Genomic DNA, 115,343 nt, shown 5'->3' with positions numbered 1-115,343 from the left:
TTCGAATCGCCCGCCGGCAAGAACTACCGCCACGCGAGCTATTACACGAAGAGCGAAGGGGTGAAGCACCTGTGAGCGACACCATCGAACAGGACGGCCACGGCCACGTCGACGTCGACACGGTCCAGCTCTCCGCGGAACTGGTCGAAGCGGCATCCGTCGCCTCGCACGACGTGGCGGAATACGCGCTTTGGCTCGGCGACGACTCGCTCGTGCTGGCCCAGAACCTGGGCTGGTGGATCTCCCGCGCCCCGGAGCTGGAAGAGGACATCGCCCTCGGAAACATCGCCCTCGACCTGATCGGGCACGCCCGTTCCCTGCTGCACTACGCCGGGGCCGAATCCGGCCGAACCGAGGACGACCTGGCGTACTGGCGTGACGAACCCCAGTGGCGCTCGGCGCACCTGTTCGAGCAGCCCAACGGCGACTTCGCGCACACGATCGCCCGGCAGTTCATCGCGGCACACTACCTGTTCGAGCTCTACAGTGCGCTGACGCGGTCGACGGATGCGACGCTCGCCGCGATCGCGGCTAAGGCCGTCAAGGAGGTCGACTACCACCGCGACCATTCCATCCAGTGGGTGCTGCGTCTCGCTCAGGGTACCGAGGAATCCCGCCGGCGCATGATCACCGGTCTCTCCGACCTATGGCCGTTCGTGGAGGAGCTCTTCGTCGACGAGCCGTCGATCGACCGGCTGGAGGGCGTCGCCGTGCGGCCGTCCTCCCTCCAGGCCTCAGTCCTGGGCGCCATGTTCCCCGTGCTCGCCGAAGCCGAGCTCGAGGTTCCCCGCGGCTTCATCTCCTCCGGGGGCGGGCGCCGCGGCGACCACTCCGAGAACCTCGGGCCGTTGCTCGCCGAGATGCAGGTGCTGGCGCGGGCGCACCCCGGCGCGAAATGGTGACCGCGGCCTCCCTCGCCCGTCCGCGTCCGGGCGACGCGGCGTCGCAGAAGGCCTGGGACATCGCCGCCGAGGTCTGCGATCCGGAGGTCCCCGTACTCACGATTGAAGACCTGGGAGTGCTCCGGTCGGTCGCCGTTTCGGCCGACGGAACCCACGTCATCCTTACGCCGACCTACAGCGGATGCCCCGCGATGGAGGCCATGCGCGACGACGTCCGGGCGGCCCTCACCGATGCCCACTACCAGAACGTCACCGTGGAACTCGTGCTCGCCCCGGCCTGGACCACCGACTGGATGAGCGAGGAGGGCAAGGCGAAGCTGGTCAGTTATGGCATCGCCGCCCCGACCGGCCACTCCGGCGTGCGCCCGACCGGCGCCGTCCGACTCCAACTCGCGGTCAAGTGCCCGCGCTGCTCCTCACTGAATACGCGGGAACTCGCCCGCTTCGGTTCGACGTCGTGCAAGGCGCTCTACGAGTGCCGGGACTGCCTCGAACCGTTCGACTACTTCAAGGTGTTGTAACCATGGCCGCACTCAATCTGGGCAGTACCGATTCAGCCGTTCTCGACCTTGCCGCCGAGCCTACGAAGCGCCGCGCCCGGTTCCACACCCTCGCCGTCGGCGAGGTGCGTCAGCTCACCCAGGACAGCGTCGAGGTGACCTTCCTGGTTCCCGAGGAATTGCAGGGGGAGTTCGACTACGACCCCGGGCAGCACCTGGCGTTGCGCGCCACGATCGGCGGCCGGGAGTTGCGCCGCAGCTACTCGATCTGTCGTCCGCACGCGCTCGGCTCGGTCAGCGTCGCGATCAAGCGCGACCTCGGCGGGGTCTTCTCCAGCTGGGCGAACACCGAACTCCGGGCCGGGGCCCGCCTTGACGTGATGAGCCCACAGGGTACGTTCACCACTGCGCTGGATACTCTGGACGACAAGCACATCGTCGGAATCGCCGCCGGCAGCGGGATCACGCCGCTGATGTCGCTCGCGCACACCGTGCTCGAACGCTCGGAGACCTCCCGCTTCACGCTCGTCTACACGAACCGCACCGCGCTCGACGTGATGTTTCTCGACGAACTCGCCGACCTGAAAGACCGGTACCCGGCCCGGCTGGCACTGCACCACGTTCTCTCGCGCCAGTCCCGCTCCTCCGCCCTGCTCTCCGGCCGGATCGACGAGGAGAAGCTGCGCCTGATGCTGGCCAGCATCATCCGTCCCGCCGCCGTCGACGAGTGGTTCCTCTGCGGGCCGTTCGAACTGGTGCAGTTGTGCCGCGACACGCTGGAGAGCGTGGACGTCGAGCCGGGCCACATCCGGTTCGAACTGTTCACGACGGGGGAGCCGACACACGCGGCCGGCGACACCGGGCGGCCGGTGGTCGTCGAAATCGGCGACAAGACCTTCGAGATCGAGTTCACGCTCGACGGCGAGAGCGCCACGGTGACCACGCCCGTCAACGCGAAGGAGAGCATCCTGAACGCAGCCCTGCGTGTGCGGCCGGACGTTCCGTTTGCCTGCGCCGGGGGAGTGTGCGGCACCTGCCGCGCCAAGCTCGTCAGCGGTGACGTCACGATGACCGAGAACTACGCCCTCGAACCGGACGAACTGGCCCGCGGCTACGTGCTCACCTGCCAGTCGCACCCAACGACCGACCGGGTCGTCGTCGACTACGACGTGTAGCGCCACTCGCCCATCAGGTATGGCGCGCAAGCGCAGAAAGCGGTTCCCGTGATCGAGCTGTCCATCCGGGACGACGTGGCCTACGTCGTCCTGAACGCCCCCGACAAGCTGAACGCGCTCGACGAGGCAGGCCTCGCCGAGCTCGCGGCCTCATACGAGACCGCGGAGGCGGCCGGCGTGCGCGCCCTCGTGCTGCGCGGCGAGGGCCGCGCATTCTGCGCGGGCCGTGACATCGCGGGCGTCGACCCGAGCGACGACGATGTGATGGGTTTCCTGGGGGGACTCGTCACGCCGTTGCTGCAGCGCATGAGCGCCTTCCCGGCGCCCACCTTCGCCGCCGCGACCGGGGCCTGCCTCGGGGTAGGCCTCGGCCTGCTGATCGCCACGGATGTCGTCTACGTGGCTGACACCGCGAAGATCGGGTCCCCGTTCGCGAACCTCGGTGCCACGCTGGATTCCGGCGGCCATGCCCTGTTCGTCGACCGGCTCGGCGCGCACCGCACTCTCGACCTGATCTACTCCGGCCGGCTCATGTCGGGCGCGGAGGCCGTGGCCTCCGGCCTGTTCAGCCAGGTCTTCCCGGCCGACGAGGTGACGGCTGCCACGTCGACGGCCGCCCAACGGGCCGCACAGGGGGCAACTCAGGCGTTCCTCGCCAGCAAGGAGCTCGTGCGCGCCCTCCGGGACGACCGGCTCGGCCTCTGGCAGAGCGTCGCCGCCGAGAACCGGGCGCAGGCGGCCCTCTGCGACACCGCTGATTACCGGGAGGGCTTCGCCGCCTTCCAGCAAAAGCGCAAGCCCGCGTTCACCGGCCGCGACTGACCGGCCGCGACTGACCGGCCGCGACTGACCGGTCCCGTCCCTGTCCGCCCGCAGCACCCGCGCGCCGCCCTTGGCGCGGGCGACGGATGCCGCTAGACGGCCGCGCCACCCAGGTAGGCGTTGTGCACCTCGGGGAGTTCCACGAGTTCGGCCGGGGTTCCCGTGAGGGCCACCCGTCCGCGGTGCATGACCACTGCCCGGTGCGCGATCTTGAACGAGGCGCGCACATTCTGTTCCACGAGGAGAACCGCGAGCTGCTTCTCGACGCAGAGCCGGGAGAGCACGTCCATGATCTCCGCGACCACCTTCGGCGCGAGGCCGATGGACGGCTCGTCCAACATGATCGCCGTCGGGTCCGCCATCAGGCCGCGCCCGATGGCCACCATCTGCTGCTCGCCACCCGAGAGGGTTCCGGCGGCCTGACCCATCCGGGTACGCAGCCGGGGGAAGAGCTCGAGGATCGAGTCGACGTCGCCGTGGCCCTTCTTCGTCCAGGCACCCAGCATGAGGTTGTCCCGCACCGAGAGGGTCGGGAAGCACAGCCGGTTCTCGGGCACATGGGTCAGGCCGAATCCGGCCATCTTCTCCGTGGGCTTCCCGGTGATCGTGCGACCCTCGAGGGTCACGCTGCCCCCGGTGGGCCGGATGAGACCACTGACGGCTCGCAGCAGGGTCGTCTTACCGGCACCGTTTGAGCCCACCACGGCCACGATCTCCCCGCGCGCCACCTCGAAGCTGACCTCGTGCAGCACCGCGAGCTTGCCATAGCCGGCGTCGAGTCCGGAAACGATCAGCGTCATGCGTGCTCCTCCAATTCGTTCAGTTCCGCTTCGGCCTCGTCGAGGTCCGTGCCCAGGTAGGCAACCACCACGGCGGGGTCGTTGCGCACCGACTCCGGGTCGCCGTGCGCGATGAGCACACCGTCGTCGAGCACCGCGACATGGTCGGCGAGGGACATCACCTGCGCCACATCGTGCTCGACGAGCACGATCGTGAGCCCGGCGGTCCGCAGCCGGCGCAGCAGCTCGGCCATCACCTCGCGCTCCGCGCCGGATAGGCCGGCCATCGGCTCGTCGAGGAGGATCAGGGCCGGCTCGGCGGCCAGAGCCCGGCAGACCTCCATGATTCGCTGCTTGCCGAACGACAGATCTGAGGCCGAGTCGTCCGCGGCATCCGAGAGTTTCATCGACTGCAGGATCTCGAAGGACGCGGCGCGGTGGGTGCTCTGCTCACCCGACTGCAGCCCTAGCATTCCGCGGAGGACGCCCGCGCTTCCCTTGCGGTACCTGCCCATGTACACGTTGCCGACGACATCCGTCGAGGTGAAAACCTGCAGGTTCTGGAACGTGCGGGTCAGCCCGTGCGCGGCGGCGACGTGCGGCTTGCGGCCGGAGATGACCTGGCCGAGGAACGTGACGGTGCCTTCGCTTGGGGTCAGTGCTCCGGAGATCATGTTGAAGCAGGTCGTCTTGCCGGCACCGTTGGGGCCGATCAGACCCAGGATGCTGCCGGCCGGCACGGTGAGGTTCACATCGTTGACGGCGACGACGCCGCCATATCGTTTGCTCAGTCCCTCGAGGACGAGGATCGGCTCACCGGCCGCGACAGGGGTGCTGACCGCCGGGAGCTGCGGGATCGTCGTGGCATCCTCCGGTACGTGCGCATGCGCGTCGCCGGGTGGGCGCTTTCCGCCGAACGGCAACTTCTGCCACAGCGTGGTCGCCGCCTGGTGGAGGCCGCCGGGCAGGAGCAGGATCACCAGGATCAGGACGATACCGTAACCGAGCAACTGCACCTCTCCGGTGGCGCCGGGGAAGATGGCCGGGATGACGTCGCGCATGCCCTCGCCGAGGAATTGCACGAGGAAGGCGCCCGCGACGGCGCCCCAGACCGATCCCAGGCCTCCGATGACGACCATCAGCAGGATCGAGACCGACAGGTGGAATTCGGCGGTGGCGGGGCTCACGATTGCGACCTGGTAGGCGTAGAACACGCCGCCGAGACCCGCGAATCCGGCGGAGAGCACGAAGACTTTCAGCCGCAGCGCATAGGTGTTGACGCCGAGGCTCTCGGCGGCGAGTTCGGAGTCGTTGACGGCCGAGAGGGCGCGACCGGCACGGCTGTGGGTGAGGTTGAGGGCCAGGATGAGCCCGATCACCACGAACGGCGTCACGAACCAGAGGAAGAAGCCGCTGTTGTCGATCGGGATCCCGAGCACCGTGGGTCGCGAGATGCCGTAGATGCCCGTGGTTCGTCCGGTGACATCCCATTCGCGCACGCCGATCATCACGATGAAGCCGAGCCCCAGCGTCGCTAGCGCGAGGTAGTGGCCGCGCAGGCGCATCAGCGGAAGGCCTACGAGCAGGGCGACCAGCATCGCGGCGAGAACACCGACGGTGGCCGCGACCGGGCCGGGCAGATCGAGCTTGGTCAGCAGGATCGCGTGGGTGTACGCACCGATCGCGAAGAACGCGGCCTGCCCGAGGCTGACCTGCCCGGCCAGACCCATCAGCAGGTTGAGCCCGATGGCCGGCAGGGCGAAGATCATGGCGAACACGACGATGTTCATGACCGAGGAACTGGCCGTGAAGGGGACCACGATCATCAGCGCGACGAGCACGCCGCAGCCGATCAGCGTGCTCTTGTTGTTCGCCCAGAAACGCGCGCGGAGGGGGCGCGTCCCGGCGAGGCTAGGTGTGGTTGCATGTGTCATTTCGCTACACCCTGACCGCTGTGGGCTTGAGAACGAGGCCCTGGGGACGGACGACGAGCACAAGGATGAGGATGAGGAAGGCGGCGCCGTCCCTCAGGCCGGACGAGACGTACCCGGCCACGTAGGCCTCGATCACGCCGAGCAGGAGAGCCCCGACGATCGCGGCACGAAAGGAGACGAAGCCGCCGAGGACGGCGGCGACGAAGCCCTTGAGGCCGAGCAGCACGCCGCCCGACCAGAGCGAGAGGTAGATCGGGGAAGCCACCACGCCGGCGACACCCCCGACGAAACCCGCAATCGCGAAGGCCAGGACTGACGCGGTGACCGGTGAGATCCCCACGATGCGCGCCGCAACGGGCTGCTCCGCACACGCCCGCAGGGCCTTGCCCCAGCGCGACTTCTCGTAGAAGAGTACGATTCCGCCGCCGACCACGACGAGGGCGCCGATCATCCAGAACTCCTGAGAACGGATGCTCACCCCGCCGATCAGGATGTTGGTCCCCGGGAACAGGGGCACCCCCTTGGCCTCGGGCCCCCAGGCCAGGAGCATGATCGCCTGCAGCAGAGTCGAGACGCCAAGGGTCAGGATGATGGATGTGAGTGGGGTCAGCTTCTTCACCCGCGCGATGATCAGCCGTTCCATCGCAATGGCCACCAGGGTCACCGAGAGGATGGCGACCAGGACCGCGAGAAGGAGCGGCATCCCGGCCGCGGCGAGCCAGGCACTCCCGAGTCCTGCCAGCATCGCGAACTCACCCTGGGCGATGTTGATGACGTGGCGGACCGTGTAGACGGCGATCAGGCCGACGGCGAGCAGGGCGTAAACAGAGCCCTGTGAAAGCCCTGCCACCGTCAACTGCAGGAAATCAGTAAGCACGATCAGTCCTTGACGAGGTTCCAACGACCATCCTCGGCCTCAGCCAGGATGAGGGCGGAGGCGTCGAGGCCGGAGTGGTTCTTAGCGGTCATCTGGAAGACTCCGGAGATCCCGGTCCACTGGGCGCTCTCGAGTTCGTCGCGCAGGGCATCCGCGTCGGTGCCGGCGGCCTCGATCGCGTTGACGGCGATGTGCCAGGCGTCAAACGCGTGGCCCGCGAAACCGGACGGCTGCTCGCCGTAGGCCGCGTTGTAGTCCGCCTGGAACTGCTCGATGACCTCGCGCTGGGTGTTGTCCGCCGCCAGCTGGTCGGCGACGAGCAGGCGGCCCATCGGGGCGATGACTCCGTTAGCGGCGTCACCGGCGGCGTCGAAGAACGCCTGGTTCGAGATGCCGTGCGAGTGGTAGACCGGCTTGTTCACGCTGAGTTGCACATAGGCCTTCTGGGCCAGGCCGGCCGAGGGGTTGATGCCCCAGATGATGACGGCGTCGGAGTCCGAGCCGCGCACGTTGGTCATCTGCGGGGTGAAGTCGGTCGCGCTCGGCTCGAAGGCCTCCGTCATGACCAGGGTGATGCCGCGCTCGGCGCCGAGGTCCGTGATGTACTCCGCGACCCCTTCGCCGAAACCGCTCGCGTCGCGCACGAGGGCCAGCTTGGTGTATCCCTTCGCCTCGGCGTCGTCGAGGATGCGCTCGAGCACGACCACGTCGTTCTGCGCGGTCTTGAAGACCCACTCCGAGCCCTCGACGATGGCCACGTTGGCCGCGACGGAGATCATCGGGATCTTCGCGGCTTCCGCGATGGGGCGCATGGCCAGGCTGGGCCCGGTGCGTGAGGCACCGATGATGATGTCGACCTTGTCGCTCTCGATCAGCTTGCTCGTGGCCTTGGCCGCGCCGTCCTCGGTCGACTGGTTGTCGATGATGGTGAGTTCGACGTCGCGGCCGTCGATGCCGCCGTCGTCGTTGAGCTGCTTGGCCAGCATTGTGAGCGTGTTCTGCTCCGGCACGCCGAGGCTGGCGCCGACGCCGGTGACGTCGAGAACCGCGCCGATCTTGATCGGGCCGGCCTCCGCTGCAGGGTCGTCCTTGGCCGTTCCCCCCAGGTTCGAGGTGCTGCATCCGGCCAGCGCAAGGGCTGTGATAACGGCAATCGGCGCGATGAAACGCAGACGAGACTTCTTCATTGGAATCTCCTTCAGAGGAACAGATAATTAGTGACCGACCAGTCGTTCACTAATTCAGGTGTGGGCCTGACAGTACCGTGGCATCGCTGCGCGCGGCAAGGGTCCCGAGGCAGTCGTTCGTAACGAGTGGGTGACGGTGTCGGCGGTGACAGGATGTCCGTCGCCGCCCGGTCCGTCAGGCCAGCGCGAGCATTCCGGCCGCGCCGAGGGCGAGCGCGAGGCCCAACCACTGCACCGGTGCGATCCGTTCCCGGAGCACCACGGCGGCGAGCAGGATCGTGCCGGCCGGGTACATTGCCGTGAGTACGCTCATCACGCTGAGGTCCCCGGCGCGCATGCCGAGCAGCAGCAACACATTGGCCACGACGTCGATCACGCCGCAGGCCACGGCCAGCCGCAGCCCGATGGTGAGCGTCGAGCGGGGCTGCGGCGCGGCATCCGTCACCGGTCTGAACGAACCCGTCATCGGCGCGGTCGTCACCAGTGAACGTCGCCGCCGCAACGCGACCAGGGCGAGCAGCCCGACCACCGAGAACATGATCGCCGCATTCACCGCGCGGTTCATCACCAGCGGCACGAGCCCGCTGTCCGCGGGGGTCAGGTCGATCATCACCATGAAGGCGCCGATCATCGTGCCGGAGCCGAGGGCCATCAGCACGCCGAGCAGGCTCGGCCGCACGGCGCCGCGCTCGGGAACGAAACCCACGAGCAGCACCGCCACGAGCGCCAGGCCGAGCGCCCAGTAGCCGATCGGGGCGAGGCGGTCGCCGCCGGCCAGCCCCACCGTCATCGGCACGACCGCCGACACCACGGCCGTGAGCGGCGAGAGGATGCTCATCGGCCCGATCGCGAGGCAGGCGTAGAGCAGCGAGATCGCGATTGCGCCGCTGACTCCGGACAATCCGCCCCACAGAACGGCCGACGGCGACCAGACCCCTACCACAAACGGTAGGGCGAGCAGCAGGGCCACGAGCCCGGATGCCGCGGCGACGGCCGTCACGAGCAGGGAACTCATGCGCTTGGCGGCGAGCCCACCAAGGAAGTCGGCACTCCCGAAGATGAGTGCGCCGGTGAGGCCGAGGACCGCGGTAAGCATAGAAAATGAGTTTAGCGAGTGGCCGGTATCCTGAAACCCACAACTGTGTGAGGCGGGGAGACAGGTCGCTGTGAAACGAGGAAACAGGGCACGGCAGTGGGCAGCGCTCGCGCTGGGCGCCGCGGTTCTGGGGTGGTCCGCCGCCCCGGCATCGGCCCACAACTCCGTGGGCGGGTCCTCCCCGGCCGCGGGCGCCGTCGTGACTGAACAGCCTTCGCTGTTCACAGTGACGACGAACGATGCCCTGCTTGACCTCGGAGGCGGGGGAGCGGGCAGCGGGATGCTCATCAGCGGGCCCTCCGGTGTGGCCACGCCTCTCTACTACGGTGACGGCTGTATCAGCCTGCTCGGTCCAACCGTCGAGACCGAGGCCCAGCTGGGCCAGCCGGGCAAGTACACGGTGACCTGGCAGGGGGTCTCGATCGACGGGCATCCGGTGTCCGGCGACTTCACCTTCACCTGGCAACCGGCCGCCGACCAGGCATTGGCTGAAGGGTCCCCGGCCAAGCCGGTCTGTGCCGAGACCGCGGACGCCGCGGCGGATGCTGCTCCCCCGGATTCCACGGACACACGCGCCATCGCCCCCGCCGAAGCCCCCCTCGTCGCCGTCTGGTTCGCCGCCGCCCTCGGTGCCGTCCTCGTCGCCGTGGCGGGAACCCTCCTCGCCATCCGCCGACGCGCGCCTCGCCCACCGAATCAGCCCGAGCGGCCCGACCAGCCCGCGTAGCAGACCCGCACCATCGGAAGGCGAAGGTAGAGTTGCCGGGTGAGTTGGAACGCCGAAATACCGTGGAATCCTGACGAGTTCGAACCACCCGACGAATTCGACGCCCCGCCACCGCCCGACGGCTATGCCGGCGGAGCCAGGGAGTGGGAACCTGCCCCGGACCGGCCGGGCCCGGCAGGCCGCGCCGGTGCCGGCGCATCCGCCCTTCGCGTACCCGCCACCCCGCCCCGCCGCGCCACCGCGAAGTTCGCGACGGCCGGCGAGGCCCTGCGCACGGTCTTCGGCTACGACTCCTTCCGCGGCGAGCAGGCCGCCATCATCGACCAGGTCATCAACGGCAACGACGCCGTCGTGCTGATGCCCACCGGGGGCGGTAAGAGCCTGTGCTATCAGATCCCCTCGCTCGTGCGGGAGGGCACCGGCATCGTCATCTCGCCGCTGATCGCCCTCATGCAAGACCAGGTCGACGCGCTCACCGCCGTGGGCGCGCGCGCCGCGTTCCTCAATTCCAGCCAGGACTCCGCTGCGCGGGGCACGGTCGAGCGCGACTATCTCGCCGGCAACCTCGACCTGCTTTACGTCGCCCCCGAGCGACTCTCCTCCGAGGCCACCAAGCGTTTCCTCGACCGCGGCACCATCGCCCTCTTCGCCATCGACGAGGCCCACTGCGTGTCGCAGTGGGGGCACGACTTCCGGCCCGACTACCTGGCCCTGTCCGACCTGGCCGACCGCTGGCCCGACGTTCCGCGCATCGCTCTCACCGCCACGGCCACCGACGCCACCCATAAAGAGATCACCACCCGGCTACAGATGGGCGCTGCCCGGCACTTCGTCGCCAGCTTCGACCGACCCAACATCCAATACCGCATCGTCGGCAAGGCCGAGCCGCGCAAGCAGCTTCTGGCCTTCATCAAGGCCGAGCACCCCACGGATGCCGGCATTGTCTATGCCCTCAGTCGCAAGACCGTCGAGGCGACCGCCGACTTCCTGCGCCAGAATGGGCTCAACGCGCTGCCCTACCACGCGGGCCTCGACCAGGGGGTGCGCGCCCGCACCCAGTCCCGGTTCCTCCGTGAGGAGGGCGTCATCATCGTCGCCACGATCGCGTTCGGCATGGGCATCGACAAACCGGACGTGCGTTTCGTCGCCCACATCGACCTGCCCAAGTCCGTCGAGGGCTACTACCAGGAGACCGGCCGCGCGGGCCGCGACGGCCTGCCCTCCACCGGCTGGCTCACCTATGGCCTGCAAGACGTCGTGCAGCAGCGCCGCATGATCGACGAGTCGCCTGGCGACCTCGGCCACCGGCGCAAGCTCTCCGCCCACCTCGACGCCATGCTCGCGCTCTGCGAGACCGTCAGCTGCCGCCGGGTCAACCTGCTGCGCTACTTCGGCCAGTCCAGCGAGCCGTGCGGCAACTGCGACACCTGCCTTGAACCCCCCGTCGGCTGGGACGGCACCGTCCCCGCACAGAAACTGCTCTCCACCGTGGTGCGCCTGCTGCGCGAGCGTAATCAGCGCTTCGGCGCCGGGCAGCTTATCGACATCCTGCGCGGCAAGGTGACCCCGCGCACCACTCAGCACGGCCACGACCGGCTGGCCACCTGGGGCATCGGCGCCGACCTCAGCGACCAGCAGTGGCGCGGCGTCGTGAGGCAGCTCCTCGCCCAGGGTTTCCTGGCCACCTCCGGCGAATACGGTACCCTGGTGCTGACGGATGCCGCCGCGGAGGTCCTCGCTGGTCGCCGCACAGTGGAGCTCCGCACCGAGCCCGAACGGGCCGCCCGCCCCGCGGCCGGGGCCCGCAAAAGTGCCGCGAAGGCGGCCGCGGCCGATCTCAGCCCCGAGCAGGAGACCCTGTTCGAGGCGCTGCGGGTCTGGCGCTCCGCCCAGTCCAAAGAGCAGGGCGTGCCGGCCTACATTATCTTCGGCGACGCAACCCTGCTGGCGATCGCCGCGACGAAGCCGGCCACCCTGGCCGACCTCGACGGCATCTCCGGCGTCGGTGCCAAGAAGCTCGACGCCTACGGTGCCGCCCTCCTCGAGGTCGTGTCCGCCGGAACCTGACGCCTCCCGTCCCTGCCCCAACCCGCAGCATCCCGCGAAACCGGGTAGAACTAGGTAATGGACTGGACCGAGTACTTCAACGCTCAGGCCGGTCGCCCTCCGCGTGCGGTGCTGCTCCGTGCCCTCGACCTCCGTGCCGACGCGTCACCCGCCCCACCCGGCACTGCGATCGACTTGGGCTGCGGTGCGGGCACCGAGACCCGGCACCTGCTCGCCGCCGGCTGGACCGTACACGCGTTCGACGCCGACCCGGGCTCCGAGGTCAGGGTCCGGACGGGCCTGCGCGCCGCAGAGCAGTCCCGCTTGGTCTTTCACCGGTCCCGCTTCGAGGACCTCCCCGAGCTGCCCGCCGCAGACCTCGTCTATGCGGGGTTTTCCCTGCCCTTCTGCGACCCCGCGGTGTTCCCCGACCTGTGGGCGGGCATCCGCGCGGCGCTGACGCCCGGCGCCTGGTTTGCCGGAGAATTCTTCGGCCCCCACGATGAATGGGCCGGCCGCGCAGACATGAACTTCCATGACCGCGGCCAGGTCGAGGCGCTCCTGGCCGGGCTGCACGTCGTCGGCCTCGTCGAAGACGACCGCCCCGGCCAGTCCGCATTCGGCCCTCGCCACTGGCACCTCTTCCACGTCACCGCCCGCACCCCGACGACCTGTGCCGTCAGGAGCGGCCGGGCCCTCGCTCCGGCAGAGGTGGTGCCCCGTTTGTGGGTAACCGTGCCGTCAGACCCTTTAGCGCTGAGGAAACCTACAAGACGAATGCCGGGCGGAGCATGCTTCGTTGTAGGCCCGTCACGCACTATTTCCCCGCTTCGTGAGAGCCGCCTAGCGTGTAAGAAAATTTCGAGTTCGCGCGAAGACGAAGGACCAATGATGGTTGACACTGCTCAGCGCTCCAACAGCACTACCCCCGCCAAGACGGACAAGAAGACGGACGCGACCCTGGCCACGACCGTCGCCGTCACGCCCCCCGTGGCGCCCGGCGTCGACACCGGCCCGGTCATGATCGCCGGCCAGGCCGGTGCACCCACGGTCAACATCGAGTCGCTGCACCGACAGCTGCTCGGCACCTGGGCCGACGTGCGCCTGCTGGCCCGCGAGCTCACGGCCAAGCCCGAACTGCAGCGCATCGAGGGCCAATCCATGGCCGAGCATCGCGAACGCGTGCTGGGCCAGCTCCTGATCCTGGCCGAGAACGGGCACGTGCACCGCGCGTTCCCGACGCACCTGGGCGGCGCCGACGACCACGGCGGAAACATCGCCGGGTTCGAGGAACTCGTCACCGCCGACCCCAGCCTGCAGATCAAGGCGGGCGTGCAGTGGGGTCTGTTCGGCGCGGCCGTGCTGCACCTCGGCACCAAGAAGCACCACGACGCCTACCTGCCGGGCATCATGACCATGCAGGTCCCGGGCGTCTTCGCGATGACCGAAACCGGCCACGGCTCGGATGTCGCGGCCATTGGCACGACTTCGACCTACGACCCTGCCACGCAGGAATTCGTTATCGACACCCCGTTCCGCGCGGCGTGGAAGGACTACCTCGGAAACGCCGCGAAGGACGGCATCGCCGCCGTTCTCTTCGCGCAGCTGATCACCGCGGGCGTCAACCATGGAGTGCACGCATTCTGGGTGCCGATCCGCGACGAGTCCGGGGATTTCCTCCCCGGCATCGGTGGCGAGGACGACGGACTCAAGGGCGGCCTCAACGGCATCGACAACGGGCGGCTCCACTTCGACGGGGTGCGCATCCCCCGCGAAAACCTGCTCAACCGCTATGGCGACGTCGCCCAGGACGGGACCTACACCAGCCCGATCTCCAGCCCCGGCCGCCGCTTTTTCACCATGCTCGGCACCCTCGTGCAGGGCCGCGTCTCGCTCGACGGCGCCGCCACCCAGGCTTCGGCGATGGCCCTCACGATCGCCATCACCTACGGCAGCCAGCGCCGCCAGTTCAACGCCGGTAGCGACACCGACGAGGAGGTCATCCTCGACTACCAGCGCCACCAGCGCCGTCTGCTGCCGCGCCTGGCCACGACCTACGCGCACACGTTCGCCCACGACGAGTTCCTGGTCAAGTTCGATCAGGTCTTCAGTGGCCAGGCCGACACGGATGCCGACCGGCAGGACCTCGAAACCCTTGCCGCCGCCCTCAAGCCGCTCTCGACCTGGCACGCTCTCGACACCCTGCAGGAGGCCCGCGAAGCCTGCGGCGGCGCCGGATTCCTGGCCGAGAACCGGCTGGTCGGCCTGCGCGCCGACCTGGACGTCTTCGCCACCTTCGAGGGCGACAACAACGTGCTCCTGCAACTCGTCGCGAAGCGTCTGCTCACCGACTACAGCCGCAAGTTCGCGTCCGCCGGCCCGGGCGTGCTCGCCCGCTACGTCGTGCAGCAAGCTGCCGGCCGCGCCTACCACGGTACCGGGCTCCGCACCCTGGGCCAGGCGGTCTCCGACTTCGGCTCCACCGCTCGCTCCGTGGGCCACCTCCGCGACACCGCGGTGCAGCGGGAGCTGCTCACCAACCGGGTCGAAACCATGATCGCCGAGATAGCGGGCAAGCTCCGCTCGGCCGGCAAGCTGGCACCGAAGGAAGCCGCGGCCCTCTTCAACGCCAACCAGGACCAGCTGATCGAGGCGGCCCGTTCGCACGGCGAGCTGCTGCAGTGGGAGGCGTTCACCCGGGCGGTCGAGACCGCCGAAGACGCCGGCACGAAGCAGGTCCTGACCTGGCTGCGCGACCTGTTCGGCCTCGGGCTGGTAGAGAAGCACCTGGCCTGGTACCTGATCCACGGGCGCCTGTCGGCCAAGCGGGCACAGTCGGTCACGGCCTACATCGACCGCATCATCGCCCGGCTCCGTCCCCACTCCGTCGACCTGGTCGACGCCTTCGGCTACAGCCAGGACCACCTCCGGTCGGCAATCGCCAGCGGTGCCGAGCAGGAGCGCCAGAACGAGGCCAGGGACTACTACCAAACCCAGCGTGCCAACGGCACCGCTCCCCGCGCCGAGAAGGCTCCCGCCAAGAGGTAGCCCCGATCCGGTGAAGAGTGCCCGTTCCGCCGGCCGCTCTCTACCGGAACGGGCACCGTCGTGTCGTACCCAGGTACGAGGCCGGCGGGCGCACAAGCGTCCGCCGGGCCGATGCGTGCAGCATCCGTCCCCCCGTAGCGTCGATGTCGTGCCGATCTCACACGGTGAGACCGGCCCCACCGATGTACAACGAGGAGACGGATGATTCAGGCACAGTCCCTGACCAAACGGCACGGCGGCAAGACCGCGGTCGACGCGATCGACTTCACCGTGCAGCCCGGCAAGGTGACCGGCCTGCTGGGTCCGAACGGCGCCGGCAAGAGCACCATCATGCGCATGATCGTCGGACTCGACCGGCCGACCGCCGGATCGGTCACGGTCAACGGCAAGCATTACAGCGAGCACCGAGCGCCGCTGTGCGAGGTGGGCGTGCTGCTCGACGCGAGGGCCGTGCACACCGGCCGCACGGCCCGCAACCACCTGCTGGCCCTGGCGGTCACCCACGGCATCCCGGCCGCCCGGGTCGACGAGGTGATCGAGCTCACCGGGATTGGAGCCGTCGCCCGCACGCGCGTCGGCCGCTTCTCCCTCGGCATGGGCCAGCGCCTCGGTATCGCAGCGGCGCTGCTCGGCGACCCTGCGGTGCTGATTCTCGACGAGCCCGTCAACGGGCTCGACCCCGAGGGCGTGCAGTGGGTGCGCCAGCTGATGCGGCACCTCGCCGTGGAGGGCCGCACCGTGCTGCTGTCCTCGCACATGATGAGCGAAATGGCTCTCACGGCCGACCACCTGATCATGCTGGGCCGGGGAAAGCTGATCGCGAATGCCCCGGTCTCCGAGATTATCGGCATGGCCGGCACGCACCGGGTGCGCGTGCGCACCCCTCAGTCCGCCCAGCTCGCGGCCCTGCTCGCCCAGCCCGACGTCACCGTCACTACCGGAGAGCAGGACCTGCTCGAGGTAGCCGGCATTTCGGCCGGTGACATCGGCGAACAGGCCGCCGCCGCGGGTATCGTGCTGCACGAGCTGACCGGCGTGAGCGCGTCACTCGAGGAGGCTTACCTGGCCCTGACCCAAGACGAGGTGGAGTACCGCGCCAGCGGCTCCGCGCAACTGCAGGAGGCCGGACGATGACCGAGACAACCGCGACCAAGACGCCCGCGCCCGCTGCTTCCTCCTCCCCGGCCGCGGACGGCACCGTGCCCGGCGCCGCATCCGCTGTGCACGGCCTGAGCGCGACGGGGTTGCTGCGGTCGGAGTGGATCAAGCTGCGCAGCGTGCGCTCGACGGCCTGGTCGTACGCCCTGCTCGTAGTGGTCTCGCTCGCCCTCGCGGCGGTCATGTCCTCCACTCTCGACCTGCAGGGTGCGGACGCCTCGATGATCCCCGCGGCGGACCAGGCGACTTTCATCGCCCAGACCGCGACATTCGGGGTGTTCTTCGGCCAACTCATCGTGGCCGTCCTCGGTGCGCTGACCATCAGCGGCGAATACTCCACCGGCATGATTCGGTCCACGTTGACCGCGGTGCCGCGCCGGCTGCCCGCCCTCGCGGCGAAGGCCGCCGTGCTGTTCGTCATGACCTTCGTGGTTGGGCTGGCCGCCAACCTCGGTTCCTATCTGGTGGCGTCGCTGGTGCTTTCCCGGCAGGGCTTGGGCGTCAGCATCGCGGATCCAGCCGTGTTCCTGCCGGTGCTCGGCGGGGCGCTCTACCTGGCCCTGATCGCGGTCTTCGCCCTCGGCATCGGCACCATCGTGCGCAGCGGGGCCGGCGGCATCGCGGTCGTGCTCGGCATCGTGCTGCTGCTGCCGATGGTGTTCCAGGTGATCGCTGCCCCGTGGGCCGCCACGGTGCTGCCGTATCTGGTGTCGAACGCGGGCATCAACATGTTCGGGTTGATGTCGTTCAGCCCGGTGCCGATCGAGTGGTGGGTCAACCTGCTGGTGGTCCTCGGCTGGCTCGCGGTCAGCCTGGTCGCTGCCGCTGCGGTGTTGAAGCGGAGGGACGCGTAGAGTCCTCTGAATGACCGAATCACATCTCACCCTCGGTCGGCAGCTTGTGCCGACCGAGGGTGAACTGCGTCTGCCGACACCGCCGGGGGTGGCCGGACGGTTCTGGGCGCGGCATCCGTGGCTCAGCGACGCGCTGGTCGCGGGCGCCTATTTCGTGCCGATGGCCGTCGGCTTCCTGATCGACCTGACACGGCAGGCCGGGCCCGGACTGCCGCCGCAGGCCCTCATCACCGCCGCCGTGGTGATGGTCATCACGGCCGCACTGCTGGTCCGACGGCACGCCCCGCTTCTCGTGCTCGGGGTGACCTGCACCGGACTGGTCGCCGCTTTCCCCGGCCAGGGCGACACCCTGCCCGTGCTGATCGCGCTTTACACCGCCGCGGTCTACCGTGGCGTGCGAAGCGCATGGTTCGGCCTCGCCGTGGCGATCGGCATCGGCGCCCTGGGTGCTTTTCTGGGCGCGAGCAGCTACGCATCCTGGCTCGCGGTCGCCTCCCAATCCGCGGTCCTCATGCTCGCGGCCACCCTGATCGGCGTCACGGTCGGCGATCGCAAGCGTTACGTGGCCGCGCTGGTCGAACTGGCCGCACAGCTGGCTCGGGAGCGCGACCAGCAGGCCCAGCTCGCCCGCATCACCGAACGCGGGCGCATCGCCCGGGAAATGCACGACATCATCGCGCACAGCCTCTCGGTCATGGTCGCGCTCGCCGACGGGGCCGACGCGCTGCTCGTCAAAGACCCGGAACGTTCGCGCGCTGCGCTGCGCGAGGTGGCCCGGACCGGCCGTGGCTCGATGTCCGAGATGCGCCGGCTGCTCGGCGTGCTGAGTGAGGGTCCTCAGGAGCAGGGCGACCCCGAGGGGACGGATGTCCCCCTCCGGCCCCAACCCGGCGCCGACCAGCTCGTCGACCTGGTCGAATCGTTCCGCGCCGCCGGGCTGCCCGCCCGGCTGGAACTCACCGGGCGCATTCCCGGGAGCCAGAGTCTGCAGTTGACGGTCTACCGGATCGTGCAGGAATCGCTGACCAACGCGCTGCGGTATTCGGCGCATCCGAGCGCGGTGACCGTGCGACTGACCCGGGTGCCGGGTCGGCTCGAGGTGGTCATCGCCGACGACGGCCGGAACGCGTCGGCCACAGTGCCGTCGTCGACTGCCGGGCGGGGAATCATAGGGCTGCGTGAGCGCGTTGCGCTCTACGATGGCACCCTCGTGGCCGGGAGCAGTCCCGGCGGCGGCTGGCAGGTGCGCGCGACGATGACGGTCGACGAGACGGGGGAACGGGCATGACGCCGATCCGGATCTTGCTCGTCGACGACCAGGCGCTGCTGCGCACGGGCTTCCGGATGGTGCTCGAGGCCGAGGACGATTTCACCGTGGTGGCCGAGGCCGGCGACGGCGCCGCGGCGATCGCACTCGCCGCCGGCCTGCATCCCGACGTCATTCTGATGGATGTGCGGATGCCCGGAATCGACGGTATCGAGGCCACACGGCGGATCACCGCCGCGTGCCCCGACAGCCGGATCATCATTCTCACCACTTTCGACCTCGACGAGTACGCCTTCGGTGGCCTCCGCGCGGGCGCGCGCGGGTTCCTGCTGAAAGACGCCCAGCCCGCTGAACTCACCGCGGCTATCCGGGCCGTGGCCTCGGGCGACGCCTCCGTTTCGGCGCGGGTGACCCGGCGCATGCTGGACCTGTTCGGAGCAAAGCTTCCGGGGGCAGAGCGGGAGACCGACGTCACCGGAGCGGATGCCGACGCCGGCCGACTCGGCCTGCTCACCGAGCGGGAGCACGAGGTCTTCCTCGCGGTCGCGGAGGGTCTGTCGAACCCGGAACTCGCCGAACGTTTCTTCCTATCCGAGTCCACCGTCAAGAGCCACGTCGGACGCATCCTTGCCAAGCTTGAGCTGCGTGACCGAGTGCAGGTCGTCATCCTCGCCCACAGGCTCGGCCTCGTCACTCCGTGACCGGCCCGATTCCGCGCCGGCGCACCCGGCGAATAGGCTCGGGGGTATGCGCACCTTCTACCCCGAGATCGAACCCTACGAAACCGGACTTCTCGAGGTCGGTGACGGGCAGACCATCTACTGGGAGACATCCGGCAACTCCGACGGCAAGCCGGCCGTCTACCTGCACGGCGGGCCGGGCGGCGGATCGAGCCCGAAGCAGCGCCGCGTGTTCGACCCGAAAAAGTACCGCATCATCCTTTTTGACCAGCGTGGCTGCGGTCAGAGCACGCCGCACGCGAGCGCGGCGGACGCCGACCTCACCACCAACACCACCTGGCACCTCGTGTCCGACCTCGAGAAACTGCGTGAGCACCTCGACATCGATCGCTGGCTGGTCTGCGGCGGGTCCTGGGGCAGCACCCTCAGCCTCGCGTACGCCGAGACACACCCGGACCGGGTCACCGAACTCGTGTTGCGGGGCATTTTCACGCTGCGCCCGATGGAACTCGACTGGTTCTACGAGGGCGGCGCCGCGGCGATCTACCCGGACCTCTGGGAGAGCTTCATCGCCCCGGTTCCGTTGGAGGAGCGCGGCCACCTGATCAAGGCCTACAAGCGCCTGCTGCACGACCCCGACCAGTACGTGCGCGAGCGGGCCGGCGTGGCCTGGTCCACCTGGGAATCCTCGACCATCACGCTGCTGCAGCAACCCGACACGATCGCGCGTTTCACCGAGCCGGCGTTCGCGGTGGCCTTCGCCCGGATCGAGAACCACTACTTCACCAACTCGGGCTGGTTCGAGCCGAATCAGCTGATCCGCGACGCGGACCGGCTGAAGGACATCCCCGGCGTCATCGTGCAGGGCCGCTATGACATGTGCACCCCCGCCTTCACAGCCTGGGAGCTGCACCAGAACTGGCCGGAGGCCGATTTCAGGCTGATCCCGGATGCCGGTCACTCCTTCGACGAGCCCGGCAACCTGGACGCGATCATCGAGGCCACGGACCGCTTCGCGGCCTGAGGCCGGCCGGGAGAATCCCGGCGACAGCAGGCCCAGACCGGTCGGACGGCGGTCCTGAATATGTGCTCGCTCCCGTCGAAATAATCCCTGCCGGTGGTCTGTCCAGGCCCTTGACACTCTCGTTTTATTTGGTAATCGCACTACCCTTCGATAGCATTCGAATATTGCTCAGGTGGCCCCTCTTCGGGGGTCACATCCCTCGCGCTCTCGATCGCGCACAATCTTGAGATGTTGTATGTCTGCTCTTTACGCTGCCCAAAAAACCCCGATCAAATTCCTGAACCGGCACCCCAATGGCAAGCCACGTCTCGCCAAGCTATGGCAACTCACGGCCGTCCTTGCGGCGACAGTGCTGGCCCTATCGGCTTTCGTTCCGTTGCCCGCGTCGGCGGTGACCTCTCCCCAGGCTGTCGCCGCTGCCCCGATCGCAGTGAAAGCGGGGGAGGCCACCTGGACCACTATCCGCGAACCCAGCACACCCCAGAACGCCACGCCGTACGTCAGCGCCACGTCGCTGGCTGACAAGACCTTCCTCAAATTCGACACGGCACAGTACACGGGCATGAGCGTCGTGTCGGCGACATTGGACTTGAAAGTCGCCAGCACCACCTCTACCGCACCTGGCGTGCAGGTCTATCCGGTCTCCTCGGACTGGAGCGCGTCGTCTCTGACTGAGTCGAACCGCCCGGCCCACATCGACACGGAACTGAGTGGGGCATCGGTTCGGGCTCTGACCGGACAGACAATTTCTGTGCCGCTCTCGGGTCTGAACGGTACAGCGTTGTCCGGGTCGACTGCGTTCGAGGTGCGCTTCGCCCAGAAGTTTGTCAGCACCTCGTTCGTAGGCAAAGGGGAGGCGCGCCCCACGCTGAAGCTCGTCCTCGCGGCAACCGGCTCGGCGACCGGCGCGGCGACCGGCTCGGCGACCGGCTCGGCCACCGGCTCGGCCACCGGATCCGACAACCTGTCATTCGCGGTTCCCGGGCCGAACACCACCGGCAAAAAGGTCTTTGCACACTACTTTCCGCCGTACCCCATCTCCATCGAGAACAAGGCACCCGCATCCGATTACTACGCGATCAACTACCTCACCTCGCAGGGCGAGGGAGGCATCCACGCCAACTACGGCGGATTGCTGCGCGACCGCCCTGAGGCTCGCGCTCCGCGCTCGGGGGATTGGAAACTCACTGATATGAAAGAGGAAGTCACCGACGCGGCAGATGCCGGTATCGATGGCTTCACCGTCGACATCATGAGTCTGTCCGGCCTCAACTGGGAGCGAACACTCGATTTGGTGCAGGGCGCGGAGCAGTCCGGCAGAAACTTCACCATTGTCCCGAACCTGGATATGACGGCCAGCGCCGGAAAGGCCAGCATCGCGACCATCGCGGCGAAACTTGCCGAATTATACAAGTCCCCGGCCACCTATCGTCTGAGTACAGGCGAATTCGTTCTCTCCTCCTTCGCCGCCGAGCGTCAGAACGCGGTCTGGTGGGGGCAGCTGAAGTCGACGTTGGCTTCGCAGTATGGAATCAAGACGGCGTTCATCGCCGTATTCCTTAATGCCAGTGACGAGAACCTGAAGAGTTTTGCACCGATCAGTTATTCGTTGAGCAACTGGGGAACCCGGACGCCGGTGACCATCGAGAACGGTCCCGACTACGCGGCGAAGGCACGAGCACTCGGCGTGAAGTGGATGTCTCCCGTTGCCGTCCAGGACGTCCGGCCCCGAAGCTACCTCTACGACGAAGCCGGCAATACGGAAACCCTGAAGGCGTCCTGGAAACGGGCGCTGTCGAACGGTTCTGAATTGGTGCAACTGGTCACGTGGAACGACTACTCCGAGGGCACGTCGTTTGCTCCTTCGGCAGCGCACGGCGAGGCCTTCCTTGATATCAACGCGTACTACCTGAGCCAGTTCAAGAAGGGCTCGGCGCCGGCTATCGTCAACGACTCGATCTACTTGACGCACCGGATTCAGCCCTATGCAGCGACGCCGACCACGCCGCAGCAGCTCATGTCGCCCACGTTGAGCGGAACAGCCATGAAGCCTCGGGATACCGTCGGAGTGCTCACATTCCTCACGGCACCGGCGACGGTCACGGTCTCAATCGGAGGAAAAAAGACATCGTTCGAGGCGCCGGCAGGAGAATCAAGCAGGACGTTCCCGCTGGCGCTGGGCACGGTCGGTGCGAGTGCAGACCGGAACGGGGCGCAGATCGCCGCGGTCACCTCTCCTCACACAGTCGTTGCGCGCCCTGTCGTGCAGGATCTGCAGTATTACGCCGCAAGCAGCAGGACCCAGTAACCAGGATCATCGGAACATAGCCGGGTGCTGCCGAACTGCCTGCGGGTCGGCAGCACCCTTTTGCGTCGAGTAGATCGTGTGACATCGCTACCGTTTGCGGAGTGCGACTTCTTCCTCGTGGCTGCGGACGGATTGTTCCTGACGTGACGGCTCCTGCTCCGCCGCCGTGTGCGGCATGTAATACCTGCCTCGATTTCGACCGAGAAGCCGAGCGGGTGCCAGGTTCAGGATCGCGCCGAGCACCGGAGTCCCTGCCGTTTTGAGGCTCTCGACGGCTTTCCGGAGTTCCCGCGTTTCGACCTTTCCCGACCCGACGACGAGAACTGCCCCGCCGAAATACCTTCCGAGGATAGCTGCGTCAGTCACAGGCAGGAGAGGCGGGCAGTCGATGACGACGACGTTGAACCGGTCGCGCAGCGAGGCGAAAACCTGTTGGGCGTGTGTGGAGGAAAGCAGTTCGCTCGGGTTCGGGGGAACCTGCCCTGACAACAGGATCTGGAGGCCGTCCGGCCCCCAGGATTGGAGGACATCATCCACGTCGGCGTCGTGGGCCAGAATAGTCGAAAGACCGACCGATCCCTCGAGGTCGAAATAGTCGGCCAGGGACGGTCTCCGCAGGTCCGCTTCGACCAGACACACCAGGCTGCCGGAGGCCGCGAGTGTGATGGCGAGGTTCGCCGCCGTGACGGATTTTCCTTCGCCGGGAATGGACGAGGTGACGACGAACACCTTGTGGCGCTCATTCGCCTGGAGGAAATGCAGGTTCGTTCTGACCTGCTTGAATTCCTCGGCCCGAATGGGGCTGAAGCCTCGTTGCGGGACCAGCGGGTTGTTGACACTCCCGCGGTCGTACACAATCGTCCCGAGAAGTGTCAGACCAAACTGCCTGAGCTGTTCCGCGGTTCTCACTTTTGCGCTCGTCAGCTCCCGCAGGAGAATGAAGCCGAGCCCGGCAACGAAGCCGCCCAGCAATCCGGATGCCAGTGCGATCGACGGGCTGGGGGCGGAAGGCGCGGTGGGTGTCGTCGCACTCTGCACGGACTCGAGGCGTAGTGGTGTAGTGCCGTCGCTCCTTTTCGGGACCAGACGGATCACCGTATTGACCAGACTCGTCGCCACCGCGTCGGCAGTGGCGGCGGCGCGGTCCGGCGAGGTATCCGTGACAGCGATCGAAATGAGAGACGTGTTCAGTGGCACCGAGGCAGATACCCGATCACCAAGTTCACCGACAGTGGTTTTCAATCCAAGCGCGGTTATCACAGGGTCCAAGACGATCTGGCGGGTCGCCATGATGCTGTAATTGCGGGCCTGCTGTTGTGCATAATTGCTGCCCTGCGCGAGGTCACTGGTGTTATCGCTACCGATTGCCGAAACGAATAACTCTGCTTCCGCGGAGTACTCAGGCTCGGTGGTCAGCACGTAGACCGAAGCGGCGATGACGCCAAGAATGGTGAATGTGACGAGCGCAACCCATCGAGATCGCAAGAGGTTCCAGAATCCACGTTGATCCACGCGTTCGCCCTTCACCGTGTCGAGCGGCACCGGATTGACCAGCCAATACTGAGACTCTATCAAGAACCTCGTTATCACAGCGACCCACGTAGGGGGGGCATATGCGTGCCACTATGAGCACATGATAGCCCGACGTCTCATGCGGCCTCGGTGGTGGAAATTTCTCGTCGTCGCCGTGCTTTTCGTGGGTGCCATCGGGCTTGCACTCCTCGCGCTGCAACCGGTCGGCACGGAAGACGCAGGAGCGCCGAAAGACCCATACCCCACCATCACCGCCGTTCCACGTGCTCCTACGGCCGTGTTCCTCGGTGGGGCATCGACCTCGGGTGCCGGAGTCAGCGGCCAGGCCACCCGTTGGTCGACTGGGCTCGCTGCAGACAAGGGCTGGCAAGAGGTCAATCTCGCGACAAAAGAAGGTGTCATCGCGTTTGGAGTCACACCCGGAACCTGTGGGCCCTCGCCGTGTCCGAGCTACCAGGACTTGGTGGCCAAGACCGTCGGCCTGAATCCCTCCGTCGTCGTGGTGGCGGCGGAGCGGGCCGGCACGAATGTGGATCTGCCTGAAGCAGTGGCAACCATCAATGCCGCACTTGCCGCCCTGCGCGTCGGAGTGCCCGATGCTACTCTGGTCGTAGTCGGCCCGGCGGCGCTCAACGGTATGGACGATAGTCGGGCGGCCGAATTGGACAGTGAGGTTCGCGCCGCCGCGGCGCGCGTCGGCGCCACGTACGTTAGTCTGCTCGAACCGAATGTTCTCGATCCATCGATGGTCGCAAGTGACGGTGTCAGTGTGAACGAAGCAGGTCATGCCGCAATTGCAGTCCGTGTGAAAACTGCGCTTTCGTGACGGAACCTGGACCCGGCGCAACCGTCGGGACGTCGGGGTCGGCAACGACTTTTCGCACCGTCCTCGGGGTCACCGTTCTCGGTGCAATCCTTGCCGCTGTCGTACCGCTGGCTCTCCTGGTACAGGTGCCAGACGTCGGCAGAGGACAGGCGTGGATTCTGACTCTGATCCTCGTCGTGTGGGCGGGTCTGCGACTCGCCCTCATCATCGTTGTCGGCCGTCCGATGCTGTTCGACTTCTTCTTCTGGATGTTCGTCTACGTCTTCATGGGGATTGCTCCAACCGTCCAGATCCGAAGTGGTCTCATCTCGCGGACGACGCAAGGTATCGACGAGTCGCTCGAGCTCCCTACGGCCGCCTTGGTCTGTCTCGGCGTCGCCTGCTATGAAATCGGGCGATTGGGTGCCTACGGGCATGAGCGCAGCAAGCTGACGACCGGGATTCGAGAACGGGGGAGTGCCCCCGTTCGGGTGGTGACCCAGGTGCGAACCTGGCCGACCCTGGTGCTCGTCGGCGCGGGCATCGTACTCAGCTTGTATTTCATCTCCAGGGTCGGTGCGGGATCGCTTTTCGGTAGCAGGGATCAAGCCTTTGCCGCGCGTTCAGCGGCGTGGACGGACCCCGCGGTGCGCTCGATCATGTACGCCGGTGCTATCTATCCGTTGTTGGTGGGCATCGGTGCGCTCGTGCAGCTGAGGCGGAGGACGACGGGGCCGCTGTCGATGGCCTATCGCGGCCTGATCGTTGTCGGGATTGCACTCCTTCTCACCGTCGTGAATCCGGTCAGCAGTGCACGCTACAGCCTGGGCACTGTCCTCTTCGCCCTCGCCGTTTTCGCGGGAGCCCTGCTCACCGTCGCGCGTGTTCGAGCGACCCTGACTGCAGCACTCGTCGGATTGATTTTTCTGTTCCCTCTGGCGGATGCCTTCCGGCGCCCGGAAGTCAACTTGGTGCGCAACGGTTTCTTCGGGGAGTACGAGGGGAACCCTGACTATGACGCATTCTGGCAAGTCGCCAATGCATTCTCGTACGGCCTTGACGGGCTGATTGAACCGGGGCGCCAGGCGCTCGGCAGTGTTCTCTTCTGGGTGCCCCGAGGCGTCTGGTCGGACAAGCCTGTGGACACGGGAATTCTGCTTGCCCAATATCGCGGCTACAGCTTTCAGAACCTCTCTGCCCCACTCTGGGCGGAATTACTGGTCAATGGAGGTATCAGCGTACTCATCGTGGGTTTTCTCCTGCTGGGCTACTCCCTGCGTGTCATGGACAGTCGACTTCTCCCCGCGTTCAATGCCGCGGGCTATTGGGCCATTGTCGGCGCGATCTTTCCGGTCTATATGACAATTCTCTTGCGCGGTTCGCTGCTGCAGGCGACGGGAGTGGTGGCGGTCGCGTTGGCGTGTCTGCTTTTCGTCCGACAGCCGGGCAGGCCCCCCGGAAGCGACTCGCTCAGCGGTACGAAGTGGCCAGAGCTTCAGCGATCGCCTGCATCCCGAACCGGTTCCGGCTAGCCAGCGCGCCGGCGCGGCCCATGCTGTGAGTCAGAACGTCGTCGCGTAGAACCGTTGCAACGGCGCCGACGAGAGCCTCGAGAGAGTCATCCACCACAATTCCGCATCCGATCTCAGTGACCGCCGGAGCGAGTCCGCAGCTATCCGTGATGACCACTGGCACGCCGAGTGACATGGCTTCGAGAACTGACATCGGATACGGTTCATCGATGGAAGGCAGAACGTATACGGCGGCCCGCGACAACCGTTCGTTGGTTGCACCCGGGGCCAGGGGTCCCTCCCAGGACAGTACGCCTTTACGACCGGCCGCGTCGATGAGGCGCTGTACCGCTGGCCCCTCTCCCTCATCGGGACCGACCAGGGTAAACGACACCGTCGGGAATTCATCAGCGAGTGCGAGCGCCATTTTCACGAAGAGCTGCGGGCGTTTCCGGCGGGCGAGTCGGGCTAGGTAGAGAACTTCCGTGCCCTCAGCGGGACCGTTCGCGCTCCCCGGCGCCGGTACGCCATTGGCGAGATGCTTCAGATTGAGCGCCGTGCCCGCAACGGCACTGAGATCATTCCGTTCCTGGTCGGTGAGGTAGAACACCACCTTCGCCCCCCTCAGAGCCGGTCGGGTGACGAACGCGTCCAGAGGAATCGCCAATGGACTGTCTGAAGGGTCGATCATTCCGTGAGTCTGCACCACGTACGGTATCCCGGCCTTGCGCAACCAGCGCGCCGCAGGGAGCGTGACGAGGTCACGGGCGGCATGAATGTGCACAACGTCGAACGAGCGCGCGGCCTGCTTGAGCCAGTGCTGCAGGGCGGGTGCGCACAGGCCGGCGAAACCGATACCTGGGATGATCGTTCGGGCGGGGAACAGACGGAGCGGCACCCCGTCGAATTCATGGGGGGCCGCTTCGCCGAATCCGCGGGCGCCGCCGGCTACCACTACGTCGTGGCCTGCTTCACGGAGGGCTTTGGCCTGGTTCAACGCGACGCGAACGGGACCTCCATACTCACCGTTGGGACTGACGAGCGTCACGATGGAGAGCACACGCATTCAGGTCTGGTCCCGGTCCTGTGAGAGTGCTGGTCGTTCCGCGCGCGGAGCTCGCAGAAGTGCCCGGGCGGGCACGGTCCCGGAGACGAGAGCCGTCGCGCCGATAACGCTGTCATGGCCGATCCGGCTTCCACGGAGAACTGTTGCCCTGGCCGCGATCCAGGCGCCGTCTTCCACGATAATCGGCGCATTGTCGAATTCGAATGTCTGCGAGGTGCGGTCATGGCTGCCCGTGCACAGCATGACACCCTGGGAAATGCACACGTCACTGCCAATGATCACCGGCTCGAGATTCAGAATCCAGACCTCTTCACCGATCCACGAGTTGTCACCGACGACCAGTTTCCATGGCCAGTGGATGCGCACGCGATGGCGGATCAAAACATTGTCACCGATCGTGGCGCCGAAAAGCCGAAGGAGCGCCACGCGGAGACGGGGCGGGCACCACCACCGGACAACAACGAGTCCGGAGAGGAGAAGCCAGGCGATCTGCCAGAGCGAATTCCGCCCCCGTTCGTAGCCTGCGCCGGAGAATCCGGCCAGGTTCCGGCGAGGGAGACCTGACGGTTGGGCCATCGGTGGTCTCGCGTCGCTGACTGACATGACGGTCAGTGTACGCAGACAACCGATCAGCGGCTAGATATCCCGTTGAACCATGTGCTGCTAGCTTGTTCGCATGCAACCCCGTCGAACTGAGCGTGGGCAGGCGAGATGAGGGTCCGATGAAGGCAGGTGCGCCGAGGGGTAGACGGCTGAGGCGCGTTCGCGCCAGCATGAACACCATCGTCGGATACTCGATTTCGATGGTGCTCCTGGCTGTCGTCTCGCTTGCGGTCATCCCCTCAATGGTCATGGCAAGCGGCGCGGCAGCGTGGGGAATGATTGCGGCAGGCCAGTCCATCGGCGGCGTGGGTGCGGTGATCGTGGCTTACGGCTGGGGTCTCTCCGGGCCGGCCTCCGTGGCGAGGGCAGACGCGAACATGCGACTCACCGCATATGCGGAGTCGGTTATCTGCAAGCTGCTGATCATTGTGCCCGTCGGCCTTCTTGTTTTTTTGGTGGCCTGGGGTGTCGGTCGCGACTACGCCATCTTCGCCGGAGTCGGTGCCCTGTCCACGGCGACCGTGGGACTGACCGCGAACTGGTGGTTCGTCGGTCTCATGCAACCGTACCGACTCTTGGTTTTCGAAACCGTCCCGCGGGTTCTCGGGACCGGCATCGGCATTTTCTACATGACTCACGGGTCGAGTGCTCTCGTGGGTGTGCTCTGGCAGCTGATCGGTATGGTGACGGCATTCGTGGCCTCCACCATATGGATCCTGCAACCGTGGAGACTCCGTCGACTCCGGTCGCTTCCGCGCAGGCGGATAGGGATGGTGCTTTCTTCGCAGCGGCTGGGTGTCACCTCGACCGTGCTTTCCTCGCTGTATACCTCGACCCCGATTGTCATTGTGTCGTTGATCGCCCCGGGCGCGCAGCCGGTTTACGCCGTTGTCGAGAAGGTGCAGCGCCAGGTGATCGTGGGACTCGGCCCATTCGTCACGATCCTCCAGGGCTGGGTGCCCAAAGCTCGAAGGCAGGACCTCGTCCGCCGAGTCAGGACGGGGCTGGTCGCCGCCGTGGTGTTCGCGGTTGCGCTCGCCGGTCTCATGCTGGCCGTAGCCCCGGAACTGGTGCGTTGGCTCGGCGGCGGCCAGATCAAACCGTCCTTTGTCACCTTGATACTGATGGCGCTGATCACCGGAGTGAGCCTGATCGAGGCGGTCGTCAGCAAGGCCTGCCTGGCGGCATTGCGCAGACTCGATGTGGTGACCAGGGCGACGGCCATCGGAACTCTGGTCGGTCTACCCTGCGTCGCGATCGGAGCCGTGTCCTGGGGGGCAGAGGGGGCGCTCTGTGGTATCTTCGCTGGGCTTTCGCTCAGGCTTCTGCTTGAACTCATGGGCATGCGCCGCGCAATCGCCCAGCGCAGCGAGGATGCGCTCGACGTGACAATGGTTCCGGAAATCGGGGTGAGCGGCTCTTGAGTCAGATCAAAGACGCGATGAGGGCGCTGGCTTGGGCGCTGCCGGCGAGCACGGCTAAGAACCGGCTCCTTCGCTCGATCGGCCACGACATTCATCCGACCGCAATGGCGCGATCCTGTCTCGTCCTTCGGGTCACACAGGTCTCGATGGGAGCGAACAGCCGGATAGGCCGATGGAACCTGCTCAAAAACATGCGCCGGGTGTCAATCGGTGATCACGCAACCATCGGCCGCTTGAACGTTTTTTCATCCCACCCCGTGTACAAGCGGCTCTACCCGGACGGCGCGGCACTGGAAATGGGGCCTCATTCAAAAATTACGAGCCGGCATCAGTTCGATTGCTCCGGCTCCATAGTGATCGGCGAGTACTCCAGTGTCGCCGGGCACGAAACCAAGATTGTGACGCACAGCATCGACGTTCGACGAAATGCTCAGGCGGCATATCCGGTGCGAATTGGAGCCCGGAGTTTCGTCGGAGCGCGCTGTCTGCTCTTCGGCGGCGCTATCTTGCCGGATCGGTCGGTCCTGGCGGGAGGATCGGTGCTCGCCCGTGCGAGATCGGGCGGGTTGCCCGGACTATGGGCGGGTGTTCCGGCCGCGCTCCGCGGGCCGATCGACGGTGAGTGGTTCGAGCGTTCGACCACGGGAACCAGTCGGGTCTTCATCCCGGCTACGGGAGAAACGGTGGAAGACGCGCTTTAGCCGCGGGCAGACAGTGCCCGGAACCATTTGCCGAGCAGTAACGCCATGATCAGCGCGTTGGCGGCCAAGAGAAGGCTGTAGACCACCACGAAAGCACCGGGCCAGCCAGTGAGGATGAAGCTGAGCGAGAGGATCCCGTAGTCGGCCGGCAGCAGAGCAATGGCCCTGGCTCTCGAGGGGCGACGAGCCCCGCCCTCGCCGATGGCCGAGGTCGTGGAGGTTGCGTTGGCTGAACGGCGCAGGAGCAGCTCAGTCAGCAGGCCACCCACGAAGGTGACAACGGACACGACCTGGAATGCGAGGGGCACGAGATACCAGATCGGCTCCGTGGACCAGAAGCGGTACGCCGTGATGAGGATCGCTGCGTGGACGGCGACGATCTTGCCGGCGTCCACGACGTGGTCGAGCCACTCGCCAGCGGGGGAACCGCGGCCGGTCAGGCGCGCGACCTGACCGTCTGCCGAATCCAGCGCAAAGCCGAGAACGAGGAGGACCGCAACGCCGACGGCTCGGATCGGGCTTGGTTCTCCGCTGACCAGGAGAACAAGACCCGCCCCGGTCGCAAGGGCCGACAGCCCGGTCACCTGATTGGGCGTCATCCTGAGCCCAAAACACACCGAGGCCAGCACGCGCCCCAACGGTCGATTGACGTATCGCGTGTACAGCGACACCCCGGTCTGTGCCTTCTGCGCACTCGCAAGCTGTGCGTGAGCTTCACGAAACTGTGTCATCACGGGCCATCCTCGGATTGATTGAGCGTGGGCAGCGTGCCCCGTCCTCGGCACATGTTAGCCCCTCGTCGGACGTCACTCCTCCGGGGCATTGCGGGTGTGGCGCACAGGGCGTACGTTTCCGCCGATCCCACTTTTCGCCAAACGTGAGCAATGCTTTCTTACCCAAAGCGCTCCAAGGCCGCGTGAGGCTGGATTCCATAGTTCATTCGCGGTCATCAGAGCTTTTCGGCGATGAGGCTGTTCACCCGAGGGATAGGTAGCTATGCGTAAGCTTGCCGCAATTTTCACGACCGTGGCTGTCGTGGCCGGACTCGTCATAGCAAGTCCCGTGCCACAACCGGCGTCGGCGCTCTCCGGCGGCGTCGCCTTCAGTGCGGACAACCTGTCGACCTGGCAGACGAACGGCGTTGTCTACGGAGTCGGAACGGTGCACGGAAAAGTCGTGGCGGGCGGAACATTTTCTCAGATCAGGCCGCCCAGCGGCGGTGCGGGAGTGCCGAGGAACCAGGGAACGCTTGCAATTTTCAACGCGGAGACAGGAGCCCCTGACAGCTGTCAGTTCGCCATGACCCTTAATGGGGCCACGCCGACCGTGCGGTCGGTGGTTGCCTCACCCGACGGCAACACCATCTACATCGGGGGCAATTTCTCCTCCGTCGGCGGGGTGAACGCCGCGCGGGTAGCCGCGATCGACCCGGTCGCCTGCACCGTCAAGCCGTTCCGGGTGGCGGGGGTGTCTTCCCTCGTCCGCGGCATGGCTGCCACCTCGTCCACCCTGTACCTGGCTGGGGAGTTCCAGACCGTCGGCGGCCAGGCGCGCAAGCGCTTTGCAGCGGTGGACGCGACGTCGGGCGCGCTTCTGCCCTGGGCCCCGGCGGCTGACACTGTCGGGCGGGCCGTGGCCGTCTCTCCCGACCGCAGCAGGGTAGCCATCGGTGGGGACTTTTTCACGGTCAATGACCAGGATTCCCACTCCATCGCGGTCGTCGATGCGACCACCGGCGCAAACGTGCGTAATTACCCCCTCGGCTTCATCCCGCGTACCTCGGTGACCAAGACCCTGTGGTCGGACGGCACGGCGTTCTACGGGGGCAACGAAGGAACGGGGGGCGGAGTCTTCGACGGTCGCTTCGCCGTCAATTGGAGCACACTCGACCAGACCTGGCGGGACAACTGCCTGGGCGCAACGCAGGCGGTGCTCGAATACCAGGGCACCCTGTATTCCGCGAGTCACGCGCACGACTGCTCATCGAACAACGCCTTTCCTGACGGGAGACGGATGTTTTTGATGGCACAGAACACCTCGGACGCGGCTTTGCTGGGATGGTTCCCGACTTCCAATGACGGTACGGGCGAAGGAATCGGCCCGCGTGCTCTCACCATTGCCACCGGCGCCACAACGGGAAAGAAGTACCTCTGGTACGGCGGTGAGTTCACTGTCATCAACGGCGTAGTCCAACAGGGACTCACACGCTTCGGTCCGGATGACGTCGGTGCGCCGCCCACCCCGGTCGTTGCAGCCGAGGCGCTCACTTCGGGTGCCAATCAGATTCGCTTCCGCACCGTGGTCGACCCTGACGACAGTGCCTTGACGTACAACGTCTACCGGAACGGCGGAGCGACCCCAATCTGGACCGGACCAGCCAACTCGCTGTGGTGGACCCGTCCCCAGGTGACCGTCGTTGACACGAATGTCGCCGCGGGCACGAATTACACCTACCGGGTGACGGCGAATGACGGGGTCAACACCAGTCCGCTGTCGGCGTCAGTAGCAGCCCGCGCCGTCACCAAGGGGGTTGACTATCCCACTCAGGTGATCCAGGACGGAGCCAGGCTGTATTGGCGTCTGGATGAGGTTTCCGGTCCCTGGGCACAGGACAAGTCCGGTGCGACGGTCACCGGCCTGAACGGCCTATACAAGAACGGCGTCACCTACCGGGCGCCTGGCGCGATCGTCGGTGACACCAACACCTCCGCTACGTTCAATGGGACTGATGGCTACATCTGGAGCGACCAGCAGAAACCGGCACCCACCACTTACTCGATCGAAACCTGGATCAAGACGACATCCACCCAAGGGGGGAAGATCATCGGATTTGGGGATGGTCGGCCGAGCACCGGGACTGGCAACACGAACCTGAGCGGGAATTACGATAAACACATCTACATGGATAACCAGGGTCGCCTGACCTTCGGTGTCTACATCGGTCGCACCGAAACGATCAAGACGGCCTCGTCGTACAATGATGATAAGTGGCACCACATCGTGGCGACCCAGAGCGGGTCCGGGATGAAGTTGTTCGTGGACGGCGTCCGGGTGGGCCAGAACGCCACCAGCACCAGCCAGCAATACAGCGGTAACTGGCATGTCGGTGGCGACAACCTGAATGGCTGGCCCAGCCAGCCGTCTAGCGCTTTCTTCGGCGGCCAGATAGACGACACCGCGGTCTATGCATCCGCCCTGAGCGCCGCGCAGATCGCCCAGCACTACACTCTCGCTGGGGGAACCCTCGCCGTTCCGCCGACCCCGACAGACGCGTACGGAGCCAGGATCTACACGGACGAGCCTGATGTGTACTGGCGCCTCGACGAAACCTCTGGAAGCACGGCGAAAGACTCATCGTCCGACGCCCAGAGCGAAGGAGATTACGGCGCTGCAGTCCAGCTGCAGCAGCCGAAGGCGATCAAGGTCGGGACTGCCGTGCAGACCAGCGGAACTCAGGACGGCGGCATTGCGACCAAGACCGCACGCTCATCGGTTGCCCAGTTCTCCACGGAAGCTTGGTTCAAGACGGACACGACATCCGGCGGGAAGATCGTCGGCTTTGAGAACGTCGCAACCGGGCAGGGTTCGAATTACGACAAGCAGATCTACATGACCAATTCCGGGAGCATCATCTTCGGCGTGTACGTCGGGGGCTTCCAACTCATCGAATCACCGGCGGGATTCAACAACAACGCCTGGCATCACGTAGTGGGCACGCAGGGACCCGATGGGATGAAGCTCTACCTGGATGGCACAGAGGTCGGCTCGAACCCTACCAACTTCAACCAGGCGTTTGACGGCTACTGGCGTGCCGGTGGTGGCAACCTCAACAGCTGGCCCTCGCAGCCCGCGAGTCCCTACTTTGCGGGCACGCTCGACGAAATGGCGGTCTATCCGTCGGCCCTGAGCGCGGCGGCCGTCGCGGCTCACTATGAGCTGGGCTCCAACACCGCTCCCGACGTCATGGCGCCGAGCGCTCCCTCCGGCCTGACGTCAACCGTCTCAAACGGCTCCGTCGCGTTGGCCTGGATTCCGTCAACAGACAATGTCGGCGTCACTGGCTACGCGGTGCACCGCGGGTCTGCATCCGGCTTCGTCGCTGACGCCACCAACAAGATCGCCGACGTGACAGCTTCGTCCTATACGGATCCGGGGCTCGCCGACGGTACGTATCATTACGTCGTGATCGCCTACGACGCCAGAGGCAACGCCAGTCCGGCTTCCGCGTCGGTTCCCGCGACGGTGGCGACCCCCGACACTGTCGCACCAAGCGTTCCGACTGGTCTGACGGCGTCGGTGTCGGGGAGTGCGGTTTCGTTGGCCTGGACGGCGTCGACAGACAACGTCACGGTGACGGGTTACTCGGTGTACCGAGGGACTACGGCCGAGTTCGTCGCTGATGCGTCAAGCAAGATCGCGGATGTCTCGGGTGCGTCGTATTCGGATCCCGGTCTGGCTGCGGGGGTTTACTTCTACAAGGTGGTGGCGCGTGATGCCGCCGGCAATGTGAGTGCTGCCTCTGGTGCCGTGGAGGCGACGGTTCAGGCCGCCCCTGTGGGACCGGTGGTCCTTACGACCGGTGCCAGCGAAGACTCGACGACGTACCAGGTGCTTCCCACGACCAACTTCGGGTCCAATAGCCAGTTGTCGTCCCGGGGGGCGGGCACGTCGCTGATCGAGTCGTACCTGAAGTTCGCAATCCCGGCGGCGCCGGTGGGCACTGTGCTCAGCGGGGCGACCCTGCGGGTTCGAACCTCGACCGACTCGACCGCCGCCTCGGTGGACGCCCAGATGTTCAAGCTGCTGAGTGGGAATTGGACGGAGGGCACGGTGAACTGGAACAACCGACCCACCGGTCTGGGACCGGACCTGGGGAGCCTCACCGGCGCATCGGCGACGAACACGGCTTACTCGGTCCCGCTCGATGCGGCGCAGCTGAGAGCTCTCACTGGTTCAACGGTGTCCGTCGCGCTGGTCAGTGCCGGCCTGGACAACCTCCGGCTGTGGTCGACCAACAGCACCAGCGCCACCTATCGCCCACTGCTCACCCTGACCTACACAGCGGGCTGAATGTCCAGCGGTACCGAGGGGCGGAGCACGGCTGACACCAGCCGTGCTCCGTTCCTGCCGTCGATGAACCGCAGACAGCTCCTCCTGGCCGGCGCCTCGACGCTGCTGCTGTCGGCTTGCCAAGCCGCACCAGTGCCAACGCCCGCGCCCGCGGTCTCCGTTCCCCCGGCTGCTGCGGCACGATATGCGATCGGAGATCTCCTCGGAACGACACCGTTCTATGTAGCTCACCGTGGCTCCGGAGACAACTGGGTTGAGCACAGCTTCGATTCGTACAGCCGCTCGATCGCCAGTGGGGCCGAAGCGATCGAAGTCTCGGTCAGCGCCACCTCCGATGGCGTCTTCGTGTGCCATCACGATCTGACGACCAAGCGGATGACGGGTGTCGACCGCTCGATCGCGGAAGTCACCTGGGAGGAACTGTCGCAACTTCGCAGCGACGCGAGAGCCTGGCTCGGCCCAGCGGCTGAAAAGGAGCCGCTGCCGTTGCTCGCGGACGTATTGGATGCCTTCGCCACAACGCACGTGATCTTTCTCGAAGACAAGCAAGGCACCAACACGGAAGCCCTGCTCAAGGTCATGGACAGCTACTCGCACTCCACGGACCATTTCGTCTGGAAACAATGGGCAGGTGCAACCCAATACACACTGGCCGACAAGCACGGTTACACAACCTGGGGATACTTCACTCCGGAACTTTTCGAGCGTGCAGATGAACTTGCACCGCGTTTCGATCTGCTCGGGGTCTCACACCGGGCGACGGATGCGCAGGTGGCCATGTTGGTGGGCTTCGGAAAACCGGTTATTGCGTGGGAGGTGCACTATCGCTCGATGCGTGACCGGATGAGCGACCTGGGCGTGGCCGGGATGATGTGCTCCAATCTGCCCTACGTGACCGGGACGACCGCGGGGAGTCAAAGTGACTCCTTCGGAACCGGGCTGCGGGCCGCCGGCGACCTGCCCTGGACCATTGACGAGGGCACCCAGGTGCAGCCCCTGATCGATGCGGGTGCCGCATCCGTGGCACTGGGCCACCGGGACGTGCAGAGCTACCTAATGGGCTCAATGTGCCCGGTGAGTCCCGGCTCGTATCGGATCACGTGTGAGCTCCGTTGGCCGGAGTCGCTCCCGAGGGCGGAGCAGCACGCCGGGATCGCCTTTGGTGCCGCAGACGACCGGCCCTACCGAGTCAGGGCGGCTAGCGATGTGCCCGGGTACCACATGATTCTTCGGGCGAATGGCTCCCTTGAATTGTTCAGCCGGGTCGCGGGGACGACCGAGGGCACGCGGTTGAAAGCGGTGCTGACTGCCCCACCCCGGGCTTCGGAATGGGTGCGTCTCCAGATCGAAGTCCTCGCAAACAGTATTCGCATTTTGCGACTTGACGGTGAGGGCTGGTCGATGGACATCGATGATGCGAGCTACCGGGGAGGCTATTTCTGGCTGTGCAAGAACTACCAGGACGGACCGCCGGTCGAATTCAGGTCAATCCTCGTCAGTTGATGACCATTCGTTCTGGGCTGTCCATTTCCGCTTCATTTCGGTTCGACAGCATCCGTCGCCCCGGTCAGAAACGGACGTGCCAACCGACCTCTCTCGACACCGCTGTCACATGCTCCCTGCTCGAGAATTCGCCGAAACCGGCTGATTGTAGCGTCTGAGGAAAGGAAGCCGGCAGAGAACCGCCGCCCGGCCGCTCCGTAGGCGGCTGAAGACTCTGCATCACGACCGAGCATCTCCGCTGCGTCCACAAGGTCGCCGGGGACCGCGGCGTTGATTCTGATTCCGCCGCCGGCCAACGCCAGCTCATCGGCGGTGACACTGAATTCATCAGTTGCCGCGATGACAGGTAACCCGGTGTTGAAGTACGTCGTGAGTTTGCTCGGTACGCACATTTCCGTCAAGCCAGGCCGCTCATTGACGAGCAGGATGTCCGCGGCTGAGAGGGTCGCCTGGAACGCTTCTTCGGGTAGGGGATCGATGAATTCAAGACGGCGGTTTACGCCCATGGCTTCGAGTTGATGACGCTTGTTTCCGTCGCCGAGGAGAACGAATCTCACTTTCGATCCCCGCTGCTCTGCGATCTTCGAAGCGTGGACAACGTTCTCGAGGGCCTGTTTGGCACCCATGTTCCCCGCGTGGAGAACGACGATATCATCCGATTTCCAGCCGCGTGTGGTGCGCACTTCTTCCCGACGGTCACCGTTCGGGTAGCCGGTGTGGCACCAATTGCGAACGACCTCGACGGAGTCGGCGTCGATGGCCATCTCCTCAACCAGATAGCGCTTGAACCGCTCGTGGATCACGACGACTGTATTTGCACTGCGGAGGATGGACCGCTCGATCCCACGGAGCAGCCAAGTGGCCAGGTGGCCCCCTGTTCCGCTTTCGGACACTCCGAGGCTATAAATGTCCTGCACCCAAATACAGGTTTTGGTATGGACCAGGCGCGCGCGCAGCATTGCCGCGCCCACGGAGAATAAGGCAGGTGTAACCAGCACGGCTACGTCGGGCTTGTCCCACTTGCTGAATACTGCCCGAATCCCGAAGCTGAGTTCCAAGCCCAGGCGGTTCCACAGACGCGGTTTAGACGGCACACCGTGAGGGACCCTGGTGACGTTGACGCCTCTAATTCTTTCGTGCTCATGCTCGCGCCCGTCTCCGCGCTTGTGGCCGCCGTAGCCGTCGTAGATCCGCCATTGCGGGTAATGCGGATTGCCGGTGATCACCGTGACCGGGTGACCGGTCGCGGTCAGTGCTTCCGAGAGCCCAGCGGTGTAGACGGCGATGCCGGTTGGCTCGGGGGAATAGTTGAGTCCAATGATGGTGACCTTCATCTGCCCGCTCACCGCCCGCGTAAATCTGCTTGATGGGAAACAAACCAGGCGTAAGCGTCTTCCAAGCCGTCTTCGAGGTCGATCGTCGGCTTCCATCCGAGCGCCTGGATGCGAGTGACGTCCATCAACTTCCGAGGAGCGCCATCGGGCTTGCTGGTGTCGAAGGTCAGACGGCCGGTGAAGCGGGTGACTTTCGCGATCGCCGATGCCAGGTCGCTGATGCTGCAGTCAGAGCCGGTCCCGACGTTGACGTGCGACAGCATCGGCGTAGTACTGGTCTGGTACACCTCCCGGTCCAGTTCCATGATGTGCACGCTGGCCGCCGCCATATCGTCTACATGAAGGAATTCCCGTCGCGGGCTGCCGCTGCCCCAGATGACGACCTTATCCTCCCCGCCTTCTCGTGCGTCGTGGAACCGCCTGAGTAAACCGGGGATGACATGGCTGAAGGATGCGTGATAGTTGTCCCCGGGACCATAGAGATTTGTGGGCATCACGCTTCGGTAGTCCCGCCCGTACTGGCGATTGAAGCTCTCGCACAGTTTGATTCCGGCGATCTTGGCGATGGCATACGGTTCGTTGGTTGCTTCGAGTGCGCCGGTCAGGAGCGCATCTTCGGCCATCGGCTGGTTGGCGAACTTGGGATAGATGCAGGACGAGCCGAGGAAGAGGAGCCTCGGAACGCCGAAGTCGTGTGCTGACTTGATAATGTTGGCCTCTATCAGGAGGTTGTCGTAGATAAAATCCGCCGGCGAGGAGTTGTTGGCTTCAATCCCGCCGACTCTCGCGGCAGCGAGATAGGCCTGATCGATGCGATTGCCCGCGAAGAAGGCCCGAACGGCTCGCTGGTCGACAAGGTCGAGTTCCGAATGACTGGCGGTCACGATGTTGACGTAACCCAACGACGTGAGTCGGCGCACGATCGCCGAGCCCACCATTCCGTTGTGCCCCGCGACATAGACAGCAGCGCCGGTGTTGCGGTTCACCAGCTTTCCAAGGAAACGAGGGAGGGAAAACCAAGACTTTTCAGGAGGGCGGCCTTCTGCGCGATCATCAGGTCGGAGGCGACCATTTCCGCGCACATCTCCCGCACGCTGATCTCCGGCAGCCAGCCGAGCTTGAGCCGCGCGCGTGTCGAGTCGCCGAGCAGGGTGTCGACTTCGGCTGGCCTGAAGTAACGAGGATCGACTCGCACGATGACGTCACCGGGGTGAACGGCAGGCGAGATGTCGCCGACGACGCTGTCGACGATGCCGATCTCGTTCAGTCCCTCACCCTCGAATCTCAGGGTGATACCGAGCTCGCTCGCCGACCATTCGACGAATTCGCGCACAGAATACTGGACTCCCGTGGCAATCACGAAGTCCTCCGGTGAACCCTGCTGGAGCATCATCCATTGCAGCCGAACGTAGTCGCGTGCGTGGCCCCAGTCACGAAGAGAGTTCAGGTTTCCGAGGAACAGGCAGGACTCGAGACCTTGCGCGATGTTGGCGATGGCCCGGGTGATTTTCCTCGTCACGAACGTCTCACCGCGGCGTGGGGATTCGTGATTGAAAAGAATCCCGTTGCAGGCGTACATCCCGTAGGACTCTCGGTAATTCACGGTCATCCAATAGGCATACAGCTTGGCGACCGCGTACGGAGAACGGGGATAGAAGGGCGTGATCTCGCTCTGAGGTGTCTCCCTGACCAGTCCGTACAATTCAGATGTCGAGGCTTGGTAGAACCGGACCCTGTCCGTCATCCCCAGCAATCTCACCGCCTCCAGTAGGCGCAGGGTGCCCAGAGCATCGATGTCAGCGGTATATTCGGGCATTTCGAAGCTCACCGCCACATGGGACTGTGCACCCAAATTGTAGATCTCGTCCGGCTGCACGTCCTGGATAATCCGGGTGAGGTTTGATGAGTCGGAAAGATCCCCGAAATGGAGGAAGAAACGCGCGGTTTGCTCGTGCGGGTCCTGATAGATGTGGTCGATTCGCTGTGTGTTGAGCTGCGACGACCGGCGCTTGAGGCCGTGAACCTCGTAGCCTTTGGACAGGAGAAACTCGGCCAGATACGAACCATCCTGGCCAGTCACCCCGGTGATGAGTGCCCTTTTCGGAACCATGGTCGTCCTATCGCTCGCTGTTGCTGAAGTCATGAACCGGTTGGTTGCTCGGCGCGTTGGAGGACAGGGCCTTCAGTGCAAGGCGGAGGGCCGTGCTCGAGGTCGAAACGGTATACGGAAAGTAGATGATTTCTACGCCCACCTCGGCGAATCGGCGCTCAAGTCGGCGACCCTTCTCCGTGCCCTTCCAATCGTCGCCCTTGAAATAAACGTCGAAACGAAGCATGCGCCAGGTATCCAACTTGTCTTCGTCCGTTTCAGCTATCGCTTCATCGACGAAGTCGATATGACGAACGATCTCAAGCCTCTCAGCCAACGGCACCACGGGTAGCGAACCCTTGGTCACGAGGAGCATCTCATTGGTTGCTACCCCGGCGATCAGATGATCGCACTGGCTCCTCGCGTGCTTGAGGATGTTGAGATGGCCAATGTGGAAGAGGTCGAAAGCTCCGCCAGCGTAGCCGACCGTTTTTGCTAAGGCGCTTCCTTCATTAATCGAGACGCTTTCGTTCGCCATCAGTACGCTCCTTCTGCCCGCATGACCATGCGAAATGTGCGCCAGATTATGTAGAGGTCGCCGGTTAGCGACCAGTTCTCGACGTAATACAGGTCGAGGCGCACGCTGTCTTCCCAGCTCAGGTTCGACCGACCGTTGATCTGCCACATGCCGGTCAGGCCAGGCTTGATGTAGAGGCGACGCCGAACGTGAGTGTCATAGGATTTGACTTCCTCGGGCAGCGGCGGGCGCGGCCCGACCAGGCTCATCTCACCGACGAAAATGTTCCACAGCTGGGGAAGTTCGTCGAGCGAATATTTGCGCAGGAGTCGCCCGCACTTGGTGATCCGTGGGTCGTTCTGAATCTTGAACAGCACCCCGGAGGCCTCGTTCTGGTCGAGCAGGCCGGCCAGGTCGTCTTCCGCCGTCTGCACCATGGAACGGAACTTGACCATTTGGAAAGTACGCTCATTGCGCCCGCACCGCTCCTGGTGGAAGAGGATGGGCCCAGGCGAGTCGAGCTTCACTACGATCGCGATGGCCACCAGGAGCGGCCAGAAGATAAGAAGTGAGATCCCGGACACGCCGATATCGAGGATGCGCTTGAGTACGTGCTTTGCGCCCTCGAATTGGGGGATCTCCACGTGGATCAAGGGCAGCCCCTCGACCGGCCGGAAATGGATGCGGGGACCGGCGACGTCCGTGAGCTGGTTGGACAGTACCAGCTCGGCGGATGTCCCCTCCAGCTCCCAGCCCAGGGTGCGGATATACTCGCTCCCTCCGCTGGGAGCGCCTGCGACGATCACCGTGTCGATGGCGAAATTCGTGGCTGCGGCCCCGACATGGGCCAGGTCGGAAACCACCGGGATGGTCCGGTTTCGGACCTTAACCGGGGACTTCGAGCCATTTGCGAGTGCGACCCCCACCACGTAGTAGGTGGCGCCGGCGTTCTCGATCTGGCCGACCACATATTCGACATCGGCGCGATTCCCAACCACGATGACTCGGGCAAGGTAATGGCCGAAGGCCCTTTGGCGCAGCAGCCACCGTCGCCACAGCCAGCGTTCCAGGACCAGGCCGCACATACCGACGGGGAGTGCGAGCACGAAGAAGCCGCGCGCGACATCGACCTGAAACGCCAGGAAGCCGATGGCAAGCAGCCCGAAAGTGAGCGCGCTCGCGTTGATCACCTGCTTGTACTCGGTGGCGCCGATGCCGATGACGCGCGAGTTCCGGGTGTGGAATGCCCCCAGGGTCGCGATCCAGCTGAGCGCGATGAGCAGCGCGACGAGCCAGTAGTCTGCCTGATATCCGCCGACGGATGCCTGGGCACCCTCTCCGCCGAATCTCACGAGCAGGGCCGTCGCGACGGCGGTCATAACGATGCCCACGTCGCTCATCAGAAGTTTCGTCCGAAACTGTCTGGCCCAGACCAGGCCGGACGACTTCGCGTCGACGCTGACCGGGTTCTCGAGAGCCGGTGCCGGAACCAGGGCAAGCTTAGGCTGGGTGATGGGGAGGCGCCCGGCGAGGGGCAGGCGCGGTTGTGGGTGCGTCACCGTCTGCTCACCCCGCCAGCAAGACGCGGTGGAGCGCTCGGTACTCGGCCTGGGTGGGGCCGGTGAATATGGGTCGACGAATAGGTCGACACGTCGCGAACGTCTTCACGTGAATCCTCTGCATTTCGGGTGTACAGAGCGGGAGGGGATTCGCCCGGGAAGCCTGTCTAGGGAACGAGACAACCCGAACAAACAAACAAGTGATGAATCTTCAACTGCTTGCGAGGTGACCATACCCCCGAACGCCCAAGTCGGCTCGGACCCCGAATGGGGGGGGTGCCCCTATGTTCTTGTCAAGCCGCGAGTTGATGGTCGGTTTGATAGAGGGTGCCGTCGCGCAGCATGGCGTAGAGGACGTCGCAGCGTCGTCGGGCGAGGGCTATCAGGGCTTGGTTGTGGCGCTTGCCTTGGTCAATCTTGCGGTCGTAGTAGGCCCGTGAGACCGGGTCGCGGAGGGCGGCGAAAGCCGAGAGGAACAGCGCCCGTTTGAGGATCTTGTTCCCGCGTCTGGACGGGTGCTCACCGCGGATGGAGCTGCCGGAGCGCCTAGTCACGGGGGCCAGGCCAGCGTAGGCGGCGAGGTGGCCGGCGGTCGCGGAGTCCTTGCCGGAGACTTCGGTGAGGAGTCTGGCTGCGGTCCTGATCCCGACTCCGGGCATGCTGATCAGGACGGGGTGAAGAGAGTGAGCCTCCACAAGCCGCTCGACTTCGACGGCGATCTCGTCCCGTTGCCGGCGGAGGGCGGCGAGCTGTTCGGCAAGCTTGGGGCCCAGGACCCGCTCCAACGCAGGGTGGATCTGGGTGAGCAGGCCTCGGATGCGGTTGCTGGTGGCCGTGATCTGGCCGACGACGTCATCGTCGAAGCCGCAGAGCATGGAGAGCTCAGCGACCTGCTCATCGGCCAGCTGCAGTGACCGCAAAGCATGCGGGAGGCTCCTCGCGGCTTGGGCGATGATCGCGGCACCGCGGGCGTCGGTCTTGGCTTCGCCCGCGTGCAGGTCCGCGATGCGCCTCATTGCCAGCCCCGGCAGGTAGCCCACGAGCACGTCTTCGGCCTGGGCGACGGCGATCGGCAGGGCGCCGATGGTCGCGGGCTGATCGACGACGAACAAGACCTGGCCGTGTCGTTTCAGCTGCCCGATCAGCTCGCGGAGCTTCGCTTCGTCATTGGGCAGTGCCTTGTCGAAGAGTTGCTTGCCGGCCCGGTCGAGGGCGACCGCGTGGTGTTCTCCCTTACCGACGTCCACGCCGATGAAGACGTCAACGCTGTCGTAGTTCTCGATCATGAATCCTCCGTCTCAGGTTCCACAAGCCGGCCTGAACCGCGGCATCAAGTCTCGGCATCCACGTTACGAACGGCCTGAGACGAGTCCCGGTCCAGCCCCTATCAGCGATCACCTGATGCCAGTCAGGCCCGGTGACAACACCCCCCGGATCATGGGCGACTGGGGGCAAGAACCATGCCGGGCCTGACAGGCCAACACCCTCACATAACTACGCGATCAAGGGCTACGAAGAAAGTAACGGGGCGGGCGGAGCTCACTAATTTTGGCGGGCGGGCACATCGTGCACAAGGCACCTGCTGTTGCATTAGCGAGCTTCATAACCCGGACGCCATCATCGCGGCAGCGGACCACTTCGACGGGTAGCTTTTTCTCATGACATTCAACGACAACGCGAACATCGGCGGCGGCCGGGTCAGCAAAGGGGCCGCACCACGGGCATCGCAGTGGGCGGCGGCGTGGGTGCGATCGCCCTCTTTCTGCTCTCACAGCTCCTGGGTGTCGACCTGAGCGGCCTGGCCGGCGGCGGCACGCAGCCCGTCGACAGCGACAGCGTGTCGAACCTGGCTGAGTGCACGACCGGCGCCCAGGCGAACGAAGACGTCGAGTGCCGGATCAAGGGCGCCGCGGCGTCCCTCGACGTATTCTGGGCTGAGGAACTGCCCGCCCGCGGAGCCGAATACCAGCAACCGCCGGTTGCGCTGTTCACCGACAGTGTCGGAACCGGGTGCGGCGGTGCCACCAGCGCCACCGGGCCGTTCTACTGCCCGCCGGATGCGACCATCTACATCGACACCGCGTTCTTCGGCGACCGGCGCACCCGCTTCGGCTCGTCGGGCGGCCCGCTCGCCGAAATGTACGTCGTGGCGCACGAATGGGGCCACCACATCCAGAATCTCGAAGGAACCCTCGCGGCCTCCCAGGATGGACAGACCGGGGCCGGCTCCAGCGCGGTGCGCGTCGAACTTCAGGCCGATTGTTTCGCCAGCGCCTGGGCCGGGTCCGCCTCCGACACCCGCGACACCGGCGGAGTGCCCTTCCTGAAGCCCATCACCCCGGCACAGATTCACGATGCGCTCAGTGCGGCATCCGCGATCGGCGTCGACCGCATCCAGGAGTCCATGCAAGGCCAGGTCAACCCGGAGGCATGACCCACGGCTCCAGCGAACAGCGCCAGCGGTGGTTCCAGACCGGCTTCGACGAAGGCGCCGGTAGCTGCGACACGTTCGCTCCGGCCGACGCGGTGCTGTAGAGCGGGCTGGTCAGTTTCGCCTGAGTATGCCGTCGAGTTCGGTGTACTCCTCGCCGGTGACCGGACACACGAACCGGCCGTCGCCCTCGGCCCGCAGGGGCAGGCCGCTGCGCCCGACCCAGCCGGTGCGCCGGGCAGGCACTCCGACCACGAGGGCGTAGTCCGGGACATCCTCGGTAACGACCGCGCCGGCTGCCACCATGGCCCATCGTCCGATCGTCAGCGGGGCGATGCAAACCGCGCGGGCGCCGATCGAAGCGCCGGCACGCACGGTCACCCCCACGAGATCGCGGTCGTCGATGACGCGGATCGTCCCGTCGGGAGTCACGGCTCGAGGATGCGTGTCATTGGTGAAGACCGCCGCGGCGCCCACGAAGACCCCGTTTTCCAGGAGGGTCGGCTCGTAGATGACGGCGTAGTCCTGGATCGTACAGTGCCGCCCAACCACGACGCCGGGTCCGATATAGGCGCCGCGGGCGAGAACGCACTCGGGGCCCAACCGCGCGTATTCGCGCACCTGCACCAGCGGGTGGATCGTGCAACCGGGGCCGATGACGGCGCTCGGATCGATCTCGGCCGACGCCGCGACTCCCATCACGGCCCCTCGGGCGGCAGGAAAAGGGTCGGGTGCTCCGCGAGGGGGCGGAGGAATCGACGAAGCAGAAGCGTATTCACGGTGATTCCCTGCAGTTCGGATTACAGGTCGGAGAAGTGCTGCCGCGGTGGGTGCCGCGTGCGCCGCTGCCGGGAATCCTCGCACGACATCTGCGAACAATCTGACGTTTTCTCAGCGTGTCACAGCACGGAATGTACCCCCGTTCGGACGCGAGCTACTAGGACCTCTTCGGGGGACAGCCTGGTTCGGGAAATGAACGCGCTGCGAGCCGGAGTCTTCCCCGATCGGCCTACGGACCGGGCTGCGAGGCAAAAAAAGAAGGCCACCCCAGTAGAAGCCTGGGAGTGACCTTCAGTGGCCCCGACCGGCGTCGATCCGGTGACCTTTCGATTTTCAGTCGAACGCTCTACCAACTGAGCTACAGGGCCAGAAGTGGCTTCGAAAAGCCGCTCCAAGGAAAAAAACCCTCTCTTCCGAAAGGGCTTGTTGCCTGTGCGACCCTGACCGGACTTGAACCGGCGACCTCCGCCGTGACAGGGCGGCGCGCTAACCAACTGCGCTACAGGGCCTCGTAAGAAGAACTAACGAGAGTGGAACTTTGTCTAGCTGTTTTCGTACTTTCTTATTCTTGCACATCCCAGACCGGCAGGATGCGTAGCCCCAACGGGATTCGAACCCGTGTTAACGCCGTGAAAGGGCGCCGTCCTAGGCCGCTAAACGATGGGGCCGAGACGCCATAGACCTCATGGCTTCCGACGCATAAGCATACGGTCTACCGCCCGGGAATCTCAAATCGAGAGCAAAAAGTGTTCCTCCCGGGGGTGTCGCAGGCATTGAGCCCGTGAATTTCCCCGGTTTCGCTTGACGGGCCGCTAGATTCAAGGGGGGTGATTTTGCCCTGTAGTTGTTACTCTGAGCCGTTCTCAAGCAGTAGCAGATGTGTGTAACGAGCCCGATCGGGGAGTAATGAAGCGCACGGCAGTTCTCTTCAGCCGGGAAGCACGAGCGGGAAAGGGGGGTGACGGATCCGCGGGCAGCAGGCGCAGTCGCCGCTACCGTGTCAGCCTGGCGACCGGTTTCGTCGCTGCCCTCTCCCTCTTTATCTCCCTCATCGGTCCGGCCAGCCCGGCCCAGGCCATCGACTATCCAACGTGGCAGGACGTGCAGAACGCCAAGTCCAACACGGCCGCCGCCTCGGCGCAGGTCAGCCAGATCCAGGGCCTGATCGCCGACCTGCAGACCCAGGTGGCGCAGACCCAAGCCGAGTCCGAGGCCCGCGGAGCGGAACTGCAGGCGGCGCAAGAGAAGTTCGACGAGGCCAGCCGGCGCGCCGCCGACCTCGAGGCGCAGTCCGCTGCAAGCTCCGCGGTGGCGGCGACCGCGACTCGCCAGGCCGGCCAACTTGCCGCCCAGCTCTACCGCACCGGCGGCACCGACCTGAGCGTGAACCTCTTTCTCGACGGCGAGGGGCGCGGCGAAGACGCCGATGCGCTCCTGTCCAAGCTCGGCAGCATGAGTAAGCTCGTCGAACGCAGCAGCAGCGTCTACGAGCAGGCGCAGACCGCCACCAACGTGGCCGAGTCTCTGGGTGACCAGGCCAAGGTCGCCCAAGCAGAGCGCGAGAAGCTCCGCATCGCGGCGGAGGAAGCGCTCGTCGCCGCGCAGGCCGCCGCGCAGGCGGCCGCCAAAGCCCTGGCCGAATCGGAGGCGAAGAGAGTCGAACTCGACGCCCAGCTGGCGTTCATGCAGGATGCGCAGGCAACCACGTCGGCCGGCTACGAGGCCGGCGTGGTCGAGCGGGCGCGACTGGCCGCCATCGAAGCGGAACGGGTGCGCGTCGAGCGCGCTGCGGCCAGCGCGCGGGCGGCCGCAGCGGCCGCGGCTGCAGCGGCCGCGAGGCCGAGCAACGGGGGAGGCTCGTCCAGCAGCTCCGGCGGCTCCGGCGGCTCCGTCGGCGGCGGTGGCTGGGCGGTCCCCTCCGGCGGGCGAATCACGGACGGCTACGGCCCGCGTGCGCAGATCTGCGGCAACGACGGCTGCAGCAAGGGCTTCCACAGCGGCACGGACCTCGGCGCCGGCTGCGGTTCGGGAATCTACGCGGCCAGCAGCGGCACCGTCGTCTACGCCGGTCTCTACGGAACCTACGGCAACTTCATTTTGATCCAGCACGCGAACGGCATCTCCACCGGGTATGCCCATATTCGCTCGGGCGGCATCTTCGTCTCCAACGGCGAGAGCGTCTCCGCGGGGGAGAACATTGCCAGCGTTGGGGAGACCGGTGCGGCCAGCGGCTGCCACCTCCACTTCGAGGTGCGCACCAACGGCAGCCAGATCAACCCGGTTCCGTTCATGTCGGACCGGGGCGCGTCCCTTGGCTAGGGACACCGACCGACGGGGGTGGCGCAAGAAGCCCTCCCGTCTGTTCGCGGCGGTCGCCCTAGGAGCGGTCTCGGCATCCGTGGGCGTCGCGGCGCCGGCGGCGTTCGCCGAGCCCGGCTACCCCAGCTGGGACGAGGTGGCGAAGGCCAAGCTCAGCGAAGCAACCAAGCAGGCCGAGATCGAATCGATCACCGAGCTTCTCCAGGGCCTGCAGGTTTCGGCGACGGCGGCCACCAAAGCCTCGCTGATCGCGGCGGAGGCCTACCGGGTCGCGCTGGACGACCTCGAAGCGGCCACGGCCCGTGAAGCGAGCCTGGCGAAGCAGGCCCAGACGGCGGAGGCCCGTGCCGCGACCTCGAAGCTGCGGGCTGGCCTGATCGCAGCCCACCTGGCGAAGACCGGCTCCCAGGATCTGTCGCTGAGCCTGTTTCTCAACGGCGACAACTCCGATGAGTTGCTTGGGCGGCTCGGCACCGCGAGCAAGCTGAGTGAGCAGTCGGACACGATCTACCGCGAAGCGCTGCAGGATAAGAACACCTCCGAGTCGCTCGGGGAGCAGGCGGCATCCGCTGCCGAGGAACGCACCCGGCTCAGCGCGGAATCGCTGGCCAGGTACGAGGCGGCGAATGTGGCCGCGCAGGCCGCCGCGACGGCCTACGAGACCGAGCAACGGCGCTCCACCGAGCTGTTCGCGCAGCTGGCCCTGTTGAAGGACACCACGGCCGAGGCCGAACGCGCCTACCGAGCCGGTCAGGATGCCGAGGCGGCGACGGAGGCCCTCGCCCGGTCGCAGGCGGCGGCCGCCCAAAAGACCGCAGCCGACGCCCAGAAGGCCGCGGGCGGCAAGAGCACGCCCCGGCAGCCCGCGCCCCAGCCCGCAGCACAGCAGCCCGCGTCACGGCCGGTCACCCCGGCCCAGGCGGCCCAGCCGGCAGCCCCGGCAGCCCCTGCGGCTCCGGCCCCAGCTGCCCCGGCAGCTCCTGCGGCTCCGGCCCCCGCGGCCCCTGCGGCTCCGGCCCCCGCGGCCCCGGCCCCGATAGCCGGAGCGGTCGACACGGCGCTGTCATTCGCCACCCAGCAGCTCGGCGACCGCTACGTGCTCGGCGGCTCCGGGCCGAACGTCTGGGACTGCTCGGGGCTGACCAAGGCCGCCTACGCGGCGGCGGGCATTTACATTGGCTCGCACTCGGCCACGAACCAGTACCGCACCATGGCCAACGAGGGTCGTCTGGTTCCCTTCAGTCAAGCTCAGCGCGGCGACCTCGTATTCTGGGGTGGGGGCGGCGACTACTACCATGTGGCTATCTACGTGGGCGGCGGCAAGATCCTCGAGGCCCCGAACCCGTCCTCGCCCGTGCGCATCCATGGCATCTGGTCTGCCGGCGACGTGGCTCCCTACGTGGGCCGACCCGGCTGACCGGCGAAACGATCACCGGGTTGTCTGGTGCGTGGGCATCTCGGGCGTGTCTGCGAATTCGTGTCACCACACCACGATCGCGCTCAGGACAGCTCCGTCCCGGTAGGTGAGGGCGGGTTTGTCATCGCACCATTCTGGGGCTGCCAGTGCGTGATTTCGTGGTGTCCGGATCTGGTGAGTGCACCGGCCGCAGCCGTGGATATCGGCTGCGATGGCCTGGGTTGCCGATCCGCAGAAGGTGCAGGGCAGGCCGTGTTCGACGTGGACGTGGCCAAACCCGGGCGCCCGGCAGGCCGGACACTCGGTTGAGAGACGCTGGGCCATTTTTTCTCACAGTGCCCGGATGGCTGCGGCGCGGGATGGTGCCTTGTGGGCGCGGTAGTCCGGACGTATCACAACGGATTGGTGCTGTTTCAGAAGGGCATCAGCGGTGTCGCCGAGGATCTCGAATTAGGTGATGTCTTTGTGGGTGACCGTGTCGTTCTTCTGTGTGCCGTGCAGGATCACGCCTTGGTCCGGGAAGCCGATAGCAGACGCGAACGTGATGGCTTCGCCGGCGCTGACGATGTGTCGTCTTCCGACAACTGGCGAGGTGCTGACGCAGCATGAGGAGCCCGAATTCGGAGGTGAAGGTGCCTTCGGAGGCGAGGCCGAGGGTGGTTCCGGCGATCTGCATGCCGAGTCGGGCTTTCGCACGGGCAGCGTCGCGCGGGCTGAGGGGTCGGGGGATGTCGCCGGCGAACGTTCCGAACTGGTCGGTGTCGAGGCCCTCCGCCGCGGTGACTGTCGCGCCAAGGGCGTTCTGGAACGCGTCGTGGGCGAGCAATGCTTTGCCGTACATCGTGGCGAAGGAAATCGGGCGTCCGGTGTAGGTCGTGCGGGGAAGAGTCATTGAAAGTAGTCGGGCCGGGAGACGTAGGTGTCGGAAACGAACATGACGCCACTGGATGCGCTGAGAAGTTCCTGGACGGCGTCGATCAACTCGTTGGCGTTGTCTCACTGCCGAGATCTCTTCTCGGTTGACTCGACTGCCACCGATCGATCGGGCAATGTGTTCGGCCCGGTGCACAAGGGTCGTCTGCGCCTCCTCGGCAAAGACGGGCCCGCGCGGCGCCGGGAGGGGTGTCACGTCGAGGACGGCTTGGAGGGTCAATCTCACGCCCAGGTAGGAGAGCAGGTCGATGTCACCGATCTTCTCGGCCCTCCACTTGATATGACCGACCCAGCCCGGTAGGAATTGGAGCTCGGTTCGAAGTGTCTCCGTGCGGGCCGTTCGGTGGAGTGACGGGTCCCGGCGGGCCAGAGTTCGCCACACCTGGTAGAAACCGTGCTGCCTGTGGGGCATCGCCCAGAGCGGGTCCGGGTTCAGGTAGGACGACACCCAGGTGGCCAGGTACTCGTCCAGCCAGGGTGCCGATGGCCGCGTTGCGACGGGAGAATTCCACTGCGCGATCTTCATGTCCCGGACCGCCACGCCCACCACGGACACGCTCTTCCCCGCGATCGTGAGCTGTTCGGCGAGTTCGGGAACACGGTGGGCGAGGGCGGCTTCGAGGTCGGCAGTGACGATGCGGCCGCGGTCGGCGTCGTTGAGGTAGGCGTCGCGGGATCGGGTGAGCGTCACGCCCGGGGTGGTGGTGGCGGTCTCGAATGGGCGGGGTTCGTGGCCCGCGAGAGGATTCACGGCGATGAAAGACTCCACAGGCCAGGACGGCACGATGTCATGGGCCGCCGTGGCCACCTGGACGCGCAGAATCAAATTCATGACAATACTCCTGAGGTCACTGGCGGGCGGGGGACAGCGGGCTGGCGGGGGAGGGTGGTCGTCACGGTCCTGGTGTAAATGAGATCACCGAGGTGGAGTAGCCGGTGTGGGTTACGGGAGAGCAGTTGGACCGCGATGAGGCCGAAGGCGGGCAGGGCCATAGCCAGGCGGGGGCGGCGTTGATGGTTGTCACGGGATCCAATGCCGCTGTAAACATCTGCAGGAGGACCACGTATCCGAAGGCCAGCACCACTATTGACGCGGCACCGGTGAGAAGCGTTCGAAGCGTGAAGTCGGTGCTCAAGGCTGTGCCCAAAGTGACGCTGGCGGTCACGGCAACGAACACGAGCAGAGCGGCACTGGCCGTTGACACGGTGACACGGTGGGGGAGAACACCCATTCGGCTGCAGTCAACGCCGCCAACGGCACCAGCACCGACAGCGTCATGGCTGCGGCGAGTGCGAAGGGCGACTGGATCTGTCGGGGTGGGAGGTCCCGGTCGACGGCGTGGTGGCGCACACCCATGCCGGCCCCGAGGGAGAGGGTGGATTTGAATAGGGAGTGGGCGACCAGGTGGAAGATTGCTGCCGCGAACACTCCCAAACCGCAGGCCATGATCATGAACCCCATCTGCGCCATCGTTGAGAACACCAACCGGCCCTTCACATCCGGCCGGACCAGGCGGACCGCCGATGCGTAGACCAGCGTCACGGCGCCGGCCACGAACACCCCGATCATGACGCTCTGGTGCGGCGCGATGGCCGGGGCGAATCGGATCAGCAGGATGGCGCCGGCGTTGACCACACCGGAGTGGGGGCCGCCAGCGTGAACGGTAACCAGCCCTGGAACGGAATCTGGCTTGAGCGGGCTAACGCCGAGACCACGAGCAGCGCAGCACAGCTCAGTTGGAGCGGCACCGGTAACGACTCCGTGACCACACCAAGATGATCCAGGGGAATGTCGCCTCCGGCGGTGACCAGCAGGATGGCGACAGGAACCAGGAAGGCAGCATCGGCGATCAGGAACCGGGATCCGGTGCGCCGGACGCCGTCCCGGGCCTGCGCAATCGGCCGATAGGTCGTCAGGAGAACAACGAGGGCCGCCCCGGCTCCGATCCAGGCCACGGTGAACAGGGCCACCGACCCGGCGCACACCATCAACACGGTGAACCCGGTGAGCAGATTGGCGGCGACGACAAACCAGACCTGTCGAAGGTCACCGCGCAGGTATCGAATCGCGAAGACCTGGATCAGTGCGCTGAGTCCCAGCACCAGCATCGACAAAATCAACGCCAGGGCATCCAGGTGCACGGAGGTAGACCCGAACACCACCTGCGCACTTTGGTGTGGTGCGGCAACGGATGCGATAGCGACCGCGACAGTCACAAGGAACCCGAACCCGACCACAGTCGCTGCAAGGCGGGCCACCCTGTCCCCGCTCACCCCCGGCCAGCCGAGGAGCGCAGCGCTCAGCCCCGCGATCCACGGCGTCAGGGTCACACCACCCACTACAAGCCAATCAACCATCGGCGCCTCTCAAAAGCACGCCTTACAAAACCGGAAAAACATAGCACATGTTGAGTGTCGGGATTTGAGTGTGTCAAGAGGCTCGTCGGGTGGGAGATAATCGAGAGATGTCGACCTGGACGTTTTTGACCAATCACGCCCACGTGTTGTTGTGCGTGGCGGATAACCCGAACGTACGGCTACGCGACGTCGCCGTTCAGGTCGGCATCACCGAGCGAGCGGCGCAACGAATCGTCACCGAGCTGGAGGAAGCTGGCTACCTGGACCGCGAACGCGAAGGTCGCCGCAACACCTACCGGCTCAACACGGCGATGCCGCTTCGGCACCCTCTGGATCGCGATCATCGCATCGGGGAGCTGCTTGCTACCTTCGCCAACACCCGTGACCAGTAACAGGTCCGCGGTCTATCTAGGATCGAGAGTGGGGTGTGTGTATCTCGTGAGCCGTGCGGGCTTGGCCACCACCACACCTGCCTTCATCGACATCCCTGCCAATTGAGGGCATGGTGTGGCGGGACATCGGCGGGATGATCTCCGGTCTGCGCGTGATCTAGGCCCGGGACGAGTCCCGGCGGCCCGCACTCACGCCCGCCCGCCCGCACGGCACCACGGGGCACGGGTCGAGTCTGCCGAAAACCCTCACCGGACTACAGGTGACGCGTCTTAGTGGCCCTCTTCCGCCAGTTTCGTGAGGCCGTCGCGCACGATCTGGTCGGCCTCCGCGGCGTCGCCCCAGCCCTCGGTCTTGACCCATTTGCCGGGTTCGAGGTCTTTGTAGTGCTCGAAAAAGTGCTCGATCTCCTTGCGGGTGTACTCCGGGATGTCGGTGACGTCCTGGATATAGTCCCAGCGCGGGTCGCCGGCGGGAACCGCGATGACCTTCGCGTCTGAGCCGCCATCATCCGTCATATTGAACACGCCGACCGGGCGAACCGACAGGCCGACCCCTGGGAACAGCGGAAACTCGATCAGGACCAGGACGTCGACCGGGTCGCCGTCGAGTCCCAGGGTGTTCTCGAAGAAGCCGTAGTCGGTCGGGTACACGAAGCTCGTGTAGAGAACCCGGTCCAGGTACACCCGCCCGGTCTCGTGATCGACTTCGTATTTGTTGCGGCTCCCGCGAGGGATTTCGATTACTGCGTCGTATGCGGCCATGGCCTGGTCTCTCCCTTGTTCACAGTCTGTCGATAACGTTACTGGATGGAGTCCCCACGCCGCCCGAGGCTCACCCCGGCGATCGCCGATGTGCGCCGCCATGTTCGCACCCTGCTCATCGAGGCCGGGCCGGCCCGCGGCGGCGGCCTGGTGCTGGTCGGCCTCAGCGGGGGAGCCGACTCGCTCGCCCTGGCCGCAGCCACGGCTTTCGAGGCGCCGCGCGCGGGCCTGCGCGCCGGGGCGGTCATCGTCGACCACGCACTGCAGGACGGTTCGGCCGGCGTCGCGGCGGCCGCGGCGGGGCAGGCGCGGGAACTCGGCCTCGACCCGGTTCTCGTTCTTCGGGTCACGGTCGACCACGGCACGGATGCCGGCGGTCCGGAGGCCTCCGCCCGCACCGCTCGGTACGCGGCCTTCGACCAGGCGCGGCGGGAGACCGGCGCGAGCCACATCCTCCTCGGGCACACTCTCGACGATCAGGCCGAGACCGTGCTACTCGGCCTTGCCCGGGGATCGGGCCCCACAAGCCTGCAGGGAATGAAGCCGGTCGGCGGGCCGATTCTGCGGCCGCTGCTGGGCATCCGTCGCGCCCGGACCCGGCAATTCTGCGTGGATGCCGGCCTGCACCCCTGGCAGGACCCGCACAACGACGACCCCCGCTTCCAGCGGGTGCGGGTACGCCAGACCGTGCTGCCCGTACTCGAGCGGGAGCTGGGGCCCGGCGTGGCCGAAGCGCTCGTGCGCACGGCCGGGCAGCTGCGCGAGGACTCGAGCGCGCTCGACGACCTGGCCCGTGGTCTCAGCGAGCAGCTGAGCGAACCGCTCAGCGACCCTGCCGACGGCGCCGGAATCCGGCTGGACGCGAGCCGGCTGGAGGCGAATCTGCCCGCGGTGCGCCAGCGGATCATCCGGTTCTCGGTCGAACGGGAGTTCGGGGTGTCCCTGGAACGCGTGCACACGCTGGCCGTGCTGCGCCTGGTCACCGACTGGCACGGGCAGAAGCCGCTAGACCTGCCAGGCATTAGAGTTATACGGCAGGACGGTTGGCTGATTTTCACCGCGCCTGGACACGCCCCGAGCAAAGGACCCTCCCGCTCCCATGGAACCCCGCGACATTGAAGGCGACCTCACCGAGATTCTGATCGAGGAGGAGCAGATCCGCACCCGGCTCGCAGAGCTGTGCCGCCTGATCGAGGCGGACTATGCCGGCAAAGATCTGTTGCTGGTCGGCGTGCTCAAGGGAGCGGTCATGGTCATGGCCGATCTGGCGCGCGAACTCGTGCACCCGATCACGATGGACTGGATGGCGGTCAGCTCCTACGGGTCCGGCACGCAGTCCAGCGGCGTCGTGCGCATCCTGAAGGACCTCGACACCGACCTGCACGGCCGCAACGTGCTCATCGTCGAGGACATCATCGACTCCGGTCTGACGCTCTCGTGGCTGCTGTCCAACCTGAAGTCTCGCGGTCCGGAATCCGTTGAAATCTGCGCCCTGCTACGTAAGCCGGATGCCGCTCGCGTCGACATCGACGTGAAATACCTCGGTTTCGACATCCCGAACCAGTTCGTCGTGGGCTACGGTCTCGACTTCGACGAACGCTACCGCAACCTGCGCTCGGTGGGCGTTCTCGCTCCGCACATTTACAGCTGAGCCTGGTAGCGCTTTGGGCGAACACACGGTCTTCGTCCAGCGCGGTCACGGTAGCCTGTGACCACGATGAACGTCAAGAAGCTACTGCGCGGGCCGCTCCTCTACATTCTCCTGGCGATTGTTGCTGTGTGGGTAGGGTCGAGTCTCATTACCATGTCGGGATTCAAAGAGATTCCGACCCAACAGGGACTGGAGTTCCTGAAAGACGGGAAGGTCTCCGAGGCCACGATCGTCGACGGTGAGCAGCGCGTCGATCTCACCCTGACCAAGGCGGATAAGGACCTCGGTAGCGAGGTCCAGTTCTACTACGTCGCCCCGCGCGGCGAAGAGGTCATCACGGCCGTCACCACTGCCAATCCGGCCGACGGCTTCACCGACGAGGTGCCGAAGTCCAGCTGGTTCCTGTCGCTGCTCGGCATCATGCTGCCCCTGCTCCTGATCGGCGCGTTCTTCTGGTTCATGCTCGCCGGCATGCAGGGCGGCGGCAACAAGGTGATGCAGTTCGGCAAGTCGAAGGCCAAGCTGGTATCCAAGGAGAGCCCCCAGGTGACGTTCGCGGATGTCGCGGGCGCCGACGAGGCCATCGAGGAGCTCGAGGAGATCAAGGAGTTCCTCAAGGAGCCGGCGAAGTTCCAGGCCGTCGGGGCACGCATCCCCAAGGGCGTTCTGCTCTACGGCCCTCCCGGAACCGGAAAGACGCTCCTCGCCCGGGCCGTCGCTGGCGAGGCCAGCGTGCCGTTCTACGCGATCTCGGGCTCCGACTTCGTGGAAATGTTCGTCGGCGTCGGCGCCAGCCGCGTGCGCGACCTGTTCCAGCAGGCCAAGGAAAACGCCCCGGCCATCATCTTCATCGATGAGATCGACGCCGTCGGCCGTCACCGCGGAGCCGGTATGGGCGGCGGGCACGACGAGCGCGAGCAGACCCTTAACCAGCTGCTGGTCGAGATGGACGGCTTCGACGTCAAGGCGAACGTCATTCTCATCGCGGCCACCAACCGGCCCGACATCCTCGACCCGGCGCTGCTGCGCCCCGGCCGCTTCGACCGTCAAATCGGCGTGGACGCGCCCGACATGCTCGGTCGTAAGCGCATCCTGGAGGTGCACTCCAAGGGCAAGCCGATGGCTCCCGGCGTCGACCTCGAGGTGCTGGCGCGCAAGACGCCCGGCTTCACCGGCGCCGATCTGGCCAACGTTCTCAACGAGGCCGCGCTGCTCACCGCGCGTTCCAACGCGCAGCTGATCGACAATCGCGCCCTCGACGAGGCCGTCGACCGCGTGATGGCCGGCCCGCAGCGCCGCAGCCGTGTCATGCGAGACAAAGAGAAGCTGATCACCGCGTACCACGAGGGCGGCCACGCGCTCGTGGCGACCGCGATGCGCAACACCGACCCGGTCACCAAGATCACGATCCTGCCCCGTGGCCGCGCCCTCGGCTACACGATGGTGATGCCGGTCGAAGACCGCTACTCCGTCACCCGCAACGAACTGCTCGACCAGCTCGCCTACGCCATGGGCGGGCGGGTGGCCGAGGAGATCATCTTCCACGACCCGACCACCGGCGCCTCGAACGACATTGAGAAGGCCACTTCCACCGCGCGCAAGATGGTCACCGAGTTCGGCATGAGTTCGGCCGTCGGCCCGCTCAAGCTCGGGCAGGGTTCCGGTGAGGTCTTCCTCGGCCGCGACATGGGCCACCAGCGGGACTACTCCGAGCGGGTCGCCGAAAGCGTCGACGCCGAAGTGCGCCAGCTGCTTGAAGACGCGCATGACGAGGCCTACCAGGTGCTGATCACGAACCGGGCCATCCTCGACGAACTGGCCGCCGAGCTGCTCGAGCACGAGACGCTCGACCAGCACGCGCTGGCCGCGCTCTTCACGGGCGTCGTCAAGCTGCCCCCGCGTCCGCAGTGGCTGTCCAGTGACAAGCGTCCGGTCTCCGACCTGCCGCCCATCGCGATGCCGACTCCCAAAGCCCTCATCGAGAGCGGTGTCGCCGATGGCAGTGCCGCTGGCGAGACCGCCGCGAGCACTCCGGCCCGCACTCCGGCCCGTACCCCTCGCCCCGCCACCGCGTAGGCCCCCGGGTGGCAGTGGACAGGGTGCGGATCGAAGCCGCGGTCGCCGAGATCCTCGCCGCAATCGGCGAAGATCCCGCCCGTCCGGGCCTCAGGGCGACCCCTCGCCGAGTGGCCGAGTCCTACGGTGAGTTCTTCGCCGGGATGGCGGTGGACCCGGTCGACCACTTGCGCGACACGATCCCGGTGGGCCCGCACACGGGTGAACTGGTGCTCCTGCGCGACATCGCCTTCCGCTCCGTCTGCGAACATCACCTGTTGCCCTTCCTCGGCATCGCCCACCTTGCCTACGTGCCGAACGAACGGGTCGTGGGTCTGGGCAAGCTGCCGGCCGTCGTCGACACGATCGCCGCCCGGCCCCAGATGCAGGAACGCCTGACCGAGGAGATCGCCGAGGCGCTCCAAATCGGGCTCGCACCGCTCGGCGTACTGGTCGTGCTCGACGCCGTGCACGGCTGCGTGACCGCACGCGGTTCGCGCCAGACCGCCAGCTCGACCGTCACGATGGCCAGCCGCGGGTCCCTCGCCGAACCCGTGAAACGCGCCGAGATCATGGCCCTGATCGGCTCCGGCCGGTGACCCGGCCGCGCACCCTGATCATGGGGGTGCTCAACGTCACACCGGATTCCTTCAGCGACGGCGGCCGGTGGGCGTCGACGGATGCCGCGATCATCCACGCCCTCGACCTGCAGTCCCAGGGAGCCGACCTGATCGACGTGGGCGGCGAGTCCACGCGCCCCGGCGCCGGCCGGGTCGCGCCCGCCGAGGAGCAGTCCCGGGTGCTCCCGGTGATCAGCGAACTCGCCCGGCAGGGGCTCTCGATCAGTGTCGACACTCTCAATTCGAGCACCGCGGCCGCCGCGGCCGCCGCCGGGGCGCAGATCATCAACGACGTCTCCGGCGGCCTGGCGGACCCGCTGATGGCATCCATCGCCGCACGCAGCGGGCTGACCTACGTCGCCATGCACTGGCGGGCGCACGCTCCGACGATGGACGACCTCGCTGTCTATGGCGACGTCGTAGCCGAGGTGCGGGCCGAGCTGGTCGCGCGGGTCGACGTGCTCACCGCGGCTGGCCTGCCGCCGGAGAAGATCGTTCTTGACCCGGGGCTCGGCTTCTCGAAGCTGCCCGAGCACAACTGGCGTTTGCTGGCCCACCTGGACGTCTTCGCCGACCTGGGGTTCCCGGTCATGGTCGGTGCCTCTCGCAAGCGGTTCCTCGCCGGGGTGCTCCCGGCCGACGCGGGCGTGCTGGAACGCGATCTGCCGACCGCCGTGGTCAGCGTGCTGGCCGCGCAGGCCGGCGCCTGGGCGGTGCGCGTACACGACGTCGCGGCGACGCGAACGGCGCTGAATGTGCTGGCACTGGCGGATTCCGCCAGAATGGGACAATGAGAAGCGACTCCATCACGCTCACCGGCCTGCGGGTCAACGCGCACCACGGCGTCTACGACTTCGAGCGGGAGAACGGACAGGACTTCGTCATCGACGTGACGGTTTGGCTCGACCTGCGGCGTGCCGCCGCGAGCGACGATGTGACGCAGACCATCCACTACGGCGAGCTCGCCGTGGAGGTGACGGATGCTGCCCGGCACAACCCGGTCGACCTGATCGAAACCGTCGCCGAGCGCATCGCCGCCGCGGTGCTGGCGCACGACGCCGCCGACACGGTGCAGGTGACGGTGCACAAACCACAGGCACCGATCGCCGTACCGTTCACGGATGTCGCGGTGCAGATCCTGCGGACGCGCGCATGACAGACGGGACCCCGGCGCTGCTCGCCCTGGGCAGCAATCTCGGCGACCGCATGGCCACCCTCACCGCGGCGATCGACGCGCTGGAGCGGGAGCCCGGGCTCGAGCTGACCGGCGTTTCCCCGGTCTACGAGTCCGCCGCGGTGAAGGTCGGCGGCGTCGACGACGAGGCACCGCGCTATCTGAACCTGGTGGTCGGCATCCGTTACACCGGGCACCCGCACACCCTGCTCGACGCAGTGAACGCCATCGAGAAGGACCACGGTCGGGTGCGGGTCGAACGTTGGGGCGACCGCACCCTCGACATCGACATCATCGTCTTCGGAACGGCCTCGCTGCACGACGAGCGCCTGACCATCCCGCACCAGCGGGCCGCCGAGCGCGACTTCGTGCTGGCCCCGTGGTTGGACCTCGACCCGGCCGCAGTGCTGCCGGGCCGCGGCCCGGTGCGCGCGCTGCTCGGCGCGATCAACACCACCGTGCAGCGGTACCCCGCACTGCCGTCCGCGGGCGGCAACCGGTGAAACGTACGCAGCCGTCGGCGCTGATCGCCCTGGGTCTGGCCGGCCTGGTCGTCGTGTTCCTGCTCGAGCTGGCCGCCGCGTCCGGCGGCTCGGCGATGTTCCTGCCCCCGGCCACCCTGCCGATCGCGCTGATCGCGATCGGGATCGGCGTCCTGGCGCTGGCCTGGCCGATCCGTCAGGCCATTCGCGGCTCGGTGCGGAAACACGTCAACCCGTTCCTGGCCATCCGGGTGGCACTGCTGGCGAAGGCGTCGGCGCTGAGCGGGGCGCTGCTTCTCGGCGGCGGACTGGGAATCGTGCTCTACATCCTGACCCGCTCGGTCGTGCCGGCGGTAACATCGTTATGGCCTGCAATCGGGACGGCGGTAGGCGCCGGGATCCTCCTGACCCTGGGGCTGGTGGCCGAGCACTTCTGCACGCTTCCCCCCGATGACGACGATCAAGAGCAGGGAGAAGTGCGTGCCTGACGCGGCTGTAGGACTGGACCTCCCCGACGTGGAGGAGTGGAAGCGCGTCTCCCCGCGTTATGTGGTGGTGGAGACGGTCGGCACGATCGTCTTCGGGCTGGTGCTCACGGCCATGGCCGCGGCGGTGTGGCTGCTCCTCGACGTGCAGTGGGCGCTCTACGTGATCGGCGCGATCGTGTTGATCACCGGGGCCAGTGTCGCCTTCGAACCGCGCCGGGTGCGGGCCATCGGCTATCAGCTGCGACGCGACGACCTGCTCTTCCGCCGGGGCATCATGTTCACCCGGTTCGTGTCCGTTCCTTACGGGCGGATGCAGCTGGTCGATATCACGCGCGGCCCGATCGCGCGCTGGCTGGGTCTGGCCGACCTCAAATTCGTGACCGCGGCGGCCTCGTCGGGGGTGCTCATCCCGGGGCTCGCCGAGGCTGACGCGGAGAGCCTGCGCGACCGGCTCGTGGAGCTGGCCGAGAGTCGCCGGGCCGGGCTGTGACCACGCTCGCCGACGGGGAATGGCACCGGCTGCATCCGGCCAGCCCACTGCTGCGCGGCGGCATCTTCATCGTCGCCGTTCTCGGCTTCATCATCGCCAACCTCCGCGAGCGGCTGATCGACGTCTTCTTCGGGGTGCCGAGATACGGCGGGGACCCGATTGACGCGATCCTCGAGCGCGGCGTCGTCGGCTGGGCGCTGATCGCGGTCGCGGTCGTGCTTGTGCTGATCCTGGTGGTCTTCTACCTGTCCTGGCGCATGCACACGTTCCGGGTCACCGGGGAGGTTGTCGAGGTGCGCAGCGGGATGCTCTTCCGCAGCAACCGCCGGGCCCGCCTCGACAGAATCCAGGGCGTCAACATCGTGCGCCCGTTCATCCCTCGCCTGATCGGCGCCGCGAAGCTCGAAGTCAGCGTGGCCGGTCAGGACGCCAATGTGCAACTGGCCTACCTGGGTTCGACCCTGGCGGACCAGCTGCGACGGGACATCCTTCGCCTCGCGTCCGGACTGCGGCAGCAGCCCATTTCCGCCCCGGATGCCGCACTGGCCCAGGCCTCCCGTCCCGGTCTCGCTCCCGCGTCACCCCACTCTCCCGCGACCGCCGTCGCCGACCGGGCCCGGGACCTCTTCGCGCCCGAGCTGGACCCCGACGCCGCCCCGCCGGAATCGGTGGTGCGGATTCCGCCCGGGCGGCTGATCGGATCCGTCGTGTTCAGCGGCTTCACGGTCTTCGTCGTGCTCTCCGGAATCGCCCTGATCGTCAGCGTGACCGCCGGCGGCAGCGACTGGCTGCTCGTAGCCTTCATCCCTACCCTGATCGGCAGCGTCAGCTTCTATTTCACCCGGGTCACCAAGTCGCTGCGCTACAGCATCGCCGGCACCCCCGACGGCGTGCGGGTCGGCTTCGGGCTGCTCACCACGAGCAACGAGACCCTGCCGCCGGGCCGGATCCACGCGATCGGTGTCTCGCAGCCGTTGCTCTGGCGCCCGTTCGGCTGGTGGCAGGTGCGCATCAACACGGCCGGTCACTCCAGCACCCAGGGTGCCGCCGGCGAGGCCAACACCACAACCCTCCCGGTGGGCACGCTCGCCGACGTCGCCCGGGTGCTCGAATTGATCCTGCCCGGGTTCGACTCGGCGGAGCAGCAGGCCCTGATCGAACGGGGCCTCCGCTCGAAGGGCGGTGACGACGGCTTCACGAACGCGCCGCGCCGGGCGGCCTGGCTGCATCCGTTCTCGTGGCGCCGCACCGGCTACACCGTCGTGGGCGGCATCGCCCTGCTCCGGCGCGGCGTGATCTCGCGGGAGCTGGTGTTGGTGCCGCTGGCCCGGTTGCAGAGCGTAGCCATCTCGCAGGGCCCTGTGACCCGGATGCTGCGCCTCGCCTCCGCCCGGCTGCACACCGTCGCCGGGCCGGTGTCCGCCTACCTCGGAGTGGTGGCCGCCGCAGAGGCCCTGGTTTTCTTCGACCGGATCGCCTCCGGGGCCATCGTGTCGGCCCAGTCCGACACCAGCCACCACTGGAACCAGCCGATCCAGGACCAGCCGATCCAGGGCCAGCCGATCCAGGGCGAGCCGATCCACGGCCAGCCGACCGCGGCCCAACCCACCTGGAAAAAACCGAACGGAGTCACCGAATGACGCCGCGTCCCGGACGGCTCGGAATCGGCATCATCGGTGCTGGCCGGGTCGGCCCCATCCTCGGCGCCGCCCTCGCCGGCGCGGGCCACGCGATCGTCGGGATCTCCGCCATCTCGCAGTCCAGCCGCGACCGGGCCGAGGCGATTCTTCCGGGCGCGCCCATCCTCACCGTTCCCGAGATCGTCGAGCGCAGCGAACTGGTCATCATCGCCGTCCCCGACGCCCAGCTCGAGAGCCTCATCAGCGGGCTCGCGGCCACCGGAACCTGGCAGGCCGGCCAGCTTGTGTTGCACACCTCGGCCCGGTTCGGCACCGCGGTGCTGGCCCCGGCGCTGGCCGGTGGCGCGATCCCGCTGGCCATCCACCCGGCCATGAGCTTCACCGGCACCAGCATCGACCTGGCCCGCCTCGCCGACAGCTACTTCGCGGTGACGGCGCCCACACCGGTGCTGCCGATCGGGCAGGCGCTGGTCGTGGAGATGGGCGGCGAGCCCGTGATCGTCGCGGAGGCCGACCGGGCTGCCTATGCCGAGGCCGTTGCCACCGCCACGGCGTTCTCCACCTCGATCGTGGAGCAGGCCACCGGGCTGCTGGTCGGCATCGGTATCGAGCATCCCGGAGCGGTGATCGCGCCGCTGATGCGCTCCGCCATGGAGAACGCGCTGGCCCGCACCAGCCCCGACCGCCTCGACCTTTCCCAGCTCGACGAACTGGAGTCGCTCGACACCCGCGCCCAGGACGATTTCGACGAATGACACAACCGCAACACACCGGAGGACGAGTGAACGTGCTCACCAAACCAGAAGTCATCGGCACCATCGAGGAACTGCGGAGCCGCCTGACCGACGCGCAGAGCCGCATCGAGAGCGAGCGCGCCGAGCGTGGCGAGGCCGGCGGCACCCCCCGCGTCGTGTTGGTCCCGACCATGGGGGCCCTGCACGCCGGGCACCTGGCCCTGGTGCGCCGGGCCCGCAGCCTCGGCGACATCGTCGTGGTGTCGATCTTCGTCAACCCGCTGCAGTTCGGCGTCGGGGAAGACCTCGGCAGCTACCCGCGCATGCTCGAGGCCGATGTCGCGGCTCTCGCCGCGGAGGGTGTGCCGTTCGTATTCGCGCCAACCAGCCAGCTGATGTACCCGGACGGCACCGCTTCCACCCGGGTTGTCGCCGGCGCGGTCGGCAGCCTCTTCGAGGGCGCTGCGCGCCCCGGGCATTTCGACGGCATGCTGACGGTGGTCGCGAAGCTGTTCAACATCGTCGGCCCCGACGTGGCCGTGTTCGGGCAGAAGGACGCGCAGCAGGTCTTCCTCGTTGAACGGATGCTGGCCGACCTCGACTTCCGCACCCGCATCGAGATCGTCCCGATCGTGCGCGAAGACGGCGGCCTCGCCCTCTCCAGCCGCAACCGCGCTCTCGAACCGGCTCAGCGCGCCGCAGCCCGGGCGCTGTCCGCGGGGCTCGAGGCCGGCGCATCCGTCGCCGCCCAGGGTGTCGGCGCCGCTCTACAGGCCGCCCACGCGCGGATCGACGCCCAGACGCTGGTTAAACTGGACTATCTCGTTGTCGTCGACCCCCAGACCTTCCTTCCGGTCGGGGGTGAGCATCACGGCCCGGCCCGCATGCTGGTCGCCGCGCTGGTCGGTCGCACCCGGCTGATCGACAACGTGGCCCTGGACCTTCCCTAGGTCGCAGCACCCGCCCGAGCGTCACCAGCCCAACCTTTCATCAACACGTCGTCACATCAATGAGCACGCGCGGGAGCGCCGGGCATCGCCCGGCCGCCACCTGCCACGGAGAACCGCATGAGCGAGCAGAACCCAGCACCGACCGAGGCCGAAATCGTGGCCGCCGCAGCGGCGGAGGCCGAGTCCAACGAGCAGAAGGTCGTGCGCCTGGCCAAGCGTGACCGGTTGAACGCCGCCGCGACCAGTCCCGCCGACGGCGCCTATCCGGTGTCCGTGCCCGTCACCGACACGATTCCCGCCGTGCGCGCGCAGTTCGGCGACCTCGAAGCGGATGCCATCACCGGCGTTACCGTCGGCCTCGCCGGCCGCGTCGTGCACCTGCGCAACACCGGCAAGCTCTGCTTCGCCAGCCTGCAGTCCGGGGACGGCAGCCGCATTCAGGCCATGATCTCCCTGGGGGCGGTGGGTGAGGAATCCCTCGCCGATTGGAAAGACCTCGTCGACCTCGGCGACCACCTCTTCGTCTCCGGTGAGGTCATCTCCTCCCGCCGCGGCGAGCTCTCCGTCATGGCGTCGGAGTGGAAGGTCGCCGCCAAGGCGCTGCTGCCACTGCCGAACCTGCACACCGCGCTCAGCGAGGAGACCCGCGTGCGCAGCCGGTACCTCGATTTGATCATTCGCGAGCAGGCCCGCCGCAGCGTGATCCAGCGCTCGCAGACCGTCGCTAGCCTGCGCCGCACCTTCACGGAGCGGGGCTTCATCGAGATTGAGACGCCGATGTTGCAGGTCATGCACGGTGGCGCATCCGCTCGCCCGTTCACGACCCACAGCAACGCGTTCGACACCGACCTCTACCTGCGGATCGCGCCGGAGCTGTTCCTCAAGCGCGCCGTGGTCGGCGGCATCGACCGGGTTTACGAGATCAACCGCAACTTCCGCAACGAGGGCGCTGACTCCACCCACTCGCCGGAGTTCGCGATGCTGGAGGCCTACGAGGCTTACGGCGACTACAACTCGATCGCCGACCTCACCCAGAAACTGATTCAGGATGCCGCGTTCGCCATCGCCGGCTCGCACGTGGTGACCTGGGCCGACGGCACCGAATTCGACCTGGGCGGCGACTGGGACCGCATCGGCATGTACGACAGCCTGTCCGCGGCCGTCGGCTACGCGATCTCGCCGGCCACCCCGCTCGCCGACTTGAAGGTGCTCGCCGACACGGAGGGGCTCGATATCGACCACCCCATCCACGGCAAGTACGTCGAGGAGCTGTGGGAGCACTTCGTGAAAGGCGGCCTGACCCGCCCCACGTTCGTTATGGACTTCCCGATCGACACCAGCCCGCTCGTGCGCGGCCACCGGAGTGTTGCCGGGGTGGTCGAGAAGTGGGACCTGTACGTGCGCGGCTTCGAGCTGGCCACCGGCTACTCCGAGCTCGTCGACCCGGTCGTGCAGCGTGAGCGCTTCGTCGAACAGGCGCGCCTCGCCGCCGGCGGCGACCCCGAGGCCATGCGCCTCGACGAGGAATTCCTGCGGGCCCTCGAACACGGGATGCCGCCCACCGGCGGCATGGGCATGGGCATCGACCGTTTGCTGATGGCGCTGTCCGGGCTGGGAATTCGGGAAACCATCCTGTTCCCGCTGGTGAAATGATCATCCGATGAGGTCGAAGCCGCCTCGCGAGCCTGTGCCCGGCGAGCCGGTGCCCGGCCAACCGATCCCGCGCGTCCGTCGTCGTCCGTCCCTGCTCGAAATCTCGATCTGGGTCGGCGTCGCAGGAACCGGGATCTACGCAATCGGCACCGGTATCGCAGGGCTGCTGAATACGTAAACGTCGCGCGCCTGCCCGCCGTTTTCCCGTATCGTTGGAGACATCATGGACAACTTCTGGGTCAGCGCTTTCTGGGCGCTCCTGCCCACCGTCGCCGTCGGGCTGATCTTTTGGATCGTGATGCGTTCCATCGTGCGGGCAGACCGCACGGAGCGTAAGGTCTACGCCCGGATCGAGGCGGAAGAGCGCGCCAAGCTCGGGCTCGATAAACCGGTTACCTAGCACCGAATGTTCGGCATCGACATCTCGACCATCATCCTCGTGATCGCCCTGGTGGTCGATTTCTCCATTCGCGTGGTAGCAATCGTCGTCGTTCCTCGCAACCGTCGGCCGACATCGGGCATGGCGTGGCTGCTCACGATCTTCTTCCTGCCGTACATCGGCGCCCTCCTTTTTCTACTCATCGGCTACCGGACCCTGCCGAAAAAGCGGCTGGAGATGCAGGAGGAGATCAACCAGTTCATCCTCGACAGCACCGAGGGCATCGATCAGGTGCGTCGCGACCACCCCTGGCCACAGTGGCTCGAGTCGGTCGTCGAACTCAACCGCAACTTGGGGTCGATGCCGCTGGTCGGCGGAAATGAGGCGCGGCTACTCGGCGACTATGAGGGCACGTTCGCGGAGATGGTGACCGACATCGACATGGCCCGCAAATTCGTGCACGTCGAGTTCTACATCCTCTCGCTGGATCCGACCACCGCATCGTTCTTCGACGCCCTCGAGAGTGCCGTCAAGCGGGGCGTCACCGTGCGCGTGTTGATGGATCATATCCAGTCGATGCGCAAGCCCGGCTACCGTCGGACGCTGCGCCGGCTCACGGAATCCGGCGTGAAGTGGGAGCTCCTGTTGCCGCTGCAACCGCTCAAGGGAAAGTGGCAGCGGCCGGACCTGCGCAACCACCGCAAGGTTCTCGTCATCGACGGCCTGGTCGGTTACATGGGGTCGCAGAACGTCATCGACCGCACGTACAACGTGCCGGGAAACATCCGTCGCGGCCTGAAGTGGAAAGACCTGATGACGCGGGTCGAGGGGCCGATCGTGTCGGGTCTCAACGCGATTTTCATCACCGACTGGTACAGCGAGACCGATGACCTGCTCACCCGGGACATCCAGCCGGTGCAGACCGAGGTCGTGCCGCACTCCCTCGACTGCCAGATCGTGCCGAGCGGACCCGGGTTCGAGGGCGAGAACAACCTGCGCCTGTTCCTCGCGCTGCTCTACTATGCCCAGGAGCGCATCATCATCACGAGCCCGTACTTCGTTCCGGACGAGTCGATCATGTACGCCATCACGACGGCCACTCAGCGCGGGCTGCGGGTGGAGCTGTTCGTTTCCGAGGTCGGCGACCAGGCCCTCGTCTACCACGCGCAGCGGTCCTACTATGAGGAGCTGCTTCGGGCGGGCGTGAAGATCTACCTGTACAAGGCTCCCTACGTGCTGCACGCCAAGCATTTCACGATCGACGACGAGGTGGCCGTGATCGGGTCGAGCAACATGGACATGCGATCGTTCAGCCTCAACTTCGAGGTATCGATGATGGTGCGCGGACGCTCCTTCGTGCAGCAGTTGAGGGCGGTGGAGGACGGCTACCGGGAGGACAGCCGTGAACTCACCCTGGAGGAATGGATGAAGCAGCCGCTGCGCTCCACGGTGCTCGACAATCTCGCCCGGCTGACCTCCGCGGTGCAGTAGCGGCGTGCGGCTCGGCTCCGAGCCCCGGCACCTCGATCCACCCAGGTCGGCGGTGGTCGTGGAGGCTCTCTCTCGCGAGGTCCGAACGCGCCGTCTCCGGGTTCCTGCTGGACATTATCGCCACGGCTGACTGTGCGGCCGTCGCCGGACTCGCTGAAGCTCGAGCCGAGACACAACGCCACGCCCGATCTCAATACCTTGCGTGCAATCACTGAGGCCGAGTTCGTGGAGCCGGTCTCAGTCGTCCTCAGCCGGTGGCCGAGTGCAGGCTCGACGCAGCGACCCCCGCCGCCCGGGGAAGGGGCGCGATCTCCCCGGATACAATGCTGCGGATCACGGCGATCGGCAGTTTGGGCTTCCGGTTCGCGTCGGTCAGACCGTTGGTCTCCTGCATCGTGTCCGTCAGCTGGGTGTAACAGAAGCCCGAGAGGATCGGGTTGTCCCGAAGGCTCCCGACGAGGCCTGATACACGATTTTCGAAGTCCTCATAGCTCGTCGCTGTCGTGTAGCCCCACGAGTCATCGGCGGCGTCGGGCGCGAAGCTGACCCCGCCGAATTCAGTGACCATGATCGACTGGCCATCGACCTCGCGGGGGATGAGCTGCAGGCGACGGCCTGCCGGCCCCATACCCGCAACGAGGGATCGGATGGCGTCGATGTCCTTGTAATTGGCATCGAGCTGCTCGGCCGTGCCGGCATAGTCGTGGATTGTGAGGATGTCGGATATGGCGTGTTCCCAGCCGTCATTGGAGATGACCGGGCGGCTCGGATCGAGCGCTCGAGTCAGGTGGTAGAGCGACTGGGCGAAGCTCAACTGGGCGTCGTCGTGTGCGATATGTTGAACACCCCAACTCTCGTTGAGGGGAACCCAGGTGACGATGGACGGATGCGATCGGTCGCGGCGCACTACTTCGGTCCATTCGCGGGTGACTCTCGATACTGCCTCCGAAGAGAACTCGTAGGTGCTGCCCATTTCACCCCAAATCAGCAAGCCGAGCCGGTCCGCCCAATAGAGGAATCGGGGGTCCTCGACCTTTTCATGGATTCTCGCGGCGTTGAACCCCAGGGCCTTGATGAGTTCCACTTCGGCTCGCAGAGCTTCGGCCGAGGGCGCAGCGAGGTGCGACTGCGGCCAGTAGCCCTGCTCCAGCACCGATCGTACGAAGTACGGCCGGTCATTGAGCAGGAACCTGCCGCCCGCGACACCGACGCTACGAAGCCCGAAATAGGAGAAGGACTCGTCGAGAATGCTTCCGTCGTCAGCAATGATCGAGACATGCGCGTCAATCAGTCGCGGGTTTTCCGGTGACCAGAGGAGAGCTTCATAGGCCTGACCGTTCGCCTGCCGAGAAATTTGAATGGTTGCCTGTGATCGCGGCTCAACGGTCATGAAAGACTGCCGGGCGAGAATTTCGCCCGCGATGGACAGTTCCACCTGAACAGTAACGCTCGCCGCCGGGCGCCGTGTCAGGTCCACCTCGATCGCGACGTCCCCAGCCGGCACGTTCGGAATCCAACGCAGTGCCGTGATGCGCTGATCCGGCACAGACTCGAGCCAGACCGGTTGCCAGATCCCCGTGGTGCGGTGGTACCAAATGACGTGCGCATCCTCGAGCCAATCCTGTTTGCCCCGCGGCTGAGCTACGTCGTGGGGGTCGTCCTCGGCACGAACCACGAGCACGCAGTCCTCTTGGGGCGACAGCGCTTCGGTGATGTCAAAGGAGAACGGCGTCTGGCCGCCCTCGTGAGACCCGATGAACTGGCCATCGATCCACACAGAGGCGCGGTAGTCGACCGCCCCAAAATGCAACACCACTCGGTCACGTGCGTGGGACAGGCCGCTCGCGGCCACGTCTTCGGGGCTGATGATGCGGGAATACCAGACAACGGGATGGAAGCCCGGCTCGGCGATTCCCGACATCTCCGACTCAGGCGGAAACGGAACAGTGATGACCCGGCCAAGGTGTGCAGGGTTTGCGAACCACTTCTCACGTCTGCCGATGTCGTGATCGTCGTGATCGAATGCCCACTCGCCGGCGAGATCGTGCCAATTCGGGCGGACAAGTTGCGGGCGGGGATACACGCCACCCTGGGCACTGGCAGAAAGCGGGAGAGAACGCGACATACCGCAATCATGCCGACAAATTACAGCGCTGTAAAGTCCAAGTTTTGGTCGAGGCGGCGAGGAGTGGATGGAGCGCTCTCGCGCACTTCGAGTGAATGCCCCACGATCCTGTGGCGGCCAACCCCCCGGTATCCAGCGATTCGTTCCTCGAGGAGATTGAAAGCAGCCGCGGCGATAGCGGTCTTCCTCGGCGCCACGGAGGTGAGTGTCGGGGACGTGTACGCGGCCAAGAAGGTGTTGTCCCAACCGACCACGGCCACATCTGCGGGTACCGATCGCCCGGAATTATGGAGGGCTTTCAATGCTCCGATCGCAAACCGGTCGTCGCGGCAGACCACGCCGTCAAAACGCACCCCGCGCTCAATCGCCTCGGCAACCGCACGAAGGCCTGCTTCAGCCGTGAATTCCAACGCCGTGAATACCAACTCAGGATCCAGTTGGACCCCAGCCTCCAGAAGACCCTGTTGGTAGCCGAGAAGGCGCTGATTCGTCGAACCAGTGATGTCCGCCGCTATGACACCGAGAAAAGCGACGCGTCGACATCCTCTCGCTAAGAGGTGCCGCGTGGCATCGAGAGCGGCCGAGACGTTGTCGATCATCACGTGGTCCGTCATGACAGGCATGGCCGCCTCGCCGAGCAAGACCAGCGGAGTGCCAGGATCGAGCTTCGCAATGTCGAGCGATTCCATGCGGACGGGGTGAAAGATTACGCCGTCGACCAGCCCAGCCTCTCGATCGCTGAGTACCGCCCGTTCCGCGATGGGATCGCTCAAGGTCTGCTCGATAATGACTCGGTATCCTCGACGAGTTGCTTCTTCGGCAATATGACGGGAGAGTTCCGAAAAGTACGGATGGTCGATTTCGGGGATCGCCAGGGCGATCATTCCGGTTCTTCCGGTAGCCAGACGCCGCGCCGTAAGGTTGGGTCGGTAGCCGAGCTGGTCAATTGCCGCTTGCACCTTCTCGCGGAGCGCCGGGGCCACGTGAGGATAGTTGTGAACGACGTTTGAGACGGTCTTCATGGACACGCCCGCGAGCTCCGCGACGTCTATGAGTCGAACCCTTGCCATGTTTGTCCTGTCCAGTCCGGTCCGGTCCATCCTAAGGCGACTGTGGCCAGGCGCTGGAAACGGCTTTTGTCGCGAATCATCGCGGACTAGACAAATATCTTTCCAGCGCTGTACATTGACGGAAGGCGTTCGTCTGCCGCTCCGATTGGTGCGGGGAATGGGCGGCCCGCTTCGCGCATGGGTCGCGGAGCGATGTTTTCGATGAGGAGGACGAACGATCATGAAGCAGAAAGACTTCCTGGGGCGGCGAATGATTGGGGCCACTGCCCTCGGTGCCGCACTCATGCTGGTACTGGCCGGATGCTCTGCGGGCGGAACCGGGCAGGCGGCGAGTGAGCCTTTCACCGGTGAATACACCGGACCTGAGGTGGAGCTGTCCTATTGGAACGGCTTCACCGGCGGGGACGGTCCGTTCATGGAGAAGATGGTGTCCGACTTCAATGCTCAGCATGACACCATCAAGGTCGTCTCGAACACGATGCAGTGGACAGACTTCTACCAGCGACTGCCCGCAGCGGTGACCGCCGGCGAGGGTCCCGACGTCGGCGTGATGCACCTGGACCAGCTCGCGTCGAACGCCGCGCGAAACGTCATCGTACCGATCGACGATCTCACCGAGGACTTGGGTCTGACGTCAGACGACTTCACCGACGAAGTCTGGAATGCCGGCGTCTACAAGGACGCCCGATACGGCATTCCGCTCGATGTGCATTCCCTGGCCATGTACTACAACACCGAACATTTCGCCGCCGCTGGGATCGAAGAGGCCCCGACCGACGCGGCTTCCTTCCAGGATGCGCTCGACAAGCTCAAAGCAGCTGGGTATGAAACTCCATTCTGGATGCCGACGCGGTGGCCGAGCCACCTCATGAACCTCTCCGTGCTGTGGCAGAACGACGGTGAACCCTATGGTGACGACGGGGCAACGTTTGATTCAGCAGCCGGGGTAAAGGCACTGGAGTGGCAGCGCTCCATCGTGGACGACGGTTACAGCCCGAGTGACGTCGCCATCGACTCTCAGTACGTCGCCTTCAAGAATGGTGAAACCTCGATCACCTGGGACGGCATCTGGCAGATCAACGATCTCGCCGAGTCCGGTCTGCCTTACGCGGTCGCCCCGGTCCCCACAATTGGTGACACAGATGCCGTCTGGGCCAACTCCCATAACTTCTTCCTCCCCCGCCAGGCAAACGCGGACCAGAACAAGGTTAACGCGTCGAAGGTGTTCATCGCTTGGATGAGCGAGCAGTCCGCCGAGTGGGCAGGATCGGGCATGATCCCCGCCCGTCAGTCGGTGCGCGATGCGGGCGCCCTCGACGGCCTGCCGCAAGAAGCAATCGCGGCGACGATCGATTCGATGCGTTTCTTGCCGCCCATTCCCGGAATCGGTGGGGTGCAGGCCGAGACCCTCGAAATCGCAGTCGCCGACGGGGTTCAGGGAACGACGACGCCGAGTGACGCGCTCAAAAAAGCCGCCGGAACGGCGACGAAACTCATGGCCGACAACAAAGCCTCGTTCGGGGACTGACCAATGTCGACGAAGGTCGGTGAACGCGTCCTCCCCACGGGGAGGGCGCGCCGCCCCTCGGCTTCCGACCCGGAGTCGCAGAAAAATCGTGGAATGCGAGCGGGCACCCGGCAGCAGGGGATAGCCACACCCTGGCTGTTCCTTGCCCCCTACCTGCTTCTGTTTAGCAGCTTCGTCATCCTCCCCGCAGTTCTAGGGGTGTGGATCAGTCTTCATTCCTGGGACTACACGTTGCCGAACAAACCCTTTGTCGGCCTCGACAACTACGTCGCCTTGTTCTCACCCGGATCGACGGTTTTCGGTCCGTTCTGGGGGTCCATGCGGGCCACCGGCATCTTCACGGTACTCAGCGTGCCACTGCTCCTGATCGTCCCGCTCGCCGTCGCCCTACTCATGAGCAAGAAGTTTCCCGGACGTGACTTTCTCCGAGCAATCTACTTCGCCCCCTACGTACTCGGCGTCGCCGTCATCTCGGTGCTGTGGCGATACCTGCTCGACAACAACATCGGGCTGGTGAACCACTATTTGGGACTCCTCGGACTTCCGGATGACACCGCGTGGACAACGACGACGCCCGCGGCTTGGGTCGCGCTCGTGGGAGTGACCGTCTGGTGGACGCTCGGATTCAACGCCGTCATCTACCTTGCCGGCCTTCAGGACATCCCGATCGAACTCTACGAAGCCGCACGTGTTGATGGGGCCGGACCGTGGATGCAGTTCCTGCACGTGACGATCCCCGGGCTCAAGCCCATCCTCTCGTTCATCACCATCATCACCCTCCTGGCATCCGCCAACATGTTTGGTCAGTCCTATCTGATGACTCAGGGCGGCCCCGGACGTGAAACGCGCACGGCCATCTATCAGATCGCCGACGCGGGTCTGCGCAACTTTCAGATGGGCAGCGCCGCAGCGATGAGTTATGTACTGACCGTATTCCTCATGGCGATCAGTGCCTTTGTCTTCTACATCTTTCGCGAGAAACAGCCCAAGAAGCTCAAGAAGGAGGTGCGCTCGTGAACGCTCTCACGACCAGGATCAGTGCCGGTTCCCGTGCACGCAGTGCACGTCGACGGAGTGGCATAATCACTCGGGTCGTCATTCTCGGCGCGATCGCAATCGCGTTCATCAGCCCGATCATCTTCATGATCGTGACCAGCTTCAAGACCCGGGCTGACGCAACGGCTATTCCACCGACGTGGATTCCCAATCCGATTTCCGTGCAAGCTTTCGCGTCTATCCTCGCTCCCGGGACTGCGACTCCGGTGCTGCAATGGTTCGCAAACAGCATGGTCGCAGCCGCCCTCAATGCGACGCTCGTCGTCGTCACGGCGTCACTGGCGGCGTATCCGCTCGCACGAATGCAGTTTCGCGGCAAGAATTTCGTCTTCGTCATCATCGTCGCGACATTGCTGGTGCCGCCGGTGATCCTGGTGATTCCCAACTACCTCATCGTGAGCGAACTGGGGTGGCTCAACTCGCTCGTCGCGATCATCATTCCCACGGCGGCGTCCGCATTCGGAGTGTTCTTCATGCGACAGTTCTTCGTCGGCCTGCCGATCGAGTTGGAGGAGGCCGCCCGGCTCGATGGGGCGAACCGATTCGTCATCTTCATGCAAGTGGTCCTACCGCTCGCCAAACCCGCACTGGCGACACTCGCGCTGCTCGCCTTCCTCGGCAACTGGAATGACTTCCTCTGGCCCGTCTACGTCTTGTTCAGCCCGGAGATACAAACACTGCCAGCTGGACTGTCCACGCTTCAGTCCGCAAATGCCGTGCGCTACGACCTTTTGATGGCCGGCGCGGTTGTCGCGAGCGTGCCCGTGCTGGCGCTGTTCATCTTCCTCCAGCGCTTCATCATCGAGGGCGTCTCTCGCTCCGGAGTGAAGGGGTAGCACGTGTGGACCTCTGCTCGCCGCGCAGCGGTAGCGTGTGTGGCTGGAGCCATGACCGCCTTCGCGGTGAGTGGCTGCACGGCGGCTCCGGAGCACTCGGCACTTTCGGCGCCAGCCGCAGCAGATGCTGCGGTACTCAACACGAATTTTGCAGACCCCGACCTGGTGGAGGTCGACGGCACGTACTTCGCGTATGCCACGAACGACAACAACCGCAACGTGCAGGTCGCCTCCTCCACCGATCTCCTCGATTGGGAGGTGTTACCGGACGCGTTGCCGGATCTCCCAAGCTGGATCATTCCGGGAAAGACCTGGGCGCCGGAGGTGACGAGACTCACCGATGATTCATTCGTCATGTACTTCACGGCGACGAATTTTGCGCCAACGCTGCAGTGCATCGGTGTAGCCACTGCCAGCAACCCGGCCGGACCGTTCATCGTTCAGAGCGACGCCATGATCATCTGTCCAGAAGACGAAGGCGGCGCGATCGATGCAAGCACCGTGCTCATCGACGACGTCCTGTACCTCGTCTGGAAAAATGACGGAAACTGTTGCGACCTCGATACCTGGATCCAGGCGGCCACGCTCTCTCCCGACGGGCTCAGCATCACGGGCGATCCCATCAGGATCCTGAAGCAAACCGAGGATTGGGAGGGCAACCTTATCGAGGCGCCCACCATCGTGGTCCGAGGTACAGGACTCCTGATGCTCTACTCCGCGAATTCTTACGGAGACGACCGATATGCGGTCGGTGCTGCAACCGCTGCTTCAATCGATGGCCCGTGGACGAAGGAAACGGGTCCGATCCTCTCGACCGAAGGGTCCGGGGGGTTATATCGCGGCCCTGGTGGCCAAGACCTGATCTTTGGTCTGAATGGTAAGGACTATCTCGTCTTCCACGGATGGGACAAGGACTACACGTACCGCGCACTTCACGTTGCGGAGGCCGAATGGGACGCCGACATTCCTCGGGTCCTGATCCCCGAGTAGCCCAATTGCGCGTGAACTTCCCTGTATCTCCACTGAATGGTGTCCCATGTCACTCACTCCGCTGTCGGGAACCCAATTCGTTCTCGAGGCTTACGGCTACACCGCCGCGATCGCGAGCATCGGCGCGAGCGTTCGATCGCTCCGATATCGCGGACGGAACCTCATCGTGCCGTTCGATGCCAACCAGGTGCGACCTTTCTTCCGCGGTGCCATCCTGGCACCGTGGCCGAACCGAGTCGTGGATGGAAGGTACACATTCGGTGGCGTCGAGCAACAGCTCAGCATCACCGAGCCGTCGAGGGGCCACGCTCTCCACGGACTCGCGTCCTGGTTGAACTTCGCAGTGGTCAGGCAGGCGGCCGATCGGCTCGTCCTCGCGGCAACCGTCGAAGCGCAGCCGGGATATCCCCACCGGGTGGCGCTGGAGGTGGATTTTGCGCTTGACGCCGGTGGCCTTCGAACGGCAGTCACGGCAGTGAATGCCGGTCCAAATGCCGCCCCTTTTGGCGTCGCTCCGCACCCGTACCTTGTTGCCGGCGATGGCCGCGTCAACGACTGGACGCTGGAGCTCGCAGCCCAGCGAATCCTGACCGTGACTCCTGACCGCCTCATTCCCCTTCACCTCTGTGATCTCGATGCGGGTGATCTTGCCGTGTTTGACTTCCGCACGCCGCGGACTATCGAAGACACCTTCATCGACCATGCATTCACCGGCTTCGACCGGGGCGATGAAGGCACGGCGACACTTAGATTGACGACGACCGCGGGCAGTGGAGTGGAAATGATCTGGGGTCCCGAATGCCCGTGGGTTCAGGTGCATACGGCTGATCAACCAGTACCTTCGATCGACAGAATCGGACTCGCCGTCGAACCAATGACCTGTCCACCGGATGCGTTCAACTCTGGAATGAACCTGAACGTCCTTGAGCCATCCGGCTCAACGCGCGCCTCCTGGACGGTTCGTGCAATCGATTAGCTCTGCAGACCGCTCCAGAATTGACGCGACTCGCGTCGCCGAATGACCAAACCGGCACGATAGCGCCTGACGTTCCCACCTCGGGGTGTCGACGAGGCACCCCTGGCGCTGACAGGGGGCAACGCGCAACCCGAATTTGGTCGCATCCACGTAGTGGCGGGTCATATGTGATCGTGATAGATCTGGACTATGCACATTTTCCGCGCAGCCTGAGACCCTGCCCGGACATTCACCGTAAATGCACCTCCGAAAGTGAGGGCGGATCTTCCGTCTTTCACGGTCAAAATTTAGGGAGTGAAAGAAATGAAAGCAGTCGTCTATAAAGGCCCCAACGCGGTCAACGTTGAAGACGTTCCGGATGCCAAGATCGAACGCCCCACTGACGTTCTTGTTCGCATCACAGCGACGAATATTTGCGGTTCCGATTTGCACATGTACGAGGGACGCACCGATTTCGAGGTCGGGCGCACCTTTGGTCACGAAAACATGGGTGAGGTCATCGAGATCGGAAACGGCGTCGACGCCGTCAAGGTCGGCGATCGGGTCGTGCTGCCATTCAATATTTCCTGCGGGTTTTGCAAGAATTGCGAACGCGGTTTCACGAACTACTGCATGACCACTCAACCGAACCCGGTCGGCGCGGGCGCCGCCTACGGCTTCGCTGGCATGGGTCCGTATCCCGGCGGACAGGCCCAAATGCTGCGTGTGCCCTACGGCGATAACAACTGTCTGCGCCTGGGTGAAGACGCGGTAGAAAAGCAAAACGATTACGTGATGCTGTCGGACATTTTCCCTACCGGTTACCACGCTACCGAGATGGCCGGCGTGATCCCCGGTGACACGGTCGTGATTTACGGTGCGGGTCCAGTCGGACTGATGGCCGCCCTGTCCGCCACGATCAAGGGCGCGAGTAAAGTTTGGGTTGTAGACCGACGCCCTGACCGGCTGGCCCTCGCCGAGCAGATCGGTGCGATCGCCATTGATGACTCGAAGACGGACCCGGTTGAGTTCGTTTTGGACCAAACCAAGGGTATCGGCGCGGACCGGGGATGTGAATGCGTGGGTTATCAGGCCCACGATCCGCAAGGCACCGAAGATCCCGCCATGACTCTGAATCGGCTGATCCAGTCCGTGCGCATCACCGGGGGCATCGGCGTCGTCGGTGTCTTCCTTCCGGCAGATCCCGGCGGCGTCGACGATAACGCCAAGCAGGGCAAACTTTCCATTGACTATGGCCTGCAGTGGCTCAAGGGTCAAAGCATAGGCAGCGGACAATGCCCGGTGAAGAAATACAATCGGCAATTGCGTGACCTGATCGCCGCGGGCAAGGCCAAGCCATCCTGGATCGTTTCCCACGAGATCCCCCTCAGCAAGGCCGCGGATGCCTACAAGAACTTTGGCGAACGCACCGACGGTTGGACCAAAGTCATCCTCAAGCCCGAGTAGGCCAACCGATCCTTCGTCGGGTATCCGCGCGTGCGCCGTCGCACGGCTACCCGGGATGAGGCAGTAGCACGTTCCGCGATGGCGACGACGGTGGCATCCGTGTTGCCGGACACTGCCGAGGGCATAATCGAGGCGTCTGCGACACGCCGTCCGTCGATTTGCGCGCCCGCACTTCCCGGGGCAGGGGCCCGACCGGCATCGGACCGCCGGTGCCCAGGATCACGGGATCACGGCTTTCCGTCGTCTCACCGACCCGGGAGTCGAAGTTGCCCTCTAAGGGCGCGATGTGTTCGTCACTCGACCCAGGCAGGCCCAGCCTGGTGACAAGCGACGACGAGGTGACGCCTCCAGCGCGGCGACGACCTGCGTCTGGCGGAGCCGCAGCGCCTCGTCCCAGACGATGGCGATCGCATCTGAGGACACCACCTGTTCGGCCGACGAGGTCGCCACGTGCGGCCGAGATCGCCCGCCACACCTGCCGAAATCGGCCGAAAGTGACGAGGTCGGAGCCGGTGCGCGACGACATCCGTCACGCCTGCGGCGAACAGAGGCACTCATTTCAGGGTTCGCTCGTTACTCTCGATGTATCGGCGCCACAACTGCCCTGGCGCCAAGGGAGCGATCACATGTTTGAGAGATTTACCGACCGAGCTCGTCGCGTCGTCGTTTTGGCCCAGGAAGAGGCCAAAATGCTCAACCACAACTACATCGGTACTGAGCACATCCTGCTCGGCCTGATCCACGAAGGCGAGGGAGTTGCGGCCAAGGCCCTCGAGAGCCTGGGTATTTCCCTCGACGCCGTGCGCGAGCAGGTGCAGGACATCATCGGCCAGGGCCAGCAGCAGCCGACGGGGCACATCCCATTCACGCCGCGCGCCAAGAAGGTTCTCGAACTGAGCTTGCGCGAAGCACTGCAGCTCGGCCACAACTACATCGGAACCGAGCACATTCTGCTCGGCCTCATCCGCGAGGGTGAAGGCGTTGCCGCTCAGGTGCTCGTCAAGCTCGGCGCCGACCTCAACCGGGTGCGCCAGCAGGTCATCCAGCTCCTCTCTGGTTACCAGGGCAAGGAGCAGGTGCAGGTCGGCGCGAACGAGCAGGCGAGCGGTCCGGCGGGCAGCCAGATTCTCGACCAGTTCGGGCGCAACCTCACGCAGGCCGCCCGCGACAACAAGCTCGACCCGGTCATCGGGCGCGAGAAGGAGATCGAGCGGGTCATGCAGATCCTGTCCCGCCGGTCCAAGAACAACCCGGTTCTGATCGGTGAACCCGGAGTCGGCAAGACCGCCGTCGTCGAGGGTCTCGCCCAGGCCATCGTCAAGGGTGATGTGCCCGAGACGCTGAAAGACAAACAGCTCTACTCGCTCGACCTCGGCTCGCTCATCGCCGGAAGCCGTTACCGCGGTGACTTCGAGGAGCGCCTGAAGAAGGTCACCAAGGAGATCCGCACCCGCGGCGACATCATCATCTTCATCGACGAGATCCACACCCTCGTCGGTGCCGGTGCCGCTGAGGGCGCCATCGACGCGGCCAGCATCCTCAAACCGCTCCTCGCCCGAGGCGAGCTGCAGACCATCGGTGCCACCACGATCGACGAGTACCGCAAGCACTTCGAGAAGGATGCCGCGCTCGAGCGACGCTTCCAGCCGATCCAGGTGGCCGAGCCGTCTCTGCCCCACACCATCAATATCCTCAAGGGGCTGCGCGACCGGTACGAGGCGCACCACAAGGTCTCGATCACCGACGGAGCTCTCGTGGCCGCGGCGAACCTGGCCGACCGCTACGTCTCCGACCGGTTCCTGCCGGACAAGGCCATCGACCTGATCGACGAGGCCGGCGCCCGCCTGCGCCTGTCGATCCTGTCCAGCCCGCCCGAGCTGCGCGAATTCGACGAGAAGATCGCCGTGGTGCGCGCTGCCAAGGAGACCGCCATCGAGGAGCAGGACTTCGAGAAGGCCGCCGGCCTGCGCGACGAGGAGAAGAACCTCCTCGGCGAGCGTTTGCGCCTCGAGAAGAAGTGGAAGTCGGGCGACGTCAAGACGACCGCCGTCGTCGACGAGGGTCTGATCGCCGAGGTTCTGGCCCAGGCCACCGGCATCCCCGTCTTCAAACTCACCGAGGAGGAGTCCTCGCGGCTCGTCTTCATGGAGAAGGCGCTGCACCAGCGCGTCATCGGTCAGGAAGAGGCCATCTCGGCGCTCGCCAAGACCATCCGTCGCACCCGTGCCGGACTGAAGGACCCGAAACGCCCGAGCGGTTCGTTCATCTTCGCGGGCCCCACCGGCGTCGGAAAGACCGAGCTGGCCAAGGCGCTCGCCGAGTTCCTCTTCGACGACGAGGCCGCCATGATCTCCCTCGACATGAGTGAGTACGGCGAGAAGCACACCGTGTCCCGACTGTTCGGCGCCCCTCCCGGATTCGTCGGCTTCGAAGAGGGCGGCCAGCTCACCGAGAAGGTGCGCCGCAAGCCGTTCTCCGTGGTGCTGTTCGACGAGATCGAGAAGGCCCACCCTGACATCTTCAACTCGCTCCTGCAGATTCTTGAAGAGGGCCGGTTGACGGATGGCCAGGGCCGCGTCGTCGACTTCAAGAACACCGTGATCATCATGACCACGAACCTCGGTACCAAGGACATCAGCGGTGCGCCCGTCGGTTTCCAACTCGAGGGTGACACGTCCACCGGTTACGACCGGATGAGCGGCAAGGTGAAGGATGAGCTGAAGAAGCACTTCAAGCCCGAGTTCCTCAACCGCGTGGACGAGATCATCGTCTTCCCGCAGCTGACCAAGCCGGAACTGCTCCAGATCGTGGACCTGTTCATCAAGCGCTTAGGCGAGCGCCTGCTCGACCGCGACATGACCGTGGACCTGACCCTCGCCGTGAAGGAGCACTTGATCGAGGTCGGCTTCGACCCCGCACTCGGTGCCCGTCCGTTGCGCCGTGCCATCCAGCGCGAGGTGGAGGACCGCCTGTCGGAAAAGATCCTGCAGGGCGAGCTCAACGCCGGCGACCACGTGCACGTGGATTACGTGGGAGGGGAGTACATCTTCACCACGACGGTGCGCGCTTCCGCCGTCGCCGTCGGCGTCAACACCACGGCCGCAATCGGCACGGGGCCGGGCTCGCCCGACCTCGCGGTGACCAGCGAGTAGCGGTAACCCGGTTGAAGGGGCCCGGCGGAGACATCCGCCGGGCCCCTTCTCGTTCTTGCGGCTGCCTAGACTGGTGGCTTGGATGTTCCGAATGAGTGAACCGAGAGAGATCGGTGGGCAGCGAATGCAGGAGTTTTTGGTGCGCCGGGCACGCACCACCGATGTGCCTCGAATCCAGGCGCTCGTGGCGCCACTGGTGCAGGAGCGTATTCTGCTCGGCAAGGAAAGCGTCGTCTTCTATGAGGCGGTGCAGGAATTCCGGGTGGTCGAGGATGCCGACGGCACTCTGATCGGCTGCGGCGCCCTGCACGTGATGTGGGAGGACTTGGGCGAGGTGCGCACCCTCGCCGTAACCGCCGACCGGCTCGGCCATGGCGTCGGCCACGCGCTGATGGACCGGCTCGAAGCGGATGCTCGCGAGCTCGGCCTCAGCCGCCTCTTCTGCCTGACCTTCGAGGTGCCATTTTTCGCCCGGCACGGCTTCACCGACATGGGCTCCGAAACCGTCGGCCCGCGGGTGTACGCCGAGCTCGTGCGCTCGCACGATGAGGGTGTCGCCGAGTTCCTCGACCTGGCCCGAGTCAAGCCGAACACGCTCGGCAACACCCGGATGGTCAAGCGGCTCGACTGACCGTCTGGAAGCTGGCCGCAGTGGGCAGAAGACAGCGAGAGATTACCCGTTCAGGTGCCGCTCAGGTGAGGGTAGTTATGGAGATTTCTGCTCATCCGAGCGAAACGCCCGAATTCACTGATTGTTACTTCGCAGGTAGCGCACTGGCAACACCGCCTCCGTAGCATGGCGATCACTGTCGATCGTTAATAGCTGAGGAAAACTATGTCGCCTGCACCGAACAGCCGTTTGAAACTGGCTTTTTCTGCTCTACTCGGAGTGGGGCTGGTCGCCAGCCCCATGGTGGCCCTGCCCGCCTTCGCCAACGTCGGCGGCACCGGGGTCGTGATCAACGAGGCCTACCTGAACGGCGGCAGCACGGGAGCGACCTACCTCAACAAGTTCGTCGAGCTCTACAACCCCACGGACGCTGCCGTCTCCCTCGCCGGCACCTCGCTGCAGTATCGGTCGGCCACAGGCGCGGCTAACCCGTCCGGCACGCTTGCACTGAGCGGCTCGATCCCCGCCAAGGGGTACTACCTGGTGCAGGGAACGGCCAACTCGACCAGTGGCGCGGCGCTGCCCACCCCCAACGCCACCCTCGGCTTCTCTTTCAGCGGCGGAGGCGGGACCCTCTTCCTCGCCAGCCAGGCCACGCAGCTGACGGCCCCGGCCACGGGATCCCTCCTCAACGCCCCGGGCGTCATCGACCTACTCGGCTACGGCACGTCGCTGACGTTTGAGACCACGGTGGCGTCTGCCGCCTCCGTCACCACCGCGCTCACCCGCGCCACGGGCCTCGACACCGACGTCAACTCGGCCGACTTCATCGTCGCGGCTCCCACCCCGACGAACGCCGCAGGCGAGACCGCAGCGACCCCGGTCGACCCGACCGCGACGCCGACCGCGACGCCGACCACGACGCCCACCGCGACAACTCCGCCCGTGCCTGCCACCGCCCTTGCGATCAACGAGATCCAGGGATCCACAGATGCGGGCGCCCAGACCGGCAAGGTCGTCACCACGACCGGCGTCGTCACCGCCACATATCCCACGGGCGGTTTCAAAGGATTTTACCTGCAGACCCCCGGCACCGGCGGCGCGGTCGACCTGACCACGCACACCGCGTCCGACGCCCTCTTCGTTTACACGAACGCACTGGCCGCCCCGGTCACGGCCGGCGACTACGTCTCCGTCACCGGCACCGCGAGCGAGTTCTTCGGCCTCACCCAGATCACGATCGCCGCGCTCAGCGATGTGACCGCGTTGGACAAGGCCGGGATCGTCGGCCCGGTGCCCGCCACGGTCGGCCTCCCGTCAACGGATGTCGCACGTGAGTCTCTCGAGGGCATGCTCGTCTCCCCGCAGGGCGACTTCACCGTCACCAACAACTATGCGACCAACCAGTACGGCGAGATCGGCCTCGCGGCCGGAACCACCCCGCTCGTCGGCCCGACCGTCACCGCTCGCCCGGGAACGGACGCGTACACCGCGGCCGTCGCCGGCAACAAGGCGCGCGCGGTCACCCTCGACGACGGTGCCACCACCAACTTCTTGTCCAGCATCAACAAGGACAAGCCCGTCCCCTACCTTTCGACGACCAGCCCGGTGCGCATCGGCGCCGCCGTCACGTTCGCGACGCCGGTCATCTTCGACTTCCGCAACAGTGCCTGGAAGTTCCAGCCGACCACCGAACTGGTGCCTGCGACCGCCGCAGCCGTGCAGCCCGCCACCTTCGCCGACACCCGCACCGCGGCACCTCGGTCGGTAGGCGGCGACATCCGTCTGGCCACCTTCAACGTGCTCAACTACTTCGCCACCACCGGTGACTCGATCTCCGGCTGCAGCTACTACACCGACCGGGCCGGCACGCCGATCACGGTCAACAGCGGATGCGACGCCCGCGGCGCGGCCACCCAGGTCAGCTTCGAGCGCCAGCAGGCAAAGATCGTCTCGGCGATCAACGCCCTCGACGCCCACGTCATCACGCTGGAGGAGATCGAGAACTCGGCCCGTTTCGGCAAGGACCGCGACTTCGCCCTCGCCAACCTCGTCACCGCCCTGAACACCGACGCGGGCAGCCCGGTTTGGGCGTTCGTACCCTCACCGGCCGCCCTCCCCGCTAGCGAAGATGTCATCCGCACCGCATTCATCTACAAGACCGCCGCGGTCGAAACCGTCGGCGGATCGACCATCTTCGACGACGCCGCGTTCGCGAACGCCCGCCAGCCGCTCGCCCAGGCGTTCCAGTTGGTCGGCGATGCCGGCAGCAGCTTCCTCGCGATCGTCAACCACTTCAAGTCGAAGGGTTCCGGAACCGGCGCCGACGCCAACACCGGCGACGGCCAGGGAGCCTCGAACCTGTCCCGCGTGAACCAGGCGACCGCGCTCGTCAAGTTCGCCGACACCTTGAAGACCAGTACCGGCATCGCGCGCGTCTTCCTCACCGGTGACTTCAACGCCTACGACCAGGAAGACCCGATCAAGGTCATCACCGACGCGGGCTACCTCAGCCAGGAGGCCAAGAGCGGCGAGTACACCTACGCCTTCGGCGGTACCGTCGGCTCGCTCGACCACGTGTTCGCGTCGCCCGAGGCGAATGCCGCGGTCACCGATGTGGACGTCTGGAACATCAACTCGGTCGAGTCCGTTGCGCTCGAGTACAGCCGCTACAACAACAACGTCACCGACTTCTACGTGGCCGACGCGTTCCGCTCGTCGGACCACGACCCGGCGATCGTCGGGTTGGCCCTCGCCAGCCCCACCGACGTCGACATCAACCTGCTCAACATCAACGACTTCCACGGGCGCATCGACGGCAACACGGTGAAGTTCGCCGGAACGATCGAGCAGCTCCGCGCGGAATACGGAGACGCGTCCACTTTGTTCCTCTCCGACGGTGACAACATCGGCGCTTCCCTGTTCGCCTCGGCGTCGCAGGGCGACAAGCCCACCATCGACGTGCTGAACGCGCTCGGACTCAAGACCTCGGCCGTGGGCAACCACGAGTTCGACCAGGGCTTCGCCGACCTCACCGGGCGCGTCGCCGAAGCCGCCGACTTCGAGTACCTCGGCGCGAACGTCTACCTGCTCGGAACGACGACCCCGGCGATGCAGGAATATGCGATCTTCGATGTCGACGGTGTCTCGGTCGGTGTGATCGGCTCCGTTACCAAGGAGACCCCGGCGCTGGTGTCGCCGAACGGGATCGCCAGCCTGAGCTTCGGTGACCCGGTCGCCGCGGTCAACCGGGTCTCGGCCCAGCTCACCGACGGAGACCCGGCCAACGGCGAAGCCGACGTGCTGATCGCCGAGTACCACGAGGGTGCCAGCGCCGGAACGCCGGACAACGCGACCCTCGAGCAGGAACTCGCCCTCACCGACAGTGTGTTCGCAGCGATCGTCACGCAGACGTCAGCCGAAGTCGACGCGATCTTCACCGGCCACACGCACAAGCAATACGCGTGGAACGCACAGCTGCCCGGTGCGCCCGCCGGCGTCACCCGCCCGGTGCTTCAGACCGGCAACTACGGTGAGAACATCGGTCAGGTCGTGCTGAACTACGACATTGCCTCCGGTGACACCACGACCGTGAAGAACCAGAACGTCAAGCGCTCGGTCACCGCCGACGCCACCCTGGTTGCCGCCTACCCGAGGGTCGCCTTGGTGAAGACAATCACGGATGCCGCGCTCGCCCAGGCGGCCGTCATCGGCAACCAGCCGATCGGCTCCGTCACCGCCGACATCACTCGCGCCTGCCTCGGTGGCACCGCACCGTGCGCGGAGAACCGGGCCGCACCATCGGCGATGGGCACCCTGGTGGCCAACTCGCTGCGCGAATCGCTGGCTGACCCGCTCAAGGGCGGCGCCGAAATCGGCGTGGTCAACCCCGGCGGCATGCGCGCCGAGCTGCTACTCGCACCGGACGGCGTCGTCACCTACGCCGAGGCCAACGCGGTGCTGCCGTTCCTGAACAACCTGTGGACGACCAGCCTCACCGGGGCCCAGTTCAAGACGGTACTGGAGCAGCAGTGGCAGCGTGACGCGGCCGGCAACATTCCGAGCCGTCCGTACCTGCAGCTAGGCCTCTCCGACAACGTCAACTACACGTTCGACGCGAGCCGGACCGAGGGTGACCGCATCACGGGCATCTGGATCGACGGCTCGGCAATCGATCCGGCGCGCTCCTACCGGGTCGGCTCGTTCAACTTCTTGCTCACCGGAGGCGACAACTTTCGGGAGTTCAAGAATGGAACGGGCACCCGCGACTCCGGTCTCGTCGACCGGGACGCGTGGATTTCCTACATCACGGCCAAGAGCCCGCTGACGCCGTCGTTCGCCACCCGCCAGGCCAGTGTCACGGGTGTCCCGACCGTGGCGGTCGAGCGCGGCGCCTCGGTCACGTTCACCGTGGGCAACCTGAACCTGAGCTCGCTCGGCGCGCCGAAGAACACGGCGCTGTCGTTGGTCTGGGCCGGCAGCAGTGCCAGCCTGGGCACGGCCGCCGTTGATGCAACGGGTGCGGCGACGGTCACCGTCACGGTGCCGCAGGATGCCGCGGCGAACAGCGTGCTCGAACTCACCACCACGGAGTCCGGCACGATCGTGCGGGTGCCGATCACCGTCGTTGTGCCGGTTCCGCCGACGAGTGAACCGGTCGCCGCCAGCCCGAAAGCGCTGACCAAGGCGCTCAAGAACGCGATCGTCACGGACGCGGCCACGTATGCCGTGGGTGCCCCGGTTACGGTCGACGTCGGGGCGGCGCGTGCCGGTGAGTTCGTCTCCGTGTCGCTGCAGTCCAAGCCAGTGGAGAACCTGGGCGGCTGGCTGCTGGTGAACGCGCAGGGTGAGGTCAGGACGACCCTGCCGGCCGACACCCGTGCGGGCAAGTACAAGCTGGTCGTGCAGGACGAGAACGATAACGTGCTCGGCTGGACCGAGATCAGGGTCGACAAGGCGCCGCGCGGCCGGTAGCCCGGGGCAAACCGGACCGGCGCGAAACCGAGCCTCTCGAGGTCGGCCGCGCCGGTTCGGCGTTTCCTGCCCGACACGCGCACGACACGCACAGCATTGCCGGCGGCGCCGGTATACCTCGTTAGCCTTGGGTAATGTCGACGATCAAACATCCGGTCGGCCCCCAGTCCAGCAAGGTGTACTGGCGCCGTCGTCTCGTGGTGGGCCTCGGCCTGCTCATCGTGCTCGCCCTCCTCATCCTGATCATCTCGTCTATCGTGCGCCCGGCCGCCGGCACCGGTGTGCCCGACAGCACTCCGACGCCCGCGGCCGAGGCGGCCGGGTCGGAGGTCTCCGCCTCCGACCCGGCGGCCGACCCGGCCGCGTGCGCCCCCGCATCCGTGCAGATCGAAGCGACCACCGACGCGGTCAGCTACGAACCGGGGGCAGAGCCGATGCTCTCGCTCAGCGTCACCAACATCGGCGACGTGCCGTGCGTGCTGAACGCGGGCACGGCGACGCAGGTGTTCACGGTGTCGAGCGGCACGGATGTCTACTGGACGTCGACCGACTGCCAGCAGGAGCCAGGCGACGCCGACGTCACCCTGCAGCCGGGTGAACCCGTGAGTTCCGGCGAAGCGATCGCCTGGGACCGCACCCGTTCGAACCCGGACACCTGCGGCGAAGCCAGCCGCGATGCCGCGCCGGCCGGCGGAGCGGCCTACAACCTGACCGTGAGTGTCGACGGCATCGAGTCGGCGAACCCGAAGCAGTTCTTCCTCTCCTGAACCGGCCCGGCCGCCGTTCGCTCGTGGCATGCCCCCCAAGGGTCGGATTCGTCGTGTCACTACCGCGCCAACTGGTTGAATGGAAGCCGTGACTGACGCTACTCCACCGACGCATTCCCCTGCCCTCGCTGCCGCTCTGGCCGCCCAGGATGTGGTCGCCGTGGCCTATGCCCTGCGCAACGACGTGATGATCGTGCCGCAGCTGGTCGTCAACGGGCAGGCGGAACAGGTGCGGGTCTTCGGCCGTGAAGGCACCGACCGACGGATGCTGCTGCTCTTCTCCTCCGCCGAGAACTACGCCCGCATGGTTCCCGACGAGATCGATCCGCAGATCATGGTCGGCGATGCACAGTGGCTTCGCGAATTCCTCACCGTGCACCAGCAGGTGCTCGAGATGGTGTTCTTCGACGTCGCCGGTCCCCATGTCATGCAGGCCGCACCGGCGGACCTGATGCGCGCCCTCGGCCCGCTGCCCGGCGAGGAAGAAACCGGCACGAGCGAACCCGGCCGGTAGCGCCCGACTGACCCCCTCAGGCTGGGGGTCCCCAGAGCCCCGGCCGCGTAGCCGGCCCGCGCTAGGCTGGCGCTAGACAGTGTTCGGCCCGCTCCCGAAGCGGAATCCGACGGACTTTTCACGGTCAGCATTCAGCCTGTCAGGGAGCAGGTCAGAGTAGTGGGGACCGAACAGGATCCGACCGATGCCCGCCTCGCGGGCATCGAGCGACAGTACTGGATCGACCGCAATATCGCCCTCCAGGACGCCGAGGCCTGGCTCGCCGAGTTCGGCGACGGGGAGCACGGAGCGACCGCGCGACGGCTGCAGGTTGTCGTCGCGGCCGTGCGCATCCGTCGCGGCGACCCGAGTCAGAGCGCCGTTGACGTGCAACAGATTCTGAGCTGGGCGGAGCAGCACGGCGAGCTCGCCCTTCAGTCGCGCTGTCACGACGTGCTCGGTTCCGTGTTCGAGATGGTGGGCGACCGCGCCCTGGCCTTGGAACACGCCGTCGCCGCGAACGACCTGCTCGAGGAGTCGGAGGTTCCACTCATGCGTGCAGCCGCCCGCAAGTGCCTGGCCGACGCGCTGGGCTCGGCCGGGTCCCTGGACGAGGCGCGCCGCCGCTACGACGATGCCCTCCGCCTCGTGATCGATGACCCCGAGACCATCATCCGCTACAACATCCTGAACAATCTCGCCTACACCGAGTACCTGGCCCACAATCAGGTTGAGGCCCTCGCGGCAGTGGAACAGCTGATCGGCCTGTCCGAGGTGGGCGACCGGCAGATCGGCATGTACGCCCTCGACACGGTCGCGCGCGTCTACCTGACGGCGGGGAGGCTGGACGAGGCGGAAGCGAAGCTGCTGCCGGCGATGGACCCGGCCGTGGGCGACCTGCATCCCGACGGGTCCGCAGTGGCTCTGGTCACGCTGGCCGAGATCTATCGCACGCAGGGCAAGCTGGCCCGGGCGCAGACCGTCCTCGACCGGTGCCGCGAGCTGTCCCAGCGGTTCGGGCTCACCCGCTGGTCGACGGAAGCGGCCAGGGAGCAGGCCGAGATCCATGCGGCCAACGGCGCCTTCCGCGCCGCGTTCGAGGCGTACCGGCACTTCCACGAACAGTCCGAGGCGCTCGGTGCGAGCGAGAACGAGTCGCGCGGGCGCATTCTCGATGCCATGTTCCAGACCGCCGAGTCCCGCCGAGAGAGCGAGCGGTATCGAGAGTTGGCTGAGCGCGATCCGCTCACCGGGCTGCACAACCGCCGGTTCGTCGATGAACATCTCAGCGCCGCGCTGATGCGTCTGCGCGAGGGTGGGCCGAGCGTGGCCATCGCCATGGTCGACCTCGATCACTTCAAGCGCATCAATGACACGCTGTCGCACGAGGTCGGCGACACTGTGCTGCGCGAGGTGGGCAGCATCCTGATCGCTGCGGCGGCATCCGCGGCCGACGGCATCGCCGCACGCCTGGGCGGCGAGGAATTCCTGCTGATCATGCCAGGCATCGACGCCATCGAGGCGTACCGGCGTTTCGAGGCGGTCTGCCGCTCGATCGCTGATCACGACTGGTCGCCGATCACCGGCGCCCTGCCGGTGACCGCGAGTCTCGGGATTGCCCTGGCGCCTGCCGACGGCCAGCAGAGCTCGGACCTGCTGCGCGCCGCCGATGTGCGCCTGTACGTGGCCAAACGTGACGGTCGCAACCGGGTCGTTCACGCCGCCATCGTCTCCACGTCGACCCCGGAGGCGGAACTGCTCGCGGCCCGATGACCGCGGTGGGTCGGGCTTTGCGGGGGTCGAGCGCCGGGCGCTCGAGCTCGGCGAGACCCCGGTGACCCGAACCTGCCGCTCGCCCGGGACATCCGTGGCGGCCCGCGCCGGATGCTCCCGTCTAGAACGCGCGGTCGAGCTCGGCGTCCCGTGCGGACTGGCCGGTCGCGATGGCCGCGGCGACCGCGGTGCCGATCGCGCCGGCCTCGGCATCGAGGCGGATGGTGAAGCCGAGCCGGGCAGCCTCGGCTGCGCGCAGCTTGGCCGCCGACACCGGTCGCACCTCGCCGGCGAGGCTGATCTCGCCGAACGCCACGGCCCCCTGAGCGATCGGCTTGTCCTTGAACGCGGATGCGATGGCGAGGGCGATGGCGAGGTCGGCGGCCGGTTCGGTGAGACGGATGCCGCCTACGGTCGACACGTAGACATCCATGCTGCCCAGCCCCGACAGGCTCGCCCGGCGCTCGAGCACAGCGAGGAGCATCGCCACCCGTGAAGAGTCCACCCCGTTGGTGACGCGGCGGGGGTTCGGAGCCTGGGTCTTGATCACCAGAGCCTGCACTTCGACCGGCATCGCCCGGCGGCCCTCGAGCGCCACCGTGACGCAGGTGCCGGACACGGGGGTGGAGCCGCGGCTGAGGAACAGCGCGCTCGGGTCGGGCACCTCGGCGATGCCGTCGCCGGTCATCTCGAAGCAGCCCACCTCGTCGGTCGAGCCGAACCGGTTCTTGAGCGCCCGCACGAAGCGCAGCGCGCTCTGCCGGTCACCCTCGAACTGGCACACCACGTCGACGAGGTGTTCGAGCAGGCGGGGCCCGGCGATCGAGCCGTCTTTGGTGACGTGCCCGACGAGCAGGATGGGCAGGTTGCGGTCTTTGGCCACCCGGATCAGAGTGGAGGCCACCTCCCTCACCTGGCTGGGCATGCCCGCAAGGCCGTCGGAGAGCGAGCTGGCCACCGTCTGCACCGAGTCGACGATGACGAGGTTGGGCTGAACGGCGTCGATCTGGCCGAGGATGGTGGCCAGGTCGGTCTCGGCGGCGATGTACAGCTCGGGTTGCAGCGCCCCGGTGCGCTCGGCCCGCAACCGCACCTGGCTGACCGATTCCTCGGCGCTGACGTAGAGCACGCGGGATTTGGCGGCCGCTGCCTTGGAGGCCACCTCGAGAAGCAGTGTCGACTTGCCGACGCCGGGCTCGCCGCTGAGCAGGATGACCGAGCCCGGCACGATGCCGCCGCCCAGCACCCGGTCGAACTCGGCGATGCCGGTAGGCCAGTGCGAGACGGCCGTGGTGTCGACGTGGGTGATCGGGCGGGCGACGCCCGCGCCGGTGACGCTGGCCGGCTTGAGCGCGCGGGCCAGGCTCGCCTTCTCGGTGGTGTCCACCACGGTGCCCCACTGCTGGCATTCGCCGCAGCGGCCTGCCCACTTCAGGGTGGTCCAGCCACACTCGGTGCAACGGAAGGAGGAAACGGGTCTGGCCATTCTGCGAGCCTAGCTCGGGCCGCTGACACCACCCGATTCCGAAGTGTTCGCCACCGGAGTCGACGTGGGATCCGGCGCGGGGGAGGGCAGGCCGACCGACACGGTCGAGGGCAGGCCGGCAGGCGCGTGTGCGGATGAGGGCAGGTCGACAGCCGCGTTGGGGGCATCCGGCCCGGCTAGGGCGGCAGGCCGGATGTCCCGCACCAGATGAGCGCTCAGCGCCGGAACGAACGCCTCGGCCCAGGCCCGGTAGCCGCGGTTATTGGGGTGGAACAGGTCGCCCGCGACATGCGTGGCGACGCTGCGCAGCCCGAGCCGCTTCGTCGTGGCGTGGAGCGGCACCACGCGTAGCTGGTGCTCCGCGGCCACCTGGCGGATGATGCGGTTGGCGACGGCGACCATCCGTTCGTTGCGGGGCAGGTGGAAGCAGGGTAGGTCGGCGACCAGGGCGTGCGGGGGCAGCGCCGCGAAGACCTGCCGGATGCCGGCCTCGAAGACGGCGGCGTCCCAGAGGGCGATGTCGTTGGCGCCGATCGCGACCGTGACGATGTCCGGGGTGAGCTTCACGAACGTGGGCAGCTGGTCGCGCACAGCCAGTTCGACCGTGGCCCCCGACACGCTCAGGTTCACCACGCGCACCGAGCGGCCGGTGGAGAGACGGATGTGGTCGGTCAGGATTCCGACATAGCCGCGGTGCGGGGAACTCGCCCCGATCCCCTGCGCAGCACTGTCTCCGATGACGGCGTAGATCAGCTCGCCCTTGTCTTTCGCGCGGGCGCGCCACCAGAGAGAGTGCACCGGCAGGGTCTCATTGAGAATCACCGAGCTCTCGGCGATGCGACGCTGGAAGCCCCGGTAATTGATCACGGCGGCGGCGCCGAGGCCGGCCGCTGTGGCCAGGGTTCCGGCAGTGAGGGCAAGGGAACGGAGCCTGTGGTTCGCGGTGATCACCCGGTGAGAATACCGCTTCGTGCTGGGTTCTCGTCGTTCAGGTCGTTCAGGGTCGTTCGGGGCCGTTCAGACACGGATGTCCGCCGCCGCGATTCGCGCAAGGCCCCCGATTTCAACTAAACTCTCCCTCGGTACCGTGTCCGAGCGGCCGAAGGTGCAACTCTCGAAAAGTTGTGTGGGGGAGACTCCACCGTGGGTTCAAATCCCACCGGTACCGCCACAGAAAACCCCCTGCAGCCCAGTGTTTCATTGGGAAGCAGGGGGTTTTTTCTTGTCCGGAATGACCCAGCGGTAACGCAGCGGTAACGGAACATTTGGGAGCGGGTGTGAGCAAGTGTGAGTTGAGGCGCGCGGAGTGTGGTGACCCACGCGACTGCCGGGGAGCCCGCACCTTCCTGGCGACCATCTTCATGGTGCGCTGTGGCGGCTGGAGAGCAGCCGTTTCAATGTCCTCGCATCGATCACGGCGAGGGGGTGCGCTGTTAGTGAGCGCATGGAGCTACGCGGCCTCGACACGCCCGACATGTCTGGGAATCAGCTGTGTGGCCGATGTCTCCGAAATGCACACTCATACACATTCACCCTCGCCGGGACATGTACCTGTCTGGAAGCGGAACGCCCCATACGAGACAAGGGGAACGGGCCTATCCAGCTTCAACGGTCGTACACATTCTCGCGACGACAACTCAAGTTTAGGACCCCCCGGGCGCGCACAGATTCAAGGGAGTTGAGAGGAGAGTGCACATCTGTACACATACTTATCGTGGGTGCGAGCAGAGTCGCTAGGTTTAGTGATCCGGCGGTACAAACGGCACACGCGGTCCGTCCACCCGAGATCCGCGTAAATCCGCGGAGGTTAAGGTTGATTCGATGGGTTTTCGATTTTTCAAAAGCGGAACATCGCCGGTGCTTTTCCGGCGGGCTCGCGCCCAACGCACGACGACCGCCACGTCTGAACGCATGAAGTGCTATCCAACTGCTCCTAAAGCAGGGAGCCGGAGCCACCGGAACTTAGTCGCACAATCAGAGGCGAGTGCCGTCGTTCTTGTTCCAATCTGGAGGCCACTCCTCGCGCGCAGCGTCCACCCACTCCGGTGACCTGCCTGGCCAACCTGTCGCCAGTGTGTCCCTTTGAACGTAGTAATGGCTTCGGTGCTCCGCGCCGCCCGTCTCCAGCACAGCTCCCCCGGGAGTGCGGCGCCAGGCGCGCCATACTTGTCCTCGCTCGGCGGTCTCGACCACGAATCGAAGATCAAGTCCGCCAAGAAGCACTTCGCCGCGATCGGCATCGACGACTACGCAAAGTCGAGCCCGGAGAATTGGAATCTGTGATGCATAAGCGCCGGCGTCGATCGATTTGAAGGATGATTCCCAGCTAGTTGTTTGCTTGGTCATTGCCGGTTTGCTGCCCGAGTCACCAGAGACGGGCCTCCGCGAATTTCCCGGTTCTGATGTGCTCAAGACTCGTTGCCAGAATCAAACGTTGCCAGCGGAGCGCTACCGGGATTGAAGCTCAGGGTGGGTGATCCTTATGCCAATCTGGGTACACCTCAGCTGGACGTCAGGTGGTTACATCGGAAACCGTCAAGATGGGGTCAATTTCTTATTCGTTGACAGCTCTCAACCTCGGGTCTCAGGGTCCAAACGGGCGGGCCGGAAAGCTCCGTGACAGGTCAGCGATTTGCATACGTGCGGGGAGCGACCGGTGCGCCGTTCGACTGGAATACGGGCTCGGACGAGACGGCGACCTGTCAGTATTGGGGTATCTGGGATGGGAGATTGTGGTGGCACTTGCAGGTCCAGGCGAGCTGCTCACAGCTCTCGACGTCCTCGAAAACGCTCTCGGATCCCGCCCTACGCCTGAGCAGCTCCGCAAGCTCACCATCCCGGAACTCGATGAGTTGTCCGGCCTCCTAGGCGAGCTTTCCGAGGCGCAATGCGACGACGAAATTCCGGGGGGCGCATCCCTACGTGTCAGGGTGAGTTGAGGCCAGTAGCTCGGAGCAAGTCCGCCGTTTGACGTAGGGCGAGAATCAGGAAGTCCCACCATGTCCAGCCCATCGTTGATCGCCGTGCGCGACGATAGTTCCATGAACAACAGCAGTCCCGGCCCGCGCGCGGGCGGCCCCACGCCCCGGCGTTCGTTCACGCCGAAGCAGAAACTTGACCACCTCGCCGCCTACGAGGACGCCATCTCCCGCAACGGGGGCGGCGCGTATTTGCGGGAGCAGGGGATCTATTCCTCACAGATCACGGAGTGGCGAAAACTGCGCGATGCCGGGGTGCTGCAGGGCAAGAAACCTGGGGAGAAGATCGGCCGGCTCACGCCCGAGCAGGCCGAGATCGCCCGGCTCCGCCGCCAACTTGAGTTGACGGAACGGAGGTTGGAAACGACGGGGGTGGCGTTGGAGATCATGTCAAAAATGCACGAGCTACTCGAAAATCTTTCGAAGAGCTCGCGGGACGAAACACCGCACACGAAACCGTGATGACCACCTACCGCGATCTCACGGGCCGCGGCGTTCCGACCCGGACGGCCGCCGCCCGGGTCGGGTTGCCTCGGGCGACCGCGACCCGGACGCCCCGCACCCGGGCCGCCCGGCAGGTGGTGGTGCCGGCGAATCGGCTCGATGTCCTCGAGCGGGCCCGGATTCTGGCGGTGGTGAACTCGGCCCGGTTCGTGGATTTGCCGCCGATCCAGATCTACGCGCAGCTGCTCGACGAGGGCGTGTATTTGGCGTCGATCTCCACGATCCACCGGGTGTTGGCCGAGAACCAGCAGGTCAAGGAACGCCGCCGGTTGGCCCGCCACCCGGCCCGCGCGATCCCGGAACTTGTCGCTACCGGCCCCGGCCAGGTCTATACGTGGGACATCACGAAACTGCCCGGTCCGACGGTGACCAGACGCTGTGGGATTTCCAGGCGATGATGAGGCGGGCCCTGACAGCCACGATCGGCGAGCTTCGCAGGCTTCGGTCCGGGATCGGAGGCGATATGAGCGTCGAGGCGTTCGTCACCGACAGGGAGGTCGTCGCGGAACGGTTGCGGGGCCAAGTGAGCAACCTAGAGCAGGTGCGGTTCGAGGCCTTCAAGAAGAGCCTCGCCCGCGGGGAAGGTTGGTGCCATGCTAGTGGGCGCGGTTGACCGTGGAATCCACCGACACCTCCCAATTGATCAGCCCGGCGGCGTCCGCCCGGGCCAGCAGCGAAGCAAGGGCCTTGTCCCAGGTCCCGTCGGCACTGTAGCGGCGGTGGCGTTTCCAGACCGTCTGCCACGGCCCGAAGTGCGGCGGCAGATCCCGCCACTGGATGCCGGCCCGATACCGGTAGATGATCCCCTCCGTCATAAGACGGTGATCCTTGAACGGACGGCCCAACTTCCCCGCCGATTCAGGCATCAACGGGGCAATCTGCTTCCACTGGGCATCCGACAACACGGCGTAACGAGGGCTCACTCCTCTGGCGAGTAGCCCGAGTTGGTAGCGCTAGTCCAGGCACCTGGTGTGTTATCTCGTGACTTCGTGGACACTAAATCTCATCACTTCGCGGACGCTGGGTCTCATGGCTTCGTGTGTCCTGTCTCAACGCATCGTGGACACACGATCTCATGACATCGTGTGTCCACGAAGTCACGAGATAACACACCAACTCGCCGGACTACCGCTACCACCAAGCGCTACTCGCCAACTCCTCCATCCTGCCGATGAACAGCCCATCATTGGGAGACACGCCCTAGCGGTCACGGTCCAGGTGAAGCCGGTTCCCCAATTCGGAACCGGCGACGTCGATACCTCCCGAGACCGGGGCATCATCCCCAGCCGTCGCCGGTTCCACCTTTCTGAAGCCAACTCAGCCGTAGGTGGCTCCGCCCGGGCGCTCAGCCGCAGCTCAGCCGGTGCTATCGAGAATCAGGCGCGCCGCTTCCGTTGGTTGGTCCCAGTGCGGGAAGTGACCGCAGTTTTCGAACCAGTGCAGCGTTGCATCCGGGAACAGCTCCGTGGCCCGCGCCGCCTCACTGGGAACGGTGACCTTGTCCTTCCGCCCCCATCCAATGACCACTTTGCCCTTGAGTGAACCGGCCGGTGCGCCTTCCTGGCGGGGTCCGTGAATCAGCGCGTTGAGAGCCGGGTCCAGGCTGGTCGATGTCTTGAACCCGCGAAGCTCGTGCAGGACCAGATCCTGTGGCAGCTTCCAGGGGTGGGCGGAGAACTGTGCCATCAGGGCCGTGCGACCCACAGGGTTGCCCGTGAGGAAGGGGAGCGCCGGTTGGATGCGGCGCACCAGTGCGACGGATGCCTTGATGCTTGCACCAAAGATCGCTGCCTGGCGGTCATTCCAGAATCCACCAGGGTCCAGTGCGACCGTGGTGCCAGCGTGCCCGCGGCGTGCCATTTCCATTACCATCCGGGCGCCCATGGAGCTGCCTACCAGATCAAGGTCACCCAGTTCCGCGTCGCGGATAAAGGCTTCGACGGAATCGGTCAGCGTGGCAATGGTGGTTTCGCCGGTCAGCGGCGCGGATTCGCCGCAACCGGGGAGGTCGACGGCGATGACATCACGTTCAGCGGCCAGCGCCGGGATTACCGGGTTCCAGTTGCCAATACTGGAACCGACCCCATGGATCAGCAGGAGTGGCTTACCGGAGCCTTGCCGAGTTGAGTGCAACATGACTTCACTGTAGGGGCAGTGCAACATATCTGGCCAGAGGCCCGACGGCACAGCGATACGCCGTTAGGCAGCGCATCCAACATGTCTTGGATCAAACACATCTCAGGTCGAACACGCCTCAGGCAGGGGCGAAGAGTTCCAGCGCCACGTTGTCGGGGTCCCGGAATTCCAGGATGTAACCGGCTCTTCATAATTGAGGGTGTAGTTGGAGCCTGAATCCTCCGGTTTCCAGGAGTGAGCGGGCGACATAGTTGGCGAGGTTGCGGAATCTCAGGGCTGATCCGCGGAGGTGTTCGAGGCGGCATTGGATCGCCTCGGTGGGCCCGTTGGAGGTGCCGGGCCGGTCGAAGTGCGCCAAGACGTCTGCGGCTCGTTTCTTGAGGGTGCGTCCGAGGGTGACGAGCTCGGTGAGGGCGGCCGGGACGCCGTGGCTGACCGATTCGATGAGCTTCTCCGCCAGACGCACGACGTCGTTGAGCCGGCTCGTGCGGTGCTGGTGTGTCGAGTGGCTCGCCGGTCACTGACACTCCGCGGGCGCCGGTGCGCCGGGTTCGGCCGCGGATCAGCGCGTGGTGGGTACGGAACACGGGTGCCCCGATCTGAGCTTGCGCGTCGTGGAAGAACACCACGTTGGATACCGGCCCGCTGCCGTCGTCCAGTGAGAGAAAGACGACACGTTTGCCGCTACGCATCGGGGGAGTGTGCGTGGCCCGGCGGACCCCGGCGACGAGGACTTCAGTGCCGCCGGGCAGGTTCACGAGCTCCGACGCGGGAGTGACCCCGAGTTCCTTGAAGAGGGGGTAGAACCGGGTCATTTGGTGCTGGCTGACGGCGAGGCCGAGGTCTCGAAGTTCCACGTCTGTTTGGGTGCGGCCGCGGAGATCGAGGGCGGTAACAGACCGGTAGAAGTCGGGCAGTGGCAGTTCGATATCGAAGGCGAGCTGGTCGGGGCCGACGGGTAGGGCCTTGCCGCCGAGGCTCTGGATGTGGGCGAGGAGGTCGCCGCGGCGGGCGCGGTCGTAGCCGATGAACGAGTCGAGGGCGCCGACCCGGGCCAGGGCTTCGAACGTGCGCCGGCGCGGCCGCACCCGGTCCCGGAAGTCCTGCAGGGACGAGAACGGTTGATGCTCGGCGATCCGCTGCCGCTCGAGCGCACTGGAGCCGGCGAGTTCGGGCAGGGCGAGGCGGATAGCGAGCTGCCCGTCGCCCAGCTGCTCCACCCGGTAGTCCAGTGCGGACTTCTGGACGTCGAGGCCGAGGACGGTGACACCAAGGTTGCGGGCTTCGGCAATGATCAGGTCCTTGGGCCACATGCCGGGGTCGTGGGTGAGGAGCCCGGCGAAGAACGTGGCCGGGTGGTGCGTTTTCAACCAGGCGCTCTCGTACGTGGTCCGGGCGAACGCGGCCCCGTGTGCCTTGGCGAACCCGAAACTGCCGAACCCGGACAGCACCTTCCAGGCCCGGTCGACGACGGGCGCCGGGAACCCGCGGGTGGCCGCCTGCTTGCGCACGTACGCTTCGATCTCGGCGAGGTCGCCGGATTTTCCGAGGTGCCGGCGGAACACATCGGCTTTGCCCATCCCGCAGCCGGTTAGCTCGTCGAACAGACGCATCACCTGCTCGTGGAAGACAACAACACCGTTGGTTTCGGCCAGGAACGGTTTGAACCGCGGATGCATGTGGTCGGGTGCAACTTCCCCGTGCCGCGCCTTCAGATACTGCAGGGGCATGTTCGCCTGCATGGGGCCGGGGCGGAACAGGCTGATCTCCACGGTCAGGTCGTTGAACACTTCCGGTTGCAGCTTCCCGATCAGCTCCATCTGTCCGGGGGACTCGAGTTGGAGGACGCCGAGGGTGCGGGTGGTGCGGAGCATCTCGTAGGTGGGTTCGTCGTCGAGGGGGACCCGGTCCAGATCGATGGTCTCCCCGGTGAGTCGCCGGTGCTCCTCGATCGCGTAAGCCATCGCCGATTGCATCCGGACGCCGAGGATGTCGAGCTTGATCAGACCCATCGGGTCCATGTCGTGTTTGTCGTACTGGGACATCGGAAGCCCCATCCCGGAGCGTTGCACGGGCGTCCGGTCCAAGAGAGACGTGTCGGAGAGGATAACGCCGCACGGGTGCACGCTGATGTGGCGGGGGAGCCGGTCGAGCTTCGCGGTCAGGTCCACCAGCTGGTCCAGCTGCTGCGACTCGCGCACCTGCGCGGCGAGTTCCGCAAGCTCGGGTTTCTCCTCGAGGGCCCGGCGGAAGTCGCGGGCGTTGAACCGCCACATCTGCTTCGCGATCGCCGCGACCTGGTCCTCCGGCATGCCGAGCGCAAGGCCGGCATCGCGGACGGCGCCCCGTCCCCGGTAGGCGTTGGTCATGGACATCAGTGACACCCGGTCGGCGCCGAAGACCTGGAACACTTCCCGGTAGATGTCGTGACGCCGTGCGGATTCGACGTCAATATCGATGTCGGGGAGGGTCTGGCGTTCGGGGGAGAGGAACCGCTCCCAGATGAGACCGTTTTCGATCGGTTCGACCGAGGAGGTGCGGAGCGCGTAGTTCAAGACCGAGCCGACCCCGGAACCCCGGGCTTGCACCCGGACGCCCATGCCCCGGATCAGGTCGGCGACCCGGGCCACGGTCAAGAAGTACGCGGCGAACCCGAGGTGCTCGACCGTCTCCATCTCATGCGCGAGCTCCAGGTGCGCGGCACGGGCGAGGGTGGTGCCGGCGTAGCGGTCGTCGATGCCATGCCGGGCACGCCGCCACAACTCAGCGACCGGGTCACCAACGACGCCGATGATCGAGGCTTCCGGCATCCTCGGCGTGCCGAGTCCGATATCTGCGGCCGGGTCCAGGGCGCACCGGTCCGCCAGCTCGAGGGTCGCCTGCAGGAGTTGGTCGAGGGCGTCGGGGTTCCGGGCGCCGGCGTCGACAACCATGCGGGCGACCTGGCGCATGTGCTGTGCGTCTTTCAGCCAGGCTTGCCCGTTCGCCTGCGGTTCCTCGAGTTGGGCGAGCGGGGTGAGGTGGCAGACGACTTCGAGGGTGACCGTGCCGATCGGCATAACGCGGAGCCACGCGCGCAACCCAGCGACCGACTCGGCACTGTCCCGGCGTTCTACCGCGAGCCCCACATCCGAGAGCGGCCCGAGGAGCACGGTCAGGGTGCGTCCCTCCGCCCAGGTGGCGAGCCGGCGCCGGTCGATGCTCGGCACCCGGCCGGCCTCGTGCGCGGAACTCACGGCCCGGCAGAGTGCGGCGTACCCGCGGCCATCCGCGCCGTGGGCAAGCAGGGTCACCCGGCCGAGCGGCCGGTGCTCATCATCGTGGACGGCCAGGTCCGCGCCGAGGCCCGCCCGGATCCCGGCGGCCGCGCTTGCCCGCACGTGTTTGACAGCCCCGTACAGTCCGTCGCGGTCGGTGAGGGCGAGGAAGTCAGCGCCGGCGGCCGCGGCCTGGTCGACGAGGGCGTCGGGCATGGTGACGCCGTAATGCGGGGACTATGCGGAGGCAACGTGGAGGTGCGGGAAGCTCTGCCGCATTCGTACCTCCAACCCCTGCTATCGAACGTTTATTCGATATGGGGAGTGTAGGTCTGGGCTCTGACACTCACAAGATCTCTGGGAGTTACAACTAGTCGTCGCGGCTTAAGAGAAACACTTCATCGCAGTCTCGCTAAAGCTCGATCCCGCCGCCATCGTTGATCTACTGTCGACGACCAGCTTGCTGAGGCCGGAGACGAGGGAGAATTGGGGAAGTACCGAAGCTGGCAGTCGCGGCTTCACGGAAGGAAACACAACATGACACAAGGACTCGTCACCGCCGTAGGCACCGCGGATGCCGCCATCGAGAGCACCCTGGGACACGTTTTCCTCGGCCGGGTTTTCGACGCGGTTCTCTTCGATATGGACGGCACCCTGGTCGACTCGACGCGGGCTGCGAATCGGTCCTGGATGCGTTGGGGCGCAGAAGCGGGCCTCGGCCCCTCGTTCACCGGCGTTGAGCACGGTGTGCCAGCCCGGCAGATGGTCGCCCGCCACGTCCCAGAGGACAAAATCGAGTGGTCCATCGCGCGGGTCCTCGAGCTTGAGCTCGGCGACCTCGAGGGCGTCGTAGTCCTCCCTGGGGCGGCGGAGCTCATGCAGTCCCTGCCCGAGGACCGCCGGGCCATCGTCACCTCCTGCTCCCGTGCGCTGTGCCTCGCCCGGCTTGAGTCCGCAGGCTTCCCCGTGCCGGCGACCGTCGTGACCATGGATGACACGCCGCGCGGCAAGCCGTTCCCCGAGCCGTTCCTGGCGGCGGCTGCTCGACTGGGTGCGGATCCGCGCCGGTGCGTCGTGGTCGAAGACGCCCCCACCGGCCTCGAAGCAGGTCGTGCTGCCGGATGCCTGACGATCGGTGTTGTCGGAACGTATACGGCGGACCAGCTTGACGCTGACCTCGTGGTTCCTAGCCTCAAACGCCTGCGGATCAGGGTTCTGAATACCGGCGTCATGTTCGAGCTGCTCCCCGAGTAGTCCCGGGGTGGGAATGGTGGGGACCGCACCCACGCGAGTACAGAAATAGGCCCGCGGGCCCTGGTTACTGGCAGCCGTCCCATGGCTCCAAGCGATCAACAAGTGATCGCTCGCAAGACTTAACACTTACGTTACGGTAGAGTTGGCGGATCGGGTTGGTTGGTATTCGTCAGAGGCCAACAACCTGACAATTATCAAGAAGGCTCATTCGCGCGCTCTCGAGCGATCCACGATCGCCGACGCGCTGAGCGGGTCTGCAACTTTGCAAGGAGCACAGTGAACTCAAATTCCTACGTATCAACAACCACTCGCATCGACGGGATCGGGGGCTACGTCACCTTGACGTCCCCTCAGGCCGCCGAGGCCACCGGCTATGTCAGCCACGCCGAGCCGCGGTCCCGTGTCGGCCGCTTCATCTCGGATGCGCCGAGAGTGTCGCCGATCCGGGCTTAGAGCTCACAGGGAAAAAGACGAGTGGCCCCGCCAATTGGCGGGGCCACTCGTCTTTGTTTGTGTCGGGGCTCAGTGGCCGCCGCCGAGGTTCCCCGCGAGGCGGGTGTGCATTGTCGAGCTGGCTTCGTTCATGCCCACGATGACGACGCGCTTGCCGTGGCGCTCGTATTTGTTGGTGATCGCGTCGAGCGCGGCGACGGTGGAGGCATCCCAGATGTGCGAGTTCGACACATCGATCACGATGCGGTCGGGGTCGTCCGCGTACTCGAACTGCGTGGTGAGGTCGTTGCTGGAGGCGAAGAACAGGGCCCCGGTGACGGTGTAGCAGGCGGTGGGGACGGGTTCGTCTTCGGGGAGGGTGCGCTCCACGTTCACGAAGTGGGCGACGCGGCGGGCGAAGGCCACCATGGCGACGATGACCCCCACGATGACGCCGATGGCCAGGTTATGGGTGAGCACGATCACGATCACGGTCGAGACCATGACGGCCGTTTCGCTCTTGGGCATGCGCTTGAGGGTGCTCCAGCGGATGCTGTGCCAGTCGAAGGTGAGGTAGGCCACGATGATCATGACCGATACCAGGGCGGCCATCGGCACGACCGCGAGCAGGTCGCCGAGCCCGAGGACCAGGACCAGGAGGAAGATTCCGGCGAGGAAGGTGGAGATGCGGGTGCGGGCGCCGGAGGCCTTCACGTTGATCATGGTCTGGCCGATCATGGCGCAGCCGCCCATGCCGCCGAAGAAGCCGGAGAGCATGTTCGCAACTCCCTGGCCCCAGGCTTCGCGGGTCTTGTGCGAGTGGGTGTCGGTGACTTCGTCGACGATCTTCGCGGCCATCAGCGACTCGAGGATGCCGACCAGCGCCATGCCGAGGGCGAACGGGGCGATGATCGTGAAAGTCTCCCAGGTCAGTGGCACGTTGGGGAGGAACAGCTGGGGCAGACTGTCGGGCAGGTCGCCCTGGTCGCCGATGGTGGGCACGTTGATCGCGATCACGACGGTGGCGATGGTCAGCACGACGATCGACACGAGCGGTGCGGGGATGACCTTGGTGAGGCGAGGCATCACGATCATGATGAGGATGCCGACCGCGACGAGCGGGTAGACCATGAACGGCACATTGAGCAGCTGCGGCAGTTGGGCCGTGAAGATGAGGATGGCGAGGGCGTTGACGAAGCCGACCATGACGCTGCGCGGGATGAACCGCATGATCTTGGCCACGCCGATCACGGCCAGGATGACCTGGAAGACGCCGGCGAGTATGACGGTGGCGATGAAATAGTCCAGGCCGTAGTCGCGGGCCACCGGGGCGATGACAAGCGCGATCGCGCCAGTCGCTGCAGTAATCATCGCGGGCCGACCGCCGAGGAACGATATAGACACGGCCATGACGAACGACGAGAACAGGCCGACGCGCGGGTCGACACCGGCGATGATCGAGAAGGCGATGGCTTCGGGGATGAGTGCCATCGCCACGACGAGGCCGGCGAGTACTTCACGGGTGAGGATGCGCGGCGTGCGGAGCGCGGTCATCACCGTCGGTTCGGCCTGGTAGCGGTTGGGCGTGGGGGTTTTTTGGAGCAGGGCCATGGGGCCTCCGGTGAGAGGGTCTCAATGAGAAACCGGGATGGAAAAAGAACGGGGGAGGGGCGCCTCGATGCGCAGGTCGACATTGTCACAGACGACAATGGAGGGTGGGCTCACACCGTAGTGTCAGCCAACACTCGCAACACTACTCTAACGTTAGGGTTGGGTGTTAGCTGATCAACGAAAGGATCCCAGATGACCGCGGATACAGCGACCGGAACGATGCACATCGGCGAGCTGGCCGAGAAGACCGGATTGTCGTTGCGCACGATTCGTCACTACGACGAAATCGGCCTGCTCAAGGCGTCCGGTCGCACCGAAGGCGGGTTCCGGCTCTACACGCAGGAAGACCTGTCGCGGCTGATCCTGATTCGCCGGATGAAGCCGCTCGGGTTCTCGCTCGAGGAAATGATCGAACTGCTGAAGGTCATCGACATACTCCAGGGCGGGGAGTCGGGCTCGGACAACCCGGAGGTGCGCGCGGAGCTGAGCAACTTCATCCGCCTCGCGGTCGAGCGGCGCGAGAAGCTGCGCGACCAGCTGAAGATGGCGGACGAGTTCCTGGACCTGCTGCGTCGCCAGTAGTCAGGCGTGCCGTGGCGGCCTCACGAAGAGCGCCAGGACGGCCACGCTGATCGGAATCAGCGCCAGCACCATCGCCGGTATGGTGAACCCTCCGGTCGCATCGAATCCCAGTGAGAATGCCACCGGCCCGAACGCCGTCGAAGCCAGGCTGATCGACATGGCCACACCACGGATGCTGCCGATGTGCAGGGTGCCGTAGAAGCGAACGTAGGAGGCCGCTTCCATGCCTCGGAGGCTGCCGCCGGCCGCACCCAGCACCAGGCCGTAGACGACGGCGGTCCAACCGGAGCCGACCAGCGGCAGCATCAGGAGGGCCGCGGTCAGCGTGCTCATTGCGAACACCATGATCAGTTTCGGGTTGACCCGGTCGACGAGGCTGCCCGTGAGCACGGTTGCCAGGATGCCTGTGATCGTCTGGGGGAGGAAGTTCGCCGCGGCTTCCAGCGGGCTGAGCCCCTGCTCGCCCAGCAGGGCGATCTGGTGGAAGGCGAGTCCGGTGGTGAGCATGCCCGAGGTGGCCAGGCTGGCCGCGAGGAGCCAGAACATGCCGGTCCGGATGGCCTCCGGCAGCGTCCAGGAGACACCCTGAATGGTGATCTGGGCCGTTGACGGCACTGTTGGCCCCGTTTGCACTGTTGACCCTGTTAGCCCCGTTGGCACAGTGCGGCGGCTGCGGCGAGGGAATGCGAAGGCAAGTGGAATCACGATTACGGCCACCGCAGCCGCTTCCCACCGCCAGGCGTTGTGGATGCCGACCACGGCGATGAGTCGTTCCAGACCGATCGGGGCCAGGGAGATTCCGGCTGAACCGATCGCGCTGGTCAGTCCCAGGGCGAGGCCCCGTCGATGGTGGATGGCGCGGGCGACTGCGGTCGTGGTGGCGAGGGTCAGAGCCCCCTGTCCGACCATCCGCACGCCCACGAACCCGGCGGTGAGGCCACCGATCTCACCGACGAAGCTGAGCGAGAACAGGATTAGGGCGAAGGCGGCTCCGAGGCTGATCGTGACTGGACGTGCACCCCACCGGTCCAGGGCCCGGCCGACCACGGGTTGGGCGCTCGCGCCCAGGAGCGTTCCGATCAGGTAGCTGACGGAGATGTCGGTGCGAGACACCCCCAGCTCGGCGATGAGCGGATCGGTGAATACCGACAATCCGGCTGTTTGGCCCGGTGCCGTCATGACCGAGATCAATCCGGCCGCGCCCACCAGGCCCACCCAGGTCCACGGAACCGGCCGGCGAGAGCGGGACCGGCCCGCTGATGCACTGTCGCTGAGTCTCGACGGGTGCGAGGCTTCGGTACTGGGGGGTGCTGCGGGAGACGACACGAGACCTTTCACGGGAGGGGAACGCACGGGAGCGTTTTGCCACATACGATCTGTCTACCTTACTCTCACGTAAGAGGAGGGTGCGACTTGGTGTTCGCTCCGGGCCGCAACCGAGGGAGGTACTCATCCCTTACGTCACGGTAGGGTTGACGGGTGGGGGCATCTTGCCACTCGCGCTCTGGAGAGGAGCAATTCATGTTCGTTCATCCGCTGGCCCGCACCGATCAGCACCTGATCCAGGACTTCATGCTCACCAAAATCGCTCTGCTCCTGGCTCGGCACGCCGAGCGCGAGGAATGGGTCTTTGAAATGAGAGCCATGGATGAGAAAGCGCGGGAGGGCAGCTCGGGTGGCCCGGCCTTCCTTTTCGTCTATACGGTCGCGCGGTACTACATCGCCGTGACGTGTACCCAGTCCGAGGCTCCAGTGGACACCGGCTCGTTCGGGAAGCCGCGACCGACCTTCGTCGATGACTTCACGGGTGCTGTTGCCGCCAATGATTCGCAGCGAGCCCTGTCCCTCTGGATGACCTCACCGTTCAGCCTTGAAACCAGTGTTGCCGCATCGGCAACGCAGCAACTCGCGTTCGGTTTCATCGATCGATTGACCGTTCCCGAGACCGAGCTCATCGCGAGCAATGTGGCGGACTTCCTCCCAGACCCTTTTATCCCCGTATCCGTAGGCAACGACAAGCCTGAACACTGAGACCGGCACGCTGGTATGCGACCGGCCTCGCACCAAGAAATGAGTTACTTTGACCAAGCATCAGCTTGACCTGTCCACCCCGCCGCCTCTGCCCAAGCGCGGCCTCCGCGTGACGCCGCTCGGAGGCCTGGGCGAGATCGGCCGCAACATGACCGTCTTCGAACACCAGGGCAAGCTCCTGATCGTGGACTGCGGCGTGCTCTTCCCCGAGGAGAACCAGCCCGGCATCAACGTGATCCTGCCCGACTTCTCCTCCATCCAGGACCGGCTGCAGGACATCGAGGCGATCGTTCTCACCCACGGCCACGAAGACCACATCGGCGGGGTCCCGTACCTGCTGCGTGAGCGCAAGGACATCCCGATCATCGGGTCGGAACTGACCCTGGCTTTCATCAGCGCCAAGCTCGAAGAGCACCGCATCACGCCGCGCCTGATCGAGGTCAAGGAAGGGCAGCGCCGCAAGGCCGGCCCGTTCGACCTCGAGTTCCTCGCCGTGAACCACTCCATCCCTGACGGGCTTGCCATCGCGATCCGCACCGAGGCCGGCCTGGTGTTGCACACCGGTGACTTCAAGATGGACCAGTTCCCGCTCGATCACCGTCTCACCGACCTGCCCGGCTTCGCCCGGCTCGGCACCGAGGGCGTCGACCTGTTCCTGGTTGACTCGACGAACGCCGACGTGCCCGGATTCACCACCACCGAGGGCGACATCCGCCCGGCCATCGACGCCGTGTTCCGCACGGCGCCGCGCCGCATCATCGTCTCCAGTTTCGCCAGCCACGTGCACCGCATTCAGCAGGTCATCGACGCTGCCGCCCGTCACGATCGCAAGGTGGCCTTCGTCGGCCGGTCGATGGTGCGCAACATGGGCATCGCCGCGAAGCTCGGCTTCCTCGACATCCCGCAGGGACTGCTCGTGGACGCCAAGGCCCTGGAACGGATGAAGGACAATAAGGTCGTGCTTATCTGCACCGGTTCGCAGGGTGAACCGATGGCCGCACTGGCGCGCATGGCCAACCGTGAGCACACCATCAAGATCGGGGAGGGTGACACCGTGCTGCTGGCCAGCTCGCTGATCCCCGGCAACGAGAACTCGATCTACCGGGTCATCAACGGGCTCACCCGCTGGGGTGCCAACGTCGTGCACAAGGGCAACGCCAAGGTGCACGTCTCCGGCCACGCGTCGGCCGGCGAGCTCACATACTGCTACAACATCGTCAAGCCCAAGAACGTCATGCCCGTGCACGGCGAATGGCGTCACCTCACCGCCAACGCGAACCTCGCTATCCGTACCGGTGTCGACGAGGAACAGGTCCTGGTCGTGGAAGACGGCGTGGTCGTCGACCTCGTCGACGGCGTCGCCAAGGTCACCGGCCGAGTCGCGGCCGACCTCGTCTTCGTGCACGGGATGACCGTGGGCGGTGAAGGGTCGGATGAGGCCCTCGCCGACCGGGTCCAGCTCTCCGAAGACGGCGCCCTGACGATCCTCGGCATCCTGGACACCCGCACGGGCCTGCTCGTCGAGCCGGTGGAGTTCATCGCGCGCGGCTTCGTGCAGGATGACGAGTGGATTCGAGGTGCGACCAAGTCGATCGACGACGCCCTCGCCGCCGCGAACAAGGTCAAGACCGTCACCGGGTCCGAACTCGAGGACATCTTCACGCAGAGCGTGACCCGGTGGATGCAGCGTAAGTACCGCCGCATCCCGGTTATCACCTCGGTCGTCGTGGACGCCTAACCGGCGAGGCGTCACCAGCACGTCGAATGGGCGGCCGCGTATTGCGGCCGCCCATCTCTGTACCCCGGTGAGGAGCGGGCCTAGTAGTCGGTGGGAACCGCGGTGCTGCCCGTGGCGAGATCCTCGAGTGTCAGCTCGGGGTGGTCCCTGACGGTGTTGCGCAGCCGCCACGGAGTGCTGAACAGGGCCAGGAGGGTGCCGTCGGAGCGCAGCAGCACTTCGACCTGGCGGTCGTGCCCGAGGATCTCGGCGCTCTCCCGGTCGGTGCGCCGGGCGAGCTGGTAGGGCAGGGCTTCCAGACGGATGGCGGCGCTGAAGTCGTGTGTCATGCGTTCCTCGACGACTTCGAACTGCATCGGTCCGACCGCGCCGAGCACCGGTGCCTGGTCACCGCGCAGTTCTGAACGCATGACCTGGATGACGCCCTCGTGGTCGAGCTGGTCGATGCCGCGCCGAAACTGTTTGTGTTTGCTGCTGTCTGCCGGGTGTGCCACCCGGAAATGCTCGGGTGCGAACAGGGGCATGGGCGGAAATTCGACCGGGTCCTGGTCGTAGAGGGAGTCTCCGACGCGCAGGGATGCCGCATTGATCAGGCCGACCACGTCGCCGGGCCAGGCTTCGTCGGCCGTTTTGCGTTCCTGACCGAACATCTGCTGGGCGTACTTGGTGGCGAACGGCCGTCCGCTGGCGGCGTGGGTGACGACCATCCCGCGGTGGAAGACTCCGGAGCAGACGCGGACGAATGCGACGTGGTCGCGATGTGCGGCGTTCATCCCGGATTGGACCTTGAACACGAATCCGGAGAAGGCGGCGTTGACGGGGCGGCGGCGGCCGGCGATATCGGCTCGCGCTTCGGCCGGTGGGGCGGATTCGACCAGAGTTTCCAAAAGCTGCTGCACGCCGAAGTTCAGCACGGCCGCACAGAACAGGACGGGTGTGGTTTCCCCGGCAAGGAATCGGGCCTCGTCATGGTCCTGGCCCTCGACTCGGAGCAGGCTGGATTCCTCGGACGCTGTCACCCAGGCGTCTCCTTCTTCGGTTTCGGCGTCGGCCGGGCTGAAGCGGTCTTCGACCGCGGTCGTGGCGCCACCGGGCGTGCGGGTGTACCGCACGTAGTCGCCGGACCGGCGATCGAGTACCCCGCGGAAATCTCCCGAGATGCCCACCGGCCAGGTGAGTGGCGTGGGTACTAGGCCGGTGCGGGCCCGGATCTCGTCCATCAGGGCGAGGGCGTCTTCGCCGGGGCGGTCCCACTTGTTGATGACGGTGATGACGGGCAGGCCGCGCTGCCGGCACACGTCGAAGAGTTTCATCGTCTGTACCTCGAGGCCTTTGCTGGCGTCGACAAGCATGACGGCGGCATCGACGGCGGAGAGCACCCGGAACGTGTCCTCGGAGAAGTCCGCGTGGCCAGGGGTGTCGACCAGGTTGATCACGGTGTCGCGATGGTGGAACTGGATCGCGGCCGAGGTGACGGAGATTCCGCGGGCCTGCTCCATGGCCATCCAGTCGGACACTGTTCCTCGTCGGCCGGCCTTGCCATGCACCGCACCTGCCTTATCGATCGCGTGGGCGTGCAAGAGAAGCGCCTCCGTGAGGGTGGACTTGCCGGCGTCGGGATGGGAGATCACCGCGAACGTGCGACGGCGGAGGGCCTCGGATAGAACGTCGAGGTTGGACACCTCTGGGGGATGGATCATTGCTTCTTTCCTCGGGAAGGGACGGTGACACGGCACCTGTTGCTGGGGGAGTCAGAGGCCGCTGAGCATCTCCACGAAATCGCTTGCCACGCCGATCCGCTGACGCAGAGCGTGCTCCCGGCATTCGGCGTCGGCCAGCATGACCTCCAGCTCCCGTCGATCGGCCGGTGTTGGAGCATAGGAGGCGGAATCGATGCGGTCCAGTGTCGCCAGGACGTTCCGGATCTCAGTTGTGCTTAGCGAGAGTGCTCGCATGGCACGGATGACACGGGCCCGGTCCAGGTCTGCGGGAGCGTAGAAACGGTAGCCGCACTCGCTACGCCCGGATGCCTGAAGCACTTTGATCTCGTCATAGTGCCGGACCGTGCGTTGAGAGAGTCCGGTCCGGTCGGCGAATTCACCGATAAGCATGACAGCCACCTCTTTTCGTGCAGAAAGAACCGCACATATCTACTCTAACGTAAGAGTAGTGTTTGTGGTTGAGGCAAAGATCTGAGGACTATGAATAGTGGAACCAAGCAACATCCGTGGTCGCGTTACGTGGCTCTGGGCGATTCTTTCACGGAGGGCATCGGCGATCCGGAACCGGCCAGCCCGGGCGGGTACCGGGGCTGGGCCGACCGCATCGCGGAAGTGCTCACCGCCGGCACAGGCGACTTCGCCTACGCGAATCTCGCCGTTCGCGGGAAGGTGCTCCGGCAGATCGTCGACGAGCAGATCGAGCCGGTGCTCTCATTGCGCCCGGACCTGATCACGATTTCGGCCGGTGGGAATGACGTCATCCGGCCGCGCAGCGACCCGGATGAGGTCGCGGTCCGGTGCGAGGCCGCCATCGAACGGCTCAAGCGGGACAACGCGACGATCGTTCTTTTCACCGGTCCTGACCTCGGTTTCTCCCCGGTATTTCGCGGTGTTCGCGGCAGGATCGCCATCTACAACGAGAATTTGCGCGCCATCGCGGTCAGACAGGAGTGCGTTGTCGCCGACCTGTGGGCCCTGACCGAGATTCAGGATCCCCGCATGTGGGCAGCCGACCGGCTGCACTTGAATGCCCTCGGCCATCACGCGGTGGCCCGAAACGTGCTCTCGGCGCTCAATGTCACGAATGCACTCCAAGCCCATGACCCCGAACCGATGGCGGACGGAACCTGGCGAAACGCCCGCACCGATGATCTCGTCTGGGCGCGCACCTATCTGGCGCCGTGGCTGTTTCGACGGGCCAGGCGGCAGTCCTCGGGCGACAAGCTGCTCCCCAAACGGCCCACTGCCCTGACCCTGAACGGGCCTCGGGCCTGAGCGTGGCGGTCGCCTCTAGAGCTCGAGCGCCCCGATGACCTCGCTGTAGCGGGTCTGCCCGACGTCGGTGAAACCGACACGGTGGAAGAAGGCCTCCGGCCCGGCCGCCCCGGGTTCCCAGATCACGGTGACGCGATCGAGTCCTCGGCTGCGGGCTTCGTCGGCGAGGGCGGCGACGGCAAACGTCCCAACGCCCTGCCCCTGGGCATCCGCGCGCACGCTTATGCGCCAGAGGCACGCCCGAAATTCTTCCTCTTCGGCGTCGGGGTCGAAGTTGCCGTGGATGAATCCGACAACTTGGTCACCGTGCAGCACCACTCGTTGCCAGGAAACGGCCGGATTTGTCGCCGCGGCTGCCACCGAATATGAAACGGGGGTGATGAATTGCTCCTGGCCCGGCTTCATACTCAGGTTGTTGGCCGCAACTACGTTGCTGGCGGACAGTATTTCCAATCGCAGTTCAGTCATACGAGTCGATTAGCCTTTCTGGTCTTCGTTCTCTGGTCTTCGTTCGCTGGTGGAACAACGGCGGTCGCATCGATGCGGGCGATGCGGCCGCCGCTGGTCGGGTGGGCGGCGTCAGCCGAGTGCCGCCATCAAGTGGGTCTGGTTCGTTTCCGGTGTCGGCAGGGTCAGTGTGATGACGGGGAGTCCCTGGTCCAGGAGATCCTGGGTGTCGCCGGCGGCCTGGGCGGCCAGAAGCTGCTCGAACGTGAATGGGCGACCCGGGATGAAGAGATCTGTGGATCCGGTTGTTGTGATCTGCAGGAACACACCCTTCGCCGAGCCTCCTTCCTGGTAGAGGCCGGTGGAGTGCAGGAATCGAGGACCCCAGCCCAGGGTGACAGGTCGGCGGGCCTTGGTGGCCAGGCTGTCGCGCAGATCTTCCAGTTGGGGGAAGGCCAGGCGGTTGGCATAGACCTGCACGGCCACATAGCCGTCGTCGCCGAGGTATGACAGCAGGGAGTCCACGGCCTCCTTCAGCGTATGGGAGTCGTTGACGATGTCGGCGGAGCCGCGCACTTCGATCCGTTCCGAGGTCAGGGCGGGGGGCACGGGTTGAGATCCCATCCGGACGAGTGCGCGCGTCGCCATATCCGATGCGTCGATGTCGGGCTGTGCGAACGGGTTGATGCCCAGAATTCGTCCGGCCACCACGGTCGCGTACTCCCATAGGAGGACCAGGCCGCCCAGAGAACCGCTGACGATGATGTCTCCCGGCCGGGAGTCCTCGTAGGAGTCGGCGTCATCGACCAGACGTACGATCTGCAGATCGGGCAGGTGCATGGCCTCCCGGGCGTCGAGCTCCGGTGCGTTCGGGGCGAGCGTGAACGGGAAGAGGCCTCCTGCTCGCTTGCCGATGGACTCGGTGATCAGCTGTTCGGCCCAGAGATCGAAGCCGACGGCACTGGTCCCGGTGACGATGAAGCCGAGCTTGTCCCGCAGGGGGTTGGTGGCCGCGATTGCGGCACCGAGAACGAACCCGGGATTCTCGATCGCGTCCACGGCCAGATCCGGGGTGATCGCCTCCGCCTCGTCCAGGAGCTGCTGGATATCGGCGCCGGCCAGGCCGGCCGGAACCAGCCCGATGGCCGTCAGTGCCGAGTATCGGCCGCTGATGCGGGGGTCAGTGAGGAAAACGTAGTAGCCAGCGTGGCGTGCGCTGCCTTCGAGCGGGGTGCCAGGGTCGGTGACGACGATGATGCGTCCTCGAGGATTGATGCCGGCATCGACAAATGCCTTCTCGTAGGCGCGGAGTTGGCTGTCTGTTTCTATGGTTTCGCCCGACTTCGAGCAGATGACGAGTGCCGTGCTGCTCAGGCGGTCGTGGAGGGCGGCGTGCACCCAGTCGGGATCGGTGGTGTCCAGAACGGTGAGCTCGACCCCGGCGGTGCGGGCGATCATCTCCGATGCCAGGGCGGATCCGCCCAGCCCGCCCAGCACGATGTGGCTGATCCCCGCGGCGGCAAGTTCATCGCGCAGGGCGAGGATCTCAGGAATGAGGGGCCGGGCGGCGGCGACTGCCGGTGTCCAGCCGAGACTGATTCGGGCGGCCGGCTCCGCGGCGGCTCCCCACAGGGTTGCATCCTGGGCAGAGAGGCGCGTGGCGACCCTATCCGCGACAAGCAGGGGGACTGCGCGTCGGACAGCTGATTCCGTGTCGCGGCTGCGGCGAATCGTGACGCTCATTTGGCTGCCTCCAGGGCCAGGCGCACGGTTTGGAGGAGGTCGTTCCAGGACGCCCTGAATTTGTTCAGGCCCTCCGCCTCGAGGTAGTCGGTCACTCCGGCATAGGAGATGCCGAGGGCAGCGATCCTGTCCAAGATCTTGACGGCGGCCGGGTAGGAGCCGGTGATCGTGTCACCCCGAACACTGGCATGGTCGTGGGTGGCCTCGAGCGTTTGTTCGGGCATCGTGTTCACGACATCACTGGCGGCGAGCTCGACGACGTACATCGTGTCGGGCCTGGTCGGGTCCTTGACGCCGGTTGAGGCCCAGAGCGGCCGTTGTTCGTTGGCTCCGACCGCGATCAGTCCCTGTGCGCGCTGGTCAGTGAACGATTCCTGGTAGACCTCGTATGCGAGCCTCGCGTTGGCGATTCCTGCTTGTCCCCGCAGGGCGCGGGCCTCGTCCGTGCCAATGGCGTCCAGGCGGCGGTCGATTTCCGTGTCCAGTCTGGATACGAAGAAGGATGCAACGGAGTGGATGCTGGACAGGTCCAGTCCGGCTCTCTTTGCCCTCTCCAGCCCCGCCAGGTACGCTTCGATCACCTCGCGGTAACGGTCCAGACTAAAAATGAGGGTCACGTTGACGCTGATCCCCGCACCGATGACCGCCGTGATGGCCTCCAGTCCGGCAGCGGTAGCGGGAATCTTGATCATCACGTTGTGCCGGTAGATTCGGGACCAGAGAGCCTTCGCTTCGGCAATCGTGGCATCGGCCCGATGGGCGTTCACGGGCGCACACTCGATCGATACCCGCCCGTCGAACCCCTGGGTCTGCACGTAGATGGGTCGGAGCATATCCGCCGCCAAGGCAACGTCCGTGCTCGTGATTTCAAAGACCGCATCGGCCGCGCTCGTACCTGTGCCCGCCAAATCCCTGATCTGCTCGGCGTACGCATCACCGTGGGCGAGGGCCGCCGCGAAGATCGTCGGGTTGGTCGTGACCCCGACTACATTCCGATTCTTGATGAGCTCTTTCAAACTCCCGGACTGGATTCGCTCCCGCGACAGGTCATCAAGCCAGATGCTGACTCCCGCATCAGAGAGCCTCTGCGTGGGAGTCATTGTGGACGTGTGGGTCATAGCTGTTATCTCCTTGACGCTGGCAGTAGACAAGGCCAGCTGGTTTCGTCGCGGTGATCACGGGAAGATCGTTGCCTGTTGCAAACGTGGGGGAGGGTTCAGCTTCTATCGCTACCGGATCACAGCACCCCAACTCTACACTTACGTAAGAGTATGTTTTGAAGATCAGGTCGTGGTGACGTAGACGGTGTTGGTCGACGTGCCGCCGGTGATCCGGTTGTCGAAGGAGATGACGTGGGCGGTGGACGTCACGAAGACGCTGCCCAGGCTCGCCATGAAATCGTCGACGGGCGGATCGTCGGACCACAGCGCGAAGATGCCCCCGACCTGGAGGTGACGCGCGAGCGCCTGCAGACCAGAAACGGTGTACAGATCGGCATGACTGGGATCCAGCTGGTGGCGCGGCGAGTGATCGATGTCGACCAGGATCGCGTCGTAGCGTGGGGAATCGGGCGTCGGCTCAGCGCGCATCAGTGCGAAGAAGTCGTCGGCCTGCAGTCTGGTGCGTGCGTCGCCGGTGAGGGCGCTTGACGTGGGAAGCAGCCCTCGCTGGTGCCAGTCGATCACGGTGGGAAGGGCGTCGACGACGGTGAGGGCGTGCACGCGCGGGTCGGCCAGGGCCGCCAGTGCGGTGTAGCCCAGTCCGAGTCCGCCGACGAGCACGGCCAGTTCGTCGCCCTCGGTTGCAGCGAGGCCCAGGTGTGCCAGCTCTTTTTCCGCGACGGTGAAGAGGCTGGACATGAGGAACTCCTCGCCCAGCTTCACCTCGAAGACCTCAACCCCCAGCGTGGGCTCGATCCGACGCCGAAGAGTCAGCTCGCCCATCGGCGTCGGCTGCCAGTCCAGTTCTTCGAATCTCGCGATCATCGGCGGCCTCTTTCCATCACTGCCTTATTCCGGTGCACGGTTACTCGCCGCCGAGATTCCCGGCGAGACGGGTGTGGATGATGGTGCTGGCGTCGTTCAGGCCGACGAGGATCACCCGTTTGCCGTGACGTTCGTACTTGTTGGTGATCGCGTCGAGTGCGGCGACGGTCGAGGCGTCCCAGATGTGTGAGCGAGTCATGTCGATCACGATGCGGTCGGGGTCGTCCGCGTACTCGAACTGGGTGGTGAGGTCGTTGCTGGAGGCGAAGAAGAGCTCGCCGGTGACCGTGTAGAACGCGGTGGGCACAGGCTCACCCTCGGGCAGGGTCCGCTCGACGTTGACGAAGTGGGCGACCCGGCGGGCGAAGGCGACCATGGCCACGAGCACCCCCACGATCACGCCGATCGCGAGGTTGTGGGTGAGCACGACGACCACGACGGTGGCGACCATGACCGTCGTCTCGCTCTTCGGCATCCGTTTCAGGGTGGACCAACGGATGCTGTGCCAGTCGAAGGTCAGCACGGCCACGATGATCATCACGGCGACCAGGGCGGCCATTGGGATGATCGCGACCAGGTCGCCGAGGCCGACGACGAGGATCAGCAGGAACACTCCGGCGAGGAATGTGGAGATGCGGGTGCGGGCGCCGGAGGCCTTGACGTTGATCATGGTCTGGCCGATCATGGCGCAGCCGCCCATGCCGCCGAAGATGCCCGACAGCATGTTGGCGACGCCCTGGCCCCAGGCCTCGCGGGTCTTGCGGGAGTGGGTGTCGGTGATCTCGTCGACGAGCTTCGCCGTCATCAGGGACTCGAGCAGACCCACGAGAGCCATTGCCACGGCGTACGGGGCGATGATCGCGAAGGTGTCCCAGGTGAGCGGAACGTTGGGGATGAACAGCTCGGGCAGGCTCTTCGGCAGTTCGCCCTGATCGCCGACGGAGGGCACGTTGATCGCGGTGACGACGACCACCACGGTGAGCAGCACGATCGCCACGAGCGGGGCGGGAACGATCTTGGTGAGGCGGGGCATCACCACCATGATCAGCAGCCCCACGGCGACCAGCGG

At 65.7% G+C, this 115,343-nt stretch carries 93 protein-coding genes, 4 tRNA genes and 6 pseudogenes (2 of these 103 cut by a window edge); 62 read left to right on the top strand and 41 right to left on the bottom strand.

Annotated elements, in window-relative coordinates; translation table 11 throughout:
- The 5 genes in view from paaB to E3O22_RS04845 are tightly spaced (at most 48 nt apart) and all read left to right on the top strand, a layout consistent with a single transcriptional unit that may run on beyond the window.
- On the top strand, window positions 1-75 hold the 3' portion of the coding sequence (gene paaB / locus E3O22_RS04865; protein WP_104102564.1) for a 1,2-phenylacetyl-CoA epoxidase subunit PaaB. 231 nt of this gene lie to the left of the window's left edge; 75 of the gene's 306 nt are visible here — the last part of the coding sequence; the start codon falls outside the window, past its left edge; the stop codon is at window positions 73-75.
- Window positions 72-902 carry a 1,2-phenylacetyl-CoA epoxidase subunit PaaC gene (gene paaC, locus E3O22_RS04860; RefSeq protein ID WP_134394012.1) on the top strand — a complete coding sequence of 277 codons (831 nt, stop codon included), beginning with the start codon at window positions 72-74 and terminating at the stop codon, window positions 900-902. Before paaB ends, paaC begins: the two co-directional genes overlap by 4 nt.
- On the top strand, window positions 896-1,423 hold the full coding sequence (gene paaD, locus E3O22_RS04855; RefSeq protein WP_134394011.1) for a 1,2-phenylacetyl-CoA epoxidase subunit PaaD: 528 nt from the start codon (window positions 896-898) through the stop codon (window positions 1,421-1,423). Before paaC ends, paaD begins: the two co-directional genes overlap by 7 nt.
- Window positions 1,424-1,425: 2 nt before the next feature.
- Window positions 1,426-2,577 carry a 1,2-phenylacetyl-CoA epoxidase subunit PaaE gene (gene paaE, locus E3O22_RS04850; RefSeq protein ID WP_134394010.1) on the top strand — a complete coding sequence of 384 codons (1,152 nt, stop codon included), beginning with the start codon at window positions 1,426-1,428 and terminating at the stop codon, window positions 2,575-2,577.
- 48 nt (window positions 2,578-2,625) lie between these two features.
- Complete coding sequence (locus E3O22_RS04845; protein WP_134394009.1) at window positions 2,626-3,399, top strand: enoyl-CoA hydratase/isomerase family protein; 774 nt, start codon at window positions 2,626-2,628, stop codon at window positions 3,397-3,399.
- Between the two features lie 92 nt (window positions 3,400-3,491).
- Here the strand turns inward: E3O22_RS04845 and E3O22_RS04840 are convergent, their stop codons facing one another.
- From E3O22_RS04840 to E3O22_RS04820, 5 genes are all read right to left on the bottom strand, one after another.
- On the bottom strand, window positions 3,492-4,199 hold the full coding sequence (locus tag E3O22_RS04840) for an ABC transporter ATP-binding protein (RefSeq protein ID WP_134394008.1): 708 nt from the start codon (window positions 4,197-4,199) through the stop codon (window positions 3,492-3,494).
- On the bottom strand, window positions 4,196-6,112 hold the full coding sequence (locus E3O22_RS04835) for an ATP-binding cassette domain-containing protein (RefSeq protein WP_134394007.1): 1,917 nt from the start codon (window positions 6,110-6,112) through the stop codon (window positions 4,196-4,198). The genes E3O22_RS04840 and E3O22_RS04835 overlap by 4 nt, the downstream gene beginning before the upstream one ends.
- A 4-nt stretch (window positions 6,113-6,116) precedes the next feature.
- Complete coding sequence (locus tag E3O22_RS04830) at window positions 6,117-6,989, bottom strand: branched-chain amino acid ABC transporter permease (RefSeq protein ID WP_166784560.1); 873 nt, start codon at window positions 6,987-6,989, stop codon at window positions 6,117-6,119.
- Between the two features lie 2 nt (window positions 6,990-6,991).
- Window positions 6,992-8,176 carry an ABC transporter substrate-binding protein gene (locus tag E3O22_RS04825; RefSeq protein WP_134394005.1) on the bottom strand — a complete coding sequence of 395 codons (1,185 nt, stop codon included), beginning with the start codon at window positions 8,174-8,176 and terminating at the stop codon, window positions 6,992-6,994.
- A 175-nt stretch (window positions 8,177-8,351) separates the two neighbouring features.
- Window positions 8,352-9,272 (bottom strand): EamA family transporter, encoded by a 921-nt coding sequence (locus E3O22_RS04820; RefSeq protein WP_134394004.1) that lies wholly within the window; start codon window positions 9,270-9,272, stop codon window positions 8,352-8,354.
- Between the two features lie 70 nt (window positions 9,273-9,342).
- Here E3O22_RS04820 and E3O22_RS04815 point away from each other — a divergent pair, with 70 nt between their 5' ends.
- From E3O22_RS04815 to E3O22_RS04775, 10 genes and pseudogenes are all read left to right on the top strand, one after another.
- Window positions 9,343-9,999: a copper resistance CopC family protein gene (locus tag E3O22_RS04815; protein WP_166784559.1), complete on the top strand. Its 657-nt coding sequence runs from the start codon at window positions 9,343-9,345 to the stop codon at window positions 9,997-9,999.
- Between the two features lie 39 nt (window positions 10,000-10,038).
- On the top strand, window positions 10,039-12,066 hold the full coding sequence (recQ, locus tag E3O22_RS04810; RefSeq protein ID WP_166784558.1) for a DNA helicase RecQ: 2,028 nt from the start codon (window positions 10,039-10,041) through the stop codon (window positions 12,064-12,066).
- 57 nt (window positions 12,067-12,123) lie between these two features.
- Window positions 12,124-12,462, top strand: a pseudogene (locus E3O22_RS16685) (class I SAM-dependent methyltransferase); the annotation flags it as partial.
- A gap of 474 nt (window positions 12,463-12,936) precedes the next feature.
- Window positions 12,937-15,093, top strand: a complete 2,157-nt coding sequence (locus E3O22_RS04805; protein ID WP_166784565.1) for an acyl-CoA dehydrogenase — start codon at window positions 12,937-12,939, stop codon at window positions 15,091-15,093.
- A gap of 201 nt (window positions 15,094-15,294) precedes the next feature.
- Window positions 15,295-16,227 carry an ABC transporter ATP-binding protein gene (locus tag E3O22_RS04800; RefSeq protein WP_134394001.1) on the top strand — a complete coding sequence of 311 codons (933 nt, stop codon included), beginning with the start codon at window positions 15,295-15,297 and terminating at the stop codon, window positions 16,225-16,227.
- Window positions 16,224-17,105: an ABC transporter permease gene (locus tag E3O22_RS04795; protein ID WP_134394000.1), complete on the top strand. Its 882-nt coding sequence runs from the start codon at window positions 16,224-16,226 to the stop codon at window positions 17,103-17,105. Before E3O22_RS04800 ends, E3O22_RS04795 begins: the two co-directional genes overlap by 4 nt.
- A gap of 10 nt (window positions 17,106-17,115) precedes the next feature.
- Window positions 17,116-18,393: a sensor histidine kinase gene (locus E3O22_RS04790; RefSeq protein ID WP_241976518.1), complete on the top strand. Its 1,278-nt coding sequence runs from the start codon at window positions 17,116-17,118 to the stop codon at window positions 18,391-18,393.
- Entirely contained in the window at window positions 18,390-19,073 is a 684-nt protein-coding gene (locus E3O22_RS04785; protein ID WP_134393999.1) for a response regulator transcription factor, read from the top strand. Before E3O22_RS04790 ends, E3O22_RS04785 begins: the two co-directional genes overlap by 4 nt.
- A gap of 46 nt (window positions 19,074-19,119) precedes the next feature.
- Window positions 19,120-20,076: a prolyl aminopeptidase gene (gene pip, locus E3O22_RS04780; RefSeq protein WP_134393998.1), complete on the top strand. Its 957-nt coding sequence runs from the start codon at window positions 19,120-19,122 to the stop codon at window positions 20,074-20,076.
- Between the two features lie 235 nt (window positions 20,077-20,311).
- Entirely contained in the window at window positions 20,312-22,384 is a 2,073-nt protein-coding gene (locus E3O22_RS04775; RefSeq protein WP_134393997.1) for an endo-1,3-alpha-glucanase family glycosylhydrolase, read from the top strand.
- Between the two features lie 87 nt (window positions 22,385-22,471).
- Here the strand turns inward: E3O22_RS04775 and E3O22_RS04770 are convergent, their stop codons facing one another.
- Complete coding sequence (locus tag E3O22_RS04770; protein ID WP_166784557.1) at window positions 22,472-23,926, bottom strand: polysaccharide biosynthesis tyrosine autokinase; 1,455 nt, start codon at window positions 23,924-23,926, stop codon at window positions 22,472-22,474.
- 454 nt (window positions 23,927-24,380) lie between these two features.
- Between E3O22_RS04770 and E3O22_RS04765 the strand changes: the two genes are divergently transcribed.
- Both E3O22_RS04765 and E3O22_RS04760 read left to right on the top strand, forming a co-directional pair.
- The gene (locus tag E3O22_RS04765) at window positions 24,381-24,743 is read left to right on the top strand and encodes a hypothetical protein (RefSeq protein ID WP_104102512.1); all 363 of its coding nucleotides are present in this window, start codon (window positions 24,381-24,383) and stop codon (window positions 24,741-24,743) included.
- On the top strand, window positions 24,740-26,254 hold the full coding sequence (locus tag E3O22_RS04760) for a hypothetical protein (protein ID WP_134393995.1): 1,515 nt from the start codon (window positions 24,740-24,742) through the stop codon (window positions 26,252-26,254). The genes E3O22_RS04765 and E3O22_RS04760 overlap by 4 nt, the downstream gene beginning before the upstream one ends.
- On the opposite strand, the gene E3O22_RS04755 is transcribed toward E3O22_RS04760, so the two are convergent.
- Window positions 26,193-27,299: a glycosyltransferase gene (locus E3O22_RS04755; protein ID WP_134393994.1), complete on the bottom strand. Its 1,107-nt coding sequence runs from the start codon at window positions 27,297-27,299 to the stop codon at window positions 26,193-26,195. The two genes, E3O22_RS04760 and E3O22_RS04755, sit on opposite strands and share 62 nt — an antisense overlap.
- Complete coding sequence (locus E3O22_RS04750; RefSeq protein ID WP_233191495.1) at window positions 27,300-27,902, bottom strand: putative colanic acid biosynthesis acetyltransferase; 603 nt, start codon at window positions 27,900-27,902, stop codon at window positions 27,300-27,302.
- Window positions 27,903-28,072: 170 nt separating this feature from the next.
- Here E3O22_RS04750 and E3O22_RS04745 point away from each other — a divergent pair, with 170 nt between their 5' ends.
- On the top strand, window positions 28,073-29,326 hold the full coding sequence (locus E3O22_RS04745; RefSeq protein ID WP_134393993.1) for a lipopolysaccharide biosynthesis protein: 1,254 nt from the start codon (window positions 28,073-28,075) through the stop codon (window positions 29,324-29,326).
- Entirely contained in the window at window positions 29,323-30,027 is a 705-nt protein-coding gene (locus tag E3O22_RS04740; protein ID WP_104102499.1) for a DapH/DapD/GlmU-related protein, read from the top strand. The genes E3O22_RS04745 and E3O22_RS04740 overlap by 4 nt, the downstream gene beginning before the upstream one ends.
- Here E3O22_RS04740 and E3O22_RS04735 read toward each other — a convergent pair.
- The gene (locus E3O22_RS04735; RefSeq protein ID WP_233191494.1) at window positions 30,024-30,626 is read right to left on the bottom strand and encodes a CDP-alcohol phosphatidyltransferase family protein; all 603 of its coding nucleotides are present in this window, start codon (window positions 30,624-30,626) and stop codon (window positions 30,024-30,026) included. The two genes, E3O22_RS04740 and E3O22_RS04735, sit on opposite strands and share 4 nt — an antisense overlap.
- Before the next feature lie 397 nt (window positions 30,627-31,023).
- On the opposite strand from E3O22_RS04735, the gene E3O22_RS04730 reads away from it, so the two are divergent.
- Together E3O22_RS04730 and E3O22_RS04725 are read left to right on the top strand one after the other, a co-directional pair.
- Entirely contained in the window at window positions 31,024-35,097 is a 4,074-nt protein-coding gene (locus E3O22_RS04730; protein ID WP_134393992.1) for a LamG-like jellyroll fold domain-containing protein, read from the top strand.
- Window positions 35,098-36,600: a glycerophosphodiester phosphodiesterase family protein gene (locus E3O22_RS04725; protein WP_134393991.1), complete on the top strand. Its 1,503-nt coding sequence runs from the start codon at window positions 35,098-35,100 to the stop codon at window positions 36,598-36,600. It begins immediately after the preceding gene.
- Window positions 36,601-36,632: 32 nt separating this feature from the next.
- On the opposite strand, the gene E3O22_RS04720 is transcribed toward E3O22_RS04725, so the two are convergent.
- From E3O22_RS04720 to E3O22_RS04695, 6 genes are all read right to left on the bottom strand, one after another.
- Window positions 36,633-37,934: a glycosyltransferase gene (locus E3O22_RS04720; protein ID WP_166784556.1), complete on the bottom strand. Its 1,302-nt coding sequence runs from the start codon at window positions 37,932-37,934 to the stop codon at window positions 36,633-36,635.
- An 8-nt stretch (window positions 37,935-37,942) separates the two neighbouring features.
- Window positions 37,943-38,920: a GDP-L-fucose synthase gene (locus E3O22_RS04715; RefSeq protein WP_134393989.1), complete on the bottom strand. Its 978-nt coding sequence runs from the start codon at window positions 38,918-38,920 to the stop codon at window positions 37,943-37,945.
- Entirely contained in the window at window positions 38,917-40,044 is a 1,128-nt protein-coding gene (gene gmd, locus E3O22_RS04710; RefSeq protein ID WP_134393988.1) for a GDP-mannose 4,6-dehydratase, read from the bottom strand. Before gmd ends, E3O22_RS04715 begins: the two co-directional genes overlap by 4 nt.
- 7 nt (window positions 40,045-40,051) lie before the next feature.
- Complete coding sequence (locus E3O22_RS04705) at window positions 40,052-40,561, bottom strand: adenylyltransferase/cytidyltransferase family protein (RefSeq protein WP_134393987.1); 510 nt, start codon at window positions 40,559-40,561, stop codon at window positions 40,052-40,054.
- Window positions 40,561-42,099 (bottom strand): sugar transferase, encoded by a 1,539-nt coding sequence (locus E3O22_RS04700; RefSeq protein WP_241976517.1) that lies wholly within the window; start codon window positions 42,097-42,099, stop codon window positions 40,561-40,563. Before E3O22_RS04700 ends, E3O22_RS04705 begins: the two co-directional genes overlap by 1 nt.
- Before the next feature lie 293 nt (window positions 42,100-42,392).
- Window positions 42,393-43,385, bottom strand: coding sequence for an IS110 family transposase (locus E3O22_RS04695; protein ID WP_134393986.1), 993 nt, complete (start codon window positions 43,383-43,385; stop codon window positions 42,393-42,395).
- Window positions 43,386-43,828: 443 nt separating this feature from the next.
- Between E3O22_RS04695 and E3O22_RS04690 the strand changes: the two are divergent.
- Window positions 43,829-44,634: pseudogene (locus E3O22_RS04690) on the top strand (neutral zinc metallopeptidase).
- Between the two features lie 10 nt (window positions 44,635-44,644).
- Here the strand turns inward: E3O22_RS04690 and E3O22_RS04685 are convergent.
- The 4 genes from E3O22_RS04685 to E3O22_RS04670 form a co-directional block, all read right to left on the bottom strand.
- On the bottom strand, window positions 44,645-45,229 hold the full coding sequence (locus tag E3O22_RS04685; protein ID WP_134393985.1) for an acyltransferase: 585 nt from the start codon (window positions 45,227-45,229) through the stop codon (window positions 44,645-44,647).
- A gap of 376 nt (window positions 45,230-45,605) precedes the next feature.
- Window positions 45,606-45,678, bottom strand: a tRNA-Phe gene (locus E3O22_RS04680).
- 67 nt (window positions 45,679-45,745) lie between these two features.
- Window positions 45,746-45,819, bottom strand: a tRNA-Asp gene (locus E3O22_RS04675).
- Between the two features lie 86 nt (window positions 45,820-45,905).
- Window positions 45,906-45,978, bottom strand: a tRNA-Glu gene (locus tag E3O22_RS04670).
- Window positions 45,979-46,216: 238 nt separating this feature from the next.
- Here E3O22_RS04670 and E3O22_RS04665 point away from each other — a divergent pair.
- Together E3O22_RS04665 and E3O22_RS16610 are read left to right on the top strand one after the other, a co-directional pair.
- The gene (locus E3O22_RS04665; protein WP_134397076.1) at window positions 46,217-47,629 is read left to right on the top strand and encodes a M23 family metallopeptidase; all 1,413 of its coding nucleotides are present in this window, start codon (window positions 46,217-46,219) and stop codon (window positions 47,627-47,629) included.
- Window positions 47,622-49,046: an NlpC/P60 family protein gene (locus tag E3O22_RS16610; RefSeq protein ID WP_134397075.1), complete on the top strand. Its 1,425-nt coding sequence runs from the start codon at window positions 47,622-47,624 to the stop codon at window positions 49,044-49,046. The genes E3O22_RS04665 and E3O22_RS16610 overlap by 8 nt, the downstream gene beginning before the upstream one ends.
- A 63-nt stretch (window positions 49,047-49,109) precedes the next feature.
- On the opposite strand, the gene E3O22_RS16680 is transcribed toward E3O22_RS16610, so the two are convergent.
- The 3 genes and pseudogenes from E3O22_RS16680 to E3O22_RS16250 form a co-directional block, all read right to left on the bottom strand.
- The gene (locus E3O22_RS16680; RefSeq protein WP_370448421.1) at window positions 49,110-49,370 is read right to left on the bottom strand and encodes a DUF6671 family protein; all 261 of its coding nucleotides are present in this window, start codon (window positions 49,368-49,370) and stop codon (window positions 49,110-49,112) included.
- Between the two features lie 100 nt (window positions 49,371-49,470).
- Window positions 49,471-50,811, bottom strand: a complete 1,341-nt coding sequence (locus E3O22_RS04655) for a putative inorganic carbon transporter subunit DabA (RefSeq protein WP_134395389.1) — start codon at window positions 50,809-50,811, stop codon at window positions 49,471-49,473.
- 330 nt (window positions 50,812-51,141) lie between these two features.
- Window positions 51,142-52,337 (bottom strand): annotated as a pseudogene (locus tag E3O22_RS16250) (proton-conducting transporter membrane subunit).
- A gap of 107 nt (window positions 52,338-52,444) precedes the next feature.
- On the opposite strand from E3O22_RS16250, the gene E3O22_RS04640 reads away from it, so the two are divergent.
- Entirely contained in the window at window positions 52,445-52,729 is a 285-nt protein-coding gene (locus E3O22_RS04640) for a MarR family transcriptional regulator (protein WP_134395386.1), read from the top strand.
- Between the two features lie 270 nt (window positions 52,730-52,999).
- Here E3O22_RS04640 and E3O22_RS04635 read toward each other — a convergent pair whose 3' ends face one another.
- Window positions 53,000-53,491, bottom strand: coding sequence for an inorganic diphosphatase (locus E3O22_RS04635; protein WP_104102469.1), 492 nt, complete (start codon window positions 53,489-53,491; stop codon window positions 53,000-53,002).
- A gap of 45 nt (window positions 53,492-53,536) precedes the next feature.
- Between E3O22_RS04635 and tilS the strand changes: the two genes are divergently transcribed.
- From tilS to cls, 15 genes are all read left to right on the top strand, one after another.
- Window positions 53,537-54,610, top strand: coding sequence for a tRNA lysidine(34) synthetase TilS (gene tilS, locus E3O22_RS04630; protein ID WP_134395385.1), 1,074 nt, complete (start codon window positions 53,537-53,539; stop codon window positions 54,608-54,610).
- Entirely contained in the window at window positions 54,591-55,142 is a 552-nt protein-coding gene (hpt, locus tag E3O22_RS04625) for a hypoxanthine phosphoribosyltransferase (RefSeq protein ID WP_104169606.1), read from the top strand. Before tilS ends, hpt begins: the two co-directional genes overlap by 20 nt.
- Before the next feature lie 66 nt (window positions 55,143-55,208).
- Window positions 55,209-57,218 carry an ATP-dependent zinc metalloprotease FtsH gene (ftsH, locus tag E3O22_RS04620; protein WP_134395384.1) on the top strand — a complete coding sequence of 670 codons (2,010 nt, stop codon included), beginning with the start codon at window positions 55,209-55,211 and terminating at the stop codon, window positions 57,216-57,218.
- Between the two features lie 8 nt (window positions 57,219-57,226).
- Window positions 57,227-57,796, top strand: a complete 570-nt coding sequence (folE, locus tag E3O22_RS04615) for a GTP cyclohydrolase I FolE (RefSeq protein WP_134395383.1) — start codon at window positions 57,227-57,229, stop codon at window positions 57,794-57,796.
- A 20-nt stretch (window positions 57,797-57,816) separates the two neighbouring features.
- Window positions 57,817-58,611 carry a dihydropteroate synthase gene (folP, locus tag E3O22_RS04610; protein ID WP_134395401.1) on the top strand — a complete coding sequence of 265 codons (795 nt, stop codon included), beginning with the start codon at window positions 57,817-57,819 and terminating at the stop codon, window positions 58,609-58,611.
- The gene (gene folB / locus E3O22_RS04605) at window positions 58,608-58,973 is read left to right on the top strand and encodes a dihydroneopterin aldolase (protein WP_134395382.1); all 366 of its coding nucleotides are present in this window, start codon (window positions 58,608-58,610) and stop codon (window positions 58,971-58,973) included. The genes folP and folB overlap by 4 nt, the downstream gene beginning before the upstream one ends.
- A complete protein-coding gene (gene folK, locus E3O22_RS04600; protein WP_134395381.1) occupies window positions 58,970-59,494 on the top strand; it encodes a 2-amino-4-hydroxy-6-hydroxymethyldihydropteridine diphosphokinase in 525 nt (174 codons plus the stop codon). The genes folB and folK overlap by 4 nt, the downstream gene beginning before the upstream one ends.
- Complete coding sequence (locus tag E3O22_RS04595; RefSeq protein ID WP_134395380.1) at window positions 59,491-59,961, top strand: DUF3180 domain-containing protein; 471 nt, start codon at window positions 59,491-59,493, stop codon at window positions 59,959-59,961. The genes folK and E3O22_RS04595 overlap by 4 nt, the downstream gene beginning before the upstream one ends.
- Window positions 59,924-60,451: a PH domain-containing protein gene (locus tag E3O22_RS04590; protein WP_104102447.1), complete on the top strand. Its 528-nt coding sequence runs from the start codon at window positions 59,924-59,926 to the stop codon at window positions 60,449-60,451. Before E3O22_RS04595 ends, E3O22_RS04590 begins: the two co-directional genes overlap by 38 nt.
- The gene (locus tag E3O22_RS04585) at window positions 60,448-62,091 is read left to right on the top strand and encodes a PH domain-containing protein (RefSeq protein ID WP_134395379.1); all 1,644 of its coding nucleotides are present in this window, start codon (window positions 60,448-60,450) and stop codon (window positions 62,089-62,091) included. Before E3O22_RS04590 ends, E3O22_RS04585 begins: the two co-directional genes overlap by 4 nt.
- Entirely contained in the window at window positions 62,088-62,846 is a 759-nt protein-coding gene (locus E3O22_RS04580) for a Rossmann-like and DUF2520 domain-containing protein (protein ID WP_134395378.1), read from the top strand. Before E3O22_RS04585 ends, E3O22_RS04580 begins: the two co-directional genes overlap by 4 nt.
- A complete protein-coding gene (panC, locus tag E3O22_RS04575) occupies window positions 62,843-63,775 on the top strand; it encodes a pantoate--beta-alanine ligase (protein ID WP_134395377.1) in 933 nt (310 codons plus the stop codon). Before E3O22_RS04580 ends, panC begins: the two co-directional genes overlap by 4 nt.
- A 117-nt stretch (window positions 63,776-63,892) precedes the next feature.
- The gene (gene lysS / locus E3O22_RS04570; RefSeq protein ID WP_134395376.1) at window positions 63,893-65,428 is read left to right on the top strand and encodes a lysine--tRNA ligase; all 1,536 of its coding nucleotides are present in this window, start codon (window positions 63,893-63,895) and stop codon (window positions 65,426-65,428) included.
- 223 nt (window positions 65,429-65,651) lie between these two features.
- A complete protein-coding gene (locus tag E3O22_RS15840; protein WP_166784554.1) occupies window positions 65,652-65,828 on the top strand; it encodes a hypothetical protein in 177 nt (58 codons plus the stop codon).
- A 6-nt stretch (window positions 65,829-65,834) separates the two neighbouring features.
- Window positions 65,835-67,298, top strand: a complete 1,464-nt coding sequence (cls, locus tag E3O22_RS04565) for a cardiolipin synthase (protein ID WP_134395375.1) — start codon at window positions 65,835-65,837, stop codon at window positions 67,296-67,298.
- 247 nt (window positions 67,299-67,545) lie between these two features.
- Here the strand turns inward: cls and E3O22_RS04560 are convergent, their stop codons facing one another.
- Together E3O22_RS04560 and E3O22_RS04555 are read right to left on the bottom strand one after the other, a co-directional pair.
- Window positions 67,546-69,423: a glycoside hydrolase family 2 protein gene (locus tag E3O22_RS04560; RefSeq protein ID WP_134395374.1), complete on the bottom strand. Its 1,878-nt coding sequence runs from the start codon at window positions 69,421-69,423 to the stop codon at window positions 67,546-67,548.
- A gap of 20 nt (window positions 69,424-69,443) precedes the next feature.
- Complete coding sequence (locus E3O22_RS04555; RefSeq protein WP_134395400.1) at window positions 69,444-70,493, bottom strand: LacI family DNA-binding transcriptional regulator; 1,050 nt, start codon at window positions 70,491-70,493, stop codon at window positions 69,444-69,446.
- Window positions 70,494-70,713: 220 nt separating this feature from the next.
- On the opposite strand from E3O22_RS04555, the gene E3O22_RS04550 reads away from it, so the two are divergent.
- The 6 genes from E3O22_RS04550 (at window position 70,714) to E3O22_RS04525 (ending at window position 77,325) form a co-directional block, all read left to right on the top strand.
- Window positions 70,714-72,021, top strand: coding sequence for an ABC transporter substrate-binding protein (locus E3O22_RS04550; protein WP_134395373.1), 1,308 nt, complete (start codon window positions 70,714-70,716; stop codon window positions 72,019-72,021).
- Window positions 72,022-72,114: 93 nt separating this feature from the next.
- Window positions 72,115-73,038: a carbohydrate ABC transporter permease gene (locus tag E3O22_RS04545; protein ID WP_134395372.1), complete on the top strand. Its 924-nt coding sequence runs from the start codon at window positions 72,115-72,117 to the stop codon at window positions 73,036-73,038.
- Window positions 73,039-73,163: 125 nt separating this feature from the next.
- Window positions 73,164-73,913: a carbohydrate ABC transporter permease gene (locus E3O22_RS04540; protein WP_134395371.1), complete on the top strand. Its 750-nt coding sequence runs from the start codon at window positions 73,164-73,166 to the stop codon at window positions 73,911-73,913.
- A gap of 51 nt (window positions 73,914-73,964) precedes the next feature.
- Window positions 73,965-74,903, top strand: a complete 939-nt coding sequence (locus tag E3O22_RS04535; RefSeq protein ID WP_134395370.1) for a glycoside hydrolase family 43 protein — start codon at window positions 73,965-73,967, stop codon at window positions 74,901-74,903.
- Between the two features lie 46 nt (window positions 74,904-74,949).
- The gene (locus tag E3O22_RS04530) at window positions 74,950-75,879 is read left to right on the top strand and encodes an aldose 1-epimerase family protein (RefSeq protein ID WP_134395369.1); all 930 of its coding nucleotides are present in this window, start codon (window positions 74,950-74,952) and stop codon (window positions 75,877-75,879) included.
- Window positions 75,880-76,182: 303 nt separating this feature from the next.
- On the top strand, window positions 76,183-77,325 hold the full coding sequence (locus E3O22_RS04525) for a glutathione-independent formaldehyde dehydrogenase (RefSeq protein ID WP_134395399.1): 1,143 nt from the start codon (window positions 76,183-76,185) through the stop codon (window positions 77,323-77,325).
- On the opposite strand, the gene E3O22_RS16675 is transcribed toward E3O22_RS04525, so the two are convergent.
- Window positions 77,265-77,483 (bottom strand): GMC oxidoreductase, encoded by a 219-nt coding sequence (locus tag E3O22_RS16675; RefSeq protein ID WP_134417198.1) that lies wholly within the window; start codon window positions 77,481-77,483, stop codon window positions 77,265-77,267. The two genes, E3O22_RS04525 and E3O22_RS16675, sit on opposite strands and share 61 nt — an antisense overlap.
- Before the next feature lie 468 nt (window positions 77,484-77,951).
- Between E3O22_RS16675 and E3O22_RS04515 the strand changes: the two genes are divergently transcribed.
- The 6 genes from E3O22_RS04515 to E3O22_RS04490 all read left to right on the top strand — a co-directional run bounded on the left by E3O22_RS04515 (window position 77,952) and on the right by E3O22_RS04490 (window position 89,094).
- Window positions 77,952-80,477 carry an ATP-dependent Clp protease ATP-binding subunit gene (locus E3O22_RS04515; RefSeq protein ID WP_134395367.1) on the top strand — a complete coding sequence of 842 codons (2,526 nt, stop codon included), beginning with the start codon at window positions 77,952-77,954 and terminating at the stop codon, window positions 80,475-80,477.
- 124 nt (window positions 80,478-80,601) lie between these two features.
- Window positions 80,602-81,108 (top strand): amino-acid N-acetyltransferase, encoded by a 507-nt coding sequence (locus E3O22_RS04510; protein WP_134395398.1) that lies wholly within the window; start codon window positions 80,602-80,604, stop codon window positions 81,106-81,108.
- 204 nt (window positions 81,109-81,312) lie between these two features.
- Window positions 81,313-86,061 carry an ExeM/NucH family extracellular endonuclease gene (locus tag E3O22_RS04505; RefSeq protein ID WP_134395366.1) on the top strand — a complete coding sequence of 1,583 codons (4,749 nt, stop codon included), beginning with the start codon at window positions 81,313-81,315 and terminating at the stop codon, window positions 86,059-86,061.
- 134 nt (window positions 86,062-86,195) lie between these two features.
- The gene (locus E3O22_RS04500) at window positions 86,196-86,828 is read left to right on the top strand and encodes a hypothetical protein (protein WP_134395365.1); all 633 of its coding nucleotides are present in this window, start codon (window positions 86,196-86,198) and stop codon (window positions 86,826-86,828) included.
- A gap of 88 nt (window positions 86,829-86,916) precedes the next feature.
- Window positions 86,917-87,342 carry a dehydrogenase gene (locus E3O22_RS04495; RefSeq protein WP_233191481.1) on the top strand — a complete coding sequence of 142 codons (426 nt, stop codon included), beginning with the start codon at window positions 86,917-86,919 and terminating at the stop codon, window positions 87,340-87,342.
- Between the two features lie 159 nt (window positions 87,343-87,501).
- Window positions 87,502-89,094 (top strand): diguanylate cyclase, encoded by a 1,593-nt coding sequence (locus tag E3O22_RS04490; RefSeq protein ID WP_134395364.1) that lies wholly within the window; start codon window positions 87,502-87,504, stop codon window positions 89,092-89,094.
- A 121-nt stretch (window positions 89,095-89,215) separates the two neighbouring features.
- On the opposite strand, the gene radA is transcribed toward E3O22_RS04490, so the two are convergent.
- Together radA and E3O22_RS04480 are read right to left on the bottom strand one after the other, a co-directional pair.
- Complete coding sequence (gene radA / locus E3O22_RS04485; RefSeq protein WP_134395363.1) at window positions 89,216-90,580, bottom strand: DNA repair protein RadA; 1,365 nt, start codon at window positions 90,578-90,580, stop codon at window positions 89,216-89,218.
- A gap of 9 nt (window positions 90,581-90,589) precedes the next feature.
- Complete coding sequence (locus E3O22_RS04480) at window positions 90,590-91,531, bottom strand: SGNH/GDSL hydrolase family protein (protein WP_241976514.1); 942 nt, start codon at window positions 91,529-91,531, stop codon at window positions 90,590-90,592.
- Window positions 91,532-91,661: 130 nt separating this feature from the next.
- Between E3O22_RS04480 and E3O22_RS04475 the strand changes: the two genes are divergently transcribed.
- The 4 genes from E3O22_RS04475 (at window position 91,662) to E3O22_RS04460 (ending at window position 94,460) form a co-directional block, all read left to right on the top strand.
- Window positions 91,662-91,751, top strand: a tRNA-Ser gene (locus tag E3O22_RS04475).
- A gap of 923 nt (window positions 91,752-92,674) precedes the next feature.
- Window positions 92,675-92,863 (top strand): hypothetical protein, encoded by a 189-nt coding sequence (locus E3O22_RS04470; protein WP_134395362.1) that lies wholly within the window; start codon window positions 92,675-92,677, stop codon window positions 92,861-92,863.
- 731 nt (window positions 92,864-93,594) lie between these two features.
- Complete coding sequence (locus E3O22_RS04465; protein WP_134395361.1) at window positions 93,595-94,020, top strand: hypothetical protein; 426 nt, start codon at window positions 93,595-93,597, stop codon at window positions 94,018-94,020.
- The gene (locus E3O22_RS04460; RefSeq protein ID WP_134395360.1) at window positions 94,020-94,460 is read left to right on the top strand and encodes a hypothetical protein; all 441 of its coding nucleotides are present in this window, start codon (window positions 94,020-94,022) and stop codon (window positions 94,458-94,460) included. The genes E3O22_RS04465 and E3O22_RS04460 overlap by 1 nt, the downstream gene beginning before the upstream one ends.
- A gap of 201 nt (window positions 94,461-94,661) precedes the next feature.
- On the opposite strand, the pseudogene E3O22_RS04455 reads toward E3O22_RS04460, so the two are convergent.
- From E3O22_RS04455 to E3O22_RS16245, 4 genes and pseudogenes are all read right to left on the bottom strand, one after another.
- Window positions 94,662-94,985 (bottom strand): annotated as a pseudogene (locus tag E3O22_RS04455) (transposase); the annotation flags it as partial.
- Between the two features lie 433 nt (window positions 94,986-95,418).
- Window positions 95,419-96,198, bottom strand: coding sequence for an alpha/beta fold hydrolase (locus tag E3O22_RS04450; RefSeq protein ID WP_241976513.1), 780 nt, complete (start codon window positions 96,196-96,198; stop codon window positions 95,419-95,421).
- Window positions 96,199-96,385: 187 nt separating this feature from the next.
- A pseudogene (locus tag E3O22_RS04445) lies at window positions 96,386-96,646 on the bottom strand (transposase); the annotation flags it as partial.
- A gap of 574 nt (window positions 96,647-97,220) precedes the next feature.
- Window positions 97,221-99,671 (bottom strand): annotated as a pseudogene (locus tag E3O22_RS16245) (PHP domain-containing protein); the annotation flags it as partial.
- A 321-nt stretch (window positions 99,672-99,992) separates the two neighbouring features.
- On the opposite strand from E3O22_RS16245, the gene E3O22_RS04430 reads away from it, so the two are divergent.
- The gene (locus tag E3O22_RS04430; RefSeq protein WP_134395358.1) at window positions 99,993-100,709 is read left to right on the top strand and encodes an HAD-IA family hydrolase; all 717 of its coding nucleotides are present in this window, start codon (window positions 99,993-99,995) and stop codon (window positions 100,707-100,709) included.
- A gap of 276 nt (window positions 100,710-100,985) precedes the next feature.
- Entirely contained in the window at window positions 100,986-101,162 is a 177-nt protein-coding gene (locus E3O22_RS15825) for a hypothetical protein (protein ID WP_166784553.1), read from the top strand.
- Between the two features lie 69 nt (window positions 101,163-101,231).
- On the opposite strand, the gene E3O22_RS04425 is transcribed toward E3O22_RS15825, so the two are convergent.
- Window positions 101,232-102,752, bottom strand: coding sequence for a SulP family inorganic anion transporter (locus E3O22_RS04425; RefSeq protein ID WP_134395357.1), 1,521 nt, complete (start codon window positions 102,750-102,752; stop codon window positions 101,232-101,234).
- Window positions 102,753-102,944: 192 nt separating this feature from the next.
- Here E3O22_RS04425 and E3O22_RS04420 point away from each other — a divergent pair, with 192 nt between their 5' ends.
- On the top strand, window positions 102,945-103,334 hold the full coding sequence (locus tag E3O22_RS04420) for a MerR family transcriptional regulator (protein ID WP_134395356.1): 390 nt from the start codon (window positions 102,945-102,947) through the stop codon (window positions 103,332-103,334).
- On the opposite strand, the gene E3O22_RS04415 is transcribed toward E3O22_RS04420, so the two are convergent.
- Complete coding sequence (locus tag E3O22_RS04415) at window positions 103,335-104,513, bottom strand: MFS transporter (protein WP_134395355.1); 1,179 nt, start codon at window positions 104,511-104,513, stop codon at window positions 103,335-103,337.
- A gap of 342 nt (window positions 104,514-104,855) precedes the next feature.
- On the opposite strand from E3O22_RS04415, the gene E3O22_RS04410 reads away from it, so the two are divergent.
- Window positions 104,856-105,365, top strand: a complete 510-nt coding sequence (locus E3O22_RS04410) for a hypothetical protein (RefSeq protein ID WP_134395354.1) — start codon at window positions 104,856-104,858, stop codon at window positions 105,363-105,365.
- Window positions 105,366-105,414: 49 nt separating this feature from the next.
- A complete protein-coding gene (locus E3O22_RS04405) occupies window positions 105,415-107,103 on the top strand; it encodes a ribonuclease J (RefSeq protein WP_198410566.1) in 1,689 nt (562 codons plus the stop codon).
- 80 nt (window positions 107,104-107,183) lie between these two features.
- Here E3O22_RS04405 and E3O22_RS04400 read toward each other — a convergent pair whose 3' ends face one another.
- Complete coding sequence (locus tag E3O22_RS04400) at window positions 107,184-108,803, bottom strand: peptide chain release factor 3 (RefSeq protein ID WP_134395353.1); 1,620 nt, start codon at window positions 108,801-108,803, stop codon at window positions 107,184-107,186.
- A gap of 51 nt (window positions 108,804-108,854) precedes the next feature.
- Complete coding sequence (locus tag E3O22_RS04395; protein WP_134395352.1) at window positions 108,855-109,214, bottom strand: MerR family transcriptional regulator; 360 nt, start codon at window positions 109,212-109,214, stop codon at window positions 108,855-108,857.
- 90 nt (window positions 109,215-109,304) lie between these two features.
- On the opposite strand from E3O22_RS04395, the gene E3O22_RS04390 reads away from it, so the two are divergent.
- Window positions 109,305-110,099 (top strand): SGNH/GDSL hydrolase family protein, encoded by a 795-nt coding sequence (locus E3O22_RS04390; RefSeq protein WP_134395351.1) that lies wholly within the window; start codon window positions 109,305-109,307, stop codon window positions 110,097-110,099.
- A gap of 15 nt (window positions 110,100-110,114) precedes the next feature.
- On the opposite strand, the gene E3O22_RS04385 is transcribed toward E3O22_RS04390, so the two are convergent.
- The 5 genes from E3O22_RS04385 to E3O22_RS04365 all read right to left on the bottom strand — a co-directional run.
- Complete coding sequence (locus E3O22_RS04385) at window positions 110,115-110,567, bottom strand: GNAT family N-acetyltransferase (RefSeq protein ID WP_134395350.1); 453 nt, start codon at window positions 110,565-110,567, stop codon at window positions 110,115-110,117.
- A 111-nt stretch (window positions 110,568-110,678) separates the two neighbouring features.
- On the bottom strand, window positions 110,679-112,289 hold the full coding sequence (locus tag E3O22_RS04380) for a glucose-6-phosphate isomerase (protein ID WP_134395349.1): 1,611 nt from the start codon (window positions 112,287-112,289) through the stop codon (window positions 110,679-110,681).
- A complete protein-coding gene (tal, locus tag E3O22_RS04375) occupies window positions 112,286-113,407 on the bottom strand; it encodes a transaldolase (RefSeq protein WP_134395348.1) in 1,122 nt (373 codons plus the stop codon). Before tal ends, E3O22_RS04380 begins: the two co-directional genes overlap by 4 nt.
- Window positions 113,408-113,572: 165 nt before the next feature.
- Window positions 113,573-114,274, bottom strand: coding sequence for a spermidine synthase (locus E3O22_RS04370; RefSeq protein WP_134395347.1), 702 nt, complete (start codon window positions 114,272-114,274; stop codon window positions 113,573-113,575).
- A gap of 40 nt (window positions 114,275-114,314) precedes the next feature.
- Window positions 114,315-115,343 carry the 3' portion of a SulP family inorganic anion transporter gene (locus E3O22_RS04365; protein ID WP_134395346.1) on the bottom strand. It continues 489 nt past the right edge of the window, so only the last 1,029 of its 1,518 coding nucleotides appear in the window; its start codon lies off the right edge, out of view; its stop codon occupies window positions 114,315-114,317.

The sequence above is a fragment of the Cryobacterium sp. TMT2-18-2 genome, assembly GCF_004402245.1.
Lineage (GTDB): Bacteria > Actinomycetota > Actinomycetes > Actinomycetales > Microbacteriaceae > Cryobacterium > Cryobacterium sandaracinum.
Note: the sequence above shows the minus strand (reverse complement) of the source record. Positions and strands in the feature narration are given on the sequence as shown.

Bases quoted from the DNA above. Each gene is read 5' to 3' on its own strand.
- E3O22_RS04745 (WP_134393993.1), top strand. From the start codon at position 28,073: ATGAACACCATCGTCGGATACTCGATTTCGATGGTGCTCCTGGCTGTC.
- E3O22_RS04430 (WP_134395358.1), top strand. From the start codon at position 99,993: ATGACACAAGGACTCGTCACCGCCGTAGGCACCGCGGATGCCGCCATC.
- E3O22_RS04470 (WP_134395362.1), top strand. From the start codon at position 92,675: ATGGCTTCGGTGCTCCGCGCCGCCCGTCTCCAGCACAGCTCCCCCGGG.
- E3O22_RS04380 (WP_134395349.1), bottom strand. From the start codon at position 112,289: ATGAGCGTCACGATTCGCCGCAGCCGCGACACGGAATCAGCTGTCCGA.
- E3O22_RS04370 (WP_134395347.1), bottom strand. From the start codon at position 114,274: ATGATCGCGAGATTCGAAGAACTGGACTGGCAGCCGACGCCGATGGGC.
- E3O22_RS04500 (WP_134395365.1), top strand. From the start codon at position 86,196: ATGTCGACGATCAAACATCCGGTCGGCCCCCAGTCCAGCAAGGTGTAC.
- E3O22_RS04795 (WP_134394000.1), top strand. From the start codon at position 16,224: ATGACCGAGACAACCGCGACCAAGACGCCCGCGCCCGCTGCTTCCTCC.
- lysS (WP_134395376.1), top strand. From the start codon at position 63,893: ATGAGCGAGCAGAACCCAGCACCGACCGAGGCCGAAATCGTGGCCGCC.
- E3O22_RS04665 (WP_134397076.1), top strand. From the start codon at position 46,217: ATGAAGCGCACGGCAGTTCTCTTCAGCCGGGAAGCACGAGCGGGAAAG.
- E3O22_RS04385 (WP_134395350.1), bottom strand. From the start codon at position 110,567: ATGACTGAACTGCGATTGGAAATACTGTCCGCCAGCAACGTAGTTGCG.
- E3O22_RS04840 (WP_134394008.1), bottom strand. From the start codon at position 4,199: ATGACGCTGATCGTTTCCGGACTCGACGCCGGCTATGGCAAGCTCGCG.
- E3O22_RS04655 (WP_134395389.1), bottom strand. From the start codon at position 50,811: ATGAATTTGATTCTGCGCGTCCAGGTGGCCACGGCGGCCCATGACATC.
- E3O22_RS04785 (WP_134393999.1), top strand. From the start codon at position 18,390: ATGACGCCGATCCGGATCTTGCTCGTCGACGACCAGGCGCTGCTGCGC.
- E3O22_RS04425 (WP_134395357.1), bottom strand. From the start codon at position 102,752: ATGGCCCTGCTCCAAAAAACCCCCACGCCCAACCGCTACCAGGCCGAA.
- E3O22_RS04540 (WP_134395371.1), top strand. From the start codon at position 73,164: ATGATCGTGACCAGCTTCAAGACCCGGGCTGACGCAACGGCTATTCCA.
- E3O22_RS04545 (WP_134395372.1), top strand. From the start codon at position 72,115: ATGCGAGCGGGCACCCGGCAGCAGGGGATAGCCACACCCTGGCTGTTC.
- folP (WP_134395401.1), top strand. From the start codon at position 57,817: ATGGGGGTGCTCAACGTCACACCGGATTCCTTCAGCGACGGCGGCCGG.
- E3O22_RS04800 (WP_134394001.1), top strand. From the start codon at position 15,295: ATGATTCAGGCACAGTCCCTGACCAAACGGCACGGCGGCAAGACCGCG.
- tilS (WP_134395385.1), top strand. From the start codon at position 53,537: ATGGAGTCCCCACGCCGCCCGAGGCTCACCCCGGCGATCGCCGATGTG.
- E3O22_RS04725 (WP_134393991.1), top strand. From the start codon at position 35,098: ATGTCCAGCGGTACCGAGGGGCGGAGCACGGCTGACACCAGCCGTGCT.
- E3O22_RS04835 (WP_134394007.1), bottom strand. From the start codon at position 6,112: ATGACACATGCAACCACACCTAGCCTCGCCGGGACGCGCCCCCTCCGC.
- paaE (WP_134394010.1), top strand. From the start codon at position 1,426: ATGGCCGCACTCAATCTGGGCAGTACCGATTCAGCCGTTCTCGACCTT.
- E3O22_RS15840 (WP_166784554.1), top strand. From the start codon at position 65,652: ATGGACAACTTCTGGGTCAGCGCTTTCTGGGCGCTCCTGCCCACCGTC.
- E3O22_RS04395 (WP_134395352.1), bottom strand. From the start codon at position 109,214: ATGCTTATCGGTGAATTCGCCGACCGGACCGGACTCTCTCAACGCACG.
- E3O22_RS04525 (WP_134395399.1), top strand. From the start codon at position 76,183: ATGAAAGCAGTCGTCTATAAAGGCCCCAACGCGGTCAACGTTGAAGAC.
- E3O22_RS04755 (WP_134393994.1), bottom strand. From the start codon at position 27,299: ATGCGTGTGCTCTCCATCGTGACGCTCGTCAGTCCCAACGGTGAGTAT.
- E3O22_RS04820 (WP_134394004.1), bottom strand. From the start codon at position 9,272: ATGCTTACCGCGGTCCTCGGCCTCACCGGCGCACTCATCTTCGGGAGT.
- E3O22_RS04590 (WP_104102447.1), top strand. From the start codon at position 59,924: ATGACGACGATCAAGAGCAGGGAGAAGTGCGTGCCTGACGCGGCTGTA.
- cls (WP_134395375.1), top strand. From the start codon at position 65,835: ATGTTCGGCATCGACATCTCGACCATCATCCTCGTGATCGCCCTGGTG.
- E3O22_RS04695 (WP_134393986.1), bottom strand. From the start codon at position 43,385: ATGATCGAGAACTACGACAGCGTTGACGTCTTCATCGGCGTGGACGTC.
- E3O22_RS04550 (WP_134395373.1), top strand. From the start codon at position 70,714: ATGAAGCAGAAAGACTTCCTGGGGCGGCGAATGATTGGGGCCACTGCC.
- gmd (WP_134393988.1), bottom strand. From the start codon at position 40,044: ATGGTTCCGAAAAGGGCACTCATCACCGGGGTGACTGGCCAGGATGGT.
- ftsH (WP_134395384.1), top strand. From the start codon at position 55,209: ATGAACGTCAAGAAGCTACTGCGCGGGCCGCTCCTCTACATTCTCCTG.
- E3O22_RS04685 (WP_134393985.1), bottom strand. From the start codon at position 45,229: ATGGGAGTCGCGGCGTCGGCCGAGATCGATCCGAGCGCCGTCATCGGC.
- E3O22_RS04505 (WP_134395366.1), top strand. From the start codon at position 81,313: ATGTCGCCTGCACCGAACAGCCGTTTGAAACTGGCTTTTTCTGCTCTA.
- E3O22_RS04420 (WP_134395356.1), top strand. From the start codon at position 102,945: ATGACCGCGGATACAGCGACCGGAACGATGCACATCGGCGAGCTGGCC.
- radA (WP_134395363.1), bottom strand. From the start codon at position 90,580: ATGGCCAGACCCGTTTCCTCCTTCCGTTGCACCGAGTGTGGCTGGACC.
- E3O22_RS04705 (WP_134393987.1), bottom strand. From the start codon at position 40,561: ATGGCGAACGAAAGCGTCTCGATTAATGAAGGAAGCGCCTTAGCAAAA.
- E3O22_RS04510 (WP_134395398.1), top strand. From the start codon at position 80,602: ATGCAGGAGTTTTTGGTGCGCCGGGCACGCACCACCGATGTGCCTCGA.
- E3O22_RS04530 (WP_134395369.1), top strand. From the start codon at position 74,950: ATGTCACTCACTCCGCTGTCGGGAACCCAATTCGTTCTCGAGGCTTAC.
- E3O22_RS04825 (WP_134394005.1), bottom strand. From the start codon at position 8,176: ATGAAGAAGTCTCGTCTGCGTTTCATCGCGCCGATTGCCGTTATCACA.
- E3O22_RS04560 (WP_134395374.1), bottom strand. From the start codon at position 69,423: ATGTCGCGTTCTCTCCCGCTTTCTGCCAGTGCCCAGGGTGGCGTGTAT.
- E3O22_RS04390 (WP_134395351.1), top strand. From the start codon at position 109,305: ATGAATAGTGGAACCAAGCAACATCCGTGGTCGCGTTACGTGGCTCTG.
- E3O22_RS04635 (WP_104102469.1), bottom strand. From the start codon at position 53,491: ATGGCCGCATACGACGCAGTAATCGAAATCCCTCGCGGGAGCCGCAAC.
- E3O22_RS04640 (WP_134395386.1), top strand. From the start codon at position 52,445: ATGTCGACCTGGACGTTTTTGACCAATCACGCCCACGTGTTGTTGTGC.
- E3O22_RS04750 (WP_233191495.1), bottom strand. From the start codon at position 27,902: ATGTCAGTCAGCGACGCGAGACCACCGATGGCCCAACCGTCAGGTCTC.
- E3O22_RS04450 (WP_241976513.1), bottom strand. From the start codon at position 96,198: ATGTTGCACTCAACTCGGCAAGGCTCCGGTAAGCCACTCCTGCTGATC.
- paaD (WP_134394011.1), top strand. From the start codon at position 896: ATGGTGACCGCGGCCTCCCTCGCCCGTCCGCGTCCGGGCGACGCGGCG.
- E3O22_RS16680 (WP_370448421.1), bottom strand. From the start codon at position 49,370: ATGGCCCAGCGTCTCTCAACCGAGTGTCCGGCCTGCCGGGCGCCCGGG.
- E3O22_RS04730 (WP_134393992.1), top strand. From the start codon at position 31,024: ATGCGTAAGCTTGCCGCAATTTTCACGACCGTGGCTGTCGTGGCCGGA.
- tal (WP_134395348.1), bottom strand. From the start codon at position 113,407: ATGACCCACACGTCCACAATGACTCCCACGCAGAGGCTCTCTGATGCG.
- E3O22_RS04720 (WP_166784556.1), bottom strand. From the start codon at position 37,934: ATGAAGGTCACCATCATTGGACTCAACTATTCCCCCGAGCCAACCGGC.
- folB (WP_134395382.1), top strand. From the start codon at position 58,608: ATGAGAAGCGACTCCATCACGCTCACCGGCCTGCGGGTCAACGCGCAC.
- folK (WP_134395381.1), top strand. From the start codon at position 58,970: ATGACAGACGGGACCCCGGCGCTGCTCGCCCTGGGCAGCAATCTCGGC.
- E3O22_RS04410 (WP_134395354.1), top strand. From the start codon at position 104,856: ATGTTCGTTCATCCGCTGGCCCGCACCGATCAGCACCTGATCCAGGAC.
- E3O22_RS04535 (WP_134395370.1), top strand. From the start codon at position 73,965: ATGACCGCCTTCGCGGTGAGTGGCTGCACGGCGGCTCCGGAGCACTCG.
- E3O22_RS04515 (WP_134395367.1), top strand. From the start codon at position 77,952: ATGTTTGAGAGATTTACCGACCGAGCTCGTCGCGTCGTCGTTTTGGCC.
- E3O22_RS04775 (WP_134393997.1), top strand. From the start codon at position 20,312: ATGTCTGCTCTTTACGCTGCCCAAAAAACCCCGATCAAATTCCTGAAC.
- E3O22_RS04415 (WP_134395355.1), bottom strand. From the start codon at position 104,513: ATGACGGCACCGGGCCAAACAGCCGGATTGTCGGTATTCACCGATCCG.
- hpt (WP_104169606.1), top strand. From the start codon at position 54,591: ATGGAACCCCGCGACATTGAAGGCGACCTCACCGAGATTCTGATCGAG.
- E3O22_RS04580 (WP_134395378.1), top strand. From the start codon at position 62,088: ATGACGCCGCGTCCCGGACGGCTCGGAATCGGCATCATCGGTGCTGGC.
- E3O22_RS04555 (WP_134395400.1), bottom strand. From the start codon at position 70,493: ATGGCAAGGGTTCGACTCATAGACGTCGCGGAGCTCGCGGGCGTGTCC.
- pip (WP_134393998.1), top strand. From the start codon at position 19,120: ATGCGCACCTTCTACCCCGAGATCGAACCCTACGAAACCGGACTTCTC.
- E3O22_RS04805 (WP_166784565.1), top strand. From the start codon at position 12,937: ATGGTTGACACTGCTCAGCGCTCCAACAGCACTACCCCCGCCAAGACG.
- E3O22_RS04790 (WP_241976518.1), top strand. From the start codon at position 17,116: ATGACCGAATCACATCTCACCCTCGGTCGGCAGCTTGTGCCGACCGAG.
- E3O22_RS04735 (WP_233191494.1), bottom strand. From the start codon at position 30,626: ATGACGCCCAATCAGGTGACCGGGCTGTCGGCCCTTGCGACCGGGGCG.
- panC (WP_134395377.1), top strand. From the start codon at position 62,843: ATGACACAACCGCAACACACCGGAGGACGAGTGAACGTGCTCACCAAA.
- E3O22_RS04460 (WP_134395360.1), top strand. From the start codon at position 94,020: ATGACCACCTACCGCGATCTCACGGGCCGCGGCGTTCCGACCCGGACG.
- E3O22_RS04400 (WP_134395353.1), bottom strand. From the start codon at position 108,803: ATGATCCATCCCCCAGAGGTGTCCAACCTCGACGTTCTATCCGAGGCC.